Annotated in this window: 99 protein-coding genes, 21 tRNA genes, 3 rRNA genes, 9 pseudogenes and 1 riboswitch (1 of these 133 running past the window's edge); of the genes and pseudogenes, 89 read left to right on the top strand and 43 right to left on the bottom strand. The window is 51.0% G+C overall.

All coding sequences use genetic code 11. The annotated features are described in order from the left end of the window. Positions 1-337 precede the first annotated feature (337 nt). The 3 genes from NST29_RS02755 to NST29_RS02765 all read right to left on the bottom strand — a co-directional run bounded on the left by NST29_RS02755 (position 338) and on the right by NST29_RS02765 (position 4645). On the bottom strand, positions 338-1474 hold the full coding sequence (locus NST29_RS02755; protein WP_033842531.1) for an IS110 family transposase: 1137 nt from the start codon (positions 1472-1474) through the stop codon (positions 338-340). Between the two features lie 419 nt (positions 1475-1893). Further along, positions 1894-3030, bottom strand: coding sequence for an IS110 family transposase (locus NST29_RS02760; protein WP_033842531.1), 1137 nt, complete (start codon positions 3028-3030; stop codon positions 1894-1896). A gap of 478 nt (positions 3031-3508) precedes the next feature. Next, the gene (locus NST29_RS02765; RefSeq protein WP_033842531.1) at positions 3509-4645 is read right to left on the bottom strand and encodes an IS110 family transposase; all 1137 of its coding nucleotides are present in this window, start codon (positions 4643-4645) and stop codon (positions 3509-3511) included. A 643-nt stretch (positions 4646-5288) separates the two neighbouring features. Between NST29_RS02765 and NST29_RS02770 the strand changes: the two genes are divergently transcribed. The 4 genes from NST29_RS02770 (at position 5289) to NST29_RS02785 (ending at position 9510) form a co-directional block, all read left to right on the top strand. Then, a complete protein-coding gene (locus tag NST29_RS02770; RefSeq protein ID WP_033844620.1) occupies positions 5289-6938 on the top strand; it encodes a hypothetical protein in 1650 nt (549 codons plus the stop codon). A 257-nt stretch (positions 6939-7195) separates the two neighbouring features. After that, positions 7196-7789, top strand: coding sequence for a hypothetical protein (locus tag NST29_RS02775; RefSeq protein ID WP_033020624.1), 594 nt, complete (start codon positions 7196-7198; stop codon positions 7787-7789). Positions 7790-7903: 114 nt separating this feature from the next. Further along, positions 7904-8587 (top strand): ABC transporter permease subunit, encoded by a 684-nt coding sequence (locus NST29_RS02780; protein ID WP_033020622.1) that lies wholly within the window; start codon positions 7904-7906, stop codon positions 8585-8587. Further along, complete coding sequence (locus NST29_RS02785) at positions 8587-9510, top strand: ABC transporter ATP-binding protein (protein ID WP_033020621.1); 924 nt, start codon at positions 8587-8589, stop codon at positions 9508-9510. The genes NST29_RS02780 and NST29_RS02785 overlap by 1 nt, the downstream gene beginning before the upstream one ends. 256 nt (positions 9511-9766) lie before the next feature. On the opposite strand, the pseudogene NST29_RS02790 reads toward NST29_RS02785, so the two are convergent. Further along, positions 9767-10195, bottom strand: a pseudogene (locus tag NST29_RS02790) (hypothetical protein); the annotation flags it as partial. Between the two features lie 576 nt (positions 10196-10771). Between NST29_RS02790 and NST29_RS02795 the strand changes: the two are divergent. After that, positions 10772-11005, top strand: a complete 234-nt coding sequence (locus tag NST29_RS02795) for a hypothetical protein (protein ID WP_051962763.1) — start codon at positions 10772-10774, stop codon at positions 11003-11005. A gap of 599 nt (positions 11006-11604) precedes the next feature. Next, the gene (locus tag NST29_RS02800; protein WP_033020614.1) at positions 11605-12588 is read left to right on the top strand and encodes an NADPH:quinone oxidoreductase family protein; all 984 of its coding nucleotides are present in this window, start codon (positions 11605-11607) and stop codon (positions 12586-12588) included. Positions 12589-12833: 245 nt separating this feature from the next. On the opposite strand, the gene NST29_RS02805 is transcribed toward NST29_RS02800, so the two are convergent. Beyond that, entirely contained in the window at positions 12834-13559 is a 726-nt protein-coding gene (locus NST29_RS02805; protein WP_033020612.1) for a FadR/GntR family transcriptional regulator, read from the bottom strand. 464 nt (positions 13560-14023) lie between these two features. Between NST29_RS02805 and NST29_RS02810 the strand changes: the two genes are divergently transcribed. Then, the gene (locus NST29_RS02810) at positions 14024-15697 is read left to right on the top strand and encodes a lactate permease LctP family transporter (RefSeq protein WP_033020610.1); all 1674 of its coding nucleotides are present in this window, start codon (positions 14024-14026) and stop codon (positions 15695-15697) included. A 250-nt stretch (positions 15698-15947) separates the two neighbouring features. On the opposite strand, the gene mreBH is transcribed toward NST29_RS02810, so the two are convergent. Together mreBH and NST29_RS02820 are read right to left on the bottom strand one after the other, a co-directional pair. Then, a complete protein-coding gene (gene mreBH / locus NST29_RS02815) occupies positions 15948-16955 on the bottom strand; it encodes a rod-share determining protein MreBH (RefSeq protein WP_033020628.1) in 1008 nt (335 codons plus the stop codon). Positions 16956-17508: 553 nt separating this feature from the next. Then, positions 17509-17961, bottom strand: a complete 453-nt coding sequence (locus NST29_RS02820) for a C40 family peptidase (protein ID WP_033020626.1) — start codon at positions 17959-17961, stop codon at positions 17509-17511. 351 nt (positions 17962-18312) lie between these two features. Here NST29_RS02820 and NST29_RS02825 point away from each other — a divergent pair, with 351 nt between their 5' ends. The 4 genes and pseudogenes from NST29_RS02825 to NST29_RS02840 form a co-directional block, all read left to right on the top strand. Next, positions 18313-20766, top strand: a complete 2454-nt coding sequence (locus NST29_RS02825; protein WP_033844617.1) for a GGDEF domain-containing phosphodiesterase — start codon at positions 18313-18315, stop codon at positions 20764-20766. A gap of 1 nt (position 20767) precedes the next feature. After that, the gene (locus NST29_RS02830; protein ID WP_033020604.1) at positions 20768-21139 is read left to right on the top strand and encodes a DnaJ family domain-containing protein; all 372 of its coding nucleotides are present in this window, start codon (positions 20768-20770) and stop codon (positions 21137-21139) included. Positions 21140-21575: 436 nt separating this feature from the next. Next, positions 21576-22241: a bifunctional precorrin-2 dehydrogenase/sirohydrochlorin ferrochelatase gene (locus NST29_RS02835; RefSeq protein WP_033020603.1), complete on the top strand. Its 666-nt coding sequence runs from the start codon at positions 21576-21578 to the stop codon at positions 22239-22241. Between the two features lie 169 nt (positions 22242-22410). Beyond that, a pseudogene (locus tag NST29_RS02840) lies at positions 22411-22620 on the top strand (PhzF family phenazine biosynthesis protein); the annotation flags it as partial. Between the two features lie 365 nt (positions 22621-22985). Here the strand turns inward: NST29_RS02840 and bshB2 are convergent. Together bshB2 and NST29_RS02850 are read right to left on the bottom strand one after the other, a co-directional pair. After that, positions 22986-23639 (bottom strand): bacillithiol biosynthesis deacetylase BshB2, encoded by a 654-nt coding sequence (bshB2, locus tag NST29_RS02845; RefSeq protein WP_033020602.1) that lies wholly within the window; start codon positions 23637-23639, stop codon positions 22986-22988. Between the two features lie 12 nt (positions 23640-23651). Next, a complete protein-coding gene (locus tag NST29_RS02850; protein ID WP_061912618.1) occupies positions 23652-23999 on the bottom strand; it encodes a YojF family protein in 348 nt (115 codons plus the stop codon). Between the two features lie 160 nt (positions 24000-24159). Between NST29_RS02850 and NST29_RS02855 the strand changes: the two genes are divergently transcribed. Next, the gene (locus NST29_RS02855) at positions 24160-24930 is read left to right on the top strand and encodes an arginase family protein (protein ID WP_339232690.1); all 771 of its coding nucleotides are present in this window, start codon (positions 24160-24162) and stop codon (positions 24928-24930) included. A 221-nt stretch (positions 24931-25151) separates the two neighbouring features. On the opposite strand, the gene NST29_RS02860 is transcribed toward NST29_RS02855, so the two are convergent. The 7 genes from NST29_RS02860 to NST29_RS02890 all read right to left on the bottom strand — a co-directional run bounded on the left by NST29_RS02860 (position 25152) and on the right by NST29_RS02890 (position 30604). After that, positions 25152-25436, bottom strand: a complete 285-nt coding sequence (locus NST29_RS02860; protein WP_033020594.1) for an acylphosphatase — start codon at positions 25434-25436, stop codon at positions 25152-25154. 208 nt (positions 25437-25644) lie between these two features. Then, positions 25645-26391 (bottom strand): sirohydrochlorin chelatase, encoded by a 747-nt coding sequence (locus tag NST29_RS02865; RefSeq protein WP_033020593.1) that lies wholly within the window; start codon positions 26389-26391, stop codon positions 25645-25647. A gap of 11 nt (positions 26392-26402) precedes the next feature. Beyond that, positions 26403-27179, bottom strand: a complete 777-nt coding sequence (cobA, locus tag NST29_RS02870; protein ID WP_033020592.1) for a uroporphyrinogen-III C-methyltransferase — start codon at positions 27177-27179, stop codon at positions 26403-26405. Between the two features lie 149 nt (positions 27180-27328). After that, positions 27329-27940 (bottom strand): adenylyl-sulfate kinase, encoded by a 612-nt coding sequence (gene cysC, locus NST29_RS02875; protein WP_033020590.1) that lies wholly within the window; start codon positions 27938-27940, stop codon positions 27329-27331. 12 nt (positions 27941-27952) lie between these two features. Beyond that, the gene (gene sat / locus NST29_RS02880; RefSeq protein WP_033020588.1) at positions 27953-29113 is read right to left on the bottom strand and encodes a sulfate adenylyltransferase; all 1161 of its coding nucleotides are present in this window, start codon (positions 29111-29113) and stop codon (positions 27953-27955) included. 114 nt (positions 29114-29227) lie between these two features. Then, the gene (locus NST29_RS02885) at positions 29228-29935 is read right to left on the bottom strand and encodes a phosphoadenylyl-sulfate reductase (protein WP_033020587.1); all 708 of its coding nucleotides are present in this window, start codon (positions 29933-29935) and stop codon (positions 29228-29230) included. A gap of 129 nt (positions 29936-30064) precedes the next feature. After that, positions 30065-30172, bottom strand: a riboswitch (SAM riboswitch). A 207-nt stretch (positions 30173-30379) separates the two neighbouring features. Beyond that, positions 30380-30604, bottom strand: a complete 225-nt coding sequence (locus NST29_RS02890) for a DUF1128 domain-containing protein (RefSeq protein ID WP_033020586.1) — start codon at positions 30602-30604, stop codon at positions 30380-30382. A 217-nt stretch (positions 30605-30821) separates the two neighbouring features. Here NST29_RS02890 and NST29_RS02895 point away from each other — a divergent pair, with 217 nt between their 5' ends. After that, on the top strand, positions 30822-31304 hold the full coding sequence (locus tag NST29_RS02895) for a low molecular weight protein-tyrosine-phosphatase (protein WP_033020585.1): 483 nt from the start codon (positions 30822-30824) through the stop codon (positions 31302-31304). A gap of 104 nt (positions 31305-31408) precedes the next feature. Beyond that, entirely contained in the window at positions 31409-32242 is an 834-nt protein-coding gene (locus NST29_RS02900) for a YihY/virulence factor BrkB family protein (RefSeq protein WP_033020584.1), read from the top strand. A gap of 243 nt (positions 32243-32485) precedes the next feature. Here the strand turns inward: NST29_RS02900 and NST29_RS02905 are convergent, their stop codons facing one another. Continuing rightward, the gene (locus NST29_RS02905) at positions 32486-32632 is read right to left on the bottom strand and encodes a BH0509 family protein (protein WP_033020583.1); all 147 of its coding nucleotides are present in this window, start codon (positions 32630-32632) and stop codon (positions 32486-32488) included. Positions 32633-32758: 126 nt separating this feature from the next. Then, positions 32759-33892: an MFS transporter gene (locus NST29_RS02910; RefSeq protein WP_033023399.1), complete on the bottom strand. Its 1134-nt coding sequence runs from the start codon at positions 33890-33892 to the stop codon at positions 32759-32761. Positions 33893-34402: 510 nt separating this feature from the next. Here NST29_RS02910 and cax point away from each other — a divergent pair. Together cax and NST29_RS02920 are read left to right on the top strand one after the other, a co-directional pair. After that, positions 34403-35482, top strand: coding sequence for a calcium/proton exchanger (gene cax, locus NST29_RS02915; protein ID WP_255358734.1), 1080 nt, complete (start codon positions 34403-34405; stop codon positions 35480-35482). A gap of 155 nt (positions 35483-35637) precedes the next feature. Further along, entirely contained in the window at positions 35638-36426 is a 789-nt protein-coding gene (locus NST29_RS02920; protein ID WP_033023398.1) for a YfkD famly protein, read from the top strand. A 47-nt stretch (positions 36427-36473) separates the two neighbouring features. Here NST29_RS02920 and yfkAB read toward each other — a convergent pair whose 3' ends face one another. Continuing rightward, positions 36474-37598 (bottom strand): radical SAM/CxCxxxxC motif protein YfkAB, encoded by a 1125-nt coding sequence (gene yfkAB / locus NST29_RS02925; RefSeq protein ID WP_033023395.1) that lies wholly within the window; start codon positions 37596-37598, stop codon positions 36474-36476. A gap of 225 nt (positions 37599-37823) precedes the next feature. On the opposite strand from yfkAB, the gene NST29_RS02930 reads away from it, so the two are divergent. The 7 genes from NST29_RS02930 (at position 37824) to NST29_RS02960 (ending at position 49092) form a co-directional block, all read left to right on the top strand. Beyond that, positions 37824-39371: a fumarate hydratase gene (locus NST29_RS02930; RefSeq protein WP_033023392.1), complete on the top strand. Its 1548-nt coding sequence runs from the start codon at positions 37824-37826 to the stop codon at positions 39369-39371. Positions 39372-39544: 173 nt separating this feature from the next. Then, a complete protein-coding gene (gene pdaA / locus NST29_RS02935; RefSeq protein ID WP_033023390.1) occupies positions 39545-40336 on the top strand; it encodes a delta-lactam-biosynthetic de-N-acetylase in 792 nt (263 codons plus the stop codon). 243 nt (positions 40337-40579) lie between these two features. After that, on the top strand, positions 40580-41446 hold the full coding sequence (locus NST29_RS02940) for a DNA-3-methyladenine glycosylase (RefSeq protein WP_033023388.1): 867 nt from the start codon (positions 40580-40582) through the stop codon (positions 41444-41446). Beyond that, the gene (gene rlmD / locus NST29_RS02945) at positions 41443-42849 is read left to right on the top strand and encodes a 23S rRNA (uracil(1939)-C(5))-methyltransferase RlmD (RefSeq protein ID WP_033023387.1); all 1407 of its coding nucleotides are present in this window, start codon (positions 41443-41445) and stop codon (positions 42847-42849) included. The genes NST29_RS02940 and rlmD overlap by 4 nt, the downstream gene beginning before the upstream one ends. Positions 42850-43065: 216 nt before the next feature. Then, positions 43066-44523 carry a class I SAM-dependent DNA methyltransferase gene (locus NST29_RS02950; protein ID WP_033023385.1) on the top strand — a complete coding sequence of 486 codons (1458 nt, stop codon included), beginning with the start codon at positions 43066-43068 and terminating at the stop codon, positions 44521-44523. 9 nt (positions 44524-44532) lie between these two features. Then, on the top strand, positions 44533-45708 hold the full coding sequence (locus NST29_RS02955) for a restriction endonuclease subunit S (protein ID WP_033844614.1): 1176 nt from the start codon (positions 44533-44535) through the stop codon (positions 45706-45708). 42 nt (positions 45709-45750) lie between these two features. After that, positions 45751-49092 carry a DEAD/DEAH box helicase family protein gene (locus NST29_RS02960; protein WP_033023379.1) on the top strand — a complete coding sequence of 1114 codons (3342 nt, stop codon included), beginning with the start codon at positions 45751-45753 and terminating at the stop codon, positions 49090-49092. A 382-nt stretch (positions 49093-49474) separates the two neighbouring features. Here NST29_RS02960 and NST29_RS02965 read toward each other — a convergent pair. Beyond that, positions 49475-49925, bottom strand: a pseudogene (locus NST29_RS02965) (IS701 family transposase); the annotation flags it as partial. Positions 49926-50064: 139 nt separating this feature from the next. Between NST29_RS02965 and istA the strand changes: the two are divergent. Both istA and istB read left to right on the top strand, forming a co-directional pair. Continuing rightward, a complete protein-coding gene (istA, locus tag NST29_RS02970) occupies positions 50065-51570 on the top strand; it encodes an IS21 family transposase (RefSeq protein WP_033019222.1) in 1506 nt (501 codons plus the stop codon). Further along, positions 51567-52319, top strand: a complete 753-nt coding sequence (gene istB, locus NST29_RS02975; RefSeq protein WP_033019214.1) for an IS21-like element helper ATPase IstB — start codon at positions 51567-51569, stop codon at positions 52317-52319. The genes istA and istB overlap by 4 nt, the downstream gene beginning before the upstream one ends. 72 nt (positions 52320-52391) lie before the next feature. Here istB and NST29_RS02980 read toward each other — a convergent pair. Beyond that, a pseudogene (locus NST29_RS02980) lies at positions 52392-53039 on the bottom strand (IS701 family transposase); the annotation flags it as partial. Positions 53040-53316: 277 nt separating this feature from the next. Between NST29_RS02980 and NST29_RS02985 the strand changes: the two are divergent. After that, a complete protein-coding gene (locus NST29_RS02985; RefSeq protein ID WP_339232696.1) occupies positions 53317-53874 on the top strand; it encodes a hypothetical protein in 558 nt (185 codons plus the stop codon). A 97-nt stretch (positions 53875-53971) separates the two neighbouring features. Continuing rightward, positions 53972-55141 (top strand): IS256 family transposase, encoded by a 1170-nt coding sequence (locus NST29_RS02990; RefSeq protein WP_014194791.1) that lies wholly within the window; start codon positions 53972-53974, stop codon positions 55139-55141. 221 nt (positions 55142-55362) lie between these two features. Here NST29_RS02990 and NST29_RS02995 read toward each other — a convergent pair whose 3' ends face one another. Next, positions 55363-56241, bottom strand: coding sequence for an IS982-like element ISGsp1 family transposase (locus NST29_RS02995; RefSeq protein ID WP_011232378.1), 879 nt, complete (start codon positions 56239-56241; stop codon positions 55363-55365). A gap of 305 nt (positions 56242-56546) precedes the next feature. On the opposite strand from NST29_RS02995, the gene NST29_RS03000 reads away from it, so the two are divergent. Both NST29_RS03000 and NST29_RS03005 read left to right on the top strand, forming a co-directional pair. After that, a complete protein-coding gene (locus NST29_RS03000; RefSeq protein ID WP_061912629.1) occupies positions 56547-57281 on the top strand; it encodes an AAA family ATPase in 735 nt (244 codons plus the stop codon). After that, positions 57259-57474: an insulinase family protein gene (locus tag NST29_RS03005; protein WP_033023701.1), complete on the top strand. Its 216-nt coding sequence runs from the start codon at positions 57259-57261 to the stop codon at positions 57472-57474. Before NST29_RS03000 ends, NST29_RS03005 begins: the two co-directional genes overlap by 23 nt. A 168-nt stretch (positions 57475-57642) precedes the next feature. On the opposite strand, the pseudogene NST29_RS03010 reads toward NST29_RS03005, so the two are convergent. After that, positions 57643-58314, bottom strand: a pseudogene (locus NST29_RS03010) (transposase); the annotation flags it as partial. A gap of 79 nt (positions 58315-58393) precedes the next feature. Between NST29_RS03010 and NST29_RS03015 the strand changes: the two are divergent. Then, positions 58394-59435, top strand: a protein-coding gene (locus NST29_RS03015) for an IS630 family transposase (protein WP_324699260.1) whose coding sequence is annotated in 2 segments (ribosomal slippage) — positions 58394-58894 and positions 58896-59435 — 1041 coding nt in all. Because the reading frame shifts where the segments join, the coding sequence is not laid out codon by codon here. Positions 59436-59454: 19 nt separating this feature from the next. Here the strand turns inward: NST29_RS03015 and NST29_RS03020 are convergent. Then, a pseudogene (locus NST29_RS03020) lies at positions 59455-59716 on the bottom strand (IS701 family transposase); the annotation flags it as partial. A 55-nt stretch (positions 59717-59771) separates the two neighbouring features. Between NST29_RS03020 and NST29_RS03025 the strand changes: the two are divergent. After that, positions 59772-61022 carry an MFS transporter gene (locus NST29_RS03025; RefSeq protein ID WP_235598025.1) on the top strand — a complete coding sequence of 417 codons (1251 nt, stop codon included), beginning with the start codon at positions 59772-59774 and terminating at the stop codon, positions 61020-61022. Between the two features lie 22 nt (positions 61023-61044). Here the strand turns inward: NST29_RS03025 and NST29_RS03030 are convergent. After that, positions 61045-61362 (bottom strand): annotated as a pseudogene (locus NST29_RS03030) (IS701 family transposase); the annotation flags it as partial. Between the two features lie 292 nt (positions 61363-61654). Here NST29_RS03030 and NST29_RS03035 point away from each other — a divergent pair. The 3 genes and pseudogenes from NST29_RS03035 to NST29_RS03045 form a co-directional block, all read left to right on the top strand. Further along, a complete protein-coding gene (locus NST29_RS03035) occupies positions 61655-62089 on the top strand; it encodes an HIT domain-containing protein (protein WP_033020026.1) in 435 nt (144 codons plus the stop codon). Between the two features lie 112 nt (positions 62090-62201). Then, positions 62202-62432, top strand: a complete 231-nt coding sequence (locus NST29_RS03040; RefSeq protein ID WP_235207602.1) for a hypothetical protein — start codon at positions 62202-62204, stop codon at positions 62430-62432. A 240-nt stretch (positions 62433-62672) separates the two neighbouring features. Continuing rightward, positions 62673-62798, top strand: a pseudogene (locus NST29_RS03045) (flagellar basal body rod protein); the annotation flags it as partial. Between the two features lie 190 nt (positions 62799-62988). On the opposite strand, the gene NST29_RS03050 reads toward NST29_RS03045, so the two are convergent. Beyond that, positions 62989-63324, bottom strand: a complete 336-nt coding sequence (locus NST29_RS03050; RefSeq protein WP_033020030.1) for a hypothetical protein — start codon at positions 63322-63324, stop codon at positions 62989-62991. 174 nt (positions 63325-63498) lie between these two features. Here NST29_RS03050 and NST29_RS03055 point away from each other — a divergent pair, with 174 nt between their 5' ends. From NST29_RS03055 to NST29_RS03085, 7 genes are all read left to right on the top strand, one after another. Beyond that, entirely contained in the window at positions 63499-64962 is a 1464-nt protein-coding gene (locus NST29_RS03055) for a YdiU family protein (RefSeq protein ID WP_033020031.1), read from the top strand. 68 nt (positions 64963-65030) lie between these two features. Further along, on the top strand, positions 65031-65819 hold the full coding sequence (locus NST29_RS03060; protein WP_033020041.1) for a MerR family transcriptional regulator: 789 nt from the start codon (positions 65031-65033) through the stop codon (positions 65817-65819). A gap of 136 nt (positions 65820-65955) precedes the next feature. Then, on the top strand, positions 65956-67662 hold the full coding sequence (locus NST29_RS03065; protein ID WP_033020033.1) for an ABC-ATPase domain-containing protein: 1707 nt from the start codon (positions 65956-65958) through the stop codon (positions 67660-67662). Positions 67663-67977: 315 nt separating this feature from the next. Then, positions 67978-68346: a DUF2294 domain-containing protein gene (locus NST29_RS03070; protein ID WP_033020034.1), complete on the top strand. Its 369-nt coding sequence runs from the start codon at positions 67978-67980 to the stop codon at positions 68344-68346. A gap of 336 nt (positions 68347-68682) precedes the next feature. Further along, positions 68683-70185 carry an NADH dehydrogenase subunit 5 gene (locus tag NST29_RS03075; protein ID WP_033020036.1) on the top strand — a complete coding sequence of 501 codons (1503 nt, stop codon included), beginning with the start codon at positions 68683-68685 and terminating at the stop codon, positions 70183-70185. After that, positions 70178-72769, top strand: coding sequence for a DUF2309 domain-containing protein (locus NST29_RS03080; RefSeq protein ID WP_033020037.1), 2592 nt, complete (start codon positions 70178-70180; stop codon positions 72767-72769). Before NST29_RS03075 ends, NST29_RS03080 begins: the two co-directional genes overlap by 8 nt. Positions 72770-73089: 320 nt before the next feature. Further along, positions 73090-73398, top strand: coding sequence for a DUF3870 domain-containing protein (locus NST29_RS03085; protein WP_033020043.1), 309 nt, complete (start codon positions 73090-73092; stop codon positions 73396-73398). A 72-nt stretch (positions 73399-73470) separates the two neighbouring features. Here NST29_RS03085 and NST29_RS03090 read toward each other — a convergent pair whose 3' ends face one another. Both NST29_RS03090 and NST29_RS03095 read right to left on the bottom strand, forming a co-directional pair. Further along, on the bottom strand, positions 73471-74670 hold the full coding sequence (locus NST29_RS03090; protein ID WP_033020039.1) for an acyl-CoA dehydrogenase family protein: 1200 nt from the start codon (positions 74668-74670) through the stop codon (positions 73471-73473). Then, a complete protein-coding gene (locus tag NST29_RS03095; RefSeq protein WP_165570929.1) occupies positions 74657-75892 on the bottom strand; it encodes a CoA transferase in 1236 nt (411 codons plus the stop codon). The genes NST29_RS03090 and NST29_RS03095 overlap by 14 nt, the downstream gene beginning before the upstream one ends. A gap of 358 nt (positions 75893-76250) precedes the next feature. Here NST29_RS03095 and NST29_RS03100 point away from each other — a divergent pair, with 358 nt between their 5' ends. Together NST29_RS03100 and NST29_RS03105 are read left to right on the top strand one after the other, a co-directional pair. Next, complete coding sequence (locus NST29_RS03100; RefSeq protein WP_131385699.1) at positions 76251-76607, top strand: hypothetical protein; 357 nt, start codon at positions 76251-76253, stop codon at positions 76605-76607. A gap of 378 nt (positions 76608-76985) precedes the next feature. Next, on the top strand, positions 76986-77816 hold the full coding sequence (locus tag NST29_RS03105; protein ID WP_033018870.1) for a glycosyltransferase family 8 protein: 831 nt from the start codon (positions 76986-76988) through the stop codon (positions 77814-77816). Positions 77817-77863: 47 nt separating this feature from the next. Here the strand turns inward: NST29_RS03105 and NST29_RS03110 are convergent, their stop codons facing one another. From NST29_RS03110 to NST29_RS03125, 4 genes are all read right to left on the bottom strand, one after another. Then, positions 77864-78049 (bottom strand): YfhD family protein, encoded by a 186-nt coding sequence (locus tag NST29_RS03110; protein WP_033018872.1) that lies wholly within the window; start codon positions 78047-78049, stop codon positions 77864-77866. A gap of 264 nt (positions 78050-78313) precedes the next feature. Beyond that, a complete protein-coding gene (locus tag NST29_RS03115) occupies positions 78314-78442 on the bottom strand; it encodes a YfhE family protein (protein ID WP_081897257.1) in 129 nt (42 codons plus the stop codon). A gap of 124 nt (positions 78443-78566) precedes the next feature. Beyond that, positions 78567-79121: a GNAT family protein gene (locus tag NST29_RS03120; protein ID WP_033018873.1), complete on the bottom strand. Its 555-nt coding sequence runs from the start codon at positions 79119-79121 to the stop codon at positions 78567-78569. Between the two features lie 240 nt (positions 79122-79361). Continuing rightward, a complete protein-coding gene (locus NST29_RS03125) occupies positions 79362-80282 on the bottom strand; it encodes a TIGR01777 family oxidoreductase (RefSeq protein ID WP_033018874.1) in 921 nt (306 codons plus the stop codon). 104 nt (positions 80283-80386) lie between these two features. Here NST29_RS03125 and recX point away from each other — a divergent pair, with 104 nt between their 5' ends. From recX to NST29_RS03140, 3 genes are all read left to right on the top strand, one after another. Further along, complete coding sequence (recX, locus tag NST29_RS03130) at positions 80387-81187, top strand: recombination regulator RecX (protein ID WP_033018875.1); 801 nt, start codon at positions 80387-80389, stop codon at positions 81185-81187. Then, complete coding sequence (locus NST29_RS03135) at positions 81180-81344, top strand: hypothetical protein (protein WP_324699271.1); 165 nt, start codon at positions 81180-81182, stop codon at positions 81342-81344. The genes recX and NST29_RS03135 overlap by 8 nt, the downstream gene beginning before the upstream one ends. Positions 81345-81618: 274 nt before the next feature. Continuing rightward, positions 81619-81960 (top strand): YfhH family protein, encoded by a 342-nt coding sequence (locus tag NST29_RS03140; protein ID WP_033018876.1) that lies wholly within the window; start codon positions 81619-81621, stop codon positions 81958-81960. 41 nt (positions 81961-82001) lie between these two features. On the opposite strand, the gene NST29_RS03145 is transcribed toward NST29_RS03140, so the two are convergent. The 4 genes from NST29_RS03145 to NST29_RS03160 all read right to left on the bottom strand — a co-directional run bounded on the left by NST29_RS03145 (position 82002) and on the right by NST29_RS03160 (position 83223). Then, entirely contained in the window at positions 82002-82163 is a 162-nt protein-coding gene (locus NST29_RS03145; RefSeq protein ID WP_081897256.1) for a YpzG family protein, read from the bottom strand. Between the two features lie 68 nt (positions 82164-82231). Next, the gene (locus tag NST29_RS03150) at positions 82232-82393 is read right to left on the bottom strand and encodes a small, acid-soluble spore protein K (protein ID WP_033018877.1); all 162 of its coding nucleotides are present in this window, start codon (positions 82391-82393) and stop codon (positions 82232-82234) included. Positions 82394-82567: 174 nt separating this feature from the next. Further along, positions 82568-82693, bottom strand: coding sequence for a hypothetical protein (locus tag NST29_RS03155; RefSeq protein ID WP_255358715.1), 126 nt, complete (start codon positions 82691-82693; stop codon positions 82568-82570). Positions 82694-82884: 191 nt separating this feature from the next. Then, the gene (locus NST29_RS03160) at positions 82885-83223 is read right to left on the bottom strand and encodes a DUF1641 domain-containing protein (RefSeq protein WP_339232703.1); all 339 of its coding nucleotides are present in this window, start codon (positions 83221-83223) and stop codon (positions 82885-82887) included. Between the two features lie 88 nt (positions 83224-83311). Between NST29_RS03160 and fdhD the strand changes: the two genes are divergently transcribed. The 3 genes and pseudogenes from fdhD (at position 83312) to mutY (ending at position 86116) form a co-directional block, all read left to right on the top strand. Further along, complete coding sequence (gene fdhD, locus NST29_RS03165) at positions 83312-84103, top strand: formate dehydrogenase accessory sulfurtransferase FdhD (RefSeq protein WP_033018881.1); 792 nt, start codon at positions 83312-83314, stop codon at positions 84101-84103. 16 nt (positions 84104-84119) lie between these two features. Further along, positions 84120-84912 (top strand): annotated as a pseudogene (locus NST29_RS03170) (MFS transporter). A gap of 103 nt (positions 84913-85015) precedes the next feature. After that, positions 85016-86116 (top strand): A/G-specific adenine glycosylase, encoded by a 1101-nt coding sequence (gene mutY / locus NST29_RS03175; protein WP_033018883.1) that lies wholly within the window; start codon positions 85016-85018, stop codon positions 86114-86116. Here mutY and NST29_RS03180 read toward each other — a convergent pair. Further along, on the bottom strand, positions 86113-86337 hold the full coding sequence (locus tag NST29_RS03180) for a hypothetical protein (RefSeq protein WP_031405621.1): 225 nt from the start codon (positions 86335-86337) through the stop codon (positions 86113-86115). The two genes, mutY and NST29_RS03180, sit on opposite strands and share 4 nt — an antisense overlap. A 60-nt stretch (positions 86338-86397) precedes the next feature. Here NST29_RS03180 and fabL point away from each other — a divergent pair, with 60 nt between their 5' ends. The 4 genes from fabL (at position 86398) to NST29_RS03200 (ending at position 88782) form a co-directional block, all read left to right on the top strand. Further along, positions 86398-87147: an enoyl-[acyl-carrier-protein] reductase FabL gene (gene fabL, locus NST29_RS03185; protein WP_033018885.1), complete on the top strand. Its 750-nt coding sequence runs from the start codon at positions 86398-86400 to the stop codon at positions 87145-87147. 58 nt (positions 87148-87205) lie between these two features. After that, positions 87206-87397 carry a gamma-type small acid-soluble spore protein gene (locus NST29_RS03190; protein WP_033018886.1) on the top strand — a complete coding sequence of 64 codons (192 nt, stop codon included), beginning with the start codon at positions 87206-87208 and terminating at the stop codon, positions 87395-87397. A 229-nt stretch (positions 87398-87626) separates the two neighbouring features. Beyond that, positions 87627-87833, top strand: a complete 207-nt coding sequence (locus NST29_RS03195) for a YgaB family protein (RefSeq protein ID WP_200878272.1) — start codon at positions 87627-87629, stop codon at positions 87831-87833. Positions 87834-88248: 415 nt separating this feature from the next. After that, positions 88249-88782, top strand: coding sequence for a DUF402 domain-containing protein (locus NST29_RS03200; protein WP_033018888.1), 534 nt, complete (start codon positions 88249-88251; stop codon positions 88780-88782). Between the two features lie 75 nt (positions 88783-88857). On the opposite strand, the gene NST29_RS03205 is transcribed toward NST29_RS03200, so the two are convergent. The 3 genes from NST29_RS03205 to NST29_RS03215 form a co-directional block, all read right to left on the bottom strand. Next, complete coding sequence (locus tag NST29_RS03205) at positions 88858-89937, bottom strand: aromatic acid exporter family protein (RefSeq protein WP_033844533.1); 1080 nt, start codon at positions 89935-89937, stop codon at positions 88858-88860. 570 nt (positions 89938-90507) lie between these two features. After that, positions 90508-91566, bottom strand: a complete 1059-nt coding sequence (locus tag NST29_RS03210; RefSeq protein WP_051962830.1) for a glutamate synthase — start codon at positions 91564-91566, stop codon at positions 90508-90510. A gap of 597 nt (positions 91567-92163) precedes the next feature. After that, positions 92164-93450: a glutamate-1-semialdehyde 2,1-aminomutase gene (locus NST29_RS03215; RefSeq protein ID WP_339232710.1), complete on the bottom strand. Its 1287-nt coding sequence runs from the start codon at positions 93448-93450 to the stop codon at positions 92164-92166. Between the two features lie 219 nt (positions 93451-93669). Here NST29_RS03215 and NST29_RS03220 point away from each other — a divergent pair, with 219 nt between their 5' ends. From NST29_RS03220 to perR, 7 genes are all read left to right on the top strand, one after another. Beyond that, positions 93670-94674, top strand: coding sequence for an ATP-binding cassette domain-containing protein (locus NST29_RS03220; protein WP_033018892.1), 1005 nt, complete (start codon positions 93670-93672; stop codon positions 94672-94674). Next, positions 94667-95458, top strand: a complete 792-nt coding sequence (locus NST29_RS03225) for an ABC-2 family transporter protein (protein WP_033018893.1) — start codon at positions 94667-94669, stop codon at positions 95456-95458. The genes NST29_RS03220 and NST29_RS03225 overlap by 8 nt, the downstream gene beginning before the upstream one ends. 3 nt (positions 95459-95461) lie before the next feature. Then, on the top strand, positions 95462-96247 hold the full coding sequence (locus tag NST29_RS03230) for an ABC-2 family transporter protein (RefSeq protein ID WP_033018894.1): 786 nt from the start codon (positions 95462-95464) through the stop codon (positions 96245-96247). 149 nt (positions 96248-96396) lie between these two features. Beyond that, positions 96397-97350 (top strand): L-lactate dehydrogenase, encoded by a 954-nt coding sequence (locus tag NST29_RS03235; RefSeq protein WP_033018896.1) that lies wholly within the window; start codon positions 96397-96399, stop codon positions 97348-97350. A gap of 230 nt (positions 97351-97580) precedes the next feature. Continuing rightward, complete coding sequence (locus NST29_RS03240; protein ID WP_033018898.1) at positions 97581-97985, top strand: potassium channel family protein; 405 nt, start codon at positions 97581-97583, stop codon at positions 97983-97985. Positions 97986-98048: 63 nt separating this feature from the next. After that, a complete protein-coding gene (gene bcp / locus NST29_RS03245) occupies positions 98049-98525 on the top strand; it encodes a thioredoxin-dependent thiol peroxidase (RefSeq protein WP_033018900.1) in 477 nt (158 codons plus the stop codon). 226 nt (positions 98526-98751) lie between these two features. Continuing rightward, the gene (gene perR / locus NST29_RS03250; RefSeq protein ID WP_033019301.1) at positions 98752-99204 is read left to right on the top strand and encodes a peroxide-responsive transcriptional repressor PerR; all 453 of its coding nucleotides are present in this window, start codon (positions 98752-98754) and stop codon (positions 99202-99204) included. A gap of 25 nt (positions 99205-99229) precedes the next feature. Here perR and NST29_RS03255 read toward each other — a convergent pair whose 3' ends face one another. Beyond that, positions 99230-99583 (bottom strand): YgzB family protein, encoded by a 354-nt coding sequence (locus NST29_RS03255; protein ID WP_033019299.1) that lies wholly within the window; start codon positions 99581-99583, stop codon positions 99230-99232. Positions 99584-100170: 587 nt separating this feature from the next. Between NST29_RS03255 and NST29_RS03260 the strand changes: the two genes are divergently transcribed. From NST29_RS03260 to NST29_RS03375, 24 genes are all read left to right on the top strand, one after another. Further along, a 16S ribosomal RNA gene (locus NST29_RS03260) occupies positions 100171-101728 on the top strand. Positions 101729-102106: 378 nt separating this feature from the next. Continuing rightward, positions 102107-105035: ribosomal RNA gene (locus tag NST29_RS03265) — 23S ribosomal RNA — on the top strand. Positions 105036-105250: 215 nt separating this feature from the next. Continuing rightward, positions 105251-105367, top strand: a 5S ribosomal RNA gene (gene rrf, locus NST29_RS03270). The 16S, 23S and 5S rRNA genes sit together here with 21 tRNA genes alongside, the layout of an rRNA operon. Positions 105368-105377: 10 nt before the next feature. After that, positions 105378-105453: transfer RNA gene (locus NST29_RS03275), tRNA-Val, on the top strand. 188 nt (positions 105454-105641) lie between these two features. Then, a tRNA-Met gene (locus NST29_RS03280) sits at positions 105642-105718 on the top strand. Positions 105719-105722: 4 nt separating this feature from the next. Continuing rightward, positions 105723-105795, top strand: a tRNA-Asp gene (locus NST29_RS03285). Between the two features lie 315 nt (positions 105796-106110). Continuing rightward, positions 106111-106186 (top strand) — tRNA-Phe (locus NST29_RS03290). Between the two features lie 3 nt (positions 106187-106189). Continuing rightward, positions 106190-106262, top strand: a tRNA-Thr gene (locus NST29_RS03295). A 182-nt stretch (positions 106263-106444) separates the two neighbouring features. Continuing rightward, positions 106445-106517: transfer RNA gene (locus NST29_RS03300), tRNA-Lys, on the top strand. Positions 106518-106524: 7 nt separating this feature from the next. After that, positions 106525-106599, top strand: a tRNA-Gly gene (locus NST29_RS03305). A gap of 5 nt (positions 106600-106604) precedes the next feature. Beyond that, positions 106605-106690, top strand: a tRNA-Leu gene (locus NST29_RS03310). Positions 106691-106693: 3 nt separating this feature from the next. Further along, positions 106694-106767 (top strand) — tRNA-Arg (locus tag NST29_RS03315). 6 nt (positions 106768-106773) lie between these two features. After that, positions 106774-106850: transfer RNA gene (locus NST29_RS03320), tRNA-Pro, on the top strand. Between the two features lie 4 nt (positions 106851-106854). Continuing rightward, positions 106855-106927, top strand: a tRNA-Ala gene (locus NST29_RS03325). 16 nt (positions 106928-106943) lie between these two features. Further along, a tRNA-Met gene (locus NST29_RS03330) sits at positions 106944-107017 on the top strand. A gap of 8 nt (positions 107018-107025) precedes the next feature. Next, a tRNA-Ile gene (locus NST29_RS03335) sits at positions 107026-107102 on the top strand. 15 nt (positions 107103-107117) lie between these two features. Next, positions 107118-107208: transfer RNA gene (locus NST29_RS03340), tRNA-Ser, on the top strand. Positions 107209-107339: 131 nt separating this feature from the next. After that, positions 107340-107412 (top strand) — tRNA-Thr (locus NST29_RS03345). Between the two features lie 11 nt (positions 107413-107423). Further along, a tRNA-His gene (locus tag NST29_RS03350) sits at positions 107424-107496 on the top strand. A 312-nt stretch (positions 107497-107808) separates the two neighbouring features. Continuing rightward, positions 107809-107879, top strand: a tRNA-Gly gene (locus NST29_RS03355). Positions 107880-107886: 7 nt separating this feature from the next. After that, a tRNA-Ile gene (locus NST29_RS03360) sits at positions 107887-107960 on the top strand. A 121-nt stretch (positions 107961-108081) separates the two neighbouring features. Further along, positions 108082-108156: transfer RNA gene (locus NST29_RS03365), tRNA-Asn, on the top strand. A gap of 8 nt (positions 108157-108164) precedes the next feature. After that, positions 108165-108257, top strand: a tRNA-Ser gene (locus NST29_RS03370). Positions 108258-108262: 5 nt separating this feature from the next. After that, positions 108263-108334 (top strand) — tRNA-Glu (locus NST29_RS03375). 218 nt (positions 108335-108552) lie between these two features. On the opposite strand, the gene NST29_RS03380 is transcribed toward NST29_RS03375, so the two are convergent. Continuing rightward, positions 108553-109218: a phenylalanine--tRNA ligase beta subunit-related protein gene (locus NST29_RS03380; RefSeq protein WP_033018535.1), complete on the bottom strand. Its 666-nt coding sequence runs from the start codon at positions 109216-109218 to the stop codon at positions 108553-108555. 52 nt (positions 109219-109270) lie between these two features. Here NST29_RS03380 and queG point away from each other — a divergent pair, with 52 nt between their 5' ends. From queG to trmL, 3 genes are all read left to right on the top strand, one after another. After that, the gene (gene queG, locus NST29_RS03385) at positions 109271-110422 is read left to right on the top strand and encodes a tRNA epoxyqueuosine(34) reductase QueG (protein ID WP_033018534.1); all 1152 of its coding nucleotides are present in this window, start codon (positions 109271-109273) and stop codon (positions 110420-110422) included. Positions 110423-110777: 355 nt separating this feature from the next. Next, positions 110778-111641: an amidase domain-containing protein gene (locus NST29_RS03390; protein ID WP_033018533.1), complete on the top strand. Its 864-nt coding sequence runs from the start codon at positions 110778-110780 to the stop codon at positions 111639-111641. Between the two features lie 23 nt (positions 111642-111664). Further along, complete coding sequence (gene trmL, locus NST29_RS03395) at positions 111665-112138, top strand: tRNA (uridine(34)/cytosine(34)/5-carboxymethylaminomethyluridine(34)-2'-O)-methyltransferase TrmL (RefSeq protein ID WP_033018532.1); 474 nt, start codon at positions 111665-111667, stop codon at positions 112136-112138. A 49-nt stretch (positions 112139-112187) separates the two neighbouring features. Here trmL and NST29_RS03400 read toward each other — a convergent pair whose 3' ends face one another. Continuing rightward, complete coding sequence (locus tag NST29_RS03400) at positions 112188-112334, bottom strand: hypothetical protein (protein ID WP_156102749.1); 147 nt, start codon at positions 112332-112334, stop codon at positions 112188-112190. Positions 112335-112453: 119 nt separating this feature from the next. On the opposite strand from NST29_RS03400, the gene NST29_RS03405 reads away from it, so the two are divergent. Both NST29_RS03405 and yhbH read left to right on the top strand, forming a co-directional pair. Continuing rightward, on the top strand, positions 112454-114349 hold the full coding sequence (locus NST29_RS03405; RefSeq protein WP_033018531.1) for a PrkA family serine protein kinase: 1896 nt from the start codon (positions 112454-112456) through the stop codon (positions 114347-114349). Positions 114350-114730: 381 nt separating this feature from the next. Next, on the top strand, positions 114731-115343 hold the 5' portion of the coding sequence (gene yhbH, locus NST29_RS03410; RefSeq protein WP_033018530.1) for a sporulation protein YhbH. 557 nt of this gene lie beyond the right edge of the window; the window shows 613 of its 1170 coding nt (coding positions 1-613); it begins with the start codon at positions 114731-114733; the stop codon falls past the right edge of the window.

Consider the following 115343-nt stretch of genomic DNA (forward strand, 5'->3'; position numbering starts at 1 on the left):
TGCCGAAATAGTTGGTTGTATCTTGATGCCTGACAAGAAGCCTCTGTGGGTGTGGTATTTTGCGAAGGAGAAAAGGGAGGGCACATTTCGTAAGGCTAAATAGCCCACCACATACACCTCCCCATATAAAGCAGGACGCTTGGTAAAAAATGTAGTGGTTTCATACTGTCCTTTGATTTGATCCTCTACTTTTCCGTGAAAATCCCCACCACTGGGTGAGTGCTGTATACGCTCCTGATCCGTGCGGGTATACTGAAAATGGCCAAAGAAGGCAATAGGAAAGCAGAGGTGCCCGATTTTCGGACATCTCGTATGATCTGGCTGCCTGTTGGCTATACTAGATAAGTTGTGGTTGGCGGAACGACTCTTTGCGGGAGATCATGCAAAAGATGATCACCAACATTCGTCGAGCCGTGGCGATGAGGGCTTTTTTCTTCCCGCATCGGGCCGCCAACGACCAAAATTTTCGGGACAAGGGATGTGTCTTGGATCGAGCTGCTGACCATGCCGCCTCGCATAACGCTGATCGAAGATGGGGATTGCCTTTAGTCGTACGCGTGCTCTTTCGCTTTCCGGCGCTTTCATGGTTGCCGGGGGACAACCCCGTCCATGAAGCCACCCGTTCCGGCGTTTCAAAGACGCTCATGTCGGTTCCCATCTCGGCGATGATGACGGCGGCGGTTTGTTTTTTGATTCCAGGCATGGTCATCAGTAAGTCCACTTCCTCCCGATACGGCTCGAGCAGGCGGTCGATGTGCTGGTCGACTTCTTCGATTAACTGCTCCAATTCCTCCACGTGTTTCCACAAGAGGCGAAGGAGACGGAGCTCGTGTTCGGTCAAGGTGCCCAGCAGCGAATCATACACCGCCTGCTTTTTCGTTTTGAGCCTGCCGCGCAGGCATTGATCCAGCTCGTCCTTGTCCACGTATCCCTTCTCGAGCAGCCGGGCAAGGATGTTTCGTCCGGAAACGCCGAAGAGATCCGAGAGGACGGAGCCCAGTTTGACATTGGAAGACTCCAGCACTTTTTGAATCCGGTTTTTCTCTGAACTCAACTGTCCGACCCACTTTTTGCGGAGGCGGGTAAAATCCCGCAATTCGCGAATATCCGCTGGGGGGACGAAACTTTTTTCAATGAGTCCATGGCGGAGCAGCTTGGCGATCCACTCGGCGTCAGAGACATCGGTTTTTCTTCCCGGGACATTTTTGATCCGCTGCGGATTGGCCAGTGTCAAGTCGACATAGCCCTCGAGGAAGGCAAAGACCGGTTTCCAATACACGCCGGTGGATTCCATGGCGACATGGGTAACGCCATGTTCTTCGAGCCACTCAAGCAGGTCGCCAAGTCCTTTCGAGAACGTGGAGAAGGTTTGAATGTCCTTTTGAATGTGTCCATCTTCTTCCCATAGCGCGCAGGCGACGATGGTTTCGGCATGAACATCCAATCCTGCGCAGCGAGGATAGATGACATCCATGATGAAAATCCTCCTTTTCGATGATCGAGTGCGCAAACAGCGAATCCACGGGAGAAATGCGGCAGTTTTCCGTTCGTCGTCACCTTTCCTCTATCACAGGAAAGGGCGGACAATGGGTGGTGCACCCAGTGGATTCAAACACTTTTCCGTACAGGGTCTAAGCCACCATTAAGCATAACGTCCTGTTGAACTGTTTGCGCCTATTCTTCATTATGGGAAGAAAAGGGGGATTTTCATCCCTGGGTGGAGGGCAAAACGTTGCCCATGGATCTTTTCCGTGAAAATCCCCACCACTGGGTGAGTGCTGTATACGCTCCTGATCCGTGCGGGTATACTGAAAATGGCCAAAGAAGGCAATAGGAAAGCAGAGGTGCCCGATTTTCGGACATCTCGTATGATCTGGCTGCCTGTTGGCTATACTAGATAAGTTGTGGTTGGCGGAACGACTCTTTGCGGGAGATCATGCAAAAGATGATCACCAACATTCGTCGAGCCGTGGCGATGAGGGCTTTTTTCTTCCCGCATCGGGCCGCCAACGACCAAAATTTTCGGGACAAGGGATGTGTCTTGGATCGAGCTGCTGACCATGCCGCCTCGCATAACGCTGATCGAAGATGGGGATTGCCTTTAGTCGTACGCGTGCTCTTTCGCTTTCCGGCGCTTTCATGGTTGCCGGGGGACAACCCCGTCCATGAAGCCACCCGTTCCGGCGTTTCAAAGACGCTCATGTCGGTTCCCATCTCGGCGATGATGACGGCGGCGGTTTGTTTTTTGATTCCAGGCATGGTCATCAGTAAGTCCACTTCCTCCCGATACGGCTCGAGCAGGCGGTCGATGTGCTGGTCGACTTCTTCGATTAACTGCTCCAATTCCTCCACGTGTTTCCACAAGAGGCGAAGGAGACGGAGCTCGTGTTCGGTCAAGGTGCCCAGCAGCGAATCATACACCGCCTGCTTTTTCGTTTTGAGCCTGCCGCGCAGGCATTGATCCAGCTCGTCCTTGTCCACGTATCCCTTCTCGAGCAGCCGGGCAAGGATGTTTCGTCCGGAAACGCCGAAGAGATCCGAGAGGACGGAGCCCAGTTTGACATTGGAAGACTCCAGCACTTTTTGAATCCGGTTTTTCTCTGAACTCAACTGTCCGACCCACTTTTTGCGGAGGCGGGTAAAATCCCGCAATTCGCGAATATCCGCTGGGGGGACGAAACTTTTTTCAATGAGTCCATGGCGGAGCAGCTTGGCGATCCACTCGGCGTCAGAGACATCGGTTTTTCTTCCCGGGACATTTTTGATCCGCTGCGGATTGGCCAGTGTCAAGTCGACATAGCCCTCGAGGAAGGCAAAGACCGGTTTCCAATACACGCCGGTGGATTCCATGGCGACATGGGTAACGCCATGTTCTTCGAGCCACTCAAGCAGGTCGCCAAGTCCTTTCGAGAACGTGGAGAAGGTTTGAATGTCCTTTTGAATGTGTCCATCTTCTTCCCATAGCGCGCAGGCGACGATGGTTTCGGCATGAACATCCAATCCTGCGCAGCGAGGATAGATGACATCCATGATGAAAATCCTCCTTTTCGATGATCGAGTGCGCAAACAGCGAATCCACGGGAGAAATGCGGCAGTTTTCCGTTCGTCGTCACCTTTCCTCTATCACAGGAAAGGGCGGACAATGGGTGGTGCACCCAGTGGATTCAAACACTTTTCCGTACAGGGTCTAAGCCACCATTAAGCATAACGTCCTGTTGAACTGTTTGCGCCTATTCTTCATTATGGGAAGAAAAGGGGGATTTTCATCCCTGGGTGGAGGGCAAAACGTTGCCCATGGATCTTTTCCGTGAAAATCCCCACCACTGGGTGAGTGCTGTATACGCTCCTGATCCGTGCGGGTATTCCGTGAAAATCCCCACCACTGGGTGAGTGCTGTATACGCTCCTGATCCGTGCGGGTATACTGAAAATGGCCAAAGAAGGCAATAGGAAAGCAGAGGTGCCCGATTTTCGGACATCTCGTATGATCTGGCTGCCTGTTGGCTATACTAGATAAGTTGTGGTTGGCGGAACGACTCTTTGCGGGAGATCATGCAAAAGATGATCACCAACATTCGTCGAGCCGTGGCGATGAGGGCTTTTTTCTTCCCGCATCGGGCCGCCAACGACCAAAATTTTCGGGACAAGGGATGTGTCTTGGATCGAGCTGCTGACCATGCCGCCTCGCATAACGCTGATCGAAGATGGGGATTGCCTTTAGTCGTACGCGTGCTCTTTCGCTTTCCGGCGCTTTCATGGTTGCCGGGGGACAACCCCGTCCATGAAGCCACCCGTTCCGGCGTTTCAAAGACGCTCATGTCGGTTCCCATCTCGGCGATGATGACGGCGGCGGTTTGTTTTTTGATTCCAGGCATGGTCATCAGTAAGTCCACTTCCTCCCGATACGGCTCGAGCAGGCGGTCGATGTGCTGGTCGACTTCTTCGATTAACTGCTCCAATTCCTCCACGTGTTTCCACAAGAGGCGAAGGAGACGGAGCTCGTGTTCGGTCAAGGTGCCCAGCAGCGAATCATACACCGCCTGCTTTTTCGTTTTGAGCCTGCCGCGCAGGCATTGATCCAGCTCGTCCTTGTCCACGTATCCCTTCTCGAGCAGCCGGGCAAGGATGTTTCGTCCGGAAACGCCGAAGAGATCCGAGAGGACGGAGCCCAGTTTGACATTGGAAGACTCCAGCACTTTTTGAATCCGGTTTTTCTCTGAACTCAACTGTCCGACCCACTTTTTGCGGAGGCGGGTAAAATCCCGCAATTCGCGAATATCCGCTGGGGGGACGAAACTTTTTTCAATGAGTCCATGGCGGAGCAGCTTGGCGATCCACTCGGCGTCAGAGACATCGGTTTTTCTTCCCGGGACATTTTTGATCCGCTGCGGATTGGCCAGTGTCAAGTCGACATAGCCCTCGAGGAAGGCAAAGACCGGTTTCCAATACACGCCGGTGGATTCCATGGCGACATGGGTAACGCCATGTTCTTCGAGCCACTCAAGCAGGTCGCCAAGTCCTTTCGAGAACGTGGAGAAGGTTTGAATGTCCTTTTGAATGTGTCCATCTTCTTCCCATAGCGCGCAGGCGACGATGGTTTCGGCATGAACATCCAATCCTGCGCAGCGAGGATAGATGACATCCATGATGAAAATCCTCCTTTTCGATGATCGAGTGCGCAAACAGCGAATCCACGGGAGAAATGCGGCAGTTTTCCGTTCGTCGTCACCTTTCCTCTATCACAGGAAAGGGCGGACAATGGGTGGTGCACCCAGTGGATTCAAACACTTTTCCGTACAGGGTCTAAGCCACCATTAAGCATAACGTCCTGTTGAACTGTTTGCGCCTATTCTTCATTATGGGAAGAAAAGGGGGATTTTCATCCCTGGGTGGAGGGCAAAACGTTGCCCATGGATCTTTTCTGTGAAAATGCTGAACTGACGCGGATTTTCATCCCCGGGTGGAGGGCAGATCGCTGCCCATGGAACTTTTCTGTGAAAATGCCGAAATGGTGTGCATTCTTGCTAAATCTTTAATTGTACTTCTTAAAGTGATAATTTAACAGCTATAAAAATTTTAGGCTCTTCATCAAAAGTTGTACTTGACTGTTTCAAAACATGCCATACTTCCTTCTTTAAAGAAAAAACAGTAAATCAACGATTTTCATACATGGTGACACGAAAAGAAATCTCTCTTATCAAGTACACGTTGTGGTCATGAACCAAATTTTAACTACTCACACTGGTCTTTTTATTAAGTATAAATGAAGGTATACAAGGAGAATAAATTATGAAGTTAATGTTCAAAAATATAAGTTTGATCTTTATTATAATAATCATTTTATTTGGTTGCATAAGTGAAACTACTAACCAAACAATTAAGAACAGAAACGAAACAGGAAATTTAGACTTACAAGACATAAGAACACAGTTTCTTATTTATGAAGGGAAGCTCCGTATATATGAAGGGGGATACAGTATTCCTTTTATTTACTACGGTGGGGATATCTATTCCACGTATTATATTATAGAATCATTGAAATTACTAGGCGTTAATAGCTTTACAAATAAAAGAAAAACAGTAATAATGTTAGAAAATAAATTAGGAGATATTGAAGATAAAAATATTATGATGGACGATTTATATTACGTAACAAAAATTTTGATTAATTTAAAAGAGCTAAAAAATAAAAAAATAAATGCGCTTTTAAAAAAAAAGCTTGTCAAGCTTTACAGAGATGGATATTACTCGTTTGATACTTATGGGAATGAGAAACTGAAAGATTATTTAATATCTACATATATGGCTAGCCAAATTGAAGATTTTCTACAATTCGAGAAAACAAAAATAAGAGAAGATTGGATAGCAAATATTAAACTGGATAATTCTTTAAGCAATGCCAGATTGATTTATTTCAAAAACATTCTTTTATTAAAGTTTAATCATAATCATAAGATTCCTGAATCAGATAAAAAAATAATGGTTAAATATGTTAATGAAACATTTTCTAAAACTAAATTTGATTTATTTGAATTGAATACATCACTAGAAATAATTGATTTATTAAATAATTACAACTTACACTACAATAAACCGTCAGATAAAATATTTTCTCTACTATATGCAAATCAAAATAATGATGGTGGATGGAGTGCTGTACTAGAGGGACCTAGTGATGAGCAGGGAACTTATTTAGCTTTAAAATTCCTTGAACATTTTAATAAAGATATAAGGAAAAGTGCAATTCTAAAAGGGATGTTGGAAGATCATCAAGGCATTGATGGAGGTTATTCGAAAATTATACAAAAAGAGTTCTCAATAGAGAGTACAAATATGATTAAACAAATAAGTGACTACTATGGTTATAAAACTAAAAACGAAAAAGAAACTAAGGATTTGTTGAAATTAATTATTAGTAAAATTAATTGGAATATATTGGATGGTAAAACGGTTGCACATATTATTGAAGCCCTTAAAACATATAATATTAAAATACCTAAAGAAGCTATTGAGAGTATTCGAAATAAATATAAAAACTTAATCAAGAATAAAAATTATGAACAAATGTTATATGTATCCTATGTTATGAAGCTTATTAACGTTGAAATACCTAAATTAAAGATTAATACACAGGATAATCTTAATTTCAAAGATCATCTTTTTTTATTAGGAACCCTTAGTATGTCCAACAGAATCTCACAAAAAGATATTAAAATATTTGTGGAAAAATTCGAAAAACATATCAAAAACAATTTAAACGATCCTTATATTATGTGGATTCTTACTATTATAAGTCAAAACGGAAATTATGCAGATATAAATAGTTTAATTAGTGACCACTTAATCAAAGATATAGATAGTATAAAAAGCAATAAGGAGACATTTCATTTAAGTGATTTTTATTATGTTTTAAAAACATACCAACTTTTAAAAAGGTAAAAGAGATCAAATCATCTTATATCATCTATGATGTGTAAAAGCAAAATAAGCATGATTTTAGAAAACAAAACAACAGCATCAAATCGATTTGAAATGTTGAAACAGATAATTGTGCAAGGTATGTCAGAGACAAATATTCTAGGTAGCATCAAAATTCAAATTTTTATTCAGGACGCGAAGTGTGAGATTCAAGGGAAAACCGTGAGTGTGGAGGATAGACTTTTGACAATACCATATTCTATTAGGCAGGGGTCTTTATGAACAAAAGAAAATCTGTTAAAAATCTTGTAGGTATCGTCTTCTTTATAGTAGTTTTTGTATTTGTATGTATGATATCTTTTGGGGATCTATATCTTACTCCTTTAGACGCTGCTAAGAAAAACAATTATATACACAAGAATGCTATATTGCTAAAAGAAATAAGTGCTCGTGAAAACAAAATATATATTTTTCGAGATAACGATCAATCCTATAAAACTGTCATATCTAAGCCTTTTGGTCCATTATGGAAAAGTGAGATAGCCTTTAATTATCAATCGAATTTAAAAAATGATATTGAAACGGTGGGATACGCCAAGATAAATGATCAAACCATTAATATACTTATGTTGGCTTTTAAAACAAATACAAATAAGATTAAATATGTTGAAGCTGGTCCGGATGGAGAAAGATTTTTGCGTCCAATGCATTTGGGGAATATCGAGATTTTTTACTGGGAAGGGAAGTTTAATGAAAGAGATATCAACCCAATAGCTCTTTCTTCCGACAAAAAGCCAAAATATTACTATGGCTTTTCTAAAGATGAACAATATGATGATTTAAGGACAATACAATGGCATGAATATCATTAGTTTATACGTGAACTGTAGATGAGTATTTTCCGTTACTTATATTGATCGCTATTGTTGCAGTACTTTTCGTTTCTGTGCTTAGTTCGAAAAAGAGAACAAAGTAGGTGATGATTCATGCGAGCCATTATTGAAAAAGAATTTAAAAGCTTATTTAAAAGCTTTAAGTCGATTGCTGTGATTTTGTTCTTTCTGATTGTGAGTTTTGCCGCGTCTAAATTTTTCAGCAATAACTTAGAATTATTGCAACAAGATCAAGGCGAATCCGTGTATGTCTCCAGCATTCGTGCACTTGTGATGTTTTTTGGGTCTCTCTTTGTCTTATCGTTATCTCATGATGTGATAAATCGGGAAGTGGAAAATCAGACAATCCGTTTTTTAGTTACAAAGTCTTCAAGAAATGCCATTGTAATTGGAAAGTTTCTAGGGATTTTTTTGTTTTGGTTCGTCTGTGTGCTAAGTTCATTTACTGTCATTGCTTTGTTTGCGGGACAACTATTTGTTTTTGATTTTCTGAAAATGATCTCTTTTCTTGCCTACGCTATCGGTGTGACGATATTGCTTTCATTGGTGGTAAAAAAGCCATCCCATACTACATTCATTGCTATTTTATTAGGGATTGCTATACCGGTGTTAGGGATATGGTCTATCGCATCTAAGCAATTTGTTTTAAAAATTGTTAAATATGTGTTGCCTTATTACTACATTATGAAAGGAAGCTATTATACTTTTGTCCCTGCTTGTTTCGCGGCGCTTATGCTGCTAATCGCCTTGGCGGTATTTAAAAGGAGAGATTTGTAATGAAAATGATACAAGTTCATAACCTAAAAAAGAAATTTAAAGATCATTATGTCGTTAAAGGGGTTACTTTTGATGTGGAAAAGGGCGAAATTTTCGGCTTTTTAGGCAAAAACGGCGCAGGAAAAACAACGACCATTAACATGCTCACGGGAATTACGCTTCCTAGCGAAGGGAGTTTTGTGATTGGCGGGAAAACGAACAAAGAAATGAACGAGATTAAGAAGATGATCGGTGTTATGCCTGATGCGGCAAACTATTATTATGATTTCACAGCTTTAGAACATCTAACATTCTTTGCGAAATTGAAAAACGTGAAACTAAAAAAGGTTGATGCGTTGACTATATTAGATAGTGTAGGATTGAAAGGGCATGAGAAGAAAAAGGTCGGCAGTTACTCATTTGGAATGAAAAAGAAGCTTGGGATTGCCCAGGCGATCATAGGAACACCGTCAGTTGTATTTCTCGATGAGCCGACTTCCGGTCTGGACCCGGAATCGGCTGCCGAAATTCAGCAACTTATTCAGCAACTTGCTTCTAATGATATGACGATTTTTCTAACATCACATAATCTTTCTGAAGTAGAAAAAATATGCGATACGATTGCGATTATGGAAGACGGGGTCATTTCGAAAATTGGGACGATGGAACAGTTAAGAGGGATGTATAAACGAGCGATTCAGTTATTGGTAAAAATAAAGAAAGAAGAGCAGCATTCTATTGTGCACTTGTTAAAACGCGATGTCGGCGATTTTATTTCCAATGTGCAAATATCGGGTGACTATTTATGTTGTGAGCTTTGGCGGGAATCAGACATTCCCAAGCTGATTCATTATTTGTCGGGTCAAAATATTGATATATATGAAGCAAGAGTAGAAAAAGCGACGTTGGAGGATATTTTCTTTGATCGTGCTGCGGATCGCTAGCCATGGTCAATAAGTTAATGTCAACATCGATATAAGTTGACTGTAGATGAGCAAATTAGCTAACTGTAGATGAGTATTTTTTCATTACAGTAATTTCCATACCCTAAGAGACAAACAGGATGCCCCTTAGGCGACATGGAGCTGTTTTTTGATCACATCAATGTCCCGAGTTCGACAGTGACTAGGCAAACAAAATGCCTCTCATCCCTTGATACCAAAGGGACGAGAGGCATTTGGGCATACGTTGGGCGTATATCTAGGCGCGAGGATGAATACCTAGAATCTTCGGAGGAGGCTCCAGCCCTAGAGCCGCAAAGAATTGAGCCTGTTTAGTCGTCAGTTCGGTTCGTTGATAAAGGTCACCGTTTTTTGAAGAAAAATGTCCAAGCATGAGACGTTCGCATTCGTCCCTTACGTTCGGCCACGATTCATGGGTTCGAATCTGAACCAAGTCTGGGCGTTTGTCTTTCGAGAATCCTTGTTTTCGAAGCGATTCTCCTTCCGGTGTTTCAAAAGGATCCACTTCGAAGTACGAGGAAGTCGTATCAAAGTAAATCAAGTCGACTTCCAGATTCAATAAGTCAGCTACAGCATGGAACACTTGACGTTCCAAGTCCGATTGCACGATCAGCAGTTCATCCATCGCCCGGTACAGCTGATGGCTGGCGACCTCGGGAAGGAGATAAAAAACTTATAAGGAATTGTTTAAGGAATATAAACTAAAGGACATTAAACAGTCAGATATACCTGCTAATGCTAAAGTAATTAAAGTTAATAGTGAAGCAGAACTTCAAACAATTTTAGATGATATTCAGGGTGTTAACAATCAATGCACGCAAACTGAAATTTCTACTGATAACAATTTATCATCTTCTAATCTTGTTACCACATTAGCTGAGTCTTCTGTTACTGTAGATGAGCAAATTTGCTAACATAAATTGACAACCAAACAAAAAAGGAGACATGAACCGAGCCCCTTGAGTAAAATAGATGTGCTCAAACCTATTCACACAAGGAGGTTCATGTCTTAGGAATCGATGAGCACATCATCAAGGAATCCACAAGTTTTTCATGATGCTGGGATTGGCGCTTGATTTCTCGAAGCCGGTCATCAAGCCTCTCGTTCATCTTGTCGACGCTTTAACTACCAAAAACAGCTCGATGTCTCCTAAGGGGTACGTGTTTGTTTTTTAGGGTGTGGAAATTATTGTAATAAAAATGCTCATTAGTTCAAAACTTTAATAGAGGGGAGAAATGCATCTTGAATAATTTTATTGAAAAAGGTTTTATGTACGGTTTTGTCATAGGAATCACTTTAGCATTGATATTTGTCCCCTATAAAACAGTAACCTATATGACAGGAGGGGTGACGGCAACAGAGTATAAAGAAATACCTGAATATATTATAAATGTACTTAGAGTGAGTTTTAGCAGCGGAGTGGTTGCCTCTATAATTGGTCTGGCTTTATATAAAAAACGAAGAACGAAAGATTAGCACGGTTGTTGAGTATTCCTGACATTTCGGCCCCTTCCGATGAAAAGCGGGAGGATTTTTTGTTTGTACTGTCGAATGAATCCTTTACACCCAAGGGAACCCAAGTCAAGTAATTCTTCCATTAAGGGTACAGGTAAAGCGAAATTTTCTACAAATCACTTGCCAAAGGATCCTGAGGAATTAATCAATAAAGGATGGAAAGATGTTACACCAGAAGGAATGGCGACTAGTTCACGAGAGTTTATCGATTCTGAAATTGGAATGAAGGTTAGATTTGATCCCGGAAAACTATATACATGCTCATTGAAAAACGAACATTTGGCTTCTCCTGCAACGAGCTTCCTCTCCCGTGGCCTAGGGGGCCGGTGATTTACTCACGCAACCGCTTCTCAGAATCGTTTCTCAAGTAGAAAAACTGGTTGCATCAGCTTCTATGTTCACGCGTTCCATCATCGATCAAGGCAAACAGCGGTTTTTTACCAACCTTCTAGGATCTTTGGAAGAAATGATACAGCGCTTAGGGTGTACAGGATAACGGAGAGGTGAACTCTTCATGTTGCATGTATATACAAATATATGGTGAGGAGAGTGAATTAGTAATGAAAGCGGTTGTGATTGAGGAATTTGGTGGAGTAGAAGTATTAAAATTAAAAGACATAGAAGAACCGAAACCCAAACCAAATGAAGTTATTATTGCTGTTAGCAAAACAAGTTTAAATTTCGCTGATATCAAAAATAGGACAGGGAAAAAAGCTAAAGGAGAATTTCCGTTAATTCTCGGTCTAGATGCTGCAGGTATTGTTGTTGAAGTAGGGGAACAAGTGAAAAGTATATCTGTCGGTCAAAGAGTTATAGCTTTTCCATCAAATGGTTCTTATACGGAGTATGTTGTTGCTGATGAAAAACTTGTATTTCCTATTCCAAATAATATGGATATGTTGACAGCGGCAGCATGTCCGATTGTCAGTTTTTTATCCTATGCGTTGCTGAAATACTTGGCACGTATCCAAGAAGGAGAAAGCGTACTTATTCATTCTGCATCTGGGGGTGTTGGCACTACAGCTATTCAGTTGGCAAGAATATTCGGTGCTAAACAAATATTTGGGAGTGTTGGAAATATAGAAAAAGAATTTATTGCAATAGATGCAGGAGCAGATGAAGTATTTACGTATGAAAATTTTGTTAGGGAAGTAAAAGAACGAACAGATGGCCAAGGAGTAAATGTTATCTTAGATTCGGTTGGCGGTACTGTTTCTGAACAGAGTATGAACTGTTTAGCTAATTATGGGCGTCTTATTCATTTTGGTAATTCTAGTGGGAAGCCGGGAACATTTCTAACAAATCAGGTTCATGCAAGTTGTCGTTCTGTTCTCGGCTTCAGCTTGGGAACAACCAGAAAAGAGCGGCCAGAATACTTAAAACATATTGCAGATTCTGTTATTCCACTTATCTCGAAGGGGGATTTAAGAATAAAAATAGGTCATGTATTTGAGTTAAGCGAAATTTCTAATGCTCATGCACTAATGGAGAATCGTATGCACTCGGGAAAAATTATAATAAATGTAAATGATAGTATTAAATAAACTGTAGATGAGCATTTTTCATTACAGTAATTTCCATGCCCTAAGAGACAAACAGGGTGCCCCTATCCCCATCAAGTTAAGAATTTTGGTCTTTGTGTATCACTAAAAACGCGGTATCCTTTCTAACGGACACTCTACGTTAGAAAGGATTTTTTTCATGGAAACGTTCCATGGGCGGCGCGACCCGCCCTCCACCCGGGGATGAAAATGACTGCTTGCCGGCGGGATTTTCACAGCAAACGCACTCAGTCCGGTTGCTGAGTGCGAATGTAGCGGCGCAGTACGTTTTCGACATTGGTCAAATGCTCCAGCATGCGCGCCCGGGCGGCGTCCGGATTTTGGTCGCGGATGGCTTCGAAAATGGCTTGGTGTTCGACAAGCAGTTTTTCGGTCGTCGTTTGTTTCGAAAACAGCCATATGCGGCGCGTCTCCCGCATCGTTTCGACGATCATGCCGGAAACGCTGTTCATAATACTCATCAGCATCGGATTTTGCGATGCCGCGGCAATCGCCATATGGAAGGCCAGATCCGCTTTTTCGCCAAGCTCATCGCTGCCGATCCCTTCTTTCATTTGGCGAAGCGCTTCGGTCATCGCATCGAGGTCGCGGTCTGTCCGCTTGGCGGCGGCGAGCGAGGCGGCGCCTGCCTCGAGCAGTTTGCGCACTTCAAGCAAATGCCAAATATCTTCCTTGTTCATTAGGACGGCAATCGATAAAGGAAACGTCATCACCGTTGGGTCAAACTCGCGCACATACGTTCCTTCCCCGTGTTTGAGCTCGATCAGTCCCATCGCTTTCAAGGCGGTGAGCGCCTCGCGAATGGCGGCCCGTCCGACTTGAAACTGCTCGGCCAGCTGCTGCACGGAATCGAGTTTATCACCAGGTTTTAGCTCTCCGTTTTTAATCATATCAAAAATGGCTTCCGCCACTTCTTCGTAAATTTTTTTTGTTTTAATCCGTTTAAATGCCAATGGATCCACCTCAAATACGATGAAAGTAGCTTTCCGATTGTGAGGAAGGAAAGCTCCTGCACTGTCTATTATGATACAGCATCATCGCTCGAGACAAGCGCTTTTTGTTGCCGGCAGACGAGGGCGTCAGCGGCTCGTGGAAAACCAGCCATTCCATCATCGCGCATGGCGAAGTGTGAAGGCGATGAGCTGGGTTGTCGTCAACATCGTCAAGACATTTCGTCCGTATCGACAAGCAGGATGGTTCTCTCTGTTGTCTGTCAACATTGGCGTGGGGAAAAACAATGGGTCAAAAGTTCAAAAAAATACAAAAACAACTATTGTCTTTTGTTGAAAACGCTTTTATAATTTGAGACAGACGGCGTTCTTATCCGGTCATCTGATGACTGGAGGAGATGATAAAGGGGACGGATGATCGTTCGTGAACGCCGCCAAGTCGGGCACAAAGGGGAGGAGAAAACCGCATGTGGAAGCAAGATTTTACGCCAATTGCCGACCAGCTTTGGTTATCGGCAATTGTCGCACTCATTCCGATTTTGTATTTCTTTTGGGCGTTGGCCGTCAAACGGATGAAAGGGCATGTCGCGGGGCTGACGACGTTGCTGCTTGCTGTTGTATTGGTTGTAATCGCTTACAGGATGCCAGCTGGAAAAGCGGTCATGTCGGTGACGCAAGGCGCGGTGTACGGATTGCTCCCGATCGGCTGGATTATCATTACGTCTGTCTTTTTATATAAGCTGACAGTGAAGACCGGCCATTTTGACATCATTCGCAACTCGGTCATTTCGCTCACCGAAGACCGGCGGCTGCAGGCGCTGCTCATTGCCTTTTCGTTCGGGGCGTTTTTGGAAGGGGCGGCCGGGTTTGGCGCACCGGTGGCGATTTCGGCCGCATTGCTTGCTGGATTAGGGTTCAACCCGCTTTACGCTGCGGGCCTCTGTTTGATCGCCAATACGGCCCCGGTGGCGTTCGGGGCAGTCGGGATTCCGATCATCTCGATGGAAGGGCCGACCGGCGTGCCGGCGATGGAAATTTCGAAAATGGTCGGGCGGCAGCTGCCGTTTTTATCGATCTTTATCCCGTTTTATCTTGTTCTCATTATGGCGGGCTGGAAAAAGACCGTGGAAGTATTGCCGGCCATTATCGTCTCCGGCGTTTCGTTCGCGCTGACGCAATACTTGTCATCGAACTTTTTAGGACCGGAGCTGCCGGACATTTTGTCCTCGCTCGTGTCGCTCGTCGCGTTGGCTGTCTTTTTGAACTATTGGAAGCCGAAAAGCACCTTCCGCTTTGCGACCGAGTCGGAGGTGGCTGCGGCCGGGCAAGCGGTTCGTGCAACGCACAGCAGCGGGGAAGTGTTTCGGGCGTGGTCGCCATTCCTCGTGCTGACAGCTTTGATCTCGCTTTGGGGCATCCCGCAAGTGAAGGCGGCGCTCACCGGCCACTATGAAGGAACGAACGGGTTGCTGAAGGCCGTCAATGCGATTGGCTCGCATTTGACGTTTATGCCGCCGGTGCCGGGGTTGAACAACCAAATTTTGAACGCGAGCGGCCAACCGATTGCGGCGGTGTATAAGCTTGAGCTGCTTGGGGCGGCCGGCACGGCCATCTTGCTCGCCGCGGTCGTGAGCAAGTTCATTGTCGGCATTTCATGGAAAGAGTGGGTGCGGACGTTTGCGGAAACGTTGAATGAGTTGAAATACCCGCTTATCACCATCGCTTCGGTCGTCGGCTTTGCCTATATCGCCAACTCATCGGGCATGAGCACGACGCTCGGGATGGCGCTGGCGAAAACAGGGTCGTTTTTCCCATTCTTCTCGCCGATTTTAGGCTGGCTTGGCGTGTTTATCACCGGCTCCGATACATCGTCGAATTTGTTGTTTGGCAACTTGCAAAAAGTGACGGCGACATCGATCGGCATGGATCCAGTGCTGGCGTTGGCGGCCAACTCCTCCGGCGGCGTCGTCGGGAAAATGATTTCGCCGCAGTCGATCGCCGTCGCCTGCGCGGCTGTCGGCTTGACGGGCAGAGAATCCGACTTGTTCCGCTTTACGGTCAAACATAGCGTATTTTTAATCATTTTGATCGGTATTCTTGTATACTTGCAATCGACGGTATTGTCGTGGATGATTCCATAGACGGGAACAAAGGGGGATGAGGCTTGGCCCGGAAGTGAGGCACCAAGCCCGGCCCCTTTTCCGCTATCAACAAGTCCGATGTTCAACGAAAAGCCCCGCCATGGAAGCGGGGTTTTTCGTGATGGTGGCGAAGCTTTCCGTTGCGCTCATGGGCGGTGTGGCCAAACGGTGACACACGGTTTTCATGATGAAAGGCGAAGACCAGCTGCATCAGGCGGCGGCTCGCTCGTTTTTGGGAGAAAGGAGCGCGCTACAGCGCCGCGCCGAGCTGTTTCGGCATCGCCCGCAGCGCTTTGCCGGTGCCGATGGCGACCGCCTCGGCCGGGTTGGGGGCCACATACACCGGCACATGCAGCATGGCGCCAAGCCATTGTTCCATGCCGCGAAGCAAGGCCCCGCCCCCGGTGAGAACGATGCCGCGGTCGATAATATCGCCGCTCAGTTCGGCCGGGCATTCCTCAAGGACGGCGCGAATGGCTTCGGCGATTTGCAGAAGCGATTCTTTCAAGGCATGCTGCACTTCGGCGGGATCAAGAGAAATGGCTTTAAGAAATCCGGTGACCACATCGCGGCCATGAATCGTCATTCCTTGTGTCAAAGACGTCCCGGGAGCGCTGCCGATTTCGATTTTCACTTGTTCAGCGGTTTGTTCACCGATTAGCAAATTGTAGCGCTGGCGAACATATTGAATGATATCTTCGTCGAGCCGATTGCCGCCGATGCGGAGCGAACGGCAGGCAACGACGCCGCCAAATGAAATAATCGCGGCTTCCGTTTTTCCGGCTCCCAAGTGGACGATGACATTGGCGACAGGTTCACCGACCGGCAAGTCCGCGCCAATAGCTGCGGCCACCGGCTCTTCAATCAGGTGAATATGTTTGGCTCCACAATGTTTGGCGATTTCGTAAAAAGAACGGCGCTCGACGGAGGTGGCGTGAAACGGGACACTCATGGCGACGTTCGGTTTTTTGAAGGAGAGGCCAAGCTGTCTGCTGGACTGTTTAAACACTTCCTGCAACAACGTTTTGGCGCGCTCAAAATCGGCGATCACGCCATGTTGCAATGGATAGGTGACCTCGACATGGGCCGGGGCTTTGCCGATCATCGTTTTTGCTCGTTGGCCGATAGCGATGAGCTTGTCCGCTTGGCGATGATAGGCGACCGCCGCTGGTTCGTCAAAAATGAGCCCTTTCGTTTGGCTAAACAGCCGGACATTCATCGTGCCTAAGTCAATGCCGAGCTCTGAAGAAACAAACAACCAAAACACCTCTCTTTTGCCAAGTTCGATGAACAGACAGCCCATCATCTATAACATTCGACACGAAACAGTTGTTTATGACGGTGAGGCGGAAGACACGAGGGGGGGATCGGCGGCGTAGCTGATGAAGGAAAAGAAAAATTTTTTTGTTTTCGTGTATAAAAAATGAAAAAAGGGGAAAGGAATAATAGCGTAACGTTTTCCAAGTATTCCCCCGATCCCCTATGAATAAATATGGGCTCTCCGATTGCGGAGAGCCGCTTTTTTTGAAATCACTCTATGAGGCTGGTGATGTGATCGTGGATCTGGCTTTGCAATGGTATTGGTTCATCACCACAACATGTACTTGACAGACGGCACACTTCTCTGAACAAGTGTATGCAAAACATAAGGGTATGTTATGAAAAAATCAAGTATAACTTTTGGTGAGGAGACATGTTATTTCCTAATTAGAAAAATCTTGTTGCATCGGTCCTGCTTTCCGCTCATTTGCCGATTGACTAAGGAGGGCTGCCGGTTTTCACCAGCTTTCTATGCTGTTATAAGACAAACGTTACAGCCGCTTGGCTCCCATATACTTCGGCTTCCAATACGGGCTATTCAAATTGTCGATTTTCACACCGCGCGATACAGCGTGGATGACTTGATTGTTGCCGATATAAATCGCTACATGGGAGACGCCTTTTGCCCCCTTTGATGTGTTGAAAAACACCAAATCGCCGGGTTGCAATTTCGACCTATGTACGTATGTACCTTTTTGATACATTGCTTTCGAAGAGCGCGGCAAGATAACGCCCACTTTTTTATGGGTGTAGTAGACAAATCCAGAACAATCGAATCCTTTGGGTGTTGTGCCGCCATAGCGGTAAGGGGTGCCAAGCAGTTTTTTCGCTTCAGCGATGAGCCGCGTTTTATTGGCGGCAGCATCTATGTTGGAAGTGTTTACAAAGAAGGAGGAAAAAAGAAAGGTTATCGATACCGACAAAAACGTGAGCCATTTTTTCATCATTTCCTAACCCCCGACAAACTCCGTTTCGTTTCGACGTTTCTAGTATAGCAGAGGAAAGCTGTGTTGTTTTTTACAGTTGAATTAAATAATGTTACAATACAGTTACAGATATAGTACTTCGTCCTAATGATTCATCCTACCGACGTGCTTCTTTGTGCGCCATTGATCGTCCCCCCCCCCTTTCCTGTAGCAACGCCTCGCTTGTTTGACACTATTGTCCTATGCTCTGTGTATGAATGTCGCAAGCTGTCGAATGAATAGGAACGGGGGAGGGGGGCGAAAACAGGGAATGCCGCCGTATAATTGAAAAAAAGAGGAGAGTCGAAAAATAGGTGGCGGTGATGAATCATGTCGAATCATATAGAATATGCGTTCTATGTCTTCGGATGGTTGTTGATAACGGGTGTTGTCTATATATATGGGCATTGGATGGCGAAACGGCATTGGAAACGGATGCCGTGGCGAGCTGCGCCGAAGTTGACGACAGGTTTTGCCATGGTTTCTCTTTTGTTTCTCGGGGCTGGAGAGGGCTATATTCATTATATGGAACAGCATGAGCATCGCGAATACGAGGAAAATGCGAAGCAAGTGGCGGCCATGGTCGCCGGCGATTTGGCCGCTATGGGGCATGAGCGCCTCGATGAGCACGCAGACCGTCTGCCTGTGTATGACGAGATCATCGCCGCGCTGGAGCGCTGGCAATCCCGCGGCCGCGTGCTGAGCATATACACGATGAAAAAGAATAAAAACGGCCAACTGTATTTTGTCGTCGCTCCGCCGACAGATTACAATCGAAACGGGCGCATTGACAGCGACAAGGAACAAGCGGTGTCGCCCGGAACGATTTATCGCTATGATGTTCCGGAAATCGACAAGGCATTTGGCGGCCACTTTGCGATGCAGCCGCGCCCAACGACCGATAAATGGGGAAGGAGCATCAGCGCGTTTATGCCGGTGCGCCGTGCGGATGGGACGGTCGACGCCGTCGTTGGCATCGATTATGATGCCGCGATATACGAACATCGGCTGCAAAAAGAGCGGCAAAAAGCGATGGGTATGATGATGGCCGTTTATTTTATCGCTGCTGCCATTTATTTGCTTGCTTTGCATCAACAAATGGAGCGGAAGGCGTTCGCCGCTTACAAAAAGAGGCTGGCGGCCAACGAGCATCGGTTGCGGCGCTTGGCGGAAATGACGATGGAAGGCATTATTGTTTACGCAAACGGGAGGATTATTGAAGTCAACGAAGCGGCCTGCCGTCTGCTCGGTTATGCAGAAAGCGAGCTCATTCATTTGCCGATCGATGAATTGATTGTTCACGGCTCTATCAAGTTCAGCCAGCCGCATGAGGAGCGCGAACGTCTGGAGATGGACCTGCGTCGGAAAGACGGGACGGTGTTTCCAGCGGAAATCGTGCGCCGCCGCTATGACTACGAAGGGGAAAATGTGACGGTGGCCGCTGTCCGTGATTTGACGGAGCAAAAACAGAAGGAACAGCGGATTCGATACATTGCCAATCATGATGAGCTGACAGGCCTGCCCAATAAAGAAGCGATGTACAAGACCGTCGAACGCTGCTTGGCGCAGGCGAAACGAAACGGTCAGGAAGCAGCAATTATTTTTTTTGAAGTGTCTGGCATTAAGACGATCAACGATTTTTACGGATATGCCGTCGGCGATGAAGTATTGCTGTACTTGGCGCAGGTGTGGAAAGAAAAGGCGGGGATGATCATTGGGCGCTGGAGCGGAAATGAATTCCTCGCTGTCGTTCCAGACAGCTCGCTGGAAAAGGCGGAGGAAATGGCAAAGCAACTCGTCGAGGTAGCCGATGAGCCGATTATAGTCAACGGAATCGAATTGTACATCACGGTGAACGCTGGCATCAGCATATACCCAAAAGATGGGGAAGAAGCGAAAACGTTGATCCGCAAAGCGGACATCGCCCGCTATGAAGTACGGAAAAAAGCAGTCAGTGATTTTGTGTTTTTTACCGAGCCGATGGCCAATCGGCTGCATGAAAACATGGCGATGGAACGCGACTTGCGGCGGGCGCTTGAGAGGGACGAGTTTGAATTGTACTACCAGCCGCAAATTCGGCTGCACGACCGAAGCGTGATCGGCATGGAGGCGCTCATTCGCTGGCGTCATCCGGAAAAAGGGATGATTCCGCCGTCACTGTTTATCCCTTTGGCAGAGCAGACCGGCATGATCATTCCGATCAATGAGTGGGTTATGCGTACGGCATGCCGGCAGACGAAGCAGCTGCTCAGCCAGTTTCCCCACTTGTCTGTCTCCGTCAACTTATCGCCGTACGAATTTGAAAGCCGCCGTTTTGTGGACAAATTGGCTCGCCTGCTCGATGAGATCGGATTGCCACCGCACCATTTAGATTTGGAAATTACGGAGCGAATGACGATGGATACTGAACGCGCGCTCGATATCCTGCCGAAGCTGAAAGCGCTCGGGGTAACGATCAGCATGGACGACTTCGGCACCGGCTACAGCTCGCTCAGCTACCTGACCGATTTGCCGATCGACCGGTTGAAAATTGACCGCTCGTTCGTCCAGCATATTCAAGGAAAAAAAGATGTCATCTTGCCCGCCATTATCCGCCTCGGGCATAATATAGGTGTAAAAGTGCTGGCTGAAGGGGTAGAAACAGAGACTGAAGCGGCTTACTTGCAAGGAAAACGGTGCGATGAGGCGCAAGGGTATTATTTTTCCCCGCCGCTTCCGTATGAGGAATTGGTCCGTTTTTTAACCGAGCAGCATGCGAGGCGGCAGACACAGGAGCTGACGTGAAATGGATGGATTTTGGCGCATTGCTGAGGAGAAAATTCGCGAGGCGATGAACAACGGCGAGTTTGATCATTTGCCTGGTTTTGGAAAGCCGCTCGAGCTTGAGGATATTTCCCATATTCCCGAAGAGTTGCGGCTCGGGTATTTGTTGCTGAAAAATGCCGGGTATGTGACGGAAGAGACAAAATTGCGAAAAGAACTGATGACGCTTGAAGATTTGCTTCGCTGTTGCGAGGACGACGAGAAAAAACAAGAACTGACGAAAAAATGGACGGAAAAACAACTCCGCTTTGCGGAACTGATGAAAAAGCGGCAGCCGACGAACACCAAAGCGCTGCGCGATTACGGGCGGCGCATCGAGGAAAAATTCCGCTGAACGAGTTTTCTCAATAAACATGGGGAGGTTCGATGTACATCGGTTGGTATTGGAAGGGTTGCACAAGGGTGATGTAATATTAGGGAAAATGCCGTGTCTCATGCACGGCTTCTTTTTTCCCCGTTTGCCTATAAGGCTGGTGAGAAACGGTTGTTTCTTTTGAGCAATGGGGGATCGTTTGAAAGACGATCCTGATGCGACAAGGTTTTTCTATTGGAGAAACTGGCTTGATCAGTGTTTTGCTCTCTTCAATCACCGGTCTCCTATAAGGCTGGTGACAAACTGCTGATTCCCTTCATCAATGGGAGAATGAGTGAAAAGCAGGACCGCTAAAACAAGGTTTTTCTAATTGAAAAATGACAAAATCCGTATCCACGATGAAATGACCAGCCTCCTATGAAAAAAAGAAAGTTGATCGCGAGAGGAGCAGTGGGCCATGGGATATCCGGTTATGCTTCAAGTGCGCGGCCGGCGAGCGGTCGTTGTTGGCGGAGGGAAGGTGGCGGCGCGGAAGATTCGCGGGCTGCTTGCGGCAGGGGCGGATGTGGTGATGATCGCTCCCAAAGCCGAACCGGAGCTGCAAGCGTTAGCGGCGGCGGGAATGATTGGCTGGCGCGTCAAGACGTTTGCGCCGCATGACTTGGACGGTGCGTTTCTTGTCATCGCAGCGACGAACGACCGCGAAGTAAACGAGGCGGTGGCACAGGCGGCAGCGCCGGGACAGCTGCTGAACATCGTTGACGCTCCGGAACAATGTGATTTTCATGTTCCTGCTGTCATCCGCCGCGGCCCGCTGACGATCGCCGTCTCCACTGAAGGGGCAAGCCCGGCGGTCGCTCGCCGCATTCGCCGCGAGCTTGAAGAGCGGTATGGGGAAGAGTACGGGGCGTATTTGGAGTTTTTGCAGCGAGCCCGCGCCATCGTGCTGCGCGAGGTGGCGGACGCTGAGGGGCGAAAGCGGCTATTTCGGGCGCTCGCTGCGGATTCGTTTCGGCAAAACGGCCGCTGGGACGAGGAGTTGGCCGGCTTGTTGGCGAAGGAAAAAGAACGAAGCGGAGAAAGAGAGGACAGGAACGATGAAGATCCCGATGTACATTGTTGATGCGTTCACCGCTCGGCCATTCGCCGACAATCCGGCCGCGGCCTGTCTGCTGCCGCAGCCGGCTCGGGACGAATAGATGCAGCGGGTTGCCGCGGTGATGAACTGATCTGAGACCTTCTTTTTCATTCCACACGAAGATGACTAGCGCCTGCGCTAGTTCCCGCCCAAAGCGAAAGTCGATCCGTGCGGGCATGCGACCTTAGCGGGCGCCCATGTGTTATGGGAGCGGGGTGAACGTTGCTGTGAAGAGACCATTTCTTTTTTGACAACTAGCGGCGGCGTTGTGCGGGTGACGGTAGCGGGGGAGCGGGGGCAACTCGAAGGCGAAGCGGTCACCGTGTTGAAAGGAGCGCTGGCTGCCGCAGCTAGTTTCTATTAATCCTGGATACGGCTTGGCCATGTCATTTCTCAACTAGAAAAACCTGATGCATCGGTCCTACTTTTCGCGCGTTCTCCCATTGATAAAGGGATCGGCGGTTTTTCACCAGCCTTCTAAGAGACTGGCGATTTCGTGCAAAATACTACTGATTCCACCGGTCTCTCAATTAGAGAAACCTTGCAGAATCAGTTTTCTTTTCTGAATGAAAATGCCGCCGATTGGTGTGTGACAACGGTTTTTCCCCACCTTCTAAGCTTCAGCCAAGACAGCGGCTAGATGGGCATCGTTCCACGCGAGCGCGAAACGAAAAGGGGATCGGCTGCGTTGGGATCCCCTTTTTAGACTGTATCGATCCGCTCCTTCTGTCAATCATCCCAGCGGTACGTCCAAAATCGCTCCGTTTTCAGCCACGCGAGCGCGTCGCCGCGCTTCGCGGCCGCCTGCATCAGCCCTTCGGTTTGTGAGCGGTGGGCGCGTATGGCGGCGAGTTTGGTGTCGATGACCGAGCTGACATCGCGGATGATGTCAGGTTGGCCGAGCTCCTGCTCGCAGTTTTTGGCAAAAGCGACGCAATACACGGTCGGCCGCTGTTCTTTGGGCCATCGCTTCAACGCGCGAATGACGGCTTCTCCGCATGCATCGTGATCGGGATGGACGCTGTAGCCGGGATAAAACGTAATGACAAGCGATGGGTTCGTTTCCGCCACGATGGTGGCGATTCGGTCCGCCAGCTCTTCTTCATCCTCAAACTCGATCGTCTTATCACGATAGCCGAGCAAGCGCAAATCATGAATGCCGAGAACGCGGCATGCTTCTTCGAGTTCGTGTCTACGAATGAACGGCAGCGTTTCGCGATTGGCAAACGGGGGCACGCCCATATTCCGCCCCATTTCGCCAAGCGTCAAGCAGGCGTATGTAACCGGTGTGCCGCTTTGCGCATGCTGGGCGATCGTTCCCGAGACACCGAACGCCTCATCGTCCGGATGGGGAAAGACAACGAGTACATGTCGTTCGTTCATCGGAAGCCCTCCTTAGGCAAACGGCTTGCCGCTCAGTTCAAGGGCGACAGCCAGTTTTCCTTCATAGTCATGTCCCGCTAACAGCAATTGTTCTTCTTTCGTCCATTCCCAATGGGTTAACCCTTCGGCGTACACCCAGCCGATGTCTAGCTTCAGCCCGATGCGGTACGGCCCTAATCCGGTGATTTTGCCGCGGGTGAAGCGGATGCGGGCGTTGCGGATGAAAGCGCCGGCAGAAAAAAACCCTTCATTATGGTGAGCAGCGTACGCCCCGTTCGTCGTCTCCAAATGAATGTACACATCGCGGTTGGCCAAGCGGTTCAGCGCCTCTTGCACGACGGCGGCATCGATCGGTTGCACGCGAAGTCCCTCCTTTTGCTGTTTTCTATATTGTACATGACCGAAGCATCAGAACGGAACTATTTCGCTTTTTTTTGTATAATAGAAACGGACACATCTTGGACTCATCCACACCTAGAAGCGTTGACGGACCGTTCGACGAAAGGAAAGGTGAAGGGAAATGGGGTTTCAAGGAAATGGTGTCGCTTTGTTGCATCTCGATGGCACGTATCGGCCGCAAACGCGGCTGCTTCGTTTTCCGCACGAGTGGGTGGACCTCGCTGACGTGCCGGAAACGAATTTGTATTGCAGCCAGACTGCGCTCGCTGAAATCGAACGTCGGCTGCGCCGACGGCGAACCCGCGGGGCGGTGCTGATCGGGAGCGGTAACTATCATTATGTCACGTATTTGTTGTTGCAAGAAATACAGGAACCGTTCACTCTTGTGTTGTTTGACCACCATACCGATGCGGATCCGAGCGACGGCTTCCTCATGTCGTGCGGATCATGGGTGGCCCGCGCGCTTGACCATCCGCAGCTGCGGAAGGTGGTGATCGCTGGTCCGACGTTTTCTCCGAATCATCTCCAGTTATCCCCGAACATCACTGTTCTTTCGTTTGCTGACGATGACGAATGGCCGAGGGCGCTGCTAGAAGTCGTCCCGACAAGAAGCGTCTATATTAGCATTGACAAAGATGCGCTAAGCCGCGAAGATGCCGTCACGAACTGGGATCACGGAACGATGCCGCTTTCGATGCTGCTGGCTTGCCTGCGGCGGCTGCTGCTTCAGAAAAACGTATTGGGCGTCGATGTATGCGGGGAGTATCCACGGTCCGCTGTCGATGCGTTTGATCCGCTTTGTCGTGAAGCGCAGAGGAAAAACGAGCAGGCGAATATGGCCATTTTGGAGACGTGCTTCCGCTATGCAACACCCCATTTGCGGCCCGCTTGAATTCTGCCGAGTTGCCGCGGAGCTGGCGAGCGGCTTTGTGCGCAAGCCAAAAACACGTTCGTTCGCCAGCGTCGCGCGCCGGACGGGCATCTTGCGCCCGCAACACACATTGGGCAAATGATGGAACGCGTGAACATAGCGGCTGATGCAACAAGTTTTTTCTACTTGAGAAACGAGGTTGGTATCGGCCTCCTAGAGGCGGCATTTCATTGGCCGAGCGGTCAGCATCCGCTCCCGTACATAATGCGGAACGGTTTTTCATCAGGCCGAACATCGCGCGGCTCGATGTGCAGGCGTGTCACTTTGGCAAACATCGTTCCCGCTTCAATCGTTTCCAAAAAGAGTTGAAGAGCGCTTTCGTTCCCTTGCACTTCCATTTCCACTGTTCCGTCATCATTGTTTTTCACCCAACCGGTCAGCTGCCGCTTCAACGCCTCGTGCTGGACGAAATAGCGAAAACCGACCCCTTGCACGCGTCCTTCGGCAATGACATGCACCCGTTTCATATCGCGACCTCCTTAGTTGCCTCACGCTCCGGCGATTTCCCCCCTTTGACGCGGGGCCAAAGGCGGACAGCTATGAACGTTGCTTCAGTGCCTAACGGAATGGTCTGTGCGGAGCGTTCAGCCAATGGTTGCCGCTGCTCTTTGCGGTCCCGCTTTCATCATATAATAGACGGGAATGAATGTACATACAAAAAAGGAGCTTGGACGGTCAAGCTCCTTTTTTCGCCAGCGCCAGCGACGCTACTTGTTGCCGAATGAGCGTCACTAGCCGCGGATGGTAGCCTAAGTAAGGACACAAATGCCATTGTTTGTCAGAAGTAGGGAACCCGCGCAGCTTCCGTTCGATCGTTTTCATTAAGACCCCGGTGAACAATAAATATGGAACGACAAACACGCGCCGGCAAGGTGAGGCGTTCGCCTGCTCAAGCCCTTCGTCAAGCGTCGGGCCGATGGCGGCAAGAAAGCAGACGCTAACGTGCGGGACGTGTGTTTTTTCTTGCAAACGCCGGGCGATGGCGGTGATGTCGCGCTTCGTATCGGGATCGCTGCTGCCGCGGCCGATGAGCAAAATCATCGATTCGCCATCGAGGGAAGGCGCGCATTCACTGATGCGGTCAATGATGATGTCAATCATCGCATCATGAACGCCAAACGGGGAACCGCAGACGATTTCGACTGCTGGATGGCGCTGTTTCGCCAGCTCGAGCGCCGCCGGAATGTCGCGTTTGGCGTGTCCAGCCGATAGGAGCAAAAGCGGAATGACAATGATGCGCGTCGCTCCTTGGGCGACGCAACGGTCAACCCCGGTGATGATATCCGGTTCCGCCAGTTCGATAAAGCAAAGTTCTTGAATCGGGATGTCGACGGCTGCTTTGCATTGCTCGACGAAACGGGCCGCTTCCAAGCGCGCGGCAGCGACGCGGCTGCCGTGGCTGACGTATAAAACAGCTTCCATGGCGAACCGCCTCACGATGTGGCGCCAGCGGCTGCAGAGGACCACAACAGCCGCTCATACCATTGAATGTTCGCGCGCAGCCGCACGACCTCCCCGATGATGACCATGCTCGGATTTCGCATTTGCTCGTTGGCGGCGATTTCGGCGATCGTCGCTAACGTGCCAGTGACCGTGCGTTGGGCGGAGGTCGTTCCCCATTCGATGACCGCCGCCGGTGTTTCGGGCGACTTCCCATATTTCATCAGTTGGCTGCAGATGGAGGATAAGCGCTGAATCCCCATATAAATGGCAATGGTGTCGATGCCTTTGGCTAGGCTTTCCCATTGAATTTCGTCGCCGCTTCCTTCGCGCCGGTGCCCGGTGACAAAGGCGACGCTTGAGCTGAACTCGCGATGGGTGACCGGGATGCCGGCATACGCCGCTGCGGCGATGGCAGAGGTGACACCGGGAACGATCTCAAACTCAATCCCATGCTTGACGAGCGCTTCCGCCTCTTCGCCGCCGCGCCCGAACACGAATGGATCGCCGCCTTTTAAGCGGACGACAGTTTTCCCCTTTTTGGCATGCAGGACGAGCGCGCGGTTGATCGTTTCCTGCTGCATGGCGTGGCAGCCGGGCAGCTTCCCGCAAAAGATCAATTCAGCGTCCGGCTTGGCGTATGACAACAACTCTTCGTTAATGAGACGGTCGTACAAAATGACATCCGCCCGTTGAATGCATGTTAGTCCTTTGACGGTGATCAGTTCCGGATCGCCAGGGCCGGCGCCGACAAGGTAGACTTTTCCCATCGTTGTTTCAGCCCCTTCGTGCATGATTCAGCCAACCGCCGGAGAGCGGCGTGAATGCCTAGCTGTGCTTTTTATTGTACATCGTTTGCTTTTGTGCGCAAACGACTTTGGCAAATGTTCTTCCGTTCTTTTGAGCAAAGGAGGAACAATCAGTCCGCCTTCGCTGCCGGGATCATTCTCCGTTCGCGCAAATAAGCGAGCACTTGCTCGACGCATTCTTCGACCGAATAGCGGTCGGTTTCGATCGTCAGCTCCGGCGCTGTCGGCGCTTCGTACGGCGAGTCGATGCCGGTAAATTCGCGAATTTCCCCGCGGCGCGCTTTTTCGTACAGCCCTTTTGGGTCGCGTTTTTCACATTCTTCAAGCGGACAGCTAACATAAATTTCGATAAACTCGTCCTCGTCGACGAGACGGCGGACGAGCGCCCGGTCTTCGGCAAACGGGGAAATAAACGCCGTTAACACAAACTGTCCGCTGTCGACAAACAGTTTGGCCACTTCGCCGATGCGGCGGATGTTTTCCGTCCGGTCGGCGGCGGAAAAGCCGAGGTCTTTGTTGAGCCCGTGGCGGATGTTGTCGCCGTCTAATACGTAGTTTTGAATGCCGAGCTCAAACAGCCGTCTAGAGACGGCGTTCGCCACCGTTGATTTGCCGGAGCCGGACAGCCCGGTGAACCAAAGGATGGCGCTATGATGGCCGTTGCGCTCGCGCCGGTCTTGTTTCGTGACCGATGTTTGATGCCAAACGATGTTCGTGCTCATGACGCTCCTCCTTTACCGCGTTGACGGGGTGACCGCTTCGCGCTGTTGCAATCCTTTGATCAAGACGGCGGCGACTTCCGGGCGGCTGAACGTGCTTGGCGGCACTTGGCCGTTGCGAAGCATTTCACGGACTTTCGTGCCGGAAAGAACGACATGATACTCAGCATCATGCGGGCACGTTTTCGTTGACGCCATGCCTTCGCATTTCGTGCAATAAAAGCTATGTTCGAAAAAGAGCGGCGTGATCCCGAGCTCTTCAGCCGTAAAGTTCGAGAAGATTTTTTGTGCGTCATATGTGCCGTAGTAATTGCCGACACCGGCGTGGTCGCGGCCGACGATGAAGTGCGTGCAGCCGAAGTTTTTGCGCACCATGGCATGGAAAATGGCCTCGCGCGGTCCGGCATAGCGCATGGCCGCTTGGAAGACGCCAAGGAAGACGCGGTCTTTCGGATAATAGTTTTCCAGCAGCACTTGGTAGCTTTCCATCCGGATGTCAGCCGGAATGTCATCCGCTTTCGTTTCACCGACGAGCGGGTTTAAAAACAAACCGTCGACGATCTCAAGCGCGCATTTTTGAATGTATTCGTGAGCGCGGTGAACCGGGTTGCGCGTTTGGAAGCCGACAACGGTGTTCCAGCCGAGTTCGGCAAACCGCTTCCGCGTTTCGGCCGGATCGAAATAAAACGCGGCGAACGGTCCTTTATCGGTCCGTTTGACAAGCGTGACTTCCCCGCCGACGTACACATCCGGTTTTTCAAACAGTTTGCGTACGCCAGGGTGGGCGAGTTCATCCGTTTTGTAAACGAACGTAGCTTCTTTTGTTTTGTCCGGGCGGTACATATCGGCGATTTCGATGACGCCGTACACGTCGCCGTTATAAACGAGCTTCGCTTTATCGCCGACAGCAAGTTCTTTCGCTTTCTCCTCCGTCACCGCGAGCGTGATCGGAATGCTCCAGACGGTGCCGTCAGCGAGGCGCATCGTTTCCACAACCGCGTCGTAGTCCGCTTTCGTTAAAAAGCCGGTGAGCGGACTGTACGCCCCCGTGCCGATCAATTCCAAATCGCTTAATTCCGCTTTCGACAGTTCGATCGTTTTGGATGCTTCGTCAAGCGGATAATCGGGATTCCAACGGTTGATTAATGTGCCGCCATGCGGGATGCTTACGCTCATGTTCACAACCTCCTAGATTGATAGACTGAAAAATCGCTTACATGCCGCCATGTTCATGGCGAAGAAAAAGGAAATGAGAAACCGCAATCGCAAGGAGCATACGATGGGTTCCTCCTATGTGAGATGGAGCCCGCACTCGGTCTTCCCTTGGCCGGCCCAGCGCCCGGAGCGCAAATCGTTCGGATCGACTGCCGGCGCTGTACACGGAGCGCAGCCGATGCTCGGGTAGCCGCGGTCATGAAGCACGTTGTACGGAAGATCGTGCTTATACACGTAGTTCCATACGTCTTTCCATGTCCAATGAATGAGCGGACAGACTTTGACCGAACGGAATTTGTCATCCTTATTGATGTATTCGACATGGCGCCGCGTCGGCGATTGTTCGCGGCGCAAGCCGGAAATCCAAGCGGTCACCCCAGTCAGCGCTTCACGCAGCGGAATGACTTTGCGCAGCTCGCAACATTTGTTCGGATCGCGCTTCCATAGTTCATCACCAAACTGGGCGGCTTGTTGTTCCAACGTCAGTGACGGGCGTTTCATCACGATGCGGAGCGAAGGATATTTTTCTTTCACTTTTTCGATCGTGTCATACGTTTCTTGAAAATGCAGCCCCGTGTCGAGAAAGACGATTTCCGCATCCGGCTTCACTTGGGAAATCAGATCGATCAGCACGATGCCTTCGATGCCAAAGCTACAGGCGTACACCATTTCATCACCGTACTCGCGGTACGCCCAAGCGAGAACGTCAAGCGCTCCTTTTGTTTCATTGTCAGACGGAAAAGACGGTTTTTCTGCCGTTTCCCACTGATCGTACGTGAGCATCGTTTTTCCCTCCTTATAAAACCAAAGAAAATCAACGTGATTAGTTGGATATTTACTCAGCAAGCGGCAGCTCGGCGACAAAAATGCCCTTCCCATTTTGATTTTGGAAAGAGCGGAAGAATTAGCGCCGCCTTATCTTTCAAAATGGACCCCATTTTTGCTGGAATTGGCACCTTGCTAGCCAGAGCAGGTTGCCGGAGTTCATCGGGCCAGTCCCTCCCTCGCTCTTGATAAGCGTATGCAATGATGTAATTGATTAAAATTTTAGCACAATTGCCGCCAATGTCAATCCTAGTTTTTCGATGGGAATTATGTTTATCTTGGCGGGCAAGCGCCTTTGGATCATGGCTGGCCGGTGCGGCATGTCAGCGAACCCCGCGGTTCGGCGGAAAGACGCCCCGTTTTCCGCCCTTCAAAACCGCGCGCCTTACGACCGGCAAGCCTTTACTTTTTGCGCAGATTCCCGAGTTCTTCCACAATGGCTTGCATTTCACTCGGACTGAACGTCTCGCGTTTCATCACCATCTCGAAAATCTCTTTCAATTCATCGTACCATTCCTCGGAAAAATGTGATGGCTTCATCGCTTCCCAATTGAGCATTTTTAATTTTTGTTTCAATTGTTCAATCATGTATTCGACGTTTTCCGCCGACGGTTTGGATAAGTCCATGATTCGCGCTCCTTTCATAGCGGTTATCATGTATTGTACCACATCGGCGCTGAAAAGCGGGAGAGGAGATCGTCTGTTGCCCAGCCGAGAAACAGACGGTATGGTAAAATGGAGAGGCGGGCCTGTGCGGTGAAAGAGAGGCTAGGCCGGCGAGAAAAAAGAAACAATACCGAATGAAACGATGTTCATCACGATGGCGAAAGGGAGGCCGTTTCGGATGGTGAAAGTGCTGTTCGTTTGTCTTGGAAACATCTGCCGTTCGCCGATGGCGGAAGCTGTTTTTCGCCATTTGGTGAAAGAGCGGGGACTAGAGCATGTCATCACCGTTGATTCGGCGGGAACGGGCAGCTGGCATGTGGGGGAACCGCCGCATGCGGAAACGCGGCGAATTTTAAGCGAGAACAAGATCGATTATTCCGGCATCCGCGCCCGGCAAGTCGCCCGCCGCGACTTGGAGGAGTTCGATTATATCATCGCCATGGATGCCACCAATTTGAACGATTTGCGGCGGTTGGCCGGCCTCCGGTCGAGAGCGGTGATCGCTCGGCTGCTCGATTTCGTGCCGGAACGGGAAACGGACGACGTGCCAGACCCGTACTATACGGGCAATTTTGCCGAAGTGTATCACCTGATCCGAGCGGGATGCGAGCATTTGCTGGAAACGATCATGCGCGATCATCGGCTGACGGAGGAGCATTGAGCCGCTTCCGCTTCGCCTAGCGCGGGAGCTCTCTTTCACGGCGCTGATGAAAAAAGCGGTCAACGATGCAGTCGTTCGAAAAGCAAGGGAAGGGAGGACGGCCGATGTTGGTGAATGCGACATTCATCCGCGAGCTGGTCCGGCGTTTTCAGGAAGATGAAATCCCAAGACTATCGGCGGAGCTGGCGTATTATTTTCTCCTGTCGTTGTTTCCGTTTTTGCTGTTTTTAATGACGCTGTTAGCCTATTTGCCGATTCCGCATGAGGATGTGCTCGCGCTCGTGCGGCAATACGCCCCGAAAGAGGCGCTTCGTCTCATCGAGACGAATGTTCATCGCCTCATGAATGAACAAAACGGTGGCTTGCTGTCGTTTAGCATCATTGCTGCTGTTTGGTCTGCTTCGAATGGGATGAGCGCGATTATGCGGGCGTTCAACCGCGCTTACGACGTGCAAGAAGATCGACCGTTTTGGGTAGTAAGGGGGTTGTCGATCGTATTGACGCTCGGCATGATCGCTGTCATTATCGTCGCTCTCGTGCTCCCCGTTTTTGGAAGGATGATCGGGCTGTTTTTGTTTTCGGCGCTCGGGTTGTCACGGCCGTTTTTGGATGTTTGGAACACATTGCGCTGGGTGACGAGCTCCTTGCTCTTGTTTGCGGTGTTTACTGCGCTTTACTATTTTGCCCCGAATAAGCGGTTGCGCTGCGTCAATGTGGTGCGCGGCGCTGTGTTTGCCACGGCTGGCTGGATTGCCACCTCGTCGGCGTTTTCCTATTACGTCAACAACTTCGCCAATTATACGGCGATGTATGGCAGCCTTGGCGGGATGATCGTGCTGATGGTGTGGTTTTATTTGTCTGGCATGATCCTGATCTTGGGAGGAGAGCTGAACGCTCTGTTCGATTGCGAACGGGAAGGGAGAAAGCGGGTCCGTTAAACGTGCATAAAACGAGTGCCGACCGGACAATGTAATGGTGTGGGGATTTTCATACAGGGGGGGATAACGATGGCGAAGCATACGAAAAAAGACGGGGGAACGAAGCAAAAAGGGAAAAATCGGCCGAAGCATAAAACGAGCGGGAGTGCCAACGGCCAAAACGGTTACCATTGAAAATCAAGCCGACCCAAAACGTGTCTGTTTTGGGTCGGCTCCGTTTTGTGCCCATTCTAGCGATCGCTATTACTCCACAATTTCTTCGTGATGATGATACGAGCGTTCATACAGGTATTCAATCTCGGCGTCGGTCATGCAAGCAAGTTGTTCCCGCGACAAGCCCCGCACTTTTTCAATAAATTCGATCATGTTTTTCCGTTCCGTCCGGCTCATCATCGCCACATCCTTTCATATACTGTTTTAAAACACATCGTGATTATCTTGCTTTTATTATATAACAGAAAAGAGAAAACGGTCAATGATTTTTTTTAAAAAAAAACAGAAAATGAAAGGAAGCGGTTAGGCCGTTTTTTCCTGCTTTCGTCGCTTCACAAGGCCGAGAACCGGGAGCAGGAGAACGGCGCTGACCGCTAGGAAAAAGGCGTCCGCTGCAACATCGACAGCGCTGCCGGAAAGCGGCGGGCCGATCATGCTACCGAGGCTGTACAACATTCCGCACAACAAATTCCCGGCCGGGAGGAGCGCTTTTGGCAGCAGATCGGTCATGTAGGCGATGCCGAGCGAGAACAGCGACCCTGTAAACATCCCGGCGGCAAATAAGCAGATCGCTAGGCTGACGGGAGAAGGATCGGCAACAAACGCCGCCAAAAAACAGCCGGCGCCCGCCAACAGCGCCCCAGTGATGGTAATGCGGCGCCCGAGCCAGTCGCTCAATGCTCCAAGCGGCAGCTGAAACAGGATGCCCCCCAATGAGAAGCAAGGCAGTAAAAACGCGATTTGTTCTGCGCTCAACCGCTGATCCAAGGCGTACAGCGGGAACACCGAGTGAATGGCCGCTTCCAAAAAGCCGTAAGCAAACGGCAACAAGAGCGCGGGCCATGCCCCCTTCCACGCCCCTAGCCACCGCCCGGCCGCCGTGGACGTTCGTTCCAACGGCCGCGGTTTTTCATTCGGCAGCGAAAACACGGCCATCCAGCCGATCAGACTGAGCAGAGCGCCGATGAAAAAAGGCAACGCTTCGTTGACCGAAGCGAGCGAAGCGAGCAGCGGCCCGGCGGTAAAGCCAAGCCCAAACGCTAAACCGTACAGCGACAGCCGTCGTCCGCGCTTCTCCGGCGGCGAAAAGTCAGTGATCCACGTTTGAGTCGCAAAATGAAGCATATGATCGCCTACCCCAATGAGAAAGCGCAGAACAAACCAAATGAAAAAGGAAGGGAACAGTGGAAAAAGGGTAAGCGAACATATTACAATAGAAATGCCAAGGAGAATCATGGGCTTGTACCCATATTTGCCCAAGGGCTGCTCCAAAAAAGGGGAAATGAGCAATACACCGGCATACAGCGCGGCCGCATGCCCTCCGTTCACCGAAGAAGAAATCCCCTGTTTATCAAGCAAAAGAGCCAGCAATGGAAGCAGCATTCCTTGAGACAAGCCTGAAATGGCGACGATTCCGGTTAAAACAGCGAAACGCATTGGCAAGCCCCCGTTTCTGTGGATTGTTCGCGTTGCCGCTGCCAAACGACAGAGGCAAGGCAGCGGTATGCCTGTTTTCCATCAAAATGTCAAACTGACGTGGGATTTTCATCCCCGGGTGGAGGGCAAACCATTGCCCATGGATCTTTTCTGTGAAAATGCAGGCCTGACGCGGATTTTCATCCCCGGGTGGAGGGCAAACCATTGCCCATGGATCTTTTCCGTGAAAAGGCCGCACTGGCGCGTGATGTTCAGCCCTGGATGGAGGGAAAACGCTACCCGTCGAATTTTCTGTGGAAATCTCGTCGGCAAGCGGTCGCTTTCATCCCCTGGGCAGAGGGCAAAGCGTCGCCCGTGGGCCCTCCGCAAAAATCCCGTTACCAAGCGGTAAGGTTCCCCCGCGGCCGATCACGCTGCCCTTCAAATGTTTCGGTGTAGATGCGCCACTCTTCATCGTAGTAGATGCGCCACTCTTCATCGTACAGGCGAATGCCGGATTGTGCAACGAAAATGAATGGAAAGGTGGAAGAAGCGAAAATGAACAAAGTATTCGCTTGGCTGACATGGATCGGCGTGCCGGTGTCCGTCATCGGCGGACTTCTTCACTGGCCGACCGTTTTGCTGTTTGGGCTATACTGTTTGACGATCATTGCGCTCGCCAGCTATATGGGGCGGGCGACGGAAAGTTTGGCGATTGTCGCCGGGCCGCGCATCGGCGGGTTGTTGAATGCGACATTCGGGAACGCCGTCGAGCTGATTATTTCCATTTTTGCCTTGAAGGCTGGGCTCGTTGACGTTGTGCTCGCTTCCTTGACCGGTTCGGTGCTTGGCAACTTATTGCTCGTTGCCGGGCTGTCATTTTTTGTAGGTGGGCTCAAATACAAACGGCAAGGATTTAACATTTATGATGCCCGCCATAACGCGGGGTTGTTGACGTTTGCCATTTTTGTCGCCTTTGTCATCCCTGAGGTGTTTACGATGCAGATGGACCGCGGAGAGCAGCTGGCGCTCAGCGTCGGCATCGCCATCATCATGATTTTGCTTTATATCGCGGCCCTGTATTTTCGGCTTGTCACTCACCGCGGCGTTTATCAGCATCAATCCGATAAAACGGAAGAACACGAAGAGCCGGAATGGGGAAAAGGAAAAGCGACGACCATTTTGGCGCTGGCCACGGTGGCGGTGGCTTACTTATCGGAACGGCTTGTCCATACGTTTGAAACGGTCGCCGAATCGTTCGGCTGGAGCGAACTGTTTATCGGGATCATCATCGTCGCCATTGTCGGCAATGCGGCCGAGCACGCTTCGGCCGTCATTATGGCGTATAAAAACAAAATGAACGTCGCCGTCGAAATCGCTATCGGCTCGACATTGCAAATCGCCATGTTCGTCGCGCCGGTACTTGTGCTCGTTTCGCTTCTGTTTCCGGAAAAAATGCCGCTCGTCTTTTCGCTTCCTGAGCTGGTCGCGATGGCCGCTTCCGTGCTGCTCATCATCGTCCTTTCCAATGACGGGGATACAAATTGGTTTGAAGGGGCGACGCTGCTGGCGGCGTATACGATTATGGGAATCGGCTTTTACTTGCTGTGACGGGGCTTCCGTTAAAAACGGCCTCCTAGTGGTTTGGACAGACGAAGAAAACGAAACGCCGAAGCAGGACAAAATTTTCATCGCCGCGGATAAAGAGCAGGTTTTGAAAGAAACTAACCATGAATACCTAGGAGCGAAAGGAGTGAACATGCGGGATGAAAAAATGGTCCGTTTCGTTGCTCGTGAGCGCGCTGCTTCTATATGCGGCCGCAGCGCCGACGTTGGCGTCCTCCGGCAAACCGGCGCCCACCGCGGTGATCGATATATCGAAAGAAAATACGTACCCAAATCCAACGCAAGACTTGCCGCATTTAGAGCCAAGCTCGTTTGCGAAACAGCTGTTGAAATCGGCCAACGTGAAAATCGAAAATCCTGAATTGATTCATCTTTTAAACGAATCGTCGGCGACGGACACGCCATGGGCCATCGGCTATCGAGCGACGATTTATTTAGGTCAATGGCCGCTCAATTACCAGTCGCTGGAGACATCAACGAATTGGGAATACCAAAAAGTCAACACGAATTTCCTCGATAATCGCGGCGGCGATGCCGCACAAAAATTGTATTATAAACAAGAAATGCAAAAACACGTCCGCGGCGGGTTGACATCCAAAGTGCCGAATGAGGATGCTGTCAAGCGGATGATGCTGAACAAAGCGATGGAAAAAACGAATTTGCCGCTTGCGTTCAGCACGGTCGTCGGCCTTGGCACGAAAAAAGACCAGCCGTACCAAGTGCCGGCGAAAAAGATGGGGTATTTGTACGCCTATGTTCCAGCGGTCAATGAAAAAGGAAAAGTGACTTACGGCGAAGTGTATGTCGTTTTGCGCGGAAACAAAAAGAACATTGTCGTCAAAAACGTCACGACAAGAGGAGTCGGGGCGTGGATCCCGGTGCAGGACCGGCTGTATATGTCTTACGTTGTCAGCGAGCAACCGAGGTAAAAGGTGCCCAAAAGACGGGCACCTTTTCCATTTGCTAGTCATACCGCTTATCGGGCCACTCGCGCGGATCGCTTCGTAAAATCGATGTCGCGATAATACGTCTGCTTCACAAGAACGTTCGGCCCGAGGCAGCGCGCCGCCGGACAATGGCAAAGCAGCTCATTGGCCAGTTTCGAGCGGCGCCATTGGTCATACACGTCAGGCAGCGAATCGCGGATGATGTTGCCAAGCGGCGGTTCATCGCCGAAATCGGTGACGATGACATCGCCGGTGAAAATGTTGACATTGAGCCGCGAGCGGCCGTCCGGATCGTTGCGCACGGTGACGTTTTTGCTTTCGTACAGCCGCTTCAATAGGGCCACATCTTCTTCGTTGTCGCTGCACGGGTAAAACGGCAGCGTGCCAAACAGCATCCAGACGTCCTCGTTGCGAATGTCAAGCAAATGGTGGATCGCTTCGCGCAATTCGTCCAAGCTCAACGTCTCAAGTGCACTGGCAAAATCGCTCGGATACATCGGGTGGATTTCATGCCGCCGGCAGCCCATTTCCTCGACCACTTGGCGGTGGATCGTTTCCAAATGGCGAACCGTCCGCTTGTTGAGCATCGTTTCCGCCGACACTAAGACCCCCGCTTTCGCCAATGCTTTCGCGTTGTCGAGCATGCGCTGAAAATACTTTTCGCGCTGGGCGCGCGTCGGCTTCCGCTCCATCATGGCGAATCCGCCGTCGATAAAGTCATCGATCGTTCCCCAGTTATGGGAGATGTGCAGCACATCCAAATACGGAATGATTCGTTCATAGCGCGCCAAGTCAAGGGTCAAATTTGAATTCAGCTGCGTCCGCACCCCGCGCTCGTGCGCATAGCGGAGAAGGGGAACGACGTATTGGTCGACGGATTTTAATGACAGCATCGGCTCGCCGCCGGTGATGCTTAATGATCGCAAATGCGGGATTTCTTCCAAGCGGCGGAGCAACAAATCAAGCGGCAGCGCCTCGGGGTCTTTTGCCGACAGCGTATAGCCAACGGCGCAATGCTCACAGCGCATATTGCAAAGCGTCGTGGTCGTGAACTCGATGTTCGTCAGTTCAAGTTGTCCGTATTCTTCAATATCGACATACGCCTCCCACGGGTCATACATCGGTGTAATCGCTGGCATGGTCGATGCACGCATGTCTTTCTCCTCTTTCCATTCAAAGTCTCAACGTTCATTATCGGCAACAGTCACTCCGCTTGTCAATCGTTTTACCGAACCTCTATCCCATTCCTATGAGGCGGGCGTGGAGCTGATGAGACAGAAAAGAAAGATTTTTTCCATAACCGAGAAAAAGCAGTATAATAGAAGGAGATGAGACAACTGCCGATAGGGCGATCCAAAGGGAAAGGGCGTGGAACCGACATGGAAAAATTCCAGCAAAGCATGTATGACTTGATCGTGGAGACGTCAACGAAGCTGCCGAAGGACGTTCGCCGAGCGATCGCTCGGGCGAAAGTGCGCGAAAACGCCGGCACTCGGGCGGCGATGGCGCTCGATACGATCGTTGAGAACATTCAAATGGCGGACGAAAACGTGTCGCCGATCTGTCAGGACACCGGCTTGCCGACGTTTAAAATCAAAGTGCCGGTCGGCGTGAATCAAATCGAAATGAAAAAAGCGATCCGCGCCGCCATTGTTGAAGCGACGAAAAACGGCAAGCTGCGTCCGAACTCGGTCGACTCGCTTACCGGCAAAAACAGCGGCGACAACTTGGGAGAAGGCGTGCCGGTCATCAAATTTGAACAATGGGAAAACGATTACATTGACGTCCGTTTGATTTTAAAAGGCGGCGGCTGTGAAAACAAAAACATTCAATACAGCCTGCCGTGTGAACTCGAAGGGCTCGGCCGCGCCGGCCGCGACCTTGACGGCATTCGCAAATGCATTTTGCATGCGGTGTACCAAGCGCAAGGGCAAGGGTGCAGCGCCGGCTTCATCGGCGTTGGCATCGGCGGCGACCGCTCATCGGGCTATGAGCTCGCCAAAGAGCAGCTGTTCCGCCCGGTCGATGACGTCAATCCGATCGAAGAACTGCGCCAACTCGAAGAATACATTATGGAAAACGCCAACAAGCTCGGCATCGGCACGATGGGCTTTGGCGGCGAATCGACGCTGCTGGGCTGTAAAATCGGTGTCATGCACCGCATCCCGGCAAGCTTCTTCGTTTCCGTCGCTTACAATTGCTGGGCGTTCCGCCGCATGGGCGTGAAAATCGACCCGCAAACCGGCGAAATCGTTGAATGGCTGTACCAAGACGGCGAAGACGTCGATTTAACTAAGGAGCTGGAAAAAGTGGAAGCCGCCGCGGCGCTTGAACAAGGCGACACACGCGTCATCGACCTCGTTCCGCCGCTGTCGGAAGAACAAGTGCGCCAGCTTCGCGTCGGCGATGTCGTCCGCATCAGCGGCATGATTTACACCGGCCGCGACGCTATTCATAAATATTTGATGGACCATGACGCGCCGGTCGACTTGAACGGGCAAATCATTTACCATTGCGGCCCGGTCATGTTAAAAGATGAGGAAGGCCGCTGGCACGTCAAAGCCGCCGGCCCGACGACGAGCATCCGCGAAGAGCCATACCAAGGCGACATCATGAAAAAATTCGGCGTCCGCGCCGTCATCGGCAAAGGCGGCATGGGCGCGAAAACGCTGCAAGCCTTAAAAGAACACGGCGGCGTGTATTTGAACGCCATCGGCGGCGCCGCGCAATATTACGCCGATTGCATCAAATCCGTAGAAGGCGTCGATTTGCTGGAATTCGGCATCCCGGAAGCGATGTGGCATTTGCGCGTCGAAAACTTCACCGCCGTCGTCACGATGGATTCGCACGGCAACAGCTTGCATGAAGATGTGGAAAAATCGTCACTTGAAAAGCTCGCTCAATTCAAAGAACCGGTGTTCAAATAAAAAGAAAGAAGCGATTTCAAACGAACGGCTGGTCGCTCAGCTCACCTGGCCCCAAACGCGTGTGCCGCAGGCGCGTTTGGGGCTTTTTTTGCAAAAAATGGCGCGCGTAAAGCGCGGAGGCGGGAAAACAATAAGAAAAAGGAAACGATCGCAGCCAAGGAGGCATTGTGCGCATGAAATGGCTTCTTTCTCTTTTGTTGCTGTTCACGTTGATCCCCGCCCCCGCGTTCGCGGCAAGCCATGCCCCGATCCATTGGGGATTCAAGCGGAGCGAAAACCATCAGCCCCCATCGGCGGGAAAAGAGCTTGACGAACTGCTCGCCAAATACGATGCCTTTTATTTAGGCGATACGAGCGAAAAAACGATTTATTTGACGTTTGACAACGGCTATGAAAACGGCTATACGGCGCAAATTTTAGACGTGTTAAAAGAAAAGAACGTGCCGGCTGCCTTTTTTGTCACCGGCCATTACTTGCAAACCGCCCCTGAGTTGGTGAAACGAATGGCCGCCGAGGGGCACATCATCGGCAATCATTCATGGCACCACCCCGATTTGACAACGGCAAGCGAAGAGCGGTTCCGTGAAGAGCTGGAAAAAGTAAAAGAAAAGACCGAGAAATTGACCGGGCAAAAAGGGATGGCGTACCTTCGCCCGCCGCGCGGCATTTTCAGTGAACGGACGTTGGCGCTCGCCCGCGAGCTCGGCTATTACCACGTCTTTTGGTCGCTGGCGTTCGTCGACTGGCAGACCGACCGCCAGCGCGGCTGGCAATACGCGTACGATCAAATCATGAAGCAAATCCATCCCGGGGCGATTTTGCTTTTGCACTCGGTCTCAAAAGACAACGCCGACGCGCTGCCGAAGGTGATCGACGACTTGCGCAAACAAGGGTATACGTTTGCCAGCTTAGATGAGTTGATGGCGAAAAAGATGGGCCTCCATCCGTGGCTGTTTCGTCCGTAACGCCTTCAGCGCGGCCTGTCTGCTCATGGAAGTGAGCGCTTTTCGGTGCAGAAGTCAGTGCCGACAGCTTCTGTCCCTGTGTCCGTCGTCGTCGCGTTGCGGATGGTCAAAACAACAGGGTGCGCCGCTAGGCTATTCCCCGCCTCGCCACCAGAAACGGATCGGCTGCTTGTCCGATTCGTTGGTTTGGCGGGGCGTTTTTCGTTATAATAAGGGCACGGACGAACGAGAAAGGTGAGAACGATGTGGAAACAAACGATTACCGTGCCCGCGCCGTACGATTTTGCCCATGCGTTGGAGCGATTGGCGCTCGATCCGCTGCTGGCGGTTGATCTAGAGCGGCAGCGCGTCACCGTTCCGCTTCATCTCGATGACGTAAAGGTGCCCGTCGCGGTGGAAAGCATCGGTACGAAAGACGCCCCGCGCTTGATCGTGTCGGGGCCACATCCCGAGCGGCAACAGGAGATCATTGAACGGATTTCCGATCTGTTTCAATGGCGGACGCCGCTCGCTTCGGTGCACGGCCATTTTCAGGCGACCGAGCTGGCGCCGCTATTTGCCCGTTATGAAGGGCTGCCGTTGGTGCTTGATTTTGATTTGTATTTTTGCCTCGTCAAATGTTTGATCCACCAACAGCTTCATCTCAAAGTCGGCTATCGGCTCACAGAGCGGTTTGTGAAAACGTTCGGCGAGGAGCGGGACGGCGTTTGGTTTTACCCGCGCCCGGAAGAGATCGCCGCCCGCTCGTACGAGGACTTGCGCGCCTTGCAGCTGAGCGGACGGAAAGCGGAATATATCGTCGATGTGTCGCGCCTCATTGCCGAGGGGAAGCTGCGGCTTGATGAACTCAGGCAGATGGAGGACGGCGAAGTGATGGAACGGCTGACCGCCGTCCGCGGCATCGGGCCATGGACCGTGCAAAATTTCCTCCTGTTCGGACTCGGCCGCCCGAACGTCTTCCCGCCGGCGGATATTGGCTTGCAGCGGGCGGTGGAACAACTTTTTCAGCTGCCGAAGCGGCCGACCGCCCACGAGCTGGCGGCGCTCGGCGAGCGGTGGAAGCCGTATGCGAGCTACGCGGCGCTTTATTTATGGAGAAGCATTGAATGAGAGGGACCGATATGGCAAAGCGACAAACGAAGGTGAAGATTCGAAAGGGAGACCAATTTCCGCTGACGATTCAGCGAATCGGCATTAACGGCGAAGGGGTCGGCTATTTTCAAAAACAAGTCGTCTTCGTCCCCGGTGCCTTGCCGGGCGAGGAAGTGATCGTCGAGGCGACCGACATCCACCCTACCTATGCCGAGGCGAACATCAAGCGCATCCGCAAGCGCTCGCCAAACCGCATCAAGCCGCCATGCCCGCTCTATGACCAGTGCGGCGGCTGCCAGCTCCAGCACTTGGCGTACGAAGCGCAGCTGGAGGCGAAGCGCGACATTGTCATCCAGGCGCTGCGCCGCCACGCCCGCCGCCTCGATGTTGACAAACTTGACATCCGTCCGACAATCGGCATGGATGACCCGTGGCATTACCGAAACAAAAGCCAGTTCCAAGTCGGGATGAAAGAAGGGAAGGTGCTCGCCGGGCTGTACGGCCTCAACTCCCATCGGCTCATCGACTTGTCGGAATGCCGCGTCCAACACCCGCAAACGACGCGCGTGACGAACATCATCAAAACGATTTTGCAAGACTTGCGCATCCCGATTTACAACGAGCGGACAAGAACCGGCGTCGTGCGGACGATCGTCGCCCGCGTCGGCTTTCATACCGGCGACATCCAAGTCGTTCTCGTCACGGCGACGAAAGACATTCCGCGCCAAGAGCTGCTCATTGACGAAATTCGCCGCCGTCTCCCCGAAGTCAAATCGATCGTGCAAAATATCAACGGCGAAAAAACATCGCTCATTTTCGGCGATGAGACGGAAGTGCTCGCCGGCGACGAATACATTCAAGAAACGCTCGGCGACTTGTCATTTGAGCTCTCCGCGCGCGCGTTTTTCCAGCTCAATCCGATCCAAACGGTGAAATTGTACGATGAAGTGAAAAAAGCAGCCGCTCTCACCGGAACAGAGAGGATCGTTGACGCCTATTGCGGCGTCGGCACGATCGGGCTGTGGCTCGCCTGCGACGCCAACGAAGTGCGCGGCATGGATACGATTCCAGAAGCGATCGCAGACGCAAAGAAAAACGCCAAAAAACACGGGTTCACGAACACGCACTATGTCGTCGGCAAAGCGGAATATTGGCTGCCGAAATGGGTGAACGAAGGCTGGAAGCCGGACGTCATCATCGTCGACCCGCCCCGCGTCGGCTGCGACCAGGCGCTGCTCGAAACGATCCTCCGCGTCCGCCCGCAAAAAGTCGTCTACGTCTCGTGCAACCCGTCCAGCCTCGCCCGCGACCTCGACACCCTAGCGGCCGCCTATCGCGTCGCCTACATCCAGCCGGTCGACATGTTCCCGCATACGGCGCATGTGGAGTGTGTCGCGCAGATCGTGTTACGAGAAACGTAAGCAGGAAACGGGTTTGTTTCCTGCTATTTCATTTTCAGAACAGAGAATCGACAAAAACGTTTTGGGCGTTCCATCGGGTTTCCACACGACCGATGAGGCGAGGGGAGAATTTTCGTTGTCCATCCATCATGAATGACGAAATCTTGCCAAATCGAAGTTTCTACCAACGATAAAACGATGTATAATTAAATTTGGAAATAATAAGGGGGCATCTATATGATGACAGGAGAATTAAAGAACAAAGTCGATAAAATATGGGAAACATTTTGGACGGGCGGTATTACGAACCCGCTGACGGTTATTGAACAGTTTACATACTTGTTATTCATCAAAGGTCTCGACGAAGTCGAAACGCAGCGCGAACAGGAAGATGCTTTGCTGGGCATCGAATCGGAACGCATCTTTCCGCCCGATAAGCAGCACTTGCGTTGGAGCAAATTCAAACATTTTGAAGCCGCCCATATGTATGAGGTCGTTTCCAACGAAGTGTTTCCGTTTATCAAAAACTTGCATGGTAACAGGGAGTCCGCCTATGCGAAATATATGGGCGACGCCATGTTCATGATCCCGACGCCGCAACTGCTCGTCAAAATTGTCGACGGCATTGACCACATTCCGATGAAAGACCGCGATACAAAAGGCGATTTGTACGAGTATTTGTTATCGAAAATCGCCACCGCGGGGACGAACGGCCAATTCCGGACACCGCGCCATATTATCAACATGATGGTCGAACTCGTAAAACCGACGCCGGAAGACATCATCGTCGACCCGGCCGCCGGGTCCGCCGGGTTTTTAGTCGCCGCCGGCGAATATTTGCGCAACCATCGCAGCGACTTATTTTTAGTGCAAAGTTTAAAAGAACATTTTCACAACCATATGTTTTACGGTTTTGACATGGACCGCACGATGCTGCGGATTGGCGCGATGAACATGATGCTCCATGGCATTGAAAACCCGAATATCGAATATCGCGACTCCTTGTCGGAACAAAACAAAGATCGCGACAAATACACCCTTGTCTTAGCCAATCCGCCGTTTAAAGGCTCGCTCGACTATGAAGCGGTATCGAGCGATTTATTAAAAGTGGTCAAAACAAAGAAAACGGAGCTATTATTCTTGGCGTTATTCTTGCGCATCTTAAAACCGGGCGGCCGCTGCGCCTGCATCGTGCCAGATGGGGTATTGTTCGGCAGCTCGACGGCGCATAAAGCGATTCGCAAAGAAATCGTCGAAAACCATAAGCTCGAAGCGATTATTTCGATGCCAAGCGGCGTGTTTAAACCGTACGCCGGCGTATCGACAGCCATTATGATTTTCACGAAAACAGGCGCCGGCGGAACCGATCACGTCTGGTTTTACGACATGAAAGCCGACGGCTATTCATTGGACGACAAACGCACCCCAATCGAAGAAAACGACATCCCGGACATCATTGCGCGCTTCCATAACCGTGAAGCGGAAAAAGACCGAAAACGAACAGACCAATCGTTCTTCGTGCCGGTGGAAGAAATTCGGAAAAACGGCTATGACCTTTCGATTAACAAGTATAAAGAGATTGATTATGAGGAAGTGGAGTATGAAGCGCCGAGTGTGATACTGGAAAGAGTGGAAACGTTGGAAAAAGAGATTATGCAAGGATTACAAGAGTTGAAAGAAATGATTAGAGGGTAGTGAAACTTTATGTCTTTTAGATATGTAAAACTAGGTAGTTTATTTGATATTACATCTGGTGGTACTCCTTCTAGAAAAAATAAAGCTTACTATGAAAATGGGGATATTCCTTGGGTAAAAACTGGGGATTTAAAGAATATGTATTTAGTTGATGCAGATGAGTATATAACTCAACAGGCGCTAAATGAGTCCTCAGCTAAACTATTTCCAAAAGGTACTGTGCTCATCGCTATGTATGGTGCTACTATAGGGAATTGCTCGATACTTTCAATAAATGCGGCTACCAACCAAGCTTGTGCCGCTTTTAAACCTAATAATAGAATTATTCCAGAATTCTTATACTACTACCTAACGAGTATTAAAGAAAAGCTAATTTCATTAGCAGTTGGCGGTGCTCAACCTAATATCTCTATTAGCATCCTTAGAAATATCGAGATTCCTTTGCTTACTATAAACCAACAAGAACGAGTAGTCTCAATTCTAAATAAATCTAAAGAGTTAATTGATAAACGAAAAGCCCAAATTGAAGCGTTAGAGCAATTAGTACAAAGTTTGTTTTGGGAGATGTTTGGGACTTACCTAACATCTAACAGGAATAAAATGTTTTTCGGTGAGCTTGTGAAAGAGTTTCGATATGGAACATCGGTTAAATCAGGTGAATTTGGATATCCTATTTTAAGAATTCCAAATATAGTGAATGGAATAATTGATGAATCTGACTTAAAATATTGTGAACTTCCTGAGAAAGATTTTCTAAAGTTAAAATTACAGGAAAATGATCTTCTTTTTGTACGTACAAATGGGAACCCTAATTATGTAGGAAGATGTGCTTCAGTAACAAAAAAACAAGAAGGATATGTGTATGCTTCATATTTAATAAGAGCTAGAATTGATTTAGATAAGCTGAATACCGAGTATGTTACTAAATATATGAATTCAGTTTTTGGACGACATGAAATTATACAGAAGGCAACAACTTCTGCAGGACAATATAATATAAATACAGAAGGATTAGGAAACATATTAATTCCTGTTCCTCCATTGAATTTACAAGAGGATTTTGCGAGAAAGATCAAATTAATAGATGCTAAGAAAGCTATTTTACAAAGAGGGCTATTGGAACTAGAGAACATGTTCAACTCCCTCATGCAACGCGCATTCAAGGGAGAGTTGTTCAACGATTAACCGACAGGAAAGGAATTCGTACCGGTTAAGGAGGGGCGTTGATTGCGATCCAACTTTCAGTTTTTAATCGGCAAACCTCATTATGAGAGCTTTGCGAATGCGTGTTTGGAGGCGGAGAAAAGTTTGGTTGTCAGTCCGGCGACGTGCGCGATTTTGACGCGCCGGGCGCTGGAGCTGGCGGTGAAGTGGGTGTACAGCTTTGATGGCGCGCTGAAAGTTCCGTATCAAGATCGTCTTTCGAGCTTGATTCATGACCCCGGTTTTTTGGCCATTATTGATGAAGCGTTGCTGCCGCCGTTGCGTTACATTGTCAAGCTGGGAAATGTCGCGGTTCATACGAACTCGATGATTACGAGGGAAGAAGCGATTCTTTCTCTCCACAATCTTCATCAGTTCGTCTCTTGGATTGATTATTGTTATTCAGATGACTATACGGCGGCGGATTTTGATGAATCGTTGCTGCCAATTGGCGAGGAAAAGCGCGAGCGTCCGGAAGAGCTGAAAGATTTATACGAGCGGCTCAGTTCGAAAGACAAGCGTCTGGAAGAGATGATGAAAGAAAACGAACAGCTTCGCGCTCTGCTTGCTGCCAAACGGGAAGAAAACACGAAAGAGTCCCATTTCCAAGTCGATGCACTGAGCGAATGGGAAACAAGGAAGAAATACATTGATTTGGATTTGAAATTAGCGGGCTGGGAATTTCAAAAGGACGTTGTGGTCGAATATCCCGTCGTTGGCATGCCGAATCAAGAAGGGGTCGGCTATGTCGATTACGTCTTGTTTGGCGACAACGGAAAGCCGCTGGCGGTCGTGGAAGCGAAACGGACAACCGCTGACCCGAACAAAGGAAAGCAACAAGCCAAACTATATGCCGACTGTATCGAAAACATGCACGGCCAACGTCCGATCATTTTTTACACAAACGGTTTTGAAACGTATCTTTGGGACGACCTTGCCTATCCGGCGCGGAAGGTTTCCGGCTTTTACAACAAGGAAGAATTAAGCTTGCTGATTGACCGCCGGACGATGAAAAAGCCGCTAAAACATGTGCAAATCAATGACAACATCGCGAATCGTTATTATCAAAAAGAAGCGGTGCTGGCGGTCTGTGACGCGCTTGAGAACAAACGGCGCAAAGCGCTGCTGGTCATGGCAACGGGGAGTGGCAAAACGCGGACGGCGATTTCGATTGTCGATGTTCTTACCCGTCACAATTGGGTGAAAAATATTTTGTTTTTAGCCGACCGCAAAACGCTAGTTACGCAGGCGAAAAACAGCTTTAGCCATCTGCTGCCGAACTTGACGCTTTGCAATTTGCTTGACAACAAAGACAATCCCGAGGAAAGCCGCATGGTGTTTTCGACGTACCCGACGATGATGAACGCGATTGACGAAGCGAAACGAAAAGACGGCAAACGCCTCTTTACCGTCGGGCATTTTGATTTAATCATCGTCGATGAGTCCCACCGCAGTATTTATAAGAAGTACCGAGCGATTTTTGACTATTTTGACGCCATATTGCTCGGGCTCACCGCCACACCGAAAGATGAAATTGACCGCAATACGTATGAAGTGTTTGATCTGGAAAACGGTGTGCCGACGTATGCATATGAGCTGGACCAAGCCGTTCAAGACGGCTATTTGGTCGATTATCGGACGATTGAAACAACGCTAAAGTTTCTCGAAGAAGGCATTCGTTACGATGAGTTATCTGATGAAGAAAAAGAACGATATGAAGAAACATTTGATGAGGACGTCGGCGACGATATTGACAGCTCCGCGTTAAACGAATGGCTGTTTAACGATGATACGATTGATACGGTGCTGAGAGATGTAATGGAAAAAGGAATTCGCGTCGAAGGTGGAGACAAACTCGGCAAAACGATCATTTTTGCGAAAAACCATCGCCATGCGGAACGGATCGTGGAGCGCTTTGATCAATTGTTTCCCGAATACAAGGGCGGCTTTGCGCGGGTGATTGATTACAGCGTGAACTACTACCAAACATTAATCGATGATTTTTCCGACCGCAACAAATGGCCGCAAATTGCCGTATCGGTCGATATGCTCGACACGGGAGTGGATATTCCCGAAGTCGTCAACCTTGTGTTCTTTAAGAAAGTACGCTCGAAGGCGAAATTTTGGCAAATGATCGGGCGCGGCACCCGTTTATGCAAAGACTTGTTCGGACCCGGGCAAGATAAAACGCATTTCCTTATTTTTGATTATTGCGGCAACTTTGCGTTTTTCCGCGAAAATCCGAAAGGAATCGAAGGAAAAGCGGTAGAAAGCTTAACGGAGCGTTTGTTTACCGCCAAACTGGAAATCGTTAAAGAGCTGCAGCATTTACAATATCAAGAAGAAGAGTATATTGCCTATCGCCATCAATTGATTGACGAGCTGCTGGCGGAAATCAATCGGTTAAACGAAGAAAACTTCCGCGTGCGCCAACATATTCAGTACGTACACAAGTTCCAAAACCGGGAAGCATGGAACGGTTTAACGGCCATGGATGTCAATGAAATCAAAGAACATCTGGCGCCGCTCATCGTTCCGCTCAACGATGATGAGCTGGCCAAGCGCTTTGATTTGCTGATGTATACGATTGAGCTGGCGAAGCTGCAAACGAATAATGCCACAAAACCGATCCGCAGCGTGATTCGCACCGCAGAGGCGTTATCTAAGCTCGGCTCGATCCCGCAAGTGCAGGAACAAAAATACATCATCGAAAAGGTGCAGACGGAAGAGTTTTGGAGCGAAGCCGATATTTTTGAATTGGAAGCCGTTCGCGAAGCGTTGCGTGATTTAGTGAAATTCCTTGAAAAAGAAACGCAAAAAATTTACTATACGAACTTCAAAGACCAAGTTTTGGAAGTCAAAGAAAACGGCCCGATGTTTACTGTCAATGATCTAAAAAATTATCGCAAAAAGGTGGAACATTATCTGCACGAACACCGCGACCAGATGGCCATTTACAAGCTGCGGAATAATAAAAAGCTGACCATCCAAGACGTAAAAACGTTGGAGCATATTCTTTGGAATGAGCTTGGCACACAGGAAGATTATCAAAGAGAATTCGGCGCCACGCCGATTACAAAGCTCGTCCGCCAAATCGTCGGCCTTGACCCGCAGGCCGCCAACGAAGCGTTTTCCGAATTTTTATCAAGCGAACGGTTGAACATCCAACAAAGCCGTTTTGTCAAATTGATCGTCGATTACTTTGTAAAAAACGGAGTCATGGACAAGCGCGTGCTGCAGGAAGAACCGTTTAAAACCGTCGGCAGCATCGTTGAACTCTTTCAAGACAACATGGACGACGCGCGGAGGATCATTCGCATTATCGATGAGATTAACCGGAATTCGGAAGATATTGTGGGGGCGTAGCAAAAGCGTTCCTTGTGGTAATCTAGTTAGCCGTTGGGGTTGTTGCTAACGTTTCAATATATTTTGTTTTTCTTCGGTGTTAAGGCATCTTTGAGGGTGGAAACGTCTTGAAGATGCCTTATATTATATGGAACAAGTACAAAAATTGTCTAGATAGCTTATATTACAAAAAATTCTTGACAGCACCATATTGGAAATACTATGTATTTATTGTAAGATAAAAGTAGAAATTACTAGTAATAACTTACTATAAGTTCTTAGTAAGAATACATATTATCCTTGTTCTATAATTACTAGTACTGTCTAGTTTAATTTAAATACTGTAGATGAGCATTTTTCATTACAATAATTTCCATGCCCTAAGAAACAAACAGGGGACCCCTTAGGCGACATGGAGCTGTTTTTTTGATCACATCAATGGGAATCTCTTGCTTTGCGGCGTCATCGATGAACTCGACGATGCTGTGTTCTTTCCGAGACCGAAGAAGCTCCAGGCCGGAAGAGAGGTCTTGCTGAGATTCGGCGATGCTGTATACGCAGGCGAACAGCACCACGGCCCAATACCGTTTCACCGCCCGAATGTGACGAACACGGTACCCATCGAGCTTCAGCTGGTCTTTGGCCTGCCGGAAAAAGCATTTGATCGTCCAGCGCTGGGCATCGTAACGCAAGATGTCTTCGTCACTCAGCTTCCGGTCGGTGCTCAAGTGATCCGGTGTCATCGGTTGATCTGCCTTCCAAGCCAGCAGCACCACCGCGTCATCAAGACCGTTGAGCGCGCCTTCGTAGCGGTAGACATGATCACGCTCGTTCCCCACCGTGACGAGGCGGGTTGTTTAGTGCAAAATGAAAGTACAGAGTTCTGCAACAAAAAAGTGCAGAGCTTCATGGCATAAAAAAAGGCTTGCCAGCTCCTAAAATTCCCTCTACTGTTAAGGTTGTGAAGAACAAAACAGTGGAGGTAAAGAAAGGATGCTAGCAATGCCTGAAATTCATCATATCAAACATTTGCGTGAAAAGAAAGGGTTATCGCTTTCCGAAATTGTCCGCAGGACGGGATTTAACTGGAGAACAGTCAAGAAATATGCGGATGGAGACATTTCGGTCAGACAAAAAATAAAGAGAAAACGGGGAATGATGGAGGAAGAAGGATACGGTCAAATCATTGATGACTGGCTGGAGGAGGACGCCAAACTGCCAAGAAAACAACGGCGGACAAGCAAGAAGATGTACGAACAATTAAAGCAGGAACATGGCTTTAAAGGGTCTTATCGAACGGTTTGCGCCTACGTTCAAAAACGAAGACCTCAGCTTAAGCTGGAGAAGGAACAACGTTACGAGAGGCTGGAACACCCTCCGGGGGAAGCGCAGGTGGATTTCGGCACCATGTCCGTTGTGACGAAGGAGGGAAAAGAGGAAGACCGATCAATTCTGATTTTGAGCTTTCCGTACAGCAACGCCGCGTATGCGTATCCATTGCCGGCGGAAAACAGCGAATGTTTTCTTCACGGGCTCACTCAGCTCTTTCGACAGGCCGGAGGCGTCCCGAGAAAACTGCGCATCGACAATTTGGCGGCGGCGGTGGTTTCGATTCGAAAAGGAGGCGAACGTCAATATACTGAAGCATTTGAGCGATTCCGGCTTCATTATGGGTTTGACGTACAGGCGTGCAATCCGTATAGCGGACACGAAAAAGGGAATGTCGAACGGAAAGTTTACTATACTCGTCAACACTGCTTTGTCCCTGCTCCGTTGATCGAGGGGGATGAAGAACTGGCGGAGTGGCTGCATCGCAAGATGATCGAAGATCGAGCCCGCCCCCACTATGAAAAAGGGAGAACCATTGAGGAATTATGGCAGGAAGAACAAAAGGAGTTGCTTGTCCTGCCGGAGAGAGATCTCCCGATCTTCTCCTTCCACCACGCTAATGTCAATAAATACGGGGAAGTAACGGTGGATGGGGAGGCGTTTGTGGTTCATGGGATCCCGGTTCCCAACCGTGTCCTTGTCAAAAAGGAATGGGATCGTTTCATGGTTTTGTCCCAGGAAGGGGAGGTGTACCTGGAAGCGCCAAGGCCGTACACGAAAAAGCGACGGGAGCTCCCTTGGAAGGACATTTTGGCGGAATGGGCGCAAAAGCCCCGGGTGGTGGAGTATTCGCGGTTTCGAGTTTACTTGCCGGAGGCCATTAGGAAATACTTCATGGAACAACCGAAACAGACGGCATCACGCATTCGAGGAGTGCAGAAGCTGCTGGAGCGGTACACCGTCTATGAGATCGCCCAGTGGCTTGACAAGTATCAACGGTGGGATTTGACGCCCCATGAGATCGGGGTGTTGATGGAGGCGAAGCGTTCGGAGTATCCCGCGAAATGGGAAGAAGCCTATACCCCTTCCGTTTTAGTCGACTATGAAACCGATTTACATGTGTATGATCAACGTCTTTGTCCGTCAAAGGAAGGGGGAAGCCGGGCATGAAGATGGATTTAAAAGAGATTTGTAAAGCCCTGCATTTGGCGTACATCGCGGATCGATTCGAGGAGGTGGCCTACGAGACCAAGGAACAGTTTTTGCGTGATGTGTTGGCGTTGGAGCTGTCGTTCCGTCAGAAAGCAAAACAGGCTCGATTGATCAAGAAGGCGAAGTTCCGGGAGTTGAAATGGCTCAAAGATTATGAATGGTCGGATCAGATTCATTGGCCGACCACGACCTCGAAGGAAGAACTTTGCGACCTTCGCTTTTTGGAGCAAAAACAGAACGTCCTGCTTTTAGGTTCGCCGGGAACAGGAAAAACCCATCTCGCCACCGCATTAGGATTAAAAGCGTGTGAACGGGGCCATGAAGTTCGGTTTTTCCGTGTCGCCGATCTTGTCGCCCAGCTCGAAGAGGCGTTAAAAGACGGCACCCTCGGACGGCTCAAACGGCAAATCGACACATGCGAGCTGTTGATTTTGGACGAACTTGGCTATGTACCTTTCCAAAAGCAGGGATCGGAACTGCTGTTTCACATCATTGCCGATTGTTATGAACGAAAAAGTGTCATCGTGACATCGAATTTAGAGTTTGGACAGTGGAATCGAGTGTTTGGGGACAACCGCCTGACGGCAGCGCTGGTGGATCGTTTGGTCCATCACGCCCACATTCTCGCGTTTACGGGAGAGAGCTACCGCTTACGGCACGCGCTTTCTGCCGTTCAGTCGCTCCCTTCTCACTCGGTTGAAAGGTAAATTCATTGAGCCGGCAAGCCTATGTATTTTTTCTTGCAATTCTCTGCACTTTTTGCTTGCAAAAAACAGGCGGGTGTCGTTGGGCTCGATATAGCGGGCGAACTTCTTCGCTTGGATGGCGATGCCTTTCGGGTAGAGAATCCGGTTCGTCTTGAGCATGGCGATGACATCGAATCCTTGTTTCAGACAGGCTTCGATGAGCGCTTGGGACGGATACCACGCATATCGGCCGAGTCCACTTTTCTTTGAGCGAGGAAAGCCTCTCGATCGCTAGGTCGATCTTGCTTCTTCCCGCCGTCTTGTCATACAAACGAAAGGCGAACGGAAACGCTTGCGTGAAGGTGTGCACCATCCGCCAAACGAGCGAATGCCCCCAGACGGATGGATGATCGTTGTGCGAGTAGTGCCAACCACACCCTTGAATGGCGTGGGCGGCCCGTGACGAAGGCTTCGTTTTTTGGCGAATGGGATCATCAATCGAAACAAAAAGGGGTTGATTCTCCCGTTTGGCCAGGCGTTCGATCTGGCGAAGGATCCATTCTTGCAGCTTCTCAAGCAGTTTTTCCTCGTTCCAAGGGCTTTTCGTGAAAAAGTGGCTCAGTGTCGTTCGATGATTCGGGTGAAAATCCCTGAACATCCCTTGGTCGTCAAGGTATCGACAAGATGAACGAGATGCTTGATGACCGGTTTCGAGAAATCAAGTGCCAATCCCAGCGTCATGAAAAATGGGTGGATTCCTTAATGATGTGTTCATCGATTCCTAAGACATGAACCTCCTTGTGGGTAGTTTGAGCACATCTATTTTACTTAAGGAATCGGGTTCATGTCTCCTTTTTTGTTTAGTTGTCAATTTATGTTAGCAAATTTGCTCATCTACAGTTAATTAAGATCATCATAAACCACGTACACATCCCAACCCTCGAAAAAATAGGTGTTTCAAAGTATGAAAGAAAGAGTTGTTTGTTAAATATATTTAAGATAGATGGAGGGTGGTTTTATGTCAAGAAAAAGCTGGGAGTTTTTTATTCTGTTCAACAAAGAAGTTTTTTATAACAAAATCGCATTGCTTTGGACACTTGTTATTCCTTTGTTTTTCATGGTATTTAACCATCTTTCTTGGTTGACTAATCCTCCGGACTTCGAATCATTTAAAAATAATATTTTTTTATATTGGAGTTTTATGATTTTAATTACCGCAATAAGCGGTGTAGGGATTTCTATTCTCATGCTTCGAGATAATGGTTTTTTGAAGATGTTTAAATTTATTGGTCGTAACAAACTACCAATTATATTGGGAAAGATTGGGTCACAATGGTTTTTTGTCACTATCAATCTTATTATTTTTACCGTCGCAAGCTCTTTACTGTTTCACCAGCCTGTATTTTATGTATTAATCATTGCCATCATAATAGCTATTATAGTACCAATACCTATTTTCTCTCTTTTCCTATGGATAAGTTCTTTGCCGTATCGTCAGGAAACTATTTCGCCGATATTTACTATTTTGATGTTCCCTCTTATATATTTTGCAAATGTTGAGGTGGATGATGTATAAAATTTTGTGTAAAGCATTTTACTAGATCAAAAGAAAAAAGGTAGGGTATTCTCTGATTTGGACAAAAACACATTCCAGAGAAAGGAGTACCCTACCTATGTCTAAAAGAAATATACCGAATGTCGACTGGGCAAATCAACTGGAAAGCGTCATTCGTCAGTTTGTGAAGGAAAAATTAGAGCTGATTATGCGGGAAGAAATCAAACATTTCCTCGAAATCGAACAGGCTGGAACGCCGAATATGAGAAACGGCTACTATCAGCGAAATCTAGATACGCAATATGGCCGGATTGAGGGTCTTTTGGTTCCAAGAGACCGAAACGGGGAATTTCAAACACAGTTGTTTGCCCCTTATCAACGCCACACCGGCTGGCTGGAGGAAGCCATCATTAGGATGTATCAAAGTGGCATGAGTACACGGGAAATTGGCAAGTTTATCGAACGAATTCTAGGAAATGCTTATTCTCCAGCGACGATCAGCCGGATTACCGATGTCGTGAAGGAAGACATCGAGAAATGGCACAATCGTCCTCTACATCAGCGTTATTCGGTCTTATATTTGGATGGTTTATACGTAAAACTTCGTCGCGAAACCGTGGAGAAAGAAGTCATTTATGTGGTGTTAGGGGTGAACGAAGAAGGATATCGCGAAATTCTTGATTTCTTTGTGGGAGGACAAGAAAGTGCCTATGTATGGCAAGAAATTCTTCAAAACCTCTACCAAAGAGGCGTCAAGGAAGTGCTTCTGGGCGTATTCGATGGTCTTCCGGGGCTGGAGGAAGCTTTTCGCTCGGTTTATCCGAAAGCCGATGTGCAGCGTTGTGTCGTTCACAAAGTACGTAATACCTTACATCGTGTTCGGAAAAAAGATCAATTTGAAGTGGCAGAGGATCTCAAACTGATTTATCGCGCCCCGAATAAGAAGATAGCGTTACAGATGTTTCAACAGTTTGAGTCGAAATGGTCCAGCAAATATCCAAGAGAAGTTCAATCTTGGGCCAATGAGTTGGATGTCCTCCTTACATTTATGGATTATCCAAGCAGTATTCGAAGTGTGATTTACACGACGAATGCCATCGAACGAACGATCAAGGAGATTCGGAAACGCCTAAAGCCGATGAACAGTTTGAGCAGTTTAGAAGCCGCTGAAAAAGTCGTGTATTTGACCATTCAAGATTTTAATGAGAAATGGGCAGGGCGAAAGTTACGAGGATTTGCCGAAGCGCATGAAGCCCTTCAACGAATGTTTGAAGAACGCTACAATTAACCAAATATTGTAAATAAACAAATAAGCAAAGAAAGGGGATTTCCTCTGTCCACACAGGAGACTGAATATTCAGTCTCCTGTGTGGAGAAAATCAGTCCCCTATCAATTCAAATCCATTTCAGAGAAACCCTACCCCATTTACATTACACAAAATTCTTGACGGTACCTTGAGGTGAAAGATAAAAGCTTATTATTATTAAACCCGTGGTGCTAGTTGAGCGTCAGCGCTCAACCAGCCCTAGTGTGACCAAGGAATAAGCCAACAAGATGCCATCGAGTGCCACTTCAAACCCGGCAATGGAATTCGCTCGAATGTCGGTGATCCGGTATTGGTCTACGAGAATCGAAAACACCGTCTCGATGACTTTGCGTTTTTTCCTGATCCATTCTTCCCATGCCTTGGATGGGCCGTGCTTTTGATTGTGTCGAGACGGTGTCCAGAACGCGGCTTGGTGTTCTTCGTACAGCTTTTCTCGAAGAGCGTGGCTGATGTACCCTTTGTCCCCAAAGTTGTAGGGATGAGGGATTTGAGTCATCACCGTTTCAGCGGCTTTGACGTCGTGGCAGGACGCTTCCGTCACGACATAGCCCATGGCCAGCCCTTGATTGGTCACTTGAAGATGCAGCTTGAAACCGTAGTACCATTGCTTTTTGGAAGCACAATACCCCATATCCGCGATCCCTCGAAATCGCTTGACGCGCTGCATTCTCACGGGATGGCACAACGGAAGAGGCAAGCTGTCGACGACCGCATAAGCATGGTGTTGGCCACGTTTCGCCAGCTCATGACGGATCCATTTGATGGCGAAACCAAGCGCTCGGCAGCGGCGGTTGTATCGGGAGCGTTCAAGAAACGAGCCGTTTGTGAACAAATTTCCCGTGACAAAACGATGCCAGGCTCGTTCGGAAGAAAAGCCCAGCAGCTTCCCCAAAAGGTGAACCGCCATGACCACTTCGTCTTCTTGCTTGACCAAGTGACGGTTGCGGCGATGAAGATACATTTGAATCAACGACAGTTGGGCAGAAACAAAACAGAAAATAGCGGCATATTGTTTTTGAAGTTTGGCTGGATCTGTAGTAAAATGAAAGTGCTCTTGCATGGGGGATCTCTCCTTTCGAATGTTGGGTGACACTTTCATTCTACTGGAGATCCGCCAGCAAGGGCTATTTTTATGCTTGTCTGAGTTTTATCTAGCACCACGGGTATTATTAAATCCTGCTAGTTTTATACTAAATGTATCTAAACTTATTTCAGATGTAGTTTCTAATCATGGTTGGGATATAACATTATCGTATACATTAGTAGTGATCATGGGGGTTTATATTTTAATAGGAATCTTTTCTTATAAAATAATAGCTATTATACCTAAAGCAGGTCGAATATAAATAAAAAGGAGAAGAAAATATGAAAATACATTCTCTAACTCATTACTATAAAGGCCGTTCATCCCCTGTTTTAAACCAATTATGTATTGAATTTGATCCAAATAAATTAAATGTAATTGTAGGATTAAACGGGGCTGGAAAGACAACGTTATTAGATATTATAAGTGGTGTTATACCTTCTGCACAGTTTCATAGTTCATTTGCAGAAGAGGATGTTGTATATCAAGTGCAAGGTGTTCCGCTTCCGTCGACTATGAAAGGTAAGGACATTGTTCGCCTAATTCTTAAGTGCGATACACCTTTTTCTTTTTCAAAAAGTTTAAAGACATTTATTGAATCCTTAATGCCAAGAGAAAAAGAATTGTTAAACAGATTGTGGGATGTAAGAATAGGAGACATGTCTGTTGGCGAAAGAAGATGGCTGATGATTAAATCAATTTGTCAACTTGAACGAAAACTGTATATTTTTGATGAACCTACTGCTGGTATTGATCCTGACACTAGAAATTATGTGCTTAATGGTATTAACCGTTTGGTCAAAAAAGGGAAGTTGGTTATTATGTCGACCCATATCCTCCATGAGTTAGAGTTTATTGATTGTAAAATACATTTTTTACATAAAGGTAAGATTCTATATGAAGGAGACTACGTGTCTTTTCTAAAAAAGCATAATACAGAAAACCCTGATATTGCTTTTCAAATGTTTATACAGGAGCAAGGGGGAGAGTTAAATGAGGAAACGATGTTTGTCTAATGGTCTTCGTCTACTAATTGACAAAATCCCTTACGCTAAATCAGTTTCTATTGGAGTAATGGTGCATGTAGGAACGAAACATGAAACAAAAGAGACGAATGGAATAGCTCATTTCATTGAACATTTGTTGTTTAAAAACCAACTTAATTTTAGGTGGGGGAAGGAACTCTCGTTTAAATCAAATCCTACGTGAAGAAAAGGGACTAGTCTATAGTGTATATTCACAAGCTATCATATTTGAGGAAATAGGGGTACTGAGAGTAATAGCTTCTACAAGTGAAGACAACTTAAATAAATTACTGTAGATGAGCATTTTTCATTACAGTAATTTCTATTCCCTAAGAGACAAACAGGGGACCCCTCAGGCGACATGGAGCTGTTTTTTGATCAAATCAATGGGAATCTCTTGCTTTGCGGCGTCATCGATGAGCTCGACGACGCTGTGCCCTTTCCGAGACCGAAGAAGCTCTAGGCCGGAAGAGAGGTCTTGTTGAGATTCCGCGATGCTGTATACACAGGCGAACAGCACCACGGCCCAATACCGTTTCACCGCCCGAACGTGACGAACACGGTCCACCTGACTTCAGCTGGTCTTTGGCCTGCCGGAAAACGCATTCGATCGACCAGTGTTGGGCATCGTAACGCAAGATGTCTTCGTCACTCAGCTCCTGGTCGGTGCTCAAGACGACATGGAGATGATCCGGTGTCATCGGTTCATCCGCCTTCCAAGCCAGCCGCACCATCGCGTCATCAAGACCGTTGAGCGCACCTTCGTAGCGGTGACACGATAGCGCTCGTTCCCCACCGTGACGAAGCGGGTGTCTTGGGGCTCGATATAGCGGGCGAACTCCTTCGTTTGGACGGCGATGCCGTTCGGATAGAGAATCCGGTTCGTCTTGAGCATCGCGATGACATGGAATCCTTGTTTCAGACAGGCTTCGATGAGCGCTTGGGACGGATACCAGGAATCCATGAGCACATACACCGGCTGAGCCCGCTTCCCCTTGAGCGAAGAAAGCATCTCGATCGCTATATAAATTGAAATAAAGGTTTTCTCCCGTTCCACAGCGAATAAAATAAAAGAGAAAATAGGAGAACGGAGAGAAAATACGATGCCCAATCACAAAGACGAGATCGAAAAGTTGTCCACTGCCATGAAAGAAGCGAAAAGTAAACGAGCATATGAACGCTACCAAGCCATTTATCTTCATTTGCAGGGATACAAAAAAGGAGAAATCGCAACGATTATTGGTCGATCCAAGAAAACGATTTATAACTATATCCATGCCTACGCCCAGCGCGGTCTTGATGGCTTGGAGATGAAATACTCACCTGGCGCCCCACGTCGATTGAGTCCTGATGAGGAAAAAGAGCTGGCTTGGATTATTGAACATCAGCTCCCCGTAGATGTGGGATTCGAAGCAAAATATAACTGGACGCTTGCGATCATCGCTGAACTCATTCAACAAAAGTGGGGACCAGCATACACGCCTCGTGGAACAAGCAACATTCTGCATCGGTTAGGGCTAAGCTATACGAAACCCACCTATACACTAGCCAATGCCGATGAAGAGAAACAAAAAGAATTCGTCGAAATCACCTTCCCTGAAGTAAAAAAAACTGTTAGATGGGAACATCGCCCATGTCCTCTTTCAAGATGAATCGATGATTCGTGATGACCAAGCGATTCAAAAAACATGGTTTGTCAAAGGAAAACAACGAATCATTCCGACGTTTGGAAAACATCAAGGGCTGAAGCTGATTGGCACGTTGAACTACGAAACAGGGGATGTATTTTGCATCGAAGAAGAACGCTATGACGCAGAAACATTTCTTCGGTTTCTTCAACTTGTGTTAGAACGCTATCCGACAGGCAAAATGGTAATGATTTTAGATAACGCTCGAATTCACCATGCCAAACTCATTCAGCCTTTTTTAAAAGAACACGAAGATCGGTTAGAGCTCGTCTTTTTGCCACCATACAGTCCGCAATTGAATTTGATTGAAGGGTTATGGAAATGGCTGAAATCAGACGTGATTTACAACGTGTTCTATTCGACTGTGCAAGAAATTAGAAAGAATGTCCAAGCCTTTATTCAGAGAATCAACCAAAAATCAGAACAAACGATCGATCGTTTGTGTGTTCAGTTGTAAATCTTTAATTCAACTTATATAGGTCGATCTTGCTTCTTCCCGCTGTCTTGTCATACAGACGAAAGGCGAACGGAAACGCTTGCGTGAAGGTGTGCACCATCAGCCAAACAAGCGAATGCCCCCAGACGGGGATGATCGTTGTGCGAGTAGTGCCAATCACACCCTTGAATGGAGCGGGCAGCCCGTGACGAAGGCTTCGTTTTTTGGCAAATGGGATCATCCATCGAAACAAAAAGGGATTCATTCTCCCGTTTGGCGATTCGCTGGATGCGCTGAAGGATAACGGAGAGATTAACTCTTCATGTTGCATTATATATAGCTAAGGTGGGATATAGATTGGAAAACCAATCAGAACGTACAAAGCTAAAGTCATTGCAAATTCCTGTTAAACGAAATATGTCATTAATTGTTAGTACGACAGCTTTAGGTACTATAGCAGATGCAATTTTTACACTTTGTTTATCATGGTTTGTCCTTGAACGAACTGGTTCAGCTTTTATTACTTCAGCTATTACTGCTATTACATATATTGTTAATGTCTTTGCTGGCCCGTTGATTGGGGTTTTAGTTGACCGCACGAGTCCAAAAAATGCAATGATAAAAGCATATATAGCATTGGGGTTAATAGGTTTTATACTTATATTTTTTTATTTGTTTTTGGATGACTATATTATAGTTGCTGTTATGGCAATGGTTATTTTAAATGATATTGCACAAACATTCATTTCACCTTCACGAAGACGTATGTTACCAAATTTAGTTGGGACTGATCGTATTGCTGAAGTTAGTGGTTTTTTATCATCTGCTGGTAAAACAGGAATATTAATAGGTAATGCTGTTGGTGGAATATTGTTCTCTCTTATTGGTCTTATCGGAATTATGTTCACTCATTCATTAATATTTTTATTCGCTGCACTTTTATCTTCTTGGTTAGTACTTCCTAAAAATGGAATAATAGTTAATGACGAAAAATCAAAACAAAAGAAACAATTTTGGAGAGAATTTAAAGATGGAGTTAAGTTATTGGTAAAACTTCGAGTTTTACTTATTCTAACGTTAATAAATATGGGAGTAAATATTGTCTCTGTTGGTCATTTGAATATATATATATTTAAAACACAGTATGGAGCAACTGCAGCTCAATACGGGTTCATTGAAGCAACTGGTGTGGCAACGTCAATAATCACTGGATTGTTTATTGGACGAATTATAAAGAAAATAAAACCAATATTTCCCTTAAGTTTAGGTTTAATAATCCCAAGTTTAAGTATTGCTCTAATTGGGTTTTATGATCAATTGTTTTTTGCATATATTTTAATAGCTATTCAAACATTTTTCTTGCTATTTTATACTGTTACAGTCAATACACTTTTAATAACTCTTGTCAAGCCAGAATATCGCGCTAGAATTGATACATTAGTAGCAAGTATTTCATCGCTTGCCATGCCATTAACTGTATTTCTAACAGGATACTTAGCGGATATTATACCTGTTCATTATATTTTTTATTTCACTGGGATCTGGGGAACTTTGATGGGGATTATTCCTTTGCTTAGTAAGGAAATTCATCAATTAGAAAATCTTTGAACATATGAAACGTTAATATAAGCAAGATGTCTTCGTCACTCAGCTCCCGGTCGGTGCTCAAGTGATCCGGTGTCATCGGTTGATCCGCCTTCCAAGCCAGCCGCACCACCGCGTCATCGAGGCCATGGATCGCTCCCTCGTAGCGATACACGCGGTAACGCTCGTTCCCCACCGTGACGAGGCGGGTGTCGTTGGGCTCGATATAGCGGGCGAACTTCTTCGCTTGGATGGCGATGCTTTTCGGGTAGAGAATTCGGTTCGTCTTGAGCATGGCGATGACATGGAATCCTTGTTTCAGACAGGCTTCGATGAGCGCTTGGGATGGATACTAGGAATCCATGAACACATTTTGAACGAGATGCTTGATGACCGGTTTCGAGAAATCAAGCGCCAATCCCAGCGTCATGAAAAATGGGTGGATTCCTTGATGATGTGCTCATCGATTCCTAAGACATGAACCTCCTTGTGGGGAGTTGGTGGTACATCGATTCTAACTAAGGAATTGGGTTCATGTCTCCGTTTTTATTTGGTTGTAAATTTATGTTAGAGAATTTGCTCTACATTAGGAGTGTTATTTTTTTGTGAGTTGTGAAAAAATTGTTAGAAAGAGAGGAACACTTGGTAAAGTGTAAATGAGTAAAATGAACAAATGTATATTCTGCGAAATCGTTAATGGTAAGTCTCCCTGCTATGAGGTTTATAAAGATGATTATGTAACAGCATTTCTTGATATAAATCCGGTAAGTATTGGTCATACCTTAATAGTCACCAATAAACATATAGAGAGGCTTGATTATATAAAAGACAATCAAATCGCTAATGCTTTAATGAATTCCTTGATAATAGTGTCAAAAAAATTAATTAAATCGGGAATTTGCAAAGACTTTACAATAATTCAAGATAACGGATATTGGGCACAGCAAGATATTAAACATATTCATTTTCATATTATACCTAGACACAAAGATGAGAAGATTGTCTTGAAATTAGATACGGATTTTGTTGCAGCGGAGGATAAAAATCTACTCAAGACGTGGGAGAAAATCAAACTGCATGAGAGGTTATGAGATGAAAAATGAGCAAATAAAAAAGTTCTATTCACATTTAAATTATAGTATAGTTTACAAAGGTCGGGGAGATAATTATAAGAATCAGGTGAAAGCGAAGGGGATTGATTCATTGGGACGTGAAGACGAGGTGGATCGCGCTGCCTTGGAGCGTCTGGCCAAACGCATTTCGCGGTTTCTTTCCCCTAGGCAGGCTTGGGAAATCGAGACGTTGGCAGGAGAAGTGTCGGATTACGCGCGCAAATGCCTCTCGTCCCTTTGGTATCAAGGGATGAGAGGCATTTTTTTGCCTCGTCGCTGCCGGACTCGGGAAGAACGGCAATGTTTCCTCGGGGGGGATTGATGGGGCAGCGAAACAATGTATTTCCATTGTTGCCGTAAAAAACAGTTTCACGCGGCACAAGGAGTGCTCTGTTTGTCTTTTTCATATGGAAATGATTTTAATACAAGTGGCGCGGCTGCAGTGACCACCTCGCTTCCTATTTTGAAAAATACGCCTTGAGTCGTAGTCAAAATATATCTTCGGAACGTGATGGGAGTTTGCGGGGATGCGATACGATAGGAAGCGAAAGGAGGCGAAAGGATGGCAAAAAAGATCGGGTTGTTCGTTGCCGGCGCGGCCGCTTTATTGGTGCTCTTGTTTCATCTCGGGCCGCTTGTCGGGCTGGCGATCACGCTGGCGATCTTGTACTATGCGTTCAAGAAATGGGACGCAAGCGGTCATTTATGCGTTTCGGCATGGGCTGGTGAAGTGAGGAGTGCATCATTTGGCCGCGATGGGAAAAAGATCGCCATGTTCAGACGAAAACCGCTCCATTTCATCAAACGGAACAGGAGGATGAAACAGGAGCGGTTTTGTTCGTTGCGGTGGGTCAAAAAGGCTAACGTTTCGAGAGGAATTACGCTTGTTTGGCCAATTGGCGAAGCTTTCGGTCGTGATGGAGCACCTTCGTGGTCAACACGTCGACCGAGGTTTGCGTGTCTGCGAGTTCTTCTTCGAGGCGATCGCTTCGTTCGTTCAGTTGTCTGTTCATCTGTTGCATTTCCTCACGAAGGGAATCGATTTTGGCTTCAAGACGGGTTTCGACAGCATGGATTTCGCTGCGGAGCTGCTGGCCCATTTCGTGCATTTCACCGCGGAGTCGTTGTTCCATTTCCTCCATTTTCGAGCTGATTTTGTCGGAATGTTGTTCGAGGGCGTGCAGCACCGCTTGGATGATCGTGTTTTCTTCCATTCGTTTCACCTCCTCATCGCCATTATAGGCGAAACGGAACGGAAGCGGAAGAGAAAAGATGGCGGGTTTCGTCGAAACGGGGCGGTCGAATTTTTGGGGCGAACCGCGTGTTTTCGATTTATTATGTCGTCTGCTTTGCCATACAATAGAACTATAGCTTGGCCGAAAAAGGAGATGAGCAAATTGGATGCGGGTTGGACGTTTGACAACCGTTATGCAAGGCTGCCGGAACGCTTTTTCAGCCGCGTTCTCCCCACACCGGTGCGCGCGCCAGAACTGGCGGTGCTCAACCGGCCGCTTGCGGCAGAACTTGGGTTGAATGAAGAAGCATTGCGAAGCGACGCAGGGGTGGCGGTGCTGGCGGGAAATCGGATTCCGGACGGGGCTGAGCCGCTGGCGCAGGCGTATGCCGGGCATCAGTTCGGCTATTTCACGATGCTTGGCGACGGACGGGCGGTGCTCATCGGCGAGCATGTCACCCCAAGTGGCAAGCGGGTGGATATCCAGCTGAAAGGCTCGGGACGAACGCCGTATTCGCGCGGCGGCGACGGGCGGGCGGCGCTCGGGCCGATGCTGCGGGAGTACATCGTGAGCGAGGCGATGCACGCCCTTGGCATTCCGACGACCCGCAGCTTGGCGGTCGTGACAACGGGAGAGACGATTCGGCGGGAAACCGAACTGCCTGGGGCGGTGTTAACCCGCGTCGCCTCAAGTCATTTGCGTGTCGGGACGTTCCAATACGCGGCGCAATGGGGGACGAAAGAAGAGCTGCGCGCGTTGGCCGATTACGCGCTCGAGCGGCATTTCCCTCGGTTTGAGGAGGCTGAGAACCGCTATTTGTTTTTGCTTGAACAAGTCATCGCCCGGCAAGCGGCATTGATCGCCCAATGGCAGCTTGTCGGTTTCGTCCACGGGGTGATGAACACCGATAACATGACGATCAGCGGGGAAACGATCGATTACGGGCCATGCGCGTTTATGGACACGTATGACTTGAAGACGGTGTTCAGCTCCATCGATACGGAAGGGCGGTATGCGTACGGCAATCAGCTGTATATCGGGGGCTGGAACTTAGCCCGATTGGCGGAGAGCTTGCTGCCGCTGCTGGATAAGGATGAGGAAAAGGCGGTGGCGTTGGCGCAGGAAGCGCTCGATCAATATCCGACGTTGTATCATCGTCATTGGCTCGACGGGATGAGAGCGAAACTCGGTTTGGCTGAAGCGCAAGCGGGGGATGGCGGGCTTATCGCCGATTTATTGCGGCTGATGGAAGAATACCGCGCTGACTATACGAACACGTTCCGGGCGTTGACGTTAGGCGAGTACACCGGAACGGCGCTCTTTGACGCTTCCGAGTTTCGCGAGTGGCACGAGCGCTGGCAAACGCGGCTCAGCCAAGAAGCGGTTTCGCGGGAAGAAGCGTATGAACGGATGCGCCGCCATAATCCGGCCGTCATTCCGCGCAACCATCGGGTTGAAGAGGCATTGGCCGCCGCGGTCAATTGCGGCGACTACAGCGTGATGGAGCGTTTCCTCGAAGCGCTGGCCGACCCGTACGCTTATTCGCCGGAACAAGCCGAGTACGCGGAACTGCCGCCGCCGTCCGACCGGCCGTACCGGACGTTTTGCGGGACGTGAAAAGGGCCCTTGGGAGCCCTTTTTTTCATTTTCCTCTTTACTTTGACGTTGCGTCAAGGTGTATCGTCATCCATAGGGAGGTGAGGAACATCGAGTACACCGTGCATGAGTTGGCCAAACTGGCGGGGGTGACAAGTCGGACGCTTCGGTATTACGATCAGATTGGGTTGCTGAAGCCGGCGCGGTTGAGCGACGCCGGGTATCGGCTATACGGGCCGCGCGAAGTCGATCGTTTGCAGCAAATTCTTTTTTACCGCGAACTTGGCGTCGATTTGGAAACGATCAAACAAATTATTCATTCCCCGTCCTTTGATGAACTGAAAGCGCTAAGGGAGCACCGCCAACAGCTGTTGGAAAAAAGACGACATCTCGATGCGTTGATTGCGAGCGTTGAACAAACGATTGCCGCGAAAGAAGGGGGAATCTCAATGAGCGACGAGGAAAAGTTTGCCGCGTTCAAGGAGCAGCTGGTTGAAGAAAACGAGCGGAAATATGGCGAAGAAATTCGCCAGAAGTATGGCGATGAACAGGTCGATCGTTCCAACGACAGACTGCGGAAGATGACGAAGGAACAGTTTGATGAGGCGGAACGGCTCAGTCAAGAGGTGCTTGAGGCATTGAAAGAAGCGATGCAAGATGGCGACCCGGCCGGCGAGGCGGCGCAACGGGCGGCGGATTTGCACCGTCAATGGCTTTGCTTCTGGTGGGATCATTATTCGAAGGAAGCGCATGCCGGACTGGCGCGCTTGTATGTCGAGGACGAACGGTTCAAAGCGTATTATGACCAAGTGCATCCGGGAGCGGCTGAGTTTCTCAAAGAAGCGATTTGGATCTATACGGGGATGAAAGACCGGTAAGCGGCAGGCGGCTCGCCCGAAGAATAGGCGAGCCACCGTTTTTGATGGCTCTGGATGAAGGCGTTCGGTTTGCGATACAATCAAAGTGGTGCATAAAGGAGTCCACGGTGAACAGCGAAAGGAAGGTGTGGGTGCAATGGAGGCGCTCAGACAACGACTGCGGGCTATTGACCAAAAGGGATATAAAGCGTACAAAGCGATTGAGGGGGAGTATTCCTTTCCGGCGTTTACTTTGGCGATTGACCATGTGCAAGGCGACCCGTTTGCGGAACCGTCGAAAATTCAGGTGATCGTGCCACGGGTGAAGACGGTGTTGACATCGGAGTGGACGAACACGAAACCGCGCCGCGTCCGTTGCGAAGATGTGTTGGCGCGCCGCGTCCATCACGAACTGCGGCAATGGCCGGCGCGGGCGCGCGGGTCGGGAAAAAGCGGGCTCGTGTCGATCGACGCACCGGGGCAGAAGGTGCTCGAGCGAACGGCGGTGTGCATCACCGATGAGACGATCGCCATTTGTTTATCGGTTGGCTTGCCGGCCAACGGGCGGCGCATTTTAGCGAAGGAAGCCGAGAGCATTTTTTTTCAACAAATTCCAGCCGTGATCGAGCGGGCGGTGTACGGCCTTCGTGAAGAGGAGATCCGCCCGGCGGTCGAGCTGGCCGATCAACAGCATGCCATCCGCCGCTATTTGCATGAGCGCGGATTGGTGGCGTTTGTCGCCAACGGCGCGATCTTGCCGCGCGAAAGCGGGGTGAGCGACAAGCCGCTGCGGAAAGGTGCGGTGCCGTTTCAAAGCCCGCCGGAGCTCGAGGTGGCGATTCCGGTGCCGCATCGCGCCGAACCGATCAAAGGCATGGGCATCCGGAAGGGGATCACGCTCATTGTCGGCGGGGGTTACCACGGAAAATCGACGCTGCTTCAGGCGTTAGAGCACGGTGTGTATGACCATATCGCCGGCGATGGCCGGGAGTTTGTCATCACTGACAGCGGGGCGGTGAAAATTCGCGCTGAGGACGGCCGCAGCGTGGCCAATGTCGATATTTCCCCGTTTATCGGCACGCTGCCGTACGGCAAGGAGACGACGCGCTTTTCGACGGAAAACGCGAGCGGCAGCACTTCGCAAGCCGCGAGCATGATCGAAATGATCGAAGCGGGGGCGTCGGCGTTTTTGATTGATGAAGATACAAGCGCCACAAATTTGTTCATGCGCGACGCGCGCATGCAGGCGCTCATCGCGAAAGAAGCCGAGCCGATCACCCCGTATATCGACAAAGCCCGCCAGCTGTTTCACGACTACGGCATTTCGACTGTCTTGGTCGTCGGAGGGTTAGGGGATTATTTTGAGATTGCCGATTGTGTGATCAAACTGGAACAGTATGTTCCATCCGATGTGACCAGCGAAGCGAAACAGATCGCGGCCAAGATGCCATCGGGGCGGAAAGCGGAAGGCGGAGTGTCGTTTGGCCGCATTCGTGAACGCATCCCGCTGCCGGAGAGCTTAAACAGCCAAAAAGGAAAGAAAGCGAAAGCGGTCGCGCGCGGTCGCCATGTCATTCAATACGGGCTGACGGACGTGCTGTTGTATGCGCTCGAGCAGCTTGTTGACGACAGCCAGACGCGAGCGATCGCTGCGGCGTTTTTGTATATGGAGCGAAAAGGGTGGCTCGACGGAACGAAGACCGTCCGGCAATTGCTCGATGCCATCGAGGAACGGTGGGACCAACATGGGCTTGGCTCGATTTCTTTCCGCAACGGCCATCCCGGCGAGTTCGCCCGCCCGCGCCGCTTCGAGCTGGCGGCGGCGCTCAATCGGCTGCGGACGCTTCGCTGCCGGCAGTGCTAGGAATAGAGGGCTGCGCGAAGCGGTGTCCGCTTTTTGCCACCCGGCTGTGCTTCCGCCTAAACAACCGGCGCTTGTTGCGGGGAGGAACATCAGTGCTTTTACTGGGAACAAAATAAACACGCCCCGCTGGATCATAGGGCAAAAGAGAAACATCAGCCCCTTTGCTCGGAACAGCGGCGGCTGTCTCCTCCGGTTTTTCCCCGTTTTCCGGTGATTTGACTCTAGCGCCATGAAGCCATTGCCGCTATAATAAAGGTTATGAGTGCAACGTGGCGAAAGCGGCGGGAAGCCGCGGGCAAGTGAGGGGGTCAGGGCATGAACAAATCCAAAGGCTGGATCGAATCCGAAATCAGCAAAGCGTTGACGAAATGGGAAAAAGACTTTCTTGGCCGCGGCTCGGTGTCGGTCAAAACCGATATTTTGCGCGACATGATCATCGTGTCCTTGCACGGCATTTTGACGCCGGCGGAGTATGCGCTGTGCGAGACGAAAGAAGGGATGCTGGCGGTGAAACGGTCGAGAACGAGTTTGGTCGAATCGGGAGTCGATGAGTTGAAAGAGATGATTTTCGAGATCACCGGCGAGCAGGTGAAAAGCTTCCACACCGATTTGAGTACGCGAACAGGCGAGCGCATCATTGTTTTTAAGCTGTTTCACGATTTGGAAAAGCAGCTGACAAAGTAACGTTTTTCATGACACGTCCATCAAGATGTTGTATAATAAAAACAACTTTTGTATAGTAAGGATAAAAGAAAATCGAGAGGACGATGCTGTCGGCAGCCCTTCAAAAAACCTAGGTCGGCTTAGGTTCGTTGAAGGGAAACCGACCGTCGCCCATTGCGAGAGAGCGCGCGGGAGATCTTCAAACAATCGCATCGAAGATTGGTTGAAGGTAAACCGGCTATGAGCAATCGCTCGGCAATGAAACGGCCTTGTGGGGCCGCCTTGCCGGATTGACATAGCCGGTTTTTTCTTTTCTTCCGCACCAAGGGCTCATCAAACAGAGGGGAGGAGACGGAAATGGGAATGGAATGGATCACTTGGGGATGGTTTGTATCGGTGGCCGTTGTCCTCATCAGTGCGCTGATCTGGCTGTTTCCGCGTGTGCCGGAGCGATACGTGCATGTTCATGCTTGGCTGTTGCTTCTGCCGGGGGCTGTCGCGCTGATCGGGTGGATCGGCGCTGGGACGGTGGATATGGGCCGCTTTCGGTTTGATGCCGTCAGTTGGCTGTTCGGCGTGTATGTTTCTTTGTTGAGTTGGGCGATCCAACGGTTTTCGATTCGCTATTTGCATGGAGATCGCCGCTATCGGTGGTACTTCATGCTTTTGACGTGGACGACGGTGGCCGCTTCGCTCACGTGGGCCGCTCATGACTTGCGGTGGATCGCCGCGTGCTGGGGGTTGCCGCTCGTGGGGCTTGTGGCGTTGACAGCGTTGAAAAAAGAATGGAGTCCGGTTCCGTTCGTCGTTCGGCAAATGGGGCTGATGTTTGGCGCGAGTTGGCTCGCTTTGATCATTGTGGCTGTCTGGCTTGGGGTCGACAGCGGGGAATGGACGTTGACCGCTGCGTTATCCGCCGAGCGGATCGCCCACTTGGAAGCTTGGGAACGGGCGGTATTTAACGGGTTGCTGTTGGCGGCGGCCATCATTCCGGCCGGCCAATGGCCGTTTCACCGCTGGCTAATGGAATCGGTCGTGACACCGACGCCTGTGTCAGCTGTCATGCACGCCGGATTGGTGAATGCAGGTGGTTTGTTGCTCGGGCGCTTTGCCCCGCTCTTTACCGACACGTGGGCGCATGTTTTGCTCTTTTTGCTTGCCTTTGTCTCGATTTTGATCGGCACAGGCATCAGCTTTGTTCATGTCGACTACAAGCGGCAATTGGTCGGTTCGACGATGGCGCAAATGGGGATGATGCTTGTGCAATGCGCTCTTGGCGCTTACGGGGCGGCGGTGGTGCACTTAGTGCTGCACGGATTGTTCAAAGCTACGCTCTTTTTGCAGTCCGGTTCGGTCGTGCCGCGAGTGGGCCGGGCGGGAGAACGGGTCACGGCCGGTTCGTGGCGGGGAGGAATGGTTGTCGGGCTGATGCTCGGTGCGGTCTTTTGGCAAGCGGCTCCGCATGAGCCGGCCCGGTTGTTGAGTTCGGTGCTGCTGGCGGCGTCGGCGGCAGTGGCTTGGGGGAGGCTGGCAGATTTTCGCGAAGGGCGGTGGCTCGGTTTAACGGCGGTTGTCGGGCTGGCGTTATTGTCCGAAACGGTGCGCGCTCAATTGTTGCGATTGGTCGATCCGCGAATGTCATCCGCCTTTTTGCCGCCTTCTTCGTTTGAATGGGGCGTTTGCCTTTTGTTTGCCTTGGCTGCCTTGGCAGCGGTTTGGACGGCGAAGCACCGCCACTCTCCGCTTGCCGTTCGTTTGTATATGCGGCTCGTGCATTGGGGGGAACCGCGCCCAGCGGCGACTGAAGCCCACCCGCGTTATCTCGCATCCTATTTAGAGGAGGGGATGGCCCATGAGTAAAACCGTTGTTTCCGCCGGGCGGACATCGGCTGAACGGAAAAAAGACGTCCGTCCGCTCACTTCCCTCATCAGTGAGGCGGCCAAGGTCATTGCCCCGCTTTGGCCGATTTCGGCGTTTATCGCCCGCCATCCATGGATGGGGCTGGAGGAGGAGCCGTTTGTCCATGTCGCGGATCGGCTGCAGGAAATGCACGGCATTGACCTGTATCCGCCGATGGCTGTTTTCCATGCCGCTCTGGCCAAAGGCGACATTGATCTTGCGTTTGTCGAGCGGCGGCTACAGCGGTGGCTCGACGCCACCGCGCTTCCGGCTCCTCGCCACGAAGCGGAGCGGTTATGCCGCGCCCTTCTTTGGAACGATGCGCTGCCGGACGGAGCGCTTCCGGATGTGGAGCTGGAGTCGTTGGTGCCGCGCCGCCGTTGTGTTTTTCCCGTGTCTGCGCGCCTTCAGTTGACCCAACGGCTTGACCAGCAAACGGCCAAATGGTGCAAGCTGTTTTATGACCGCGGTGAGGCGGTGTGGGCGTTGCCGCATCGCGAGCAAGGCTTTTATGCGGCTTGGCGGCGCTTGGCGCCCGAAGACCCCTCGCTGTCGAAGGACGAGAGAAAGCGGATTTGCGAGTGGCCGGAGCGCGCTGAAGAAGCGTTGCAGCAGGCGCTGAACAAGCTTGGCGTGCGGACGGAAGACGTGCAAGCGTATTTGGAAGCCCATTTGTTGGCGCTGCCGGGATGGGCGGGCATGGTCTTGTGGCAATCGCGCCGCAGTGGGGACGAAATCGGTGGGCTGCTTGATTATTTGGCTGTCCGTTTGTCGATTGAATGGGTGTTCGCTGCTTTGCATGTGCCCCTTGAGGAGGAAGAAAAGAAAGAAGACCGCGCGGCGGCGTTCCTCTTGGCGGCTTGGATTCAGTGGGGCGGGATGACGCTTGACGAATGGCAGCGTTTGTCGCTTTCAGACCGCCAAGCCCGCTTGATGTTCGTTGACCGGTTTTGGCGGATTGACCGCCGTCATCTCTGGCTCGGGGCATGGGAGGATACGTATGAAGCGAAGTTGAAAGAGGCGATTTGTCCCGTTCGTCCGGACGACGCGAGCCAAGAGCAGGCGGCCGCGCAGCTACTGTTTTGCATCGATGTCCGCTCCGAGCCGTTCCGCCGTCAGATCGAAGCGGCAGGGCCGTTTGAAACGTATGGTTGCGCTGGCTTTTTTGGCTTGCCGATTCAAACGCGCGTTTTGGACGGTCATGATGCCCATCCATCTTGTCCGGCGATTGTGGCGCCGCAGCATGAAATCAAGGAAACCGCTGCTCCCGAAGTTGCCGAGCCGTATCGTCGCCGGCGCGATCTCGTCCGTTTTGTTGGCCGCACGTTCAAAAAAGTGAAGCAGCACTTGCTGGCCAGTTTGCTTCTTCCGGAAATGAGCGGGCCTTGGCTCGGCTTGCATACGCTTGCTCGCAGCGCGGCGCCGGCTTGGGCGGGAAGCGCCGTGCATGAAGCGTCCGCCGCGGCGGAGCAAAAACCGAAGACGACGCTGTCGCTGGATTGCCAAGGGCATGACGAAACGACCGGATTGCCGATCGGGTTGACAAAAGAAGAGCAAGCGCAGTACGTAAAACAACTCCTCGTCAATATTGGGTTGACGTCCTCGTTTGCTCCGCTTGTCGTCGTCTGCGGTCATGAGAGCGAAACGGCCAACAATCCGTACGCTTCTGCGCTAGATTGCGGAGCGTGCGGCGGCGCCGCTGGGGCGTTCAACGCCCGTGTGTTTGCGGCGCTGGCCAATTTGCCGCACGTGCGCGCGCAGTTGGAAAAAGAAGGGGTTGTCATCCCGGATGAGACGGTATTTATTGCGGCCGAACATATTACGACCGTTGATGAATTGCAGTGGGTGGAAGTGCCGCCGTTATCGGGGGCAGCCGCGCAGGCGTTTGAACGATTGCAGCAGGCGTTACGTGAAGCCGGTCGCCGAGCGAACGAAGAACGGATGGCAAAGCTCTCGCATGTCGGCCGCCTGCCGCGCGATCCGGTTGCTGAAGCGCGGCGGCGCGCGGTGGACTGGAGCGAAATCCGCCCGGAATGGGGGTTGGCGGGCAACGCCGCTTTCTTGATTGGCCGCCGGGCGTTGACGAAGGGAGCTCATTTGGACGGAAGAGTGTTTTTGCACAGTTACGATTGGCGCGAGGATCCAAGCGGTGAGGCGCTCGCCGGCATCATTGCCGGACCGGCGACGGTCGGGCAGTGGATCAACTTGCAATATTACGCCTCCACCGTTGCGCCGCATTATTACGGAAGCGGCGACAAAACGACGCAGACGGTGACCGGCGGCATCGGGGTGATGCAAGGAAACGGCAGCGACTTGCTCGCTGGCTTGCCATGGCAGTCGGTGGCCGTTTCTGACGGCGAGTGGTTCCACGCGCCGCTAAGGCTGCTTGTCATCATTGAAGCGCCGTCCTCGTCTATCGAGCGCCTGCTCGATACAGACGAAGCGTTTCGCCGCAAAGTGCAAAACGGTTGGCTTCGGCTTGCCTCGATCGATCCTGACAGCGGGGAGTGGCTGAACTGGGAAGCAGCCCGTCCCTGCATTTGAACGGGATCGTTGAGCAGTCATCATCGGCCGCTTGGGGATGACCCAAAAGGCGATCTCCCCTCAAGAAAGACACACCATCTAGTGTGGAGAGGCGGTTAGTGTCTATATATAGCGATGAGAGAGGGTGTCCCGCTCCGTTTGGGACACCCTCAGCCGTTTTTTCGCTTGCTGCCAAACGTCACTAATTGCCGGCTCGTATCCAGAACTGGGCGGTGATCCCTCAGCCGTTTTTTTCGCTTGCTGCCAAACGCAGCAGGGAAAAGCGAAGCGGGTGGCGAACATGGATCATGACGGATGTCAGCGCGAAAGGAGGAAAACTCGTGAAAACGCAATTTATCGCTGGCCATGCGCGGCTGCCGGCCGGAATGGCGGCCAAAAGCTTGTATGATACGCTGACGATTACGGCGGAAATTGATAAAAAGTATGGGGTGATCGTCGAAGCATCGTGCACGCTCGCCACCGAACATGGACGTGATTATATCGCGCGGATGCTGCGCGGCCATTCGCTTCGTGAGGGCATTGATGAGCTGTTGGCCGAGCTCGATGAGGGATATTTGGGCAAGGCGCATTCCGCTCTTTGCGCGGCGTTGAAAGACTTGTATAAACAATATTGCAAAATGGACGAGTAAAATCAGGAAGCGGCTGTTCCCCGTCCGCCGATGGAGAACAGCCGCGTTTTTGGGCGCGCGGGCACCGTCCGTTCAGCTCTCAGCGGGCCGCCATGCCGGCAACGTTTTGCGCAGCGGTTTGTCTTGGCGGTAGCCAAGCACGTATTCCGCCTGCATGATCGTATGGATTTCCCGCGTTCCTTCGTAAATGACCGGCGCTTTCGAGTTGCGCAAGTAGCGCTCGACCGGGTATTCGTTCGAATAGCCGTAGGCGCCGTGGATTTGCACGGCGTCATCGGCCGCTTGATTGGCATAGTCGCAGGCGACCCATTTGGCGAGCGAGGTTTCTCGCGTGCAGCGCCGGCCTTCGTTTTTGAGAAAGCCGACTTTGTAAACGAGCAGGCGGCTGATTTGCAACCCGGCTTCCATGCGGGCGATCATTTGTTGAACGAGCTGATGGCGGCCGATTTCTTTGCCGAATGTTTTTCGCTCATGGCAGTATTTCACGCTCGCCTCAAGACATGCCATAATAAGGCCAACCGCGCCGGCGGCAACGGTGAAGCGGCCGTTGTCAAGCGCAGACATGGCGATTTTGAATCCTTCGCCTTCCTCACCGAGCAAGTTTTCTTTCGGGACGCGGACGTTGTCAAAAAACAGTTCGCCCGTGTTGCCGGAACGGATGCCGAGCTTCCCTTTGATCGGCTGCGAGGAAAAGCCCGGCATCGTCCGCTCGACAATGAAGGCGGAAATGCCGTGATGTTTTTTGGTTTTGTCGGTGTAAGCAAACACGAGGAAATGATCTGCGATATCGGCGAGAGAAATCCACGTTTTTTGTCCGTTTAAAATGTAATCATCGCCGTCGCGAACGGCCGTCGTTTGGATGGAGGCGACGTCCGATCCAGCGTTCGGTTCGGTGAGTCCGAAGGCGCCAATTTTTTCCCCGCGCGCTTGCGGGATGAGGTATTTTCGCTTTTGTTCTTCCGTGCCCCACTGCAGCAAAGTTAAGCTGTTCAGCCCCGTGTGGACGGAGACAGCGGTGCGGAAGGCGGTGTCGCCGCGTTCGAGTTCTTCGCAGACGATAGCGAGCGAGTTGTAATCCATGCCCATGCCGCCGTACTCTTCCGGAATGCAGACGCCCATTAAGTTCAGTTCGGCGAGCCGTTTGAAGATGGCGCGGTCAAATTCGCCGCGTTCATCCCATTCCTTGATATGCGGCATAATCTCGCGGTCGACGAATTTGCGCACCGTTTGCCGAAGCATGTCTTGTTCAGGTGTAAAATCAAAGTTCATCATCGATGGATCCCCTTTCTGTCCGATTGGTTTGAATTCGATCATCAGTTGCGGCGGTTGTTTCGCCTTCATATTCCGGCCGCTTTTCCCACGCCTTGGCGGCTTCGTCGTTATGCTCGCCGGGAAGGGGCGGAGGGAGCCGGTACGACACCGGCGTGTCAGAAAGTTTCAACGGGCTGGCGACCAGCTTCAAGGAACCGATGAGCGGGTGATGCATCGCCACCGTCATTTCCCGGGCGGCGGTTTGCGGATGGCTGAACAGTTCGTCAAGCGTCTGCACCGGCCCGCACGGAATGCCTTTTTCGGCGAGCAGCCGCTGCCATTCGGCTCGCGGTCGTTGCTTGATCTCGGCGTTCAGTCGCCGATTGAGCTCGTCGCGATGGGCGACGCGGCCGGCGTTCGTCTGAAAGCGCGGGTCGGTCCCGAGAGCGCGGTCGGACAAAAGCGAACAGAGCGCTTGAAATTGCCGATCGTTGCCGACGGCGATGACGATCGGCCCGTCGCTGGCCTCATAAGTAGAGTAAGGGACGATGTTAGGATGTTCATTGCCAAGCGGCTTCGGAACCGCGCCGGACAATAAATAGTTGGCGGCGACGTTCACGAGCGCGCTGACCGCGCAGTCGAATAGCGCCAGATCAATTTTTTGTCCGCGTCCCGTTTTTTCTCTAGCGAACAGCGCTGCTTCGATCGCGATGGCGGCGTACAAGCCGGTGAACACGTCCGTGACGGCGACCCCGACTTTGAGCGGGCCGGTTTCCTCGGTGCCGTTAATGCTCATCCACCCGCTCATCGCTTGAATGATGTAGTCATAGCCGGCCAATGCGGCGAGCGGGCCGGTCTCGCCAAATCCGGTGATGGAACAATAAATGAGACGCGGGTTGAGGCGCGATAAGTCGTCATAGCCGAGTCCCCACCGTTCCATCGTTCCGGTTTTGAAATTGTGAATGAGAACGTCGGCTCCCCCAGCGAGGCGGCGAATCGCTTCCCGGCCTTTTTCCGATTTTAAATCAACTGTCATGCTTCGCTTATTCCGGTTGATCGCCGTGTAGTAGGCGCTCATGCCGTTTTGAAACGGCGGTCCCCAAAACCGAGTGTCATCCGAGCCGCCTGGCGCTTCGACTTTGATGACATCGGCGCCTAGATCGCCTAAAATCATCGTCGCATACGGACCGGCCAAGACGCGTGACAAGTCGAGCACGCGCACGCCATCTAGCGCTCCTGGCATGGCATTTCCCTCCCTTCCGCGTTCATGGAAAAAGCCGGTTCCTATGCAGTCGTTTGGATAGGAACCGGCTGGAACGGACTGAGAAGACACCCCGGCATAGGGTGGTGTCAGGCCGCACAGTTCTTTGCGAATCGGTCTAGGAGGCTGATGATTTAATCCTAGATCCCTCTTTGCCATCTCATTTCTCAACTAGAAAAACCTTGTTGCATCGGTCCTGTTTTTCGAGCGTTCCCCCATTGATGAGGGGAACTAGCGGTTTTTCACCGTCCTCCTAGGGCTGGTGATTTAAGGGAGCAGGTCGCTTACCGACCTCGTTTCTCAACTAGAAAAGCCTTGTCGTATCAGGATATTCTTTCAAATGCTCCCCCATTGCGCAAAAGAAACAACCGTTTTTCATCAGCCTTCTAGAAGGCCGGTGATTTCGGGCAAAATACTGCTGAGTTCCTCTCATTTCTCAATGAGAGAAACCTCACAGAATCAGCTTTCTTTTCTGAATGAAAATGCCTCCAATTGGTGTGACAGCGGTTTTTCACCGGCCTTATCGGTGCTGCCGATGGGGGCAGCCGCGGCGAAAAACGGATCGGCTGCGCCGTCTGATCTGCGCAGGCGGCTGTGCCGGCAGGAGACGGCTAGTTATTTTTATTATAAAGCTTCATTTGTCAATTGTAAATATTCAGATAGAAAAAGGGCCGGGCGGCGTTTGTTCAAAGGTTAGGTGGGACCAAGGCGGTTTTTGCGTCCCCGTTACGGGCGTTGGTTCATGGCGGGACTCGCCCGCTACGTGCCCTAGAAGAAGCGGAAAAGCGTTGTGATCGGAGACAGGAGGAAAGGGGGAAAGCGCCGTTTGGCTCTTTTCTTGAAAGGGAAAAAAATTTCTTCTATCCTAAAAGCGTAACCGTTTCGGTGAGACAAGCTGAGCGGTGTCGTCTTCCCTTTGAACGAACCGAGCGCCCGCTTTCCCGACCATCGGGCTTTCGAGGCGCTCAAGGGAAAAGAAGTGAAGCGTCTGGGACAATTGAAGGCAATCGAGAGAAAAGCGCGAATATACTTGGTAAGGAAGGGGAATCGATGCTGCAAAGGAAGTGATGGGTCGATGTTTCATGTGTTAGTGACGACAGACGCCAATTACCTTCCACCGCTAAAGGTGTTGATGCATTCGTTGTTTTGCAACAATCAGCGCCCGTTTACGTTTTACTTGCTTTATTCACGCATTGCCGAACAAGACCTAGAAGCGCTCGGGGAATTCGTTCGCAGACAAGGGCATAAGCTTGTATCGATCTATGTGGACCCGCAACTGTTTTGTGATGCGCCTGTGTTCCGCCACTACACGGTTGAGATGTATTACCGATTGGCAGCCCATTTATTTTTGCCTCCGCATGTTGAACGCGTCTTATACCTTGATCCGGATATTGTGGCGATCAATCCGATCGATGAGCTGTACGAGATGGACTTTGAAGGGAACTTATTCATTGCCGCTGAACACACCCATTCGACCAAAGTGGCGAATTTATTCAATAAGCTGCGGCTGAAAACGCCGAACGCCAAGGGGTATTTCAATACGGGCGTGATGATGATGAACGTGGAGTTGATGCGCATGCACGTTCATCTTGCCGACATTTATCAATTTATCCGCGATCACCGCTTTAAGCTCGTCCTGCCCGATCAGGATGTAGTGAACGGGCTGTATTGGGACAAAATTAAGCCGGTCGACGGCTATCGTTACAATTACGATGCGCGTTATTACGATTTTTTGCAGCTGTTGCCCAACCCGAAACACGATTTAGCTTGGATTGAGGAAAACACCGTTTTTATCCATTATTGCGGGAAAGAAAAACCGTGGAAAGATCATTATAAAGGGGAGCTTGGACGGTTTTACAAGCGGTACAGCCAAGTGTTAGAGCTCGAGGGTGAAGCGACAGTGTAAGGAATGGGGAGACAAAGGTGTCCCGTTGCGGCGGGACACCTTCGTTGTTACCGTTTGCGCTCTTGGCGGCGGATGCCAGCGGCCGCCGCGCGCGCTTGCGCTTCGAGATCTTCATGGTCAGCAAACTCTTGCGAATAGTCCACGTCAATGCCGTCAGATTTCAGCTGTTTTGGCACTTGCGGCAAAGTCGCTTTGTTTTTGTCGCGCGTTCGTTGTCCGCGAGAACGACCCATTCCCCATGCCCCCTTGCTGAAAGATGTGAATCGTACGATTCATCGATTAGGATGGCTTGAACGGGGCAAAGGTATAAATGGTAATCCTATCTAAGAGGCTGGTGATTTCATCGTGGATATGCCTTTACAATGTTAGTTCTCAATTAGAAAAACCTCGTTGTATCGGTCCTTTTTTCCGCGCATTCTCCCATTGATGAAGGGGATCAGCCGTTTTTCACCAGCCTTCTCAGTGCAGGCTGAATGGTCAAAGCTAAGGGCGGCTTTTTAGTGGCGAGCTTTTTTCGCTGTATAGCCGCCCGCTTGGTCCGCCAGTTTGAAATCGCGGGCATAGCTGACTTCTTGCGCGCTTGTTAGCGTATGTTTCGCTTTTTCGCGTTTTCGTTTTTCCGCCATCGCTTGTTCCCTCGCTTTTCATCGATCGTTTGTTGATTTTCATTTTGGACGAATTCTTCCGTTTTTATGCATAAAAAAGAATGTCCGGACGGACATCCTTGTTTGACTGCTCCGATCGGCGCGCCTACGCTTCCTTTCGTTTCCCCTCTTCGGCGGCGAAGGAGGGATGGCGCATCGTATAGAGCGTGTAGTTGTCTTTCGTAATTTCATACAAATCGTACACGTCCGCACCGATTTGTTCAAGCAGCGGCCGCCGCGTTTCGTTGGCGGGCGTGATGTAGGGCAGTTTTTCAGCCGCTTTGATCGAACGGACGTTAGCTTTGCGGATGCGCAAAAACACCGTTTCAATCGACAGCTCATAAAACAGTTCATGGAAAAACGCTTCTTTCGCGCGGCGATTGTAGCCGAGCCCATGATACGGTTTGCCGAGCCACGTGCCTAAAAAGCCGGTGCCATTCTCGATGTCAAACAAACTGATCGTGCCGATCGGGTTGCCCCATTCGTCCAAAATCGTGCGCGAAATCAGTTCGCCGCGTTCTTCCGCCTCGATGAGCTGTTTGGTCATAAACAAAAACTCTTCGTACGAGCGAGCTTTCTGGCGCACGAAAGGGAAGACGTCCGGGTGCACCATCAGCTCGTACAGCGCATGGCAGTCTTGCAGCTCGCGTTTTTTCAACATGGCCAATCCCTCCTTCGAGACGAGGGCAGCCTCCCAGCGGGACCCACCCTCGAAATTTTTATCGAACGTTCATGAAAAAAATTTCGGGGTGGGAATCGAACCCACTAGAACCAGCGCGAGCGCTGGTGGCGCACCATTTGCCTTCCCCTTCTTCTAGTCCGTATGCGGTTATAAACGAAAACTGCCTTCAAGTCCCTTTTATCATACACAATCTGTGTGAAAAAGAGAATCGCTTTTTTGTTAATTTTGTTTGGATATTTTTTGTCGGTCTTGTTGTAACAGCAAATCAGCGAGACAATCTTCCAACGTTGGAAACGAAAAGCGAAATCCGGCTTGCAGCAGTTTTTCCGGAATGACGCGTTGCCCTTCTGTCACGAGCATGCTCATTTCGCCAAGGAGAAGGCGGAGTGCTGCCTCGGGGACCGGAAGCCAATGCGGGCGGCGCAGCAAACGGGAGACGGTGCGCCCAAACTCATTCATCGAGACCGGATGGGGCGCCGTGAAGTTGATCGGGCCGGATAGCGTTTCGTGTTTGATGAGATAAGAAACGGCGCGGACGACGTCGTCAAGGTGAATCCATGACAGCCATTGCCGTCCGCTGCCGATCGGGCCGCCGACGAACAGCCGATACGGTTTGACCATCATCGGCAAGGCGCCGCCATGTCGGGCCAGCACGACGCCCAAACGGGCATAGACCGTGCGGATGCCGAGCTGTTCGATCGGACGGGCCGCCGCTTCCCACGCTTGAACCGTTTTGGCGAGAAAATCTTGTCCATACTCGTTCGTTTGTTCCGTAAATGTTCCGGTGTCCGATGTCCCGTAAATGCCGATGGCGCTCGCGTTGATGAACACGTTCGGATGGCGGGGGAGGGAAGCGATATATCGGGCCATCGCGTCGGTTGCCTGCAAGCGGCTGGCGACAATCCGCTCTTTTTGTTTGGCGGTCCAACGTTTCCGGTTGAGCGGTTCACCGGCTAAATTGACGGCCACATCGATCGTGTCCGGCCTTCTTTTGTCATCGTCCAAGGAAAGATAATGAAGGCGGCCTTCCGAAGGACGGGGGGAGCGGGTAAAAATATAAACGTCATGCCCTTGTGCGGAAAAATGGAGGGCAAGCGCCCGGCCGATCAGTCCGGTTCCGCCGTTGATGGCGATGCGCATAGCGGTCTCTCCTTTCGCCAAACGATTTCTTTATTTACTATGTTCGTGCTGTGCGCGCCAATTCCTTTTTGTGATACGATAAAACGAGAGGAGAGATGGACAGGATGGGGACGATTATTGAAATCGCGCCCACGAAGGGAAACGGGGAACGGTTTTGGCTTGTCATTGACTGCGCCGAAGAGCCGCCGCTCAAGCTGACGGTCGACCAAGATGTGTTGCTCCAATTCCGGCTGAAAAAAGGGATGGCGGTCGATGAGGCGCTTTTGCGCGAGATCATTGCTGCCGATGGCGTAAAAAAGGCGTATCAGCAAGCGTTGTACTTTTTGGCGCGCCGGATGCGCTCCGAGCAGGAAATCATTCGCCATTTGCGCAAAAAGGGCGTTGCCGATGCGGTGGCGGAGCAGGTGCTCAACAAGCTTCGCGCCGAGCGGTATGTGGATGACGAGGCGTTTGCGCGAGCTTATGTATGCACGCAGAAAAAGGCGGCGAAAGGGCCGCTGCTCATTCGCGCCGAATTGGAGCGGCTTGGTGTACCGACTGATTTGATCGAGCAAAGTTTGGCCGAGTATTCGTGGGAGGAACAACTGCATGGCGCCCGCGCTCTTTTCGAAAAGGCCAAACGACAACGCCGGGCTGAATCGGCCCGCGCGTTTTCCGAGCGGGTTCGACAGCAGCTTGGGCGCAAAGGATTTCCTCATGAAGTGATTGCGGCGGTGCTGGAGGAAGGGAGTGGGCAAACGGACGAGCAGGAGTGGGAGGCGCTTGTCGTTCAAGCAGAAAAAGCGCACCGCCGCTATGCGCAGCACCCGCGCCCGCTGTACGAGCAAAAAATGCGCCAGGCCCTGTATCGCAAAGGGTTTTCCCTCCCTCTTATCGACGAATGGCTGCGATCTCGCGATGGCTGATGTTAGTCACCGCCGGCGCTCGGTCGAACGTCCGGGAGCGCCGGGGCGTAGCCATCGCGTCGCGAAGCCGTCCGGATTCATCCGATCGACCATCAAGGTGGGTGAAAAAACGCCGTTTGCCTTGATCGATGATGGAACGCGTGAACATCGAGGCTGATGCAGCAAGTGTTTTGGCTCTTCCCCAAAAGTTGTCCTTGATTTGTTCGTCACGTACCTTAACTTATGCCACCAAGAAAGAACAGGAAACGAATCATGTTTTGCATACACTTATGCAAAGAAGTGAACCGTCTGCCAAGTACATGTTGTGGTGAGGAGCCAGTTTTTCCCCTTGAGAACCGATGCCGAGAAGGGGTTGCGCGAGCCAATCCTCAGCCTCCACCGACAACGCGATTTCGGAGGCTGCAAGGGCAAAAAGAAAGGGGGAACTTTCGATGATAAACGAAGGAGCCAAGCGGTACAGCGAAATGACGAAAGAAGAATTGCAACAAGAAATCGCCGTGCTGGCCGAAAAGGCGCGCAAGGCAGAGCAAATGGGCATGGTGAATGAATATGCCGTCTATGAGCGGAAAATCGCCATGGCAAGAGCGTATATGCTCAATCCGGCTGATTTTCGCCCGGGGGAGATTTACGAAATCGAAGGGGCGCCCGGCGAGTATTTCAAAGTGCGCTATTTAAAAGGAGTGTTTGCCTGGGGATGGCGATGGAAAGGAACCGGTGAAGAGGAGGCGCTCCCGATTTCGCTTTTGCGCCGACCGGTGAGAGAGGAGAGCTAGGAAAAAGGGGCGTCCGCATGAAACGGAACCGCCCCTTTTGGCTAGGACTGCTTGCGCGTCTGCCGCTCCAAAATGATAAGGTCGAGCGTTTGTTGCGTTTCCCCGTTGACTTGCGAGTGGGCATGTTTCGGATTGGCCCACGGCTGTTGGAACGGATTGGAGTAAAGGTGATCGTAAAACGGTTTGTGCCGATGGCGACCCATGGCTGTTCACCTCGCTGCCGGAATGTGCCGGGGAGGGCGGTGGGCCGCACCGTGCCCCGGTGTGGCTGTTAGAAAAAGTCGCTTCGCTCTCCCGAGGCGCGCATCCGTTCCTGCGGGTGGGTGTTGGTTGTGCCGTCAGCCCGCTTCGATGCATATTCGGCTTTGGCGCGCGGCTCGCCTTCGAGCTTGTTGTTGTTTTGGTTTGGGAAATGGCGCTCTTTATTCCGCACGGCACATTCCCTCCTTTATGGCGTGCCCGTGTTGGGTGGCCAACACGGTATTTTTAGTATGGGAGGCTGTGCGGCGCTTATGTGTGAAAATGACTGGACGGCCACCCATCAGTTGTTAGGACAATACGATCATTTGTTCTGCTGGCGATCCGGCGACCGTCCGAACGGCCTCCATCAGTTGTTGGGGGCCAACTCCAGTTTTTTGCGCCGCCACGTTGGCACGGTAATGATGTCAGTGGTACCATTCACCGCGGCGCGGACGAGCTGTTGGCGGAAGCGGAGCCCGTAGTAGATGACCATGAGTCCGTAAACGGCGAGGAAGGTGTAGCCGGGATGGGCGCCGAGAAACAGGCTGCCGATGCCGGCGAAATCGTTTCATGCGTTTGGTTTGGCCGCCGAGGAGCGCTTTGGCCAACGAAAAAGGCCGATGCCCGAACGGGAGATCTGCCGTTTCGGGCCGGCCTTTTTTGCCGCGCTTGATGGAATGGACGTTACTCCTTGCTTCCAAGCTGTTGGCCGATGGCTTTCAGCGCGGACAGGCCAAACCGGATTGCCCGGTTCGTGTCTGGATCGTTGAGCGCTCGCAACAAGTCAAGCAGCCCGATTTTTTTCGTCTCCGCCTCTGTCTGTTCGTACGCGTCCATCACGCCAGCGGCAAGCTGTCCGAGCAGTTTGGCTGTCTTTTCCGGGTCGAGAGAAGCGGCCAAACCAGCGATGGAGAACAGATGGTTGATCAAAGAAGCTTGGCCGGCTAGCCGCGGCTGTTCGGTTGGTTGGCAAGTTTCGAAAACGGATGTGCGTTGGTTTCGCTGCAGAAGCGCTGGGCGCAAACTACCGCCGCTTTTCGCTGACAGGGGCAAACAGTGCCTTTGTCCGGAAGGTGGCGGTTTTATTTTGGGGGAAAGGGGGATGGCAAGGGTGAGCGGATTTGCGGCGAAGCGGCGGCTGATTGTGAAATACCGGGACGGCCGCTTGGTTGAGGAAGAGGACGAGATCGCGCTCGAGTTTCCGTTGACCATAATGGTCAACGGCGAGGAGTTTGCGACGATCGTTTGCACGCCCGCGCATCTCGATGAACTGGTGAGCGGATTTTTAGCCGCGGAAGGAGTCATTCGGACGTATAGCGACATCAAAGCGATGACGATCGATGGCGAGCGGGGGTTTGCGTACGTCGAGCTCGCCGCAGGGGGACTGCCGGCCAAACAGTTTTATGCGAAGCGGTTCATCGGCTCGTGCTGCGGAAAAAGCCGCCAGTTTTATTTTTACAACGATATGAAAACGGCGAAAACGATTGTCGGCGGCATTACCGTGAAAGCGGATGACTGCATTCGCCTCATGGAAGCGCTACACGATCAGTCGACGGACTTTGCGGCGACCGGGGGGCTGCACAATGCCGCGCTCGCTACACCGAATGGGATAGTCGTCGCCCGTTCCGACATCGGGCGTCATAATGCGCTTGATAAGTTGTACGGCTATTGCCTGCGCCATCAAGTGGCGATGAAAGACAAGTTGATTGTATTCAGCGGCCGCGTCTCGTCGGAAGTGCTTTTAAAAGCGGCGAAAATGGGCGTGAGCGTCTTGCTCTCGAAGTCGGCGCCGACGACGCTCGCTTTGGATCTCGCCGACGAGCTCGGCATCACTGTGGTCGGCTTTTTGCGCGGACAAGCGTTTAACGTGTATACGCATGAGAATCGGATTATCAGTGGATGAAAGGGGAAAAGAGGCGATGAAAAACCGTTGGCTCATTGCGCTGTCGGCCGTTGGCATTCATCTTTCGATTGGGTCGGTGTATGCATGGAGCAATTTTACCAACCCGCTAAAACAATTGTTTGGTTGGTCGGACCAAAGTGAAGGCCGGAAAAGCGAAACCTTCGCTAGATTTGGCGCAGCTTACGGCCAATGAGGCGGTGAAAACAAGACGGTTTTGGTATTTATGGTTCATGCTGTTTATTAATGTGACATGCGGCATTGCCGTTTTGGCGGTGGCGAAACCGCTGGCAGTGGAAAGCATCGGCATCAGCCAAGCCGCCGCGGCGGCATTAGTTGGCGCCATCGGAGTGTTTAACGGGTTGGGACGCATCGGCTGGGCGTCGGCTTCGGATTATATCGGCCGTCCCAATACGTATACGGCGTTTTTCGTTTTGCAAATTTTGATTTTCTTCCTGTTGCCGAACGTGTCCATCAAATGGTTGTTTGTGGTGATGCTGACGATTGTGTATACGTGCTACGGCGGCGGATTCGCCTGTATTCCGGCGTATATCGGCGATTTGTTTGGAACAAAGCAGCTCGGTGCCATCCATGGTTATATTTTGACCGCTTGGGCCGCGGCTGGACTCGTCGGACCGATGTTTGCCGCGTATATTAAAGACACGACCGGTTCGTACGAAGGAAGTTTGGCCTTTTTTGGCGGATTGTTTGTCATCGCTTTCATCATCTCGCTGCTCGTGCGCATCGATATTCGCCGATTGCGCGCCCAACATGAACAAATCGCCTATGTTTCGGCGGCCAAGGAAAGTTGAGAACGATGTCCTTTTGCTCCCTCGGCGTGCGGCAAGCCACGCCGGGGGTTTTTTGCTATAATAAAGTGGATATTGATTATAGGCATCATGGGGGAAACATTGCATGACAAAGGAAACAGAGCGATTTCCAGCGCGCGCGTTTCAGCGCGCTTTGCTTGACTGGTTCGCCCGCGAGCGCCGCGACCTGCCGTGGCGGAAAGACCGCGACCCATATAAAGTATGGGTGTCGGAGGTGATGCTGCAGCAGACGCGCGTCGAGACGGTCATTCCGTATTTTGAGCAGTTTATCGAGCGGTTCCCGACGCTGGAGGCGCTCGCTGACGCTGAGGAGGACGAGGTGCTGAAGGCGTGGGAAGGGCTCGGCTATTACTCGCGCGTGCGCAATCTGCACGCGGCGGTGAAAGAAGTCAAAGAGCGGTACGGCGGCAAAGTGCCGGACGATCCCGATGAATTTTCCAAGCTGAAAGGAGTCGGGCCGTATACGGTCGGGGCGGTGTTGAGCCTCGCCTACGGCGTCCCGGAGCCGGCGGTCGATGGCAACGTGATGCGCGTCTTGTCGCGTCTGTTTCTCGTGACAGATGACATTGCGAAAACATCAACGAAAAAACGGTTTGAACAACTGATCCGCGAAATCATGGCGTACGAACATCCGGGGGCATTCAATGAGGCGTTGATCGAGCTTGGCGCCCTTGTTTGCACGCCGCGCCGCCCGTCGTGCCTGCTATGCCCGGTGCAAACCTACTGCCGGGCGTTTGCCGAAGGGGTAGCGGAAGAGCTGCCGGTAAAAACGAAAAAAACAGCGGTCAAACAAGTGCCGCTCGCGGTGGCGGTGCTAGCCGATGAGGAAGGCCGCGTGCTCATCCGCAAGCGCGACAGCTCCGGCTTGCTTGCGAATTTATGGGAATTTCCGAGCTGCGAAACGGCCGGTGCAGATGGAAAAGAGACGCTTGAGCAAATGGTTGGGGAACAATACGGCTTGCAAGCGGAGCTGACAGAAGCGATCGCTTCGTTGGAGCACGCGTTTTCCCATTTAGTCTGGAAGTTGACGGTCTTTCCCGGTCGCCTGATCAGCAGCCGGTCCGTCAAAGAGCCGCTTCGGCTTGTGTCTGAAGATGAGCTCGAAGCGCACGCTTTTCCGGTGTCCCAGCAGCGCGTTTGGCGCGAATACAAAAAATGGGCGGGCCAAATGCGCCGCCCCGATTAATCCGGCACCGGCATCGTGCCGTGTGTATACGTTGCTTCACGGCGCCCAAGGCCGCCGCGCGCTTCGATCTCTTCGATGATTTCCCGGTGAATCGTCTGCCCTTCGACGTTTAAATACGGAGCGATTTGTTGGAATGAATGATGAAAATAAGCAAGTTCGTCATCGGTCCATTCCGTTTTCGGAATCATCGCCAGCTCGGTCATGTCCCGGCCGACATACATAGGCAGCGCCTCCTTTGTTTGCGGAATTCGGCTATATTATACGTAAAGGAGAGGAAAAACATGAGCGGAAAAGTAGCAGTCGTCACCGGCAGCAGCCGCGGTATCGGCAAAGTGATCGCCTTGCGGTTGGCCAAGGAAGGATACGATATTGTCATCAACTACGCCCGCAGCAAAACCGCCGCCGAAGAAACGGCGCGTGAAATTGAAGCGCTCGGGAGAAAAGCGCTCGTCGTGAAAGCGAACGTTGGCGACGTTGAGAAAATTCGCGCCATGTTCGCCCAAGTCGATGAGGCGTTTGGGCGGGTCGACGTGCTCGTGAACAACGCCGCCTCCGGCGTGTTGCGTCCGGCGATGGAATTAGAAGAAACACATTGGAACTGGACGATGAACATCAACAGCAAAGCGCTGTTGTTTTGCGCGCAGGAAGCAGCTAAAAGAATGGAGCAAGTCGGCGGCGGGAAAATTGTCAGCATCAGCTCACTCGGGTCGATCCGCTATTTGGAAAACTATACGGCGGTCGGTGTCTCGAAAGCGGCGCTTGAAGCGCTGACCCGCTACTTGGCGGTCGAGCTGGCGCCGAAAAACATCGCCGTGAACGCCGTTTCCGGCGGAGCGGTCGATACCGATGCGCTGAAGCATTTCCCGAATCGCGATGAGCTCCTCGCTGACGCCGCGGCGAACACGCCGGCCGGCCGCCCCGTCAAACCGGAAGATCTCGTCAATGCCGTAATGTTTTTATTGTCCGATGCCGCTGAGATGATCCGGGGGCAGACGATCATTGTCGACGGTGGAAGATCTTTACTGTTGTAACGACAGCGGATAGAACGATCACCTCCGGGGCACAGTAAGGGATGTGGAGGTGAGAACAATGGCCAAACAAACGAACAAAACATTTGCTGGCACGAACATTCAAGAAGTAAAACAACAAAACGCACAATCGGCTCAAGCTGCTCAAGCTGGCCAATTCGGCACTGAGTTTGCGGCTGAGACGGACGTGCAACACGTCAAACAACAAAACGCGCAAGCGGAAGCCCGCAAAGCGCAAAACGTCAACCGATAAACGAGTCATCACCGACGGCTAGGGCTTGCCCCTAAGCGATGGCAGCGGGTGCTGCGGAAGCGGGAGCAAGAACTGGCCGAACGAGGAGAGACGAAAAAAGCAGGGGCGGCACGCCTCTGCTTTTTTGTCGACAAAAGCAGTCACGGTTGCGCAAAATTCGTGCAAGGGATTTTTCCATCGAACCGCGAACGGATAAGAAAAACGCATGGTCAACGGGAGGGGAGAGAACATGGGGTACGCATGGGCGGACGCAGAGGATGACGCGCTGTTTTTATGGCATGAAATGCAACGTTGTGAAGAGATCGCCCGCCAGTTGGAAGAGCTTGAGCATGAAGCGCCGACCGCCGCTCTTCGCGAGGAGGTTCGACGGATGAGACAGCAGGTGGAAGACATTCGGCGCCTCTTTTTCGCCCAGCTTTCTCTAGAAGGCCGGTGATTTAAGGGAGCAGGGAGCAAGCCGCTTATCCAGTCTGTTTCTCAAATAGAAAAGCCTTGTCGCATCAGGATCGTCTTTCAAACGCTCCCCCCCATTGCTCAAAAGAAACAACCGTTTTTCACCAGCCATCTAGAAGGCCGGTGAAAAACCGATGTCACACACCGATCGGCAGCCATTTTCATTCAGAAAAGAAAGCTGATTCTGCAAGGTTTCTCTCATTGAGAAATGGATGGAATCAGTAGTATTTGGCACTAAATCACCAGCCCCTAGGCGTTTCATGAGGCGAGATGGCTGTTTCCCACCGCTCGTTTGGCCGCTTCGGCGCGGCGAGCGGACTCGCTTTCTTTCCATTTGCGCAGGAAACAAGGTATAATAGGGGAAAGAAAAAGCTCCCATTGGAAAGTAGGGAAGAATGATGCCAACGCACCCTCGAGAAGGGAAAATCATTCAAATCCATAGTTATAAGCATAATGGGACGATTCATCGCATTTGGCAGGAAACCGTCGTGCTCAAAGGAACGCCGTCATATGTGATCGGCGCCAACGACAAAACGCTCGTCATGGAGGCGGACGGCCGGACGTGGGTGACGCGCGAGCCGGCGATTTGTTTTTTTCACGCCAAGCACTGGTTTAACATTATTGCGATGATCCGCCAAGACGGCGTGTATTATTACTGCAATTTGAGCTCGCCGTTCGTCTGGGACGAGGAGGCGCTGAAATATATTGATTACGACTTGGATATTAAGGTGTTTCCAGACATGACGTATATGCTGCTTGACGAAGACGAGTACGAGCGTCACCGTCGTGAAATGAACTATCCGGAAGTGATCGATCGCATTTTAAAAAACAACGTCCATAAGCTCATTGGTTGGATTCAAGAGCGGAAAGGGCCGTTTGCCCCCGAGTTTGTCGACAAGTGGTACGGAACGTTCCAAGCGTATCAAAGATAACATAGCGGCACGAAAAAAGCCTGTTCGGCACCGCTGGCAGGTTTTTTCTGCTTTTCGGGTGAAGCAGGCGGTCCGCTATGAGCGGCCGCCTGTTGCCTTTTCGAGCTCTTTTTCAAGTTTGTCATCGTAGTGATAATGATGGAAGCTGTCGATAAGTTTGTCGAGGTGTTCAAGCCGGTCCCCGTAATCGATGAGCGCTCCAATCAGCGAAAACAACCGATACTCAGCAGGCGGTTCGCCGCCAGCGTAAAGAGCGGAGGCGAGCCGTTCGCGTTGGCGGCCGATTTCCTCGGCTCTTTTGTTGAGGGGGAGCGGTTTGGCCTTATGAATAAATTTCAGCAGCAGCTGTTCGTGATAGTCGAGCAAGTGGCTAAGGTGCAAGCAAATGGCTTCGCGGAGTTCAGCTGGCAAGCGGGTGAACTCGTTTTCGAGCTGATGAAGCCATTTCAAGACGGACAACGCACGATGGGCGGCGATGATCATTTGCCGGTATAACACGAGCTTGCGCGATTTTTGGAAGCGCAGGCGCCGGAAGTACGTGCGTTCTTCTTTATACATGAAATACAGATGATCCAGTTTTGTCATTTCTTCATGCAATGTTTCAATCTCGTCTTTTAAGCGATGATGATCGGCTGCCTGTTGTTTATGGAGGCGAATCCATTTTAAAATTGTTTCTGTTTCGCTGCTAATTTTTTCATACAATTTTTTTTCATATTTGGGCGGCAAAAAAATCAAGTTGACAAGAAAAGCGGCAAAAAGCCCGAGCATGATTGTGAGAAAGCGGATGGCCGCAAACTCGATAAACTGCCGGTCGGTATATTCCATAATCGCGATCACGGTTACGAGCGCGACCGAAATCGTCGAGGATTCGAGGCGCATTTTCAGGCAAAGGGCGATGACAATCATGATCGTTAACCCGACGATCAACGGATCACGGCCGAGAATAAGAACGGCGGCAATGGCAAACAAGGCGCCGATCACATTCGCTTGCACTTGCTCGATCAGCGATAAATACGAACGATAAATGGTCGGCTGCATCGCGAACACTGCTGAAATGCCGGCAAACACCGGAGACGGAAAATGAAAGAGCGCCCCGAGAAACAACGCCAGCGCTACGGCGATCCCCGTTTTCAATATGCGGGCACCGAGTTTCATCTATGATCAAAACTCTCCTTTTTCGTTTTCCTGAACCATTCAGTACTATACACACTTTTCTATATGAGTTCAAGCAAAAAATAGAACGGGGTTGACAAAAAAATGGTCTGCCTCAAGATAGCAACCCTATCAGGTGGCAGAAGGAGTCGGCATAAATAAAAGAGGGGCAGACCGAAAAGGCGATCTTCCCCTAAAGAAAGACAGAGCATATCGTGTGGTAAGGGGGGCAGCTAGCGCCTATATAGCGGTGAGAGAGGGGCAGACCGAAAAGGCGATCTCCCCCTCAAAACAGACAGAGCATATCGTGTGGCAAGGGAGCAGCTAGTGCCTATATAGCGGTGAGAGAGGGGTAGACCGAAAAGGCAATCTCGCTTCAAGAAAGACAGAGCATAATCGTATGGCAGGGAAGCAGTTAGTGCCTCTATATAGCGATGAGAGAGGGTGTCCCAAAAGGACCGGGACGCCCTCTTTTGTCGCTATATATACGTACTGACTGCTTCTGCTGCACTATATGTTGTGCCTATCTTGAAAGAAGGCGACCTTTTGGGGCAGCCCCTCGTTGCCGAAAGTTTAGAACGTGACGGGAAGGCGAGGGGTGCGGCGGTTGGAAAGGCGGGCGTTTACTTCTTGCCGGAAGCGGGTTCCCTCAAGCCACAGCAATGATCCAGCGGCCGAGCGGACAAGAGCCAACGGCCGACCAGGGGGCAACGGCTCGACGTTGTCGCCGTACGGTTCAGTAGTGATGAAGATACGGGAAAACGATTCCGTTCTCCACAGCGCCCCTTCCGTTTCAGCCAGCCATATCGCTTCATGATCCAAGCTGGCGACGATGCATCTGCTGTACGGCCGCGGCGGGGACGGGACCGTTTCTGGCGTCAACACAAGCGCGGCCGCCTCGAGCAAGCTGTAGCCATTGTCGTAGACGAGCGTTTCCACGGATGAAGCGGACGTCTCGCCGCCATCGACGAGCAGGCCTGCTGCCCCAAGTCGCCGATAACCATGAGGCGCATCCGCCGTTTGGGCATACGCAAAGGCAGCCGATGAGGCGAAGAACGGATGGGATACATCTAGGTCGCGCCGCAATTCGTCCACGGTGTTCGCTTCGTAGATGACGTGGAGATGGCTGAGCGAAGCGACGCGGACATCCGTTTGCCGCTCCATCGCGACTGCTAGGCGGAACAAGCGATCGGATAGGGAAAACACATCGATCGGCAGCATGGCGACTTGCCAAAACAAGGAATTTTTTTGCCAAGATGGCCGAGTCGATTCGAACAGCAGGGTGAAGCCGAACTGTTTGATCAGTTGGCGCAGGCCCGCTTGAATCGGCTCCGGACGGGCGGAGCAGGAAAGAAGCACATGGCCGACGATGAAATGGTCGTTGACGGCAATTTCCGGGTTTTGTCCGGCGTTGGCGAGCTTATCCATCCACAGCTTGCGCGGAATATCAAACTGAACGGCAATATTCGCTTCACGACAGTGTCGGTCGGCCGATTGGCTCCAGCCGGTGAGCGTTTCTAGGACGGCGTTCGTATGGCTCTTTGTTCCCATCCCGTTGATTTCCATGACCGCCGCGAGAAAGGCGGGCTGCCCTTTCGCCGCTTGGGCCGCGTTGGCTGTTGGTTGATCCATGAACGTTAGGCGCAGGCGGAAGCGCACGCTCCCGTGGCGCCGGCCACCTCCTCTCAAAGCATGACGGAAAAAGGGGAGTCTTAATTTTCAAAATTTGTTGTTTATCATACCATGGGGGGCAGAGGAAATCAATGGACGTTGGTTAGGGGGTGATCATGTTCACAAAATTGTCGAAAAGCTTGACGAAAACGGCCGTGTTCCCCTCGCATGGACGTTTGCGGGGCAAAAGGGAAACGTTCAACATCTCGGAGGTTGGAGATTTCATCTTGGATCGGGCTTTGCAATGTCATTTCCGAGCTGGAATAAACTGTTGGTTTTCTGGCGTGCTCCATCGCCAAAAAGGAGTGAAGAGCGGCTCGGTCGCGATGGAAAGGGCGCCTAATGTTTGGAAAAGGCGCCCTTCTGGACATGTCGGTGGACAGGTCGAGTTTTCTGCCCGTCCCGGCGATTCATGATCGCTTTTCCTACGTTCGGCAATTGATTGGCCCGCCACCTCCCGTTCTAGCGATTCGTTATGGATTTTTCCCCATCATTTCCACGCGGCTTGCTGGGAACAGCCGCTTTTCGTCCTTCCTGCTTCGGCAAGGAAGGAGGCAGTTACAGTTGTCGGAACGCTTTGCCAACGGCATCGATCGTGTAGGCGATGTCGTCTTCGGTATGAGCGAGGGTGATAAACCATGCTTCATACTTGGACGGTGCAAGATTGATTCCTTGTTTGAGCATGAGCTTGAAAAATTTCGCAAACAACGTGCCGTCGCTGCGCTGGGCTTGCTCATAGTTTTCGACGTTTTCTTCCGTAAAGAAGACGGTGAGCGCGCCTTTTAAGCGGTTGACGGTTACCGGCAGGCCGCATTGGCGGGCATGGGCGAGGATGCCTTCTTCGAGCATGGCTCCTAGCCGATCCAGATGTTCGTAGACGCCCTCTTGCTTTAACACTTCAAGGCAGGCGATGCCAGCGAGCATCGACGCCGGGTTGCCGGCCATCGTCCCCGCTTGGTACGCTGGGCCGAGCGGAGCGACTTGTTCCATAATGTCTTGGCGTCCGCCGTATGCGCCGATCGGCAAGCCGCCGCCGATAATTTTTCCCATCGCTGTCAAGTCTGGCTCAATGCCAAGCAAGTTTTGCGCCCCGCCATACATAAAGCGGAAGGCGGTGATCACTTCGTCGTAAATGACAAGCGCCCCTTTCTTGTGAGCCACCTCATTGATCGCTTCTAGAAAGCCTGGCTTTGGCAGAACGATGCCGAAGTTGCCGACGATCGGTTCGACCAATACGGCTGCAACGTGCTCGCCCCAAACGTTCATCGCTTCACGGAACGATTCCGCATCATTGTACGGCACCGTAATCACTTCTTGGGCAATGCTTGGCGGTACGCCAGCTGAATCCGGCGTTCCTAATGTCGATGGGCCTGAGCCGGCGGCGACGAGCACAAGATCTGAATGGCCATGGTAGCAGCCGGCAAATTTGACGATTTTGCTGCGGCCGGTGTAGGCGCGGGCGACGCGGATCGTCGTCATCACCGCTTCCGTTCCTGAGTTGACAAACCGTACTTTTTCAAGCGACGGGATCGCCTCTTTTAACATTTTGGCGAACGTAATCTCATGCGGCGTCGGCGTGCCGTACAGCACTCCGGTCTCGGCGGCGCGGCGGATGGCCGCGGCGATGTGTGGATGGGCGTGGCCGGCGATGATCGGCCCGTAGGCGGCCAAATAGTCGATGTACCGGTTTCCATCTACATCCCAGAAATACGCTCCCTGCGCCCGTTCCATCACGACTGGTGCTCCGCCGCCGACGGCTTTGTATGAGCGGGACGGGCTGTTCACCCCGCCGACAATGTGCTTAAGTGCTTCCTCATAGAATTGTTCTGATTTGGTCCACTGCATCGTTTGATCCTCCTGTTTCCGATGACTGCGCCTTTATTTTACCATAATGGGGTTGTCAGTTGCGGCTAGGGTGTTCGCGCGCACAAACGAGCCCCTTTGGTATGGATGAGACACAAAAGAGGTGCAAATGACGATGATTTATGTATAATGAATGGCGATGTAACGGAAAACAGGCAAACCCCTTTGTTAGTCGGCAACTAAAGAGGCGGGAGGAGAACGATGAACATCATTGAAGTTGAACAGCTGCGAAAAGAATTTAAAGTCCATAGAAGCCGCTCCGGCCTCGTCGGGGCGTTTCGCGATTTATGGACGCGCCGTTACACGACCGTTCGGGCGGTTGACGGCATTTCTTTTGCTGTCAAGCGAGGTGAAATCGTCGGTTATATCGGCGAAAACGGGGCCGGCAAGTCGACGACGATCAAGATGTTGACCGGTATTTTAACCCCGACGTCAGGTCGCATCGTCGTCAACGGGATGAACCCGCATCAAGAGCGGGAGAAATTTGTGCGCACGATCGGCGTTGTGTTCGGCCAGCGCTCGCAATTGTGGTGGGATATCGCGGTTCAAGAATCGTTTCGCTTGTTGAAAAAAGTGTACCGCGTTCCCGATGAACAGTACGACCGCCATATGGGCGAGGTGATCGAGATGCTTGAGATCGGATCGCTGCTTGATAAGCCGGTGCGCAAGCTGTCGCTCGGGCAGCGGATGCGCTGCGAGCTCGCCGCCGCGCTCATTCACAATCCGCCGCTGTTGTTTTTGGACGAGCCGACAATCGGTTTGGATGTGCTTGTTAAGCTCAACATCCGTCAGTTTTTGAAACAGTTGAACGAGCGGTACGGAACGACGATTTTGCTGACGACGCACGACATGTCAGACATCGAGGCGCTGTGCGAGCGGGTGATCATGCTTGACGAAGGAAAAATCATTTATGATGGTTCGCTCGAAACGTTAAAAGAAAAGTGGGGACAAGGAAAACGGGTGGCGTTTACATTCGCAGAAGCAACGGCCGCTCCGCCTTTGCAGGAGCTGACGGTTGGCTTGGATGTCGTCTGGAAAAAAGGAGAGCAGCCGAACATTTGGGTGGCGCACGTTCCATCGGGAGGAGTGCCGGAAGTCGTCAGCCGCGTCGCCGCCCGCTACCCGCTGCAAGATATTCGGATTTATGAAGCGTCGACGGAAGAGATCGTTCGCCACATTTACGAAGAGGGTGCGGTGCATGGATAAGTATATGGAAATGATTCGCATCCGCTTTTTAATGATGCTCGCTTACCGGACCAACTATTATACGGGGATTCTCATTTACGCCATTAACATTGCGGCGTACTACTTCCTTTGGTCGGCCGTTTATGGGGGCAGGCCGTCGATGCAAGGGATGTCGCTTGAGCAAATGACGACGTATGTCGCCATTTCTTGGCTGGCGCGGGCGTTTTATTTTAACAACCTTGACCGCGAAATCGCCATGGAAATCCGGGATGGAAAAGTAGCGGTGGAATTGATCCGCCCGTACAGCTATTTGGGAATGAAAGCAGTGCAAGGGCTTGGCGAGGGGCTGTTCCGCCTGTTCTTTTTATCATTGCCTGGGCTTTTGGTCGTATCGCTTTTTTTGCCGCTGCAGTTTCCAGAACACGCGAAAACGTGGTTCGCCTTCGCTCTGTCGCTTTTATTCAGCTTTATCATTTTTTCCGAGCTGAACTTGCTTGCGGGGGTTGTGACGTTTTTTACGTTCCGCAATGAAGGGTTGCTGCGGGCGAAGCGGTTTATCATCGACTTGTTTTCCGGGTTGATTTTGCCGCTTTCCTTTTATCCAGATTGGGCGCAGCGATGGATGCACTATTTTCCGTTTCAGGCGATCAGCTATATCCCGAGCATGATTGTTACGGAAAGCTTCCAAGGCGCCGCCGCTCGCGACGGCCTGCTCATGCAGGCGGCATGGTGCATCGCGTTGCTGTTCCCGCTTGGATGGTTATGGAGGGCGGCGAAACGGCGTCTCGTTGTGCAAGGAGGGTAAACGTTGTTTTACGTATCGGTGTTTGTTCAATACATGGGGCAATATATGAAGACGAAACTGCAATATCGTGCCGATTTGTTCGTAGAGTGGCTGTCCGACTTGATGGCTCAGGCCGTCAACTTGATCTTTTTGCTCGTTGTGTTCAGCCATACGCCGCTCCTTCACGGTTGGTCGCGCGATGAGATGTTGTTCATTTACGGCTTTTTCCTCGTGCCGTACGCCGTATTTGCGGCCTTTTTCAACTTATGGGATTTTAATGAGCGCTACATTGTCCAAGGCGAAATGGACCGCGTGTTGACGCGCCCGGTGCACAGCCTGTTTCAGATCATTCTCGAGCGAATGGAGCTCGAATCGTTGCTTGGCGCTGTGCCCGGGCTGGTCATTATGGTGTATGTCGGCAGCCGCTTGTCGCTTTCGTTCCATTGGTATGATGCCTTGATGTTTATTTTGCTTGTGGTCGGCGGGGTGTTGATTTATGCCGGCATTTTCATTTCGCTGGCGACGATTAGCTTTTTTGCCGATGCCCGCACATCCATCATGCCGATGATGTACAACATCAGCAGCTATGGCCGCTACCCGGTCGATATTTACCATCGCGTCATCCGCTATATTTTAACGTGGGTGTTGCCGTTTGCCTTCGTCGGCGTCTATCCGGCTTCGTATTTTCTCCGCAAGGAAGAATGGTATGGCTACGCGTTTTTCACTCCGGTCGTCGGCGCCTTGTTTTTTGCCATCGCCGTCATGCTTTGGAACGCTGGGGTGAGGTGGTATCGCGGGACGGGGAGCTGACTGCCCCGTCCGTTTTTTGCTTAACGGAGGCTGTCATAAAAATGCCAAACAACGGCCAAACAATTGCCATAATCGTTTATGCATAGTTCTCGCTTCATCGTGTAAAATAATTTGTGAATATATTCACAATAATGAGGAGGGAGACAGCGATGAAAAACGGAGGAGGAAATCGCGTGGCGGTCATCGGCACCGGGTTTGTCGGCGCCAGTTATGCTTTTGCTTTATTGAACCAAGGGATTGCCGATGAAATTGTGCTCATCGATGCGAATGAAAATAAAGCTGCGGGCGATGCGATGGATTTCAACCATGGGAAAGTGTTTGCGCCGAAGCCCACGGACATTTGGCATGGCGATTACCGCGACTGCCGCGACGCTGATTTAGTCGTCATTTGCGCCGGCGCCAATCAAAAACCAGGCGAGACGCGGCTTGATCTAGTGGATAAAAATATCGCCATTTTCCGCTCGATCGTTGAATCGGTTATGGCATCCGGGTTTCAAGGATTGTTTCTTGTCGCCACCAATCCGGTTGATATTTTAACATATGCGACGTGGAAGTTCAGCGGCCTGCCGCCAGAACGAGTAATCGGATCGGGCACGATTTTGGACACCGCCCGCTTTCGCTTTTTATTAGGCGAGTATTTCGCCATCGCCCCGACGAATGTCCACGCCTACATTATCGGGGAACACGGCGATACCGAGCTTCCGGTCTGGAGCCAGGCTGACATCGGCGGGGTGCCGATCCGCAAGTGGATCGAATCGAAAGGAGAACAGGCAAGGGAGGATTTGGAGCGCATTTTTGCCAACGTTCGTGACGCTGCTTATCAAATTATCGAGAAAAAAGGAGCGACATACTACGGCATCGCCATGGGGCTTGCCCGCGTGACGCGTGCCATTTTGCATAACGAAAATGCCATTTTGACCGTCTCGGCTTATTTGGACGGCTTATACGGTGAACGCGACGTCTATATCGGCGTACCAGCGGTCATCAACCGTAATGGCATCCGCGAAGTGATTGAAATCGAGCTGGACGATCACGAGCAAACTTGGTTTCACCACAGCGCCGCGACGCTGAAAGAGGTGCTGGCCCGCTTCTTTTTCCGGTGAGGAGTCGCCATGACAACGCGATTTGCGCCTCACTGAGCTGGCTGCCCGCTTTTTTTTCCAGTGAGGAGTGCGTTCGGTCAAAATGACAACTTGCCATTTGACTGGATGAGCCACTCGACAGACGGCGCCTTGGTGCGGTCGGTTGGTTTCACTCCCCGCTGGTTCCTCCCCGTCATAATTGCTTGTCCGGCCACGTATATATGAACAACGGACAAAGATGGGGGGATGCGATGGATTACGCCTTCCTCGGAGTGATTGCCGCCGTCCTCCTAGGCAGTATCACCTCGCTTTGGACGGCGCGCGTGCAAGCGACGCACCGGCTTTCGCTCGACAGCTTATGGGTGCTTGTTCAGTGGTACGTAACAATGATGCTTGGGTTTGCTATGATTTACATGATTTTGCAGATCAACGGCCATCAAGTGTTTACTCCGTCTCCGAACAGTGCCACAGGAGAACGTCTCGCTTTGCTTGAGGATAGCTTGTACTTAAGCGGTATGACGCTCTTATCCGTCGGGTACGGGGATGTGACCCCGATCGGCATCGGTCGGTGGATCGCCATTGCCGAAGCGCTTCTCGGCTACATTATGCCTGCTGTCATTGTCACGCGCACTGTATTTGACTGGGACCATCGCTGACAGTTGCAAATTCTCTTCGTCTTCGCTACGCTAAAAGAAAACAACGAAGACGGAGGGAATGCCATGACGGCAGTGATTGGCCAGCCAGCCCCGGATTTCACTTTGCCAGCAAGCAACGGGGAAATGGTGTCGCTTTCCGATTTTTGTGGTCAGTATGTCATTCTTTATTTTTATCCAAAGGACATGACGCCTGGGTGCACGACCGAGGCATGCGATTTTCGCGACCGCTATGAACGGTTTAACGAATTGAATGCCGTCATCTTAGGGGTGAGCACAGACCCAGTCAAGCGGCATGAAACGTTCGTTGAGAAGTATGAATTGCCGTTTTTGCTTCTTTCCGATGAGCAGCATCAGGTGGCAGAACTGTATGGGGTCTGGAAGAAAAAGCGGAATTTTGGCAAAGAATACATGGGCATCGAGCGCTCGACGTTCATTATCGCCCCCGATGGAACATTGGTCAAAGAATGGCGCGGGGTGAAAGTAAAGGGGCACGTCGATGAGACGCTCGCGCAGGTGGCCCGATTGGCCTCATCTAGGTAAGCGTCCAAGCAAGAACAACGTTTTTGCGTATGATGCATAGTAACCTCCTCAAATGAATGAATTGTGGCGGGCGGAAACGATTTCCGCCCTCTTTTTGTTAAATAAAGACGCGCAAGTCCGATATATTAATGGTATGTATATTGACAAAACGCCTACATTCCTTGTAGACTAATTATAAATATTATAAAATGATAATTTTTTTCATCTTTTGCAGAGAGTGAGGTGCATGACGGTGTCTGTCAATGAGCAACTCAAGGAAGCGCTGGACATGCTAAAAAAGACGGGCATACGCATTACGCCGCAGCGTCATGCGATATTGGAGTATTTGATCAGCTCAATGTCCCATCCGACGGCTGATGAGATATATAAAGCGCTGGAAGGGAAATTCCCTAATATGAGCGTAGCGACCGTCTACAACAACTTGCGGGTCTTTAAAGAAATCGGGCTTGTTAAAGAGCTGACATATGGGGATTCGTCAAGCCGATTTGACTTTGTCACATCCAATCATTATCACGTCATCTGTGAGCAGTGCGGCAAAATTGTCGATTTCCACTATCCAGCGCTCGATGAAGTCGAGCAGCTTGCCGCTCACGTTACTGGATTTAAAGTCGATCATCACCGGATGGAAGTGTACGGGGTATGTCCTGATTGCCAACGAGGTGGAGGACGGACAAATTAAAAAGCTGATAGCGCAAAAGGGGCTATCAGCTTTTCCTTTTTTTGTTGTATTTTTCATCGAACTCTTTCCCTTCAAGCTCGCGATCCAACGTCAGCGGCTCGCGACAAAACATACATAAGTCCACGCGCCCGAGCATTTTTGTCACCTTGCCGCATGAAGGACAAACGACTTGAACGGCTCTTGTCGAGAGCGTGCCGATCCAGAAGTAGACGATGCCGCTCGCGACAAGAAACAACATTCCGAACACCATAAACAATGTCATAATAATTGGGGACGTACGGAAAAATAGTCCAACATACATGACGATGACCCCGATAAAAATGAGGCTCAAGGCGAACGTACGAATTTTATTAATTTTACTTGAATATTTGATGGCCATGATTGTCCCTCCTAAACACCAATATACCATAAATCACGGGCAGAGCGAAAAAAGAAAGAAAAATCGCCTGAGGACGAATGAATGCTATTTCGTTTCAAAAAGCTATTGACTTGCTTGTCGAACGATGATATATTTTAAATCGCTGTTGCGGCAATAAAACATCACAGAAATAATAACGAATAAAAAAGATGTTGACAGCAGATAATAAAAGTGCTATGATGTAAAAGCCGCTTTCAAAGGGCAAAAATCTTGTTCCTTGAAAACTGAACGAAACGAAGCGCAACGAAAAGCTGAGGTCCGCGGGTCGCCGCGACGGGCAAATGTTCTTCACCCACAGGGGTGCTTGCACCCCGAGGGGGAAGGTTATTTGACCCCGAGCGGCGGCGGACCGAAGCTAGACAATCCGAAAAGCGGAGGCCGCTTGCCTATCGGCGAAACGCGCTGGAGGGCCTGCGAGGAGGCTATCGCCGCCGCAGCAGGACCGAAGCGTCGCGAGCCGATAGCGGCCGAAGCTAGACAATCCGAAAAGCGGAGGCTGCTTGACACGTTTGGTGTCGGCGCTGAAGCTCACAAAGCCAATCCACTTTCTTTTGGAGAGTTTGATCCTGGCTCAGGACGAACGCTGGCGGCGTGCCTAATACATGCAAGTCGAGCGGACCGAATCGGAGCTTGCTCTGGTTGGGTCAGCGGCGGACGGGTGAGTAACACGTGGGCAACCTGCCCGCAAGACCGGGATAACTCCGGGAAACCGGAGCTAATACCGGATAACACCGAAGACCGCATGGTCTTTGGTTGAAAGGCGGCCTTTGGCTGTCACTTGCGGATGGGCCCGCGGCGCATTAGCTAGTTGGTGAGGTAACGGCTCACCAAGGCGACGATGCGTAGCCGGCCTGAGAGGGTGACCGGCCACACTGGGACTGAGACACGGCCCAGACTCCTACGGGAGGCAGCAGTAGGGAATCTTCCGCAATGGGCGAAAGCCTGACGGAGCGACGCCGCGTGAGCGAAGAAGGCCTTCGGGTCGTAAAGCTCTGTTGTGAGGGACGAAGGAGCGCTGTTCGAAGAGGGCGGCGCGGTGACGGTACCTCACGAGAAAGCCCCGGCTAACTACGTGCCAGCAGCCGCGGTAATACGTAGGGGGCGAGCGTTGTCCGGAATTATTGGGCGTAAAGCGCGCGCAGGCGGCTTCTTAAGTCTGATGTGAAAGCCCACGGCTCAACCGTGGAGGGTCATTGGAAACTGGGGAGCTTGAGTGCAGGAGAGGGGAGCGGAATTCCACGTGTAGCGGTGAAATGCGTAGAGATGTGGAGGAACACCAGTGGCGAAGGCGGCTCTCTGGCCTGTAACTGACGCTGAGGCGCGAAAGCGTGGGGAGCAAACAGGATTAGATACCCTGGTAGTCCACGCCGTAAACGATGAGTGCTAAGTGTTAGAGGGGTCACACCCTTTAGTGCTGCAGCTAACGCGATAAGCACTCCGCCTGGGGAGTACGGCCGCAAGGCTGAAACTCAAAGGAATTGACGGGGGCCCGCACAAGCGGTGGAGCATGTGGTTTAATTCGAAGCAACGCGAAGAACCTTACCAGGTCTTGACATCCCCTGACCACCCAAGAGATTGGGCGTTCCCCCTTCGGGGGGACAGGGTGACAGGTGGTGCATGGTTGTCGTCAGCTCGTGTCGTGAGATGTTGGGTTAAGTCCCGCAACGAGCGCAACCCTCGCCTCTCGTTGCCAGCATTCAGTTGGGCACTCTAGAGGGACTGCCGGCGACAAGTCGGAGGAAGGTGGGGATGACGTCAAATCATCATGCCCCTTATGACCTGGGCTACACACGTGCTACAATGGGCGGTACAAAGGGCAGCGAACCCGCGAGGGGGAGCGAATCCCAAAAAGCCGCTCTCAGTTCGGATTGCAGGCTGCAACTCGCCTGCATGAAGCCGGAATCGCTAGTAATCGCGGATCAGCATGCCGCGGTGAATACGTTCCCGGGCCTTGTACACACCGCCCGTCACACCACGAGAGCTTGCAACACCCGAAGTCGGTGCGGTAACCCTGACGGGAGCCAGCCGCCGAAGGTGGGGCAAGTGATTGGGGTGAAGTCGTAACAAGGTAGCCGTACCGGAAGGTGCGGCTGGATCACCTCCTTTCTAAGGGGAAAAGCGAAGGCCGCCCGCCTATCGGCGAAACGCGCTGGAGGGCCTGCGAGGAGGCCGTTGCCGCCGCAGCAGGACCGAAGCGTCGTGAGCCGATGGCGGCCGGAGCTAGACAGTACGAAAAGCGGAAGCGCCGCGATCGGCTCTCGAAGCCAAATGTTCTTCACCCAGAGGGGTGCTTGCACCCCGAGGGGGAAGGTTATTTGGCAGAAGAGAGCCAGGCGCTGGAGCTAGACAGTAGTCCATATGCATGAACATGGCGCTTTCGTTTCGTTCAGTTTTGAGGGAACGAGTGATGTTCTCTCAATGGCAAACATCGTTCTTTGAAAACTAGATAACCGCAGAAGTAAAGGAAGAAGCCGAGACGCTGTAGGTTAAGCTAGAAAGGGCGCACGGTGGATGCCTTGGCACTAGGAGCCGATGAAGGACGGGGCAAACGCCGAAACGCTCCGGGGAGCTGTAAGCAAGCGTCGATCCGGAGATGTCCGAATGGGGGAACCCCCTGTCCGTAATGGGGCAGGATCCATGCCTGAATCCATAGGGCATGGAGGGCACACCCGGGGAACTGAAACATCTTAGTACCCGGAGGAGAAGAAAGCAAACGCGATTCCCTGAGTAGCGGCGAGCGAAACGGGAACAGCCCAAACCAAGAGGCGAGTCCTCTTGGGGTTGTAGGACCGCTCACTGTGGGAGTGAGAAAGGAACGGGGTAGACGAACCGGTCTGGAACGGCCGGCCAGAGAAGGTGAGAGCCCTGTAGTCGAAACTTCGTTCCCTCCCGAGCGGTTCCTGAGTACGGCGGGACACGGGAAATCCCGTCGGAAGCAGGGAGGACCATCTCCCAAGGCTAAATACTTCCTAGTGACCGATAGTGAACCAGTACCGTGAGGGAAAGGTGAAAAGCACCCCGGAAGGGGAGTGAAAGAGAACCTGAAACCGTGTGCCTACAAGTAGTCAGAGCCCGTTCATGGGTGATGGCGTGCCTTTTGTAGAATGAACCGGCGAGTGACGATGGCGTGCGAGGTTAAGCCGGGAAGGCGGAGCCGCAGCGAAAGCGAGTCTGAACAGGGCGTGAAGTACGTCGTCGTCGACCCGAAACCAGGTGATCTACCCATGTCCAGGGTGAAGGCCGGGTAACACCGGCTGGAGGCCCGAACCCACGCACGTTGAAAAGTGCGGGGATGAGGTGTGGGTAGGGGTGAAATGCCAATCGAACTTGGAGATAGCTGGTTCTCCCCGAAATAGCTTTCGGGCTAGCCTCGGGTGTAAGAGTCTTGGAGGTAGAGCACTGATTGGGCTAGGGGCCCTCATCGGGTTACCGAACCCAGTCAAACTCCGAATGCCAACGACTTATGCCCGGGAGTCAGACTGCGAGTGATAAGATCCGTGGTCGAGAGGGAAACAGCCCAGATCGCCAGCTAAGGCCCCCAAGTGCACGTTCAGTGGAAAAGGATGTGGAGTTGCGAAGACAACCAGGATGTTGGCTTAGAAGCAGCCACCATTTAAAGAGTGCGTAATAGCTCACTGGTCGAGTGACTCTGCGCCGAAAATGTACCGGGGCTAAACGTGCCGCCGAAGCTGCGGGATGACCGTTGGTCATCGGTAGGGGAGCGTTCTAAGGGCAGAGAAGCCAGACCGGAAGGACTGGTGGAGCGCTTAGAAGTGAGAATGCCGGTATGAGTAGCGAAAACAGAGGTGAGAATCCTCTGCGCCGAAAGCCTAAGGGTTCCTGAGGAAGGTTCGTCCGCTCAGGGTTAGTCGGGACCTAAGCCGAGGCCGAAAGGCGTAGGTGATGGGCAACAGGTGGAGATTCCTGTACCACCTCCTTCCCGTTGGAGCGATGGGGGGACGCAGGAGGATAGGGCGAGCAGGCGGCTGGAAGAGCCTGTCCAAGCAGTGAGGCTGGCCAGTAGGCAAATCCGCTGGCCGGAAGGCCAAGCTGTGATGGCGACGGAGTCATCCGGAAGTCCCCGATTTCACACTGCCAAGAAAAGCCTCTAGCGAGGGAAGAGGTGCCCGTACCGCAAACCGACACAGGTAGGCGAGGAGAGAATCCTAAGGCGCGCGGGAGAACTCTCGTTAAGGAACTCGGCAAAATGACCCCGTAACTTCGGGAGAAGGGGTGCTCTTTCGGGTGAAGAGCCTGGAAGAGCCGCAGTGAAAAGGCCCAAGCGACTGTTTATCAAAAACACAGGTCTCTGCGAAGCCGAAAGGCGACGTATAGGGGCTGACACCTGCCCGGTGCTGGAAGGTTAAGGGGAGCGCTGAGCGGAAGCGAAGGTGCGAACCGAAGCCCCAGTAAACGGCGGCCGTAACTATAACGGTCCTAAGGTAGCGAAATTCCTTGTCGGGTAAGTTCCGACCCGCACGAAAGGTGTAACGACTTGGGCGCTGTCTCAACGAGAGACCCGGTGAAATTATACTACCTGTGAAGATGCAGGTTTCCCGCGACAGGACGGAAAGACCCCGTGGAGCTTTACTGCAGCCTGATATGGAATTTTGGTATCGCTTGTACAGGATAGGTGGGAGCCTGAGAAGCCGGAGCGCCAGCTTCGGTGGAGGCGCCGGTGGGATACCACCCTGGCGGTATTGAAATTCTAACCCGCACCCCTTAGCGGGGTGGGAGACAGTGTCAGGTGGGCAGTTTGACTGGGGCGGTCGCCTCCCAAAAGGTAACGGAGGCGCCCAAAGGTTCCCTCAGAATGGTTGGAAATCATTCGGAGAGTGCAAAGGCACAAGGGAGCTTGACTGCGAGACGGACAGGTCGAGCAGGGACGAAAGTCGGGCTTAGTGATCCGGTGGTTCCGCATGGAAGGGCCATCGCTCAACGGATAAAAGCTACCCCGGGGATAACAGGCTGATCTCCCCCAAGAGTCCACATCGACGGGGAGGTTTGGCACCTCGATGTCGGCTCATCGCATCCTGGGGCTGTAGTCGGTCCCAAGGGTTGGGCTGTTCGCCCATTAAAGCGGTACGCGAGCTGGGTTCAGAACGTCGTGAGACAGTTCGGTCCCTATCCGTCGCGGGCGTAGGAAATTTGCGAGGAGCTGTCCTTAGTACGAGAGGACCGGGATGGACGCACCGCTGGTGTACCAGTTGTCCCGCCAGGGGCACCGCTGGGTAGCTATGTGCGGACGGGATAAGCGCTGAAAGCATCTAAGCGTGAAGCCCCCCTCAAGATGAGATTTCCCATCGCGTTAGGCGAGTAAGATCCCTCGAAGATGACGAGGTCGATAGGTCCGAGGTGGAAGCGTGGCGACACGTGGAGCTGACGGATACTAATCGATCGAGGGCTTAACCTAGAAAAGCGGAGGCCGCCCGCCGATCGGCGAAACGCGCTGGAGGGCCTGCGAGGAGGCTATGCCGCCACAGCAGGACCGAAGCGTCGCGAGCCGATGGCGGCCGGAGCTAGACAGTACGAAACGCGGCTTCTTCCGACGGTTATCTAGTTTTGAAGGAATGAAAAAGCCCTTGACAATCTGCTTACTTTCTTTATAATAAAATGTGTCGATAATAGCCTAGTGGTGATAGCGGAGGGGAAACACCCGTTCCCATCCCGAACACGGAAGTTAAGCCCTCCAGCGCCGATGGTAGTTGGGGCCAGCGCCCCTGCAAGAGTAGGTCGCTGCTAGGCGGATACTTATGGAGGATTAGCTCAGCTGGGAGAGCACTTGCCTTACAAGCAAGGGGTCGGCGGTTCGATCCCGTCATCCTCCACCACTTTCAAACATACAAAACAAAACTCAGCGCATCATTGAAATAAGTTCATCTTCTATCGTCGCGGGGTGGAGCAACGAGCATTTGCTTCATCGAATACGCTGCGAGTTGCCTCGACGCATCGAACATCTTTGAATCAACTGGTAGAGGAAGAGGCAACAAATATTTCAATGATACTGATCTTTTATCGTCGCGGGGTGGAGCAGTCCGGTAGCTCGTCGGGCTCATAACCCGAAGGTCGCAGGTTCAAATCCTGCCCCCGCAACCAACAAGGTCCCGTAGTGTAGTGGTTAACATGCCTGCCTGTCACGCAGGAGATCGCGGGTTCGAGTCCCGTCGGGACCGTCTTTGTTTAAAAATTATGACAACCCTATATATTTTGGTTGCTTTCTTGGTAGAGACGAGCATCAGCATCATCGAGTTTGCTGCGAGTTGCCTCGACGCATCAAGCATCTTTGAATCAGCTGGTAGAGGAAGAGGCATAGAGCAATCAATGAGCGAGTTAAAAAATAACATATGGCTCGGTAGCTCAGTCGGTAGAGACGAGCATCAGCATCATCGAGTTTGCTGCGAGTTGCCTCGACGCATCAAGCATCTTTGAATCAGCTGGTAGAGGAAGAGGCATAGAACAATCAATGAGCGAGTTAAAAAATAACATATGGCTCGGTAGCTCAGTCGGTAGAGCAAAGGACTGAAAATCCTTGTGTCGGCGGTTCGATTCCGTCCCGAGCCACCATTCGCCGGCTTAGCTCAATTGGTAGAGCAACTGACTTGTAATCAGTAGGTTGCGGGTTCAAGTCCTGCAGCCGGCATCTTTTCTTTTGCTTGAGAGTATGCAAGTGTGTGCTTCACTAAGGGCCATCATGAGCCATTCGCTCAGTAACAAGCAATACATCTTCGAGTTAACTGCGAGTTGTCCCGACGCAATCGGCATCTTTGAGTCGGCTGGTAGAGGAAGGGGCATCGTCAAATATTTGGGTGTATACCAAACCATGAGCCATTAGCTCAGTAGGTAGAGCATCTGACTTTTAATCAGAGGGTCGGAGGTTCGAGTCCTCCATGGCTCATCATGTTGCGGAAGTAGTTCAGCGGTAGAACACCACCTTGCCAAGGTGGGGGTCGCGGGTTCGAACCCCGTCTTCCGCTCCACTGCCGCCGGGGTGGCGGAATTGGCAGACGCACAGGACTTAAAATCCTGGGGTAGGTGACTACCGTGCCGGTTCGAGTCCGGCCCTCGGCACTTGCGCTCGTAGCTCAATTGGATAGAGCATCTGACTACGGATCAGAAGGTTAGGGGTTCGAATCCTCTCGAGCGCGTTTTATCGGGAAGTAGCTCAGCTTGGTAGAGCACACGGTTCGGGTCCGTGAGGTCGCAGGTTCAAATCCTGTCTTCCCGACCATTTTGGGGCCTTAGCTCAGCTGGGAGAGCGCCTGCCCCGCACGCAGGAGGTCATCGGTTCGAATCCGATAGGCTCCACTTTTTCATCCGTTTTGGCGGTGTAGCTCAGCTGGCTAGAGCGTACGGTTCATACCCGTGAGGTCGGGGGTTCGATCCCCTCCACCGCCACTCTTATCGGACCTTTAGCTCAGCTGGTTAGAGCAGACGGCTCATAACCGTCCGGTCGTAGGTTCGAATCCTACAAGGTCCACCATTATTGTTGTTTTTTGGAGGAGTACCCAAGTGGTTGAAGGGGTCGGTCTTGAAAACCGAGAGGCGCCGCAAGGCGCGCGGGGGTTCGAATCCCTCCTCCTCCGCCATAAATAATCGTCTCATTTAGCTCCGTTGGCACAAATAGAATGAGACGGCATCAACTCGGTTTGAGCGTTCCGCTTTTTTCGACCAGTTGACTATTAGGAAAAACGATAAGCATTGCATAATATGGATTTATGCCGGCTTAGCTCAATTGGTAGAGCAACTGACTTGTAATCAGTAGGTTGCGGGTTCAAGTCCTGCAGCCGGCATCAACATCATGGCGACTATGGCGAAGTGGTTAACGCACCAGATTGTGGCTCTGGCATGCGTGGGTTCGATTCCCACTAGTCGCCCTTTTTCTTTCTAAAACCAGTAAGCTCTTGGTAAAAATTGCAGCCACGAGCCTTAGTTTCACCGAATGAACTGCGAGTAGCCTCGACGCATTCCGCTTCTTTGAATGTGCTGGTAGAGGAAGAGGCGCGAAATTGCGTGGTGAATGGTTGAAGAAATCGATGTGCGGGTGTAGTTTAGTGGTAAAACCTCAGCCACGAGCCTTAGCTTCACCGAATAGGCTGCGAGTAGCCTCGACGCATTCCGCTTCTTTGAATGTGCTGGTAGAGGAAGAGGCGCGAAATTGCGTGGTGAATGGTTGAAGAAATCGATGTGCGGGTGTAGTTTAGTGGTAAAACCTCAGCCTTCCAAGCTGATGTCGTGGGTTCGATTCCCATCACCCGCTTTTGGATGGGCCTATAGCTCAGCTGGTCAGAGCGCACGCCTGATAAGCGTGAGGTCGGTGGTTCAAGTCCACTTAGGCCCACTATTTCCCATTGCATATTGTCGGATGATTCGCTATAATAACGGTGAACCGTTGTCCCACCATTGCCGGATGGAGCAACGGTATGGTAGCCCGTAGGAAAACGGACATGGTGTTGAATCGTTCCGCAATAGCTCAGCGGTAGAGCAACCGGCTGTTAACCGGTAGGTCGTAGGTTCGAATCCTACTTGCGGAGCCATTTTCTCTGGAGAAGTACCCAAGTGGCTGAAGGGGACGGTTTGCTAAACCGTTAGGTCGCAGTTTTGCGGCGCGCGGGTTCAAATCCCGCCTTCTCCGCCATGCATGGCCCGTTGGTCAAGTGGTTAAGACACCGCCCTTTCACGGCGGTAACACGGGTTCGAATCCCGTACGGGTCACTGCTTATGGCACCAGGCAACTTGGTGCCATTTTATCAAACTTGTTTTTGTCGAAAATTGCGCTTTTTCTTGCCGAATAGGCCATCATGAGGTATAATGGGTTCCATAGCAGAAAGATTGGGGACAACGCAGTGTTTCGTTTCGTCGATGAACGAGGCATTGCGTTTTTTTATTGCGATCCCCTCCCGCCTGCGATTCACCGAAGCGGGAGGAACATGTCATTCAAGCAGTTGAACATCCGCTTCGCCGCCATGGATTTGCGTGAACATCGCTTGCATGGCTTCGAGCTGGCGATGGGCGACGTCTTTGGCGATGGAAGGTGGAAAGTATACAATCTGTAAGGCGTTTTTGGTGTCACGAGTGACGGCCGTCCGTTCCGAATCGACGATCGGACTGCCGAATGGACCGTATGCATCTTTGCTGACAAGTTTGTTGGCAAAGTTGACCGTTCGGCCGTTTAAAGCGACATATTCGTCTTGTTCAGCACCGATGGTTACGGTCACGGTCCCGTGTATGCGGTCAAGGTCGTAGATGCCGAGCGGAATCTTATAATAGAGTGAAAAGAAATTGTTGACATCCACTGCTGAATGAATGGAAGGAAGAAAGTGCTTCTTTTGAATGCGCCGATACAGACTTTCACTCGATGGGCGATAACGAGCGGGATCCGTCCCGATTTGCTTGAATACGTGACGCCATTCGGCCAGTTCAGGAATGTCATGGATCGTTTTTTCCTGCAGTTCGATATAAATTGATTCCTGAAACAGTTGCAACCGTCCTTTTAGCATTTGGGGCGAATCTCCTACTTCGATGTGCCGGTAGCAGATGATTCCGAACTTTCCGGAAGGGAGACGCCGTTTCAGCTCTTCTGATACGATATAGTTCATGTCAATCACCTCGCGCTTTATTTTATCATAGGAGTCGAAAGGAGGGAAAACAATGGATGTTGTCGCCTTAAAACAAGAGTTGATTGCGTACAGCCGGACGATCGGTATTGATAAAATTAGATTTGCCAGCGCCGATCCATTTGTGGAACTAAAAGAACGATTGCGACGCCAGCAAGAGCTTGGCTACCAGTCCGGATTTGAGGAAAAGGATATTGAAAAACGAACGAATCCCGATTTGCTGCTTTCTGAGGCCAAATCAATCATTGCCATTGCGCTCGCTTATCCGTCGAAAATGAAGCAGGCGCCGCGGGGGACAAAGACGGAGCGGCGCGGCCTTTTTTGCCGTGCATCGTGGGGCAAAGATTATCATGTTGTATTGCGGGATCGTTTACGGCAGCTTGAGGAGTTTTTGCTTGCCAAAGTGCCGCACGCCCGCGTTCGTTCGATGGTCGATACTGGAGAGCTGGCCGATCGCGCTGTGGCTGAGCGGGCCGGGATCGGTTGGAGCGGGAAAAACTGCTCGATCATTACGCCGGAATTTGGCTCGTACGTCTATTTAGGGGAAATGATCACAACCATTCCGTTTCCCCCTGATGAGCCGATTGAAAATCGATGTGGCACATGTACGAAATGCATCGATGCGTGTCCGACCGGAGCGCTCGTGCAAGGAGGGCAGCTAAACGCGCAACGGTGCATCTCGTTTTTAACACAAACAAAAGACTTTTTGGCCGATGAATTTCGCGAGAAAATCGGCAACCGGTTGTACGGCTGCGACACGTGCCAGTTAGTCTGTCCGGAAAACAAAGGGAAAGATTTTCATTTCCATCCGGAATTTGAACCCGATCCGGAGGCGGTCAAACCGAAGCTGATTCCGCTTCTTCAAATGAGCAATCGTGAGTTTCAAGAAAAATTCGGCGCCATGGCTGGTTCATGGCGCGGAAAAAAACCGATTCAGCGCAATGCCATCTTGGCGCTTGCCCATTACAAAGACCGAACGGCGGTGCCGCATTTGTTGCGGCTGTTGAAAGAAGACAGCCGCCCGGTCATCCGTGGGACGGCCGCATGGGCGCTCGGAAAAATCGGCGATGCCAGCGTGCGACCGCATCTCGATGAAGCTAGACGGACGGAGACGGATGAGGTGGTGCTTGCTGAAATTGAAAAAGGGCTGAAACTGTTGGAGGACAGCGTCAGAAAAGAAAGCTGATTCTGCAAGGTTTCTCTAATTGAGAAACTGGTGGGATAGTAGCATTTTACACGAAATCCCCGCCCTCCTAAAGTAACGGGAAGGCTGGTGAAAACGAGCTTCCGCTTCCCCTAGATGGCTGGTGAAAAACGGTTGTTTCTTTTGAACAATGGGGGAGAGTTTGAAAGACGATCCTGATGCGACAAGGCTCTTCTATTTGATAAACAAGCTTGATAAGCGGCTTGCTCCCTTAAATCCCCGCCCTCCTAAGCGATGAGGGAAACGGGTAAAGGGCGGGACGGATGCCGCAAAGAAGCGGGAAAGAACAGCCGCTTCCCCACATAAGGTAGTAACAAAAACGAAAGTGGGGAACGGCATGAAACAACGATTGCGCGAGCGGCTGAACGAGCGGGCCCGCTCGTTTGTGTCAGGAAACGGGTTAAAGGATGAAGAGATCACGAGAAAACAGAAGCTCTGCCAAAAACGAGGAGTGGAAATCGTTCGCTGTTCGATTCGTGGGCAAATCGTCGGACGACAGACGGTCGAACGGGAAACCAAACTGGTGTATGTGGCCCATCATCAGTTTTTGCTGAAACAAGGAGACATTTTATATGTGGAAGAGCAAGTCGAGGAGCGGTGCGCGCGGTTTGTAAACGGCGAATGGGTTGCCGACGATCGGATCAGCCGGACGGGAGGGAATGTCGAGGCGCCGCGGGTGGAGCGTGAGCAATGGCGGGGAGAGCGGCTTTCCTATCAATATGACCGCGCTCAGGCGGTGCGGTACGCGGAAACATGGTGGAATCGTCACAACCCGGCGTTCCCGTCTTTTCCTGTTGATTGCACCAATTTTGTCTCCCAATGCCTGTACGCAGGTGGGGTGCCTATGACGGGTTACCCGAATCGGGCGCGGGGGTGGTGGTGCCAAAACGGGAGCTGGAGCTACAGCTGGGCCGTCGCTCATTCCCTGCGCTGGTACTTAAGCGGGTCGCGCATCGGCTTGCAGGCGGTGGAAGTTTCCGAACCGGGACAATTGATGGCAGGCGATGTCATTTGTTATGATTTTCAAGGGGACGGGCGCTTTGACCATTCGGCGATCGTAGTGGCCAAAGACCAAGAGGGGATGCCGCTTGTGAACGCCCATACTACCAACAGTCGGATGCGTTATTGGTCCTACGAAGATTCGAGCGCTTACACCCCAAACATCCGGTATAAATTTTTTCATATCATGGATCGCAAATAAACGATGTTGTTGAGGTGAAGAACATGCCGCTTCATGTTGTACTATACCAACCAGAAATTCCAGCCAACACCGGGAACATCGCCCGTACGTGCGCGGCGACGGATACGGCGCTCCATCTCATCCGTCCGCTCGGATTTTCGACGGACGATAAAATGTTAAAGCGCGCTGGCCTTGACTACTGGCCTTATGTCAATCTTTCCTATTACGATTCGCTTGACGAGTTGTTTGCCCGGTTTCCGGGAGGCGAGTTTTACTTCATTACGAAATTCGGCCGGCAGTATTATGATTCGTTTGACTTTAGCGATACAACCAAGGATATTTTCTTTGTGTTCGGCCGCGAGACGACCGGATTGCCAAAAGACTTGCTCGAGGCCAATATGGATCGCTGCCTTCGCATCCCGATGAACGACAAAGTCCGTTCCCTGAACTTATCAAATACGGCGGCCATTTTAGTGTATGAAGCGCTGCGCCAGCAACGGTTTCACGGGTTGTCGTAGGCGCAAAACAAAAAAACGACCTTCGCGACGGAGGTCGTTTTTTTGGGCTTTATTTCACGCCGGGTTTGTCCTCATAGCCGGCGGTGAAAATGGCCGTTAAGAAAGCAATGATCACTCCGAGCACAAGCAAGGTGCGCATCGTTTGCCCCTCCTTCAAGGCGTTTTCCCCTTTATTATAGCGGATATGGCCAAGCATGTGAATGACCGCGTTTGGCCGTCAGGAGACAAAATTTTTTTGCGGCGAATGATACAGGACATCCTCGCATAAATTGTAATAATCTTTCTGTTAGACATCCGAGGGTGAGGAGGTCCTTTATGGATATTTTGCAAAAAATCGCTCGATATCGGGAAGAAGAAGAGAAGCTGAAATGGGAAGGGACGTTTGCCGAGTATTTAGAGATTTTAAAAGAAAAGCCGTGGGTGGCCCAGTCGGCTCATTCGCGCGTTTATCATATGATCAAAGACGCTGGAGTTGAGGTGGTGAACGGCCGAAAGCGGTATAAGTTTTTCAGCCAGCATCTGTTCGGGCTGGAAGAAGCGCTGGAACGGTTAGTTGAAGAATATTTCCACCCGGCGGCGAAGCGGTTGGATGTACGCAAGCGGATTTTGCTGCTGATGGGCCCGGTCGGCGGCGGGAAGTCAACGCTAGTGACGCTCTTGAAACGCGGGCTCGAGGAATATTCGAAAACGGACCGCGGCGCCGTTTATGCGATCAAAGGGTGCCCGATGCATGAAGATCCGCTTCACCTCATTCCCCACCATTTGCGCGACGATTTTTACCGCGAATACGGCATTCGCATTGAAGGGGAGCTGTCGCCGCTCAATATGATGCGGTTGGAGAAAGAATACGGCGGCCGAATCGAAGACGTGATGGTGGAGCGCATTTTCTTTTCGGAAAATCGGCGCGTTGGCATCGGGACGTTCAGCCCGTCCGATCCGAAGTCGCAAGATATTGCTGACTTGACGGGAAGCATCGATTTCTCGACCATCGCTGAGTATGGCTCGGAGTCCGACCCGCGGGCATATCGGTTTGACGGCGAGCTGAACAAGGCGAACCGCGGCATTATGGAATTTCAGGAAATGTTAAAATGCGATGAAAAATTTCTTTGGCATTTGCTGTCGCTGACGCAAGAGGGCAACTTCAAAGCCGGGCGGTTTGCGTTGATCAGCGCTGATGAACTGATCGTCGCCCATACGAACGAAACCGAGTACCGGTCATTTATCGCCAACAAAAAGAACGAAGCGCTCCATTCCCGCATTATCGTAATGCCGATTCCATATAACTTGCGCGTCTCGGAAGAAGAGCGCATTTATGAAAAGATGATTCGCGAAAGCGATGTCGCTAACGTGCATATTGCCCCGCACACGCTGCGCATTGCGGCCATGTTTACGATTTTGACGCGGCTGAAAGAATCAAAACGACCGGATGTGGACTTGTTGAAGAAAATGCGCTTGTATGACGGAGAGATGATCGAAGGGTTCAACGAAGTCGATGTCGAGGAGTTGAAAAAAGAACATCCGGACGAAGGGATGAGCGGCATCGATCCGCGCTATGTCATCAACCGCATTTCGGCCTGCATCATCCGGAAAGAAGTGCCGTCGATCAACGCGCTCGATGTGCTTCGTTCGCTGAAAGAAGGGTTGGATCAGCACCCATCCATCTCTAAAGAAGACCGTGAACGGTATTTGAACTTCATCTCACTCGTGCGCAAAGAATATGATGAAATCGCCAAGCAAGAAGTGCAAAAGGCGTTCGTCTATTCGTATGAAGAATCGGCGAAAACGCTGATGGACAACTATTTGGACAACGTCGAAGCGTATTGCAACAAAACGAAGCTGCGCGACCCGCTCACCGGTGAGGAAATGAACCCGGATGAGAAGCTGATGCGCTCCATTGAAGAACAAATCGGCATTTCCGAAAATGCCAAAAAGGCGTTCCGCGAAGAAATTTTGATTCGGATCTCCGCCTATGCGCGCAAAGGGCAGCGGTTTGACTACAATTCCCACGAACGGCTGCGCGAAGCGATTCAGAAAAAGCTGTTCGCGGATCTAAAAGATATCGTAAAAATTACAACATCGACGAAAACGCCGGATGAGCAGCAGCTGAAAAAAATTAATGAGGTTGTCGCCCGCTTGATTGATGAGTACGGATATAACTCCACATCGGCCAACGAATTGCTCCGCTATGTCGGCAGCTTGTTGAACCGATAGGCATGCCTCAAGCGCTGAGGCATGCTTTTTTATCACCGCGAAGAGTCGGGATGGAAGAAGCGAGACGCTTCCCGGCCTTATTTCTCAAATAAAGAAACTTTGTCGCATCAGGCATGCTTTGTGCACGTTCCCTCATGGATCAAGGGAGAGCTCGTTTTCATTAGAGGTCAGGGCGCTGCATCACAACGCGAGAGCAAACAAGCAATCGGGCTTGTCCGCTCCCACTATTTTCCGCATTCATTTGGCAATTATTTTGAATTTTTGCATAGGATAAAATAAACCAAACCTAGTATCCGTGCTGCGTTTGTTTTGATGACGCCAACATAAGTATATGCGGGAAAGCGAAAAGTGTGAAACCATTTTGACAAAGGAGGGAAAAATATGAAGGGGAATTTCGTTGTATCGAAAGAAGACTGGTCCCTCCACCGCAAAGGGCATGACGATCAAAAGCGTCACCAAGAAAAAGTCAAAGAAGCGATCAAAAATAACTTGCCGGATTTAATCACCGAAGAAAGCATCATTATGTCTAACGGACGTGATGTGATTAAAATTCCGATCCGTTCGCTTGATGAGTATAAAATCCGCTACAACTACGAGAAAAACAAGCACGTCGGTCAAGGAAACGGAGACAGCCAAGTCGGCGATGTCGTGGCCAAGGACGGAAGCGGGGAGGGACAGGGGCCAGGAAAAGGCCAAGGGGCCGGTGACCTGCCAGGCCAAGATTATTACGAAGCTGAAGTGTCGCTGATGGAAATTGAAGAGGCGCTGTTCAGCCAGTTGGAGCTTCCGAATTTGCAGCGGAAAGAGCTCGACCAACACGTTGTCCAACAGATTGAGTTTAATGATATTCGCCGCACCGGGCTGATGGGCAATATCGATAAAAAGCGGACGATGCTCGCCGCGTTCAAACGCAACGCCATGAGCGGCAAGCCGAGCTTTTACCCGATTTATCGCGAAGATTTGAAATTTAAAACGTGGAACGAAGTCATTAAAC

The organism is Geobacillus sp. FSL W8-0026 (assembly GCF_037966255.1).
Lineage (GTDB): Bacteria > Bacillota > Bacilli > Bacillales > Anoxybacillaceae > Geobacillus > Geobacillus icigianus.

Coding starts and splice junctions, on each gene's coding strand:
- istA (WP_033019222.1), top strand. CDS start 50,065: ATGCTAGCAATGCCTGAAATTCATCATATCAAACATTTGCGTGAAAAG.
- NST29_RS02905 (WP_033020583.1), bottom strand. CDS start 32,632: ATGAGCCGGACGGAACGGAAAAACATGATCGAATTTATTGAAAAAGTG.
- NST29_RS03195 (WP_200878272.1), top strand. CDS start 87,627: ATGGGGTACGCATGGGCGGACGCAGAGGATGACGCGCTGTTTTTATGG.
- perR (WP_033019301.1), top strand. CDS start 98,752: ATGACGGTGTCTGTCAATGAGCAACTCAAGGAAGCGCTGGACATGCTA.
- NST29_RS02985 (WP_339232696.1), top strand. CDS start 53,317: ATGTCAAGAAAAAGCTGGGAGTTTTTTATTCTGTTCAACAAAGAAGTT.
- NST29_RS02995 (WP_011232378.1), bottom strand. CDS start 56,241: ATGCAAGAGCACTTTCATTTTACTACAGATCCAGCCAAACTTCAAAAA.
- NST29_RS02860 (WP_033020594.1), bottom strand. CDS start 25,436: ATGAAACGGGTGCATGTCATTGCCGAAGGACGCGTGCAAGGGGTCGGT.
- recX (WP_033018875.1), top strand. CDS start 80,387: ATGGGGACGATTATTGAAATCGCGCCCACGAAGGGAAACGGGGAACGG.
- sat (WP_033020588.1), bottom strand. CDS start 29,113: ATGAGCGTAAGCATCCCGCATGGCGGCACATTAATCAACCGTTGGAAT.
- NST29_RS02900 (WP_033020584.1), top strand. CDS start 31,409: ATGTTGGTGAATGCGACATTCATCCGCGAGCTGGTCCGGCGTTTTCAG.
- cysC (WP_033020590.1), bottom strand. CDS start 27,940: ATGAGCACGAACATCGTTTGGCATCAAACATCGGTCACGAAACAAGAC.
- NST29_RS03400 (WP_156102749.1), bottom strand. CDS start 112,334: ATGCTTGGCCATATCCGCTATAATAAAGGGGAAAACGCCTTGAAGGAG.
- NST29_RS03110 (WP_033018872.1), bottom strand. CDS start 78,049: ATGGGTCGTTCTCGCGGACAACGAACGCGCGACAAAAACAAAGCGACT.
- NST29_RS03100 (WP_131385699.1), top strand. CDS start 76,251: ATGCTCCCCCATTGCGCAAAAGAAACAACCGTTTTTCATCAGCCTTCT.
- NST29_RS03255 (WP_033019299.1), bottom strand. CDS start 99,583: ATGGCCATCAAATATTCAAGTAAAATTAATAAAATTCGTACGTTCGCC.
- NST29_RS03200 (WP_033018888.1), top strand. CDS start 88,249: ATGCCAACGCACCCTCGAGAAGGGAAAATCATTCAAATCCATAGTTAT.
- NST29_RS02990 (WP_014194791.1), top strand. CDS start 53,972: ATGTCTAAAAGAAATATACCGAATGTCGACTGGGCAAATCAACTGGAA.
- NST29_RS03035 (WP_033020026.1), top strand. CDS start 61,655: ATGAGTAAAATGAACAAATGTATATTCTGCGAAATCGTTAATGGTAAG.
- NST29_RS03125 (WP_033018874.1), bottom strand. CDS start 80,282: ATGCGCATCGCCATCAACGGCGGAACCGGACTGATCGGCCGGGCGCTT.
- NST29_RS03000 (WP_061912629.1), top strand. CDS start 56,547: ATGAAAATACATTCTCTAACTCATTACTATAAAGGCCGTTCATCCCCT.
- NST29_RS03145 (WP_081897256.1), bottom strand. CDS start 82,163: ATGGGTCGCCATCGGCACAAACCGTTTTACGATCACCTTTACTCCAAT.
- NST29_RS03240 (WP_033018898.1), top strand. CDS start 97,581: ATGGATTACGCCTTCCTCGGAGTGATTGCCGCCGTCCTCCTAGGCAGT.
- fabL (WP_033018885.1), top strand. CDS start 86,398: ATGAGCGGAAAAGTAGCAGTCGTCACCGGCAGCAGCCGCGGTATCGGC.
- NST29_RS02820 (WP_033020626.1), bottom strand. CDS start 17,961: ATGAAAAAATGGCTCACGTTTTTGTCGGTATCGATAACCTTTCTTTTT.
- cobA (WP_033020592.1), bottom strand. CDS start 27,179: ATGGGAAAAGTCTACCTTGTCGGCGCCGGCCCTGGCGATCCGGAACTG.
- NST29_RS02775 (WP_033020624.1), top strand. CDS start 7,196: ATGAACAAAAGAAAATCTGTTAAAAATCTTGTAGGTATCGTCTTCTTT.
- NST29_RS03210 (WP_051962830.1), bottom strand. CDS start 91,566: ATGGATCAACCAACAGCCAACGCGGCCCAAGCGGCGAAAGGGCAGCCC.
- yfkAB (WP_033023395.1), bottom strand. CDS start 37,598: ATGCGTGCATCGACCATGCCAGCGATTACACCGATGTATGACCCGTGG.
- NST29_RS03220 (WP_033018892.1), top strand. CDS start 93,670: ATGAACATCATTGAAGTTGAACAGCTGCGAAAAGAATTTAAAGTCCAT.
- NST29_RS02835 (WP_033020603.1), top strand. CDS start 21,576: ATGGGATATCCGGTTATGCTTCAAGTGCGCGGCCGGCGAGCGGTCGTT.
- NST29_RS02855 (WP_339232690.1), top strand. CDS start 24,160: ATGGGGTTTCAAGGAAATGGTGTCGCTTTGTTGCATCTCGATGGCACG.
- NST29_RS03090 (WP_033020039.1), bottom strand. CDS start 74,670: ATGATGAACTTTGATTTTACACCTGAACAAGACATGCTTCGGCAAACG.
- rlmD (WP_033023387.1), top strand. CDS start 41,443: ATGAGAGGGACCGATATGGCAAAGCGACAAACGAAGGTGAAGATTCGA.
- NST29_RS03135 (WP_324699271.1), top strand. CDS start 81,180: ATGGCTGATGTTAGTCACCGCCGGCGCTCGGTCGAACGTCCGGGAGCG.
- NST29_RS02885 (WP_033020587.1), bottom strand. CDS start 29,935: ATGCTCACGTACGATCAGTGGGAAACGGCAGAAAAACCGTCTTTTCCG.
- NST29_RS02940 (WP_033023388.1), top strand. CDS start 40,580: ATGTGGAAACAAACGATTACCGTGCCCGCGCCGTACGATTTTGCCCAT.
- queG (WP_033018534.1), top strand. CDS start 109,271: ATGGATGTTGTCGCCTTAAAACAAGAGTTGATTGCGTACAGCCGGACG.
- NST29_RS02770 (WP_033844620.1), top strand. CDS start 5,289: ATGAAGTTAATGTTCAAAAATATAAGTTTGATCTTTATTATAATAATC.
- NST29_RS02785 (WP_033020621.1), top strand. CDS start 8,587: ATGAAAATGATACAAGTTCATAACCTAAAAAAGAAATTTAAAGATCAT.
- NST29_RS02825 (WP_033844617.1), top strand. CDS start 18,313: ATGTCGAATCATATAGAATATGCGTTCTATGTCTTCGGATGGTTGTTG.
- NST29_RS03405 (WP_033018531.1), top strand. CDS start 112,454: ATGGATATTTTGCAAAAAATCGCTCGATATCGGGAAGAAGAAGAGAAG.
- trmL (WP_033018532.1), top strand. CDS start 111,665: ATGCCGCTTCATGTTGTACTATACCAACCAGAAATTCCAGCCAACACC.
- mutY (WP_033018883.1), top strand. CDS start 85,016: ATGACAAAGGAAACAGAGCGATTTCCAGCGCGCGCGTTTCAGCGCGCT.
- NST29_RS02910 (WP_033023399.1), bottom strand. CDS start 33,892: ATGCGTTTCGCTGTTTTAACCGGAATCGTCGCCATTTCAGGCTTGTCT.
- NST29_RS02760 (WP_033842531.1), bottom strand. CDS start 3,030: ATGGATGTCATCTATCCTCGCTGCGCAGGATTGGATGTTCATGCCGAA.
- bcp (WP_033018900.1), top strand. CDS start 98,049: ATGACGGCAGTGATTGGCCAGCCAGCCCCGGATTTCACTTTGCCAGCA.
- NST29_RS03065 (WP_033020033.1), top strand. CDS start 65,956: ATGGAGGCGCTCAGACAACGACTGCGGGCTATTGACCAAAAGGGATAT.
- NST29_RS02780 (WP_033020622.1), top strand. CDS start 7,904: ATGCGAGCCATTATTGAAAAAGAATTTAAAAGCTTATTTAAAAGCTTT.
- NST29_RS03140 (WP_033018876.1), top strand. CDS start 81,619: ATGATAAACGAAGGAGCCAAGCGGTACAGCGAAATGACGAAAGAAGAA.
- NST29_RS03080 (WP_033020037.1), top strand. CDS start 70,178: ATGAGTAAAACCGTTGTTTCCGCCGGGCGGACATCGGCTGAACGGAAA.
- NST29_RS03070 (WP_033020034.1), top strand. CDS start 67,978: ATGAACAAATCCAAAGGCTGGATCGAATCCGAAATCAGCAAAGCGTTG.
- NST29_RS03075 (WP_033020036.1), top strand. CDS start 68,683: ATGGGAATGGAATGGATCACTTGGGGATGGTTTGTATCGGTGGCCGTT.
- NST29_RS03190 (WP_033018886.1), top strand. CDS start 87,206: ATGGCCAAACAAACGAACAAAACATTTGCTGGCACGAACATTCAAGAA.
- NST29_RS02955 (WP_033844614.1), top strand. CDS start 44,533: ATGTCTTTTAGATATGTAAAACTAGGTAGTTTATTTGATATTACATCT.
- NST29_RS02830 (WP_033020604.1), top strand. CDS start 20,768: ATGGATGGATTTTGGCGCATTGCTGAGGAGAAAATTCGCGAGGCGATG.
- NST29_RS02765 (WP_033842531.1), bottom strand. CDS start 4,645: ATGGATGTCATCTATCCTCGCTGCGCAGGATTGGATGTTCATGCCGAA.
- NST29_RS03390 (WP_033018533.1), top strand. CDS start 110,778: ATGAAACAACGATTGCGCGAGCGGCTGAACGAGCGGGCCCGCTCGTTT.
- NST29_RS03215 (WP_339232710.1), bottom strand. CDS start 93,450: ATGCAGTGGACCAAATCAGAACAATTCTATGAGGAAGCACTTAAGCAC.
- NST29_RS02890 (WP_033020586.1), bottom strand. CDS start 30,604: ATGGACTTATCCAAACCGTCGGCGGAAAACGTCGAATACATGATTGAA.
- NST29_RS02810 (WP_033020610.1), top strand. CDS start 14,024: ATGTGGAAGCAAGATTTTACGCCAATTGCCGACCAGCTTTGGTTATCG.
- NST29_RS03005 (WP_033023701.1), top strand. CDS start 57,259: ATGAGGAAACGATGTTTGTCTAATGGTCTTCGTCTACTAATTGACAAA.
- NST29_RS03115 (WP_081897257.1), bottom strand. CDS start 78,442: ATGGCGGAAAAACGAAAACGCGAAAAAGCGAAACATACGCTAACAAGC.
- cax (WP_255358734.1), top strand. CDS start 34,403: ATGAATGGAAAGGTGGAAGAAGCGAAAATGAACAAAGTATTCGCTTGG.
- NST29_RS03050 (WP_033020030.1), bottom strand. CDS start 63,324: ATGGAAGAAAACACGATCATCCAAGCGGTGCTGCACGCCCTCGAACAA.
- NST29_RS02895 (WP_033020585.1), top strand. CDS start 30,822: ATGGTGAAAGTGCTGTTCGTTTGTCTTGGAAACATCTGCCGTTCGCCG.
- pdaA (WP_033023390.1), top strand. CDS start 39,545: ATGAAATGGCTTCTTTCTCTTTTGTTGCTGTTCACGTTGATCCCCGCC.
- NST29_RS03055 (WP_033020031.1), top strand. CDS start 63,499: ATGAGCAAATTGGATGCGGGTTGGACGTTTGACAACCGTTATGCAAGG.
- NST29_RS02920 (WP_033023398.1), top strand. CDS start 35,638: ATGAAAAAATGGTCCGTTTCGTTGCTCGTGAGCGCGCTGCTTCTATAT.
- NST29_RS02800 (WP_033020614.1), top strand. CDS start 11,605: ATGAAAGCGGTTGTGATTGAGGAATTTGGTGGAGTAGAAGTATTAAAA.
- NST29_RS02755 (WP_033842531.1), bottom strand. CDS start 1,474: ATGGATGTCATCTATCCTCGCTGCGCAGGATTGGATGTTCATGCCGAA.
- bshB2 (WP_033020602.1), bottom strand. CDS start 23,639: ATGAACGAACGACATGTACTCGTTGTCTTTCCCCATCCGGACGATGAG.
- NST29_RS03225 (WP_033018893.1), top strand. CDS start 94,667: ATGGATAAGTATATGGAAATGATTCGCATCCGCTTTTTAATGATGCTC.
- NST29_RS03105 (WP_033018870.1), top strand. CDS start 76,986: ATGTTTCATGTGTTAGTGACGACAGACGCCAATTACCTTCCACCGCTA.
- NST29_RS03380 (WP_033018535.1), bottom strand. CDS start 109,218: ATGAACTATATCGTATCAGAAGAGCTGAAACGGCGTCTCCCTTCCGGA.
- NST29_RS03235 (WP_033018896.1), top strand. CDS start 96,397: ATGAAAAACGGAGGAGGAAATCGCGTGGCGGTCATCGGCACCGGGTTT.
- NST29_RS02950 (WP_033023385.1), top strand. CDS start 43,066: ATGATGACAGGAGAATTAAAGAACAAAGTCGATAAAATATGGGAAACA.
- NST29_RS03120 (WP_033018873.1), bottom strand. CDS start 79,121: ATGTTGAAAAAACGCGAGCTGCAAGACTGCCATGCGCTGTACGAGCTG.
- NST29_RS03095 (WP_165570929.1), bottom strand. CDS start 75,892: ATGCCAGGAGCGCTAGATGGCGTGCGCGTGCTCGACTTGTCACGCGTC.
- NST29_RS03155 (WP_255358715.1), bottom strand. CDS start 82,693: ATGGTCATCTACTACGGGCTCCGCTTCCGCCAACAGCTCGTCCGCGCC.
- NST29_RS02930 (WP_033023392.1), top strand. CDS start 37,824: ATGGAAAAATTCCAGCAAAGCATGTATGACTTGATCGTGGAGACGTCA.
- istB (WP_033019214.1), top strand. CDS start 51,567: ATGAAGATGGATTTAAAAGAGATTTGTAAAGCCCTGCATTTGGCGTAC.
- NST29_RS02865 (WP_033020593.1), bottom strand. CDS start 26,391: ATGGAAGCTGTTTTATACGTCAGCCACGGCAGCCGCGTCGCTGCCGCG.
- NST29_RS03205 (WP_033844533.1), bottom strand. CDS start 89,937: ATGAAACTCGGTGCCCGCATATTGAAAACGGGGATCGCCGTAGCGCTG.
- NST29_RS03180 (WP_031405621.1), bottom strand. CDS start 86,337: ATGTATGTCGGCCGGGACATGACCGAGCTGGCGATGATTCCGAAAACG.